The following is a 110,813-nucleotide window of genomic DNA, read 5'->3' as shown; positions in this document are numbered from 1 at the left end:
TGCTCACCGGCTCCACCCGCCTCAAAGCCGGCACGGCCCAGAAGCTGGTCCTCAACATGCTCTCGACGATCACGATGATCCGCCTCGGCAAGACGTACGGGAACCTGATGGTCGACGTACGCGCCTCCAACGACAAGCTCCGTGCCCGCTCCCGCCGCATCGTCGCCCTCGCCACCGGTGCGGCGGACGACGAGATCGAACGGGCCCTGGCCGCCACCGACGGCGAGGTGAAGAACGCCATCCTGACGATCCTCGCCGACGTCGACGGCCCGACGGCGGCCCGCCTCCTGGAGGACTCGGACGGACATCTGCGAGCGGCGCTGGCGGCGGCGCTGAGCTGACCTGTCTGGCCAGAGGGCACCGGAACCAGTACGTGAGAAGGCCGGTCAGGGCATGCACGGGCGCGGGCCAATCGCATGCCGCTGCTCGCCGCCGCCGGTGCGACACGTGACCGCCCGTCAGAGCAGCCGCCGCAGCAGATGCGGTGCGGCTCGCACCAGGGGAACCGCGGCCAGCCCGATCGCGCCGCCGGCGGCCACGCCGTCGCCATGGCCGCCACCCCAACGGCGGCGGCCGTGCGGCCGCGCCACCCGCCGAGGACGGCCATCACCCCGGCCGACGCCCACCACAGCTTGGTGTGCTCGGCCGCTTCCTCCACCGCGTGCGCGACGTCCCGCACCCACGGCGGACCCCACGCGATCGCCCGCCTGGCCAGCCGACGATCGCCGGCGCGCAGGCCCGCCATTACTCCCATGATCAGCGCGACGTGTCCGCCGTGCCTTCCGTGACGCTTCAGTGTCCGTACCATCCTGGGCCGGGTATCCGGCCGGGCACCGCCTACACCGGCATTTACGACACATTGGGACAATCAGTGCGTTTTGCGCTGTTTCGCGAGGTTAGTCGGGTTGGGAGGTGAGCAGAAAGGAGATCACGATGATCACCCGAGAGCAGATCCCGACGGTGCTGGACCACCCGGTCTACGACACCGACGACAACAAGATCGGCGACGCCAGGCACGTCTTCCTCGACGACGTCACCGGCCGGCCCGAATGGGTCAGCGTCAAGACCGGCCTGTTCGGCACCAGCGAGTCGTTCGTGCCGATCACCAACGCCAGTATGGTCGAAGACCATCTCAAGGTCCCCTATCCCAAGGACAAGGTGAAGGACGCCCCCAACGTCGACGTCGACGCCGGCGGGCACCTGTCCGAACAGGAGGAGCACCGCCTGTACGAGCACTACGGCGTCGACTGGGACGCCGCCTGGCAGCAGGCCACCCGGCCCGGCGCCGACCGCGAGGCAGGCACCGCGGATGACGCGATGACCCGCTCCGAGGAACAGATGCACGTCGGCATCGAACGCCAGGAGACCGGCCGGGCCCGCCTGCGCAAGTACGTCGTCACCGAAGAGGTCCAGCAGACCGTCCCCGTACGGCACGAGGAAGTCCGCGTCGAACGCGAACCGATCACGGACGCCAACCGCGACGCCGCCACGGCCGGGCCGGACATCAGCGAAGCCGAGCACGAAGTGACCCTGCACGCCGAGCGCCCCGTGACGCGGACCGAGGCCGAGCCCGTCGAGCGAGTCCGGCTCACCACCGACGAGCGAACCGAGCAGGAGACCGTCACCGGCAAGGTCCGCAAGGAGAAGATCGAGGCCGACGTTCCCGATGAGGACGACAAGCGTCAGCGGTGAACAGCGATTCCGGGGGGCGGTGCTCAACAGGGCAATCGCCCCTCCTCGTTGAGCCGCTGCACCCGCGCCCGCAGCACCTCCGCCGGCTCAGCGGGCCCGGTCGACTCCGGCGGACAGTCCCACTCCCGCCCTCCGCCGACCGGCCGCAGCTGCACCTTGCCACCCACGTGCCCCATCACCTCCCCCACCCGCCCGTCCCGTACGTCGACGACCTGGGCCCCGACCGCCGGCCGCTCCCCGCGCAGCACCGACGCCAGACGCTCGGCCGTCCGTACGTTGCAACGCCCCAACTGGACCAGCGCGAACGGCTCGTCGCTCGCCCCGGTCACGGGGTCCACGCCCAGCGACGGGAGCGCGACACTCACGCCCACGAGGGCCTCCCGCAGGGACGCGACGATTTCTTCGGTCGACCGCACGGTCATCTACCTGCCTCCACGCTGAGTTGATGGTTCGCGACACAGAGTGGCGGTAGCGCCTCTAACCTGGCTATACGGAGCGACCCAACATCCCAATCGTCGGACCGGGAGCGGCCATGGCAGGACCGAAAGATCTGGACCCCTCTTCGTCACCGCGCGCACTGCTGGGCGCGGAACTCCGCCACTGCAGAGAAAAGGCCGGGCTGAGCCAGGACGAGCTGGGGGCGCGGCTGTTCGTGAGCGGGTCGTTCATCGGCCAGTTGGAGGCGGCGACGCGGCGGCTGTTGCCGGAGTACGCGCGGTTGCTGGACGAGGCGCTGGGTACGGGGGACTTCTTCCTGCGGAACTGTGGGGCTTCGGCCAAATCCCGCTATCCCGAGCACTTTGCCGAGGCGGCGGAGGCGGAGACGCTGGCCACAGCGATCCGGCAGTACGCGCCGATGCTGATCCCTGGGCTACTCCAGACAGCCGCGTACGCGCGGGCCGTGAACCGCGCATTCGCCCCGACGGCACCGGAGGAGACCATCGACGAGTGGGTGGACGGCCGGATGGAGCGGACCCGTCTACTCGATGATCCAACAAAGCCCATGTTGTGGGTGGTACTTGACGAGGCGGTGTTGCGCCGGGAGACCGGGGGCCGAGCGGTGATGGCGGAGGCCCTGCACCACGTCGCGGACCTGGCCCGCCGGAGCCGCGTCATCGTGCAGGTACTGCCGTTCAGCGCGGGGGCGCACAAGTCGATGGAGGGCTCGCTGAGGCTGATGGACTTCGAAGACGCCCCTCCGCTGGTCTACTTCGAGGGGCCAGGCACCGGACGACTGGAGGACGACCCGGCCACCGTGGCCCAGTTGAGGCTCACCTTCGAACTCCTCGCGGCCTCCGCACTCTCGCCGGAGAAGTCCCTGGCCCTGATCGAGGCGTTGGCGCAGGATTACGCCCATGAGGAACTTCCCTGAGTACGACCTGAGCACGGCCATCTGGCGCAAGTCGACGTACAGCGGCGGCGGCGGCAACGAGTGCCTCGAAGTAGCCGACGGCCACCCCGCCCTCGTCCCCGTCCGCGACTCCAAGAACCCCCACGGCCCGAAGCTCGTGTTCCGGGCGGATTCATGGTCGGCGTTCGTCGAGGCGTTGATCGAGGTCAGAATCTGACCTATACGGCTCCTAGCGTGAGCCCATGACCGACACCACACACGCCATCACCACCGACGAGCGCACCGACCTGCTGGAAGCGCTGGCCCACAGCCGGCACTTCCTGCGCTTCACGACCCGCGATCTCACCGACGAGCAGGCCGGGCAGCGGACCACGGCCAGTGAGCTGTGCCTGGGCGGCCTGATCAAACACGTCACGTCGGTGGAGCGGGGCTGGGCGGACTTCATCCTCGACGGCCCGTCGGCCATGCCCGACTTCACCGCCATGACCGAGGCCGACTTCGCCCGGCGGGCCGACGAGTTCCGGATGCTGCCCGGCGAGACGCTGGCCGGTGTGCTGGCCGATTACGACGAGGCGGCCCGCCGGACCGACGAGCTGGTCGCATCCCTGTCCGACCTGAACGTCACCCACCCGCTGCCCGAGGCCCCATGGAACAAGCCCGGGGCTCGATGGTCGGCCCGCAGGGTGCTGCTGCACATCGCCGCCGAGACGGCCCAGCACGCGGGCCACGCCGACATCATCCGCGAGTCCCTGGACGGTGCGAAGAGCATGGGCTGACCGGTCCCGAAGCTCAAGCTTCCAGCTCCGAGCCCTCTTTCTGAGGAATGGGTGGAGGGCCCCAACCCGCCCTCCCACCCCGCGTGTTGACTTGACGCGTTCGGCTTGCCACACAGGGTGACGATCGTCTAGCGTCCCGAATAACGAACAGCCCCCGCCAGATGCGCCAAACATCTGCGGGGGCTTAACCAACGAGATCGATCAGAGGTCGACCCCGTGGCTGACGCCAACATTAGTCCTGCCTTCCTGCCCGCGCACCCCGCCCCCCACCCCATGGCCAAGCCGGGTTACGGCAAACGCTCCGCACCCGACCAAGCCCCCCGCACCGCCCACGACTTCGCCCACCTCCCACCCCGCGAAGCCGCCATCGCCGCGTACCTCGACCGCCTCGACGACGGCGCCGACATCTCCGTAAAGACGCTGGCCAAGGTGCTGACGTACGGCCAATGCGCACTCGGCACCGCCCTCAACCGCCTCCAGCAGGCAGGTCACTTGCGCCGGGGGCGCGAAAAGCTGGCCTCCGCTTCGGGTGGCAACCGATGGATCACCCGATCGTGGTGGTCCCGTACCGCACGCGACGACGACTGGTGGGCGGCCTTCATCCGAGGCGACGTAGCGGAAGAATCCCGGCCGGCACCGCAGACCCGCTCTCGCGCGTACATCCTCCTCGCCGCCCTAGGTCGCGAGACGCCCGCGCTCTCCCTCTCCGCCGCCGACTGCGCGGCCCTCGCTCCCCTGGTCACCGAGTGGTACGCACGGGGCGCCACCGACACGGCCGTACGCCACGCCCTGACCGCCGGCCTCCCCGTCCCGGTGCACAGCCCGTTCGCCTTCCTCCAGAAGCGCCTGACCGCCAAGCTCCCGCCGGAGCCGGAGCCCGCCCCACGCCCACCGCGCCGACTCCTGGAGTGCGCGGAGTGCGGGGTGCCCGGTCGTCCGGAGGCCCTGCCGGGGGGCGTGTGCGCCGGCTGCCGCGACGGACACGCCCCTGCCCATGGCAACGCACCCGTGCCCGCCTCCGCGGTCCACGCCCACGTGGCCAGGATCCGCGCGGCGATCTCCCAACACCGAGACAGGACACTCGTATGACAGAACACCCCCAGCTGTACCTCGAAGATTTCGAGGAGCTGGCCGACGTGGCCCCGGAACACGTGCAGCTCGAATGCGTCGACGGGCAGCTCCGTACGAAGCACCCTCTCAGCGTCGAGGACTTCGAGGAACTGGAGCGTCGGGCTCCGGAGACCGTCCGCCTTGAGTACGTCAACGGAAAACTAGAAGTCAAGGCCATGGCGGACGGCAACCACAGCTGCATTTTCATGTGGCTGCTGCGTCAGTGCCTGCAGCAGCGCCCTGACCTCAACCTCTATCCGGGGTCCGGCATCAAAACCGAGGCCTACCGCAGGGGACGCGCTCGCGTGGACGGAACTCTCGCGCCCAGGCTCCACTTCAAGGGTCACGGCGAGTGGTCGGCTCCGGACGGTCTCCTCATGGCCGTCGAGATCACCTCCCGCGACCCGGCCACCAACGGCCGCGCCCGCGTCGACAAGCCCATCGGCTACGCAGAGGCCGACATCCCCGTCTACCTGCTCATCGACCGCGACAACAGTACGACCATCGTCTACAGCGAGCCGAAAGACGGCCGATACCAGCAGGCGCTCCCCCGATCCTGGGGGGCGACCGTCGAGCTCCCCTTCCCGGTCACCATCGCTCTGAACACCGAAAAGCTGAAGGACTATGCCGACTGACATCAACGCGGATCGACAGAGAAGCGGCCTCATGAACGCACCGCACACACTTGCAGGTATGTACAGTTTTGCCATGGAGACGTATCCGCTCGTAGAAGCCCGCAACCAGCTCGGCCAACTGGTCGGCCGAGTCCGGCACGGTCAGGAGCACATCCTGATCACCGAGTACGGCAAGCCGGCTGCCGCGCTCATCCCGATAAGCGAGCTGGAAGAGCTGCAGCGGCTGCGTGACGAGGCGGACATCGCCGAAGCGCGAGCTCGCGAGTCAACGCCGTCCGGCCCGTCGCTGTCCCACGACGAGTTCATGGCTCAGCTGGAGGCCGAGGACCTGCGAGAGGCCGCTTCGTGACGTACACCGTGGTCTGGGAGCACCACGCCATGAGCGAGTTCCGCCGACTCCGAACCACGGACCCCGTGGGCGCCAAGGCGACTGCTGCGGCGGTACGGGCGCTCGCCGACTATCCCCATCCGGAGGCGGCTGGTGCTCTGGGTACCTCCGGTTACTACCGGTTGCACGTCGGCAGTTGGCGCGTGCTCTACCGTCCAGACGGCGAAACCGTCACCATCCACGTGCTGAAAGTCGGCCGCAGCAACTGATGCAGAACACGCAAGGCCACCGCAAGAAGCGGAGCCCCACCCCATGAACCACGCCCAGCGCACCGCCCTAGGCCGAGCCCTCCGTCTCCTCGGCGAGCACGGCGACGCCCTCACCGGTGATACCCCCGACGCCAAGCTGCACGAAGTGAAGGCGGACATCAAGCGGGCCCTGGAGCTGCTGGACGACAGCGTCTCCGCGGCCGCTCCCACCACCCGGTGCGCAGAGCACCCCAACGGGCCCGTCGACGAGAACGCCCACGACCTCTGCCTGCTCTGCGAGACCCGGCGCCGGGCCGCCCGCCGTGCCGAGTACAACGGTCCCGCCGCATCGCGGCACCGGACCGCCGAACCCACGCCCTCCCGCTACGGCGTCCGCGAGGACCGGCCCCAGCCCCAGCAGCGCTGGCTGCCCGAGCTGTGGAACGGCCAGGATTGGCAGCTCTGCGGCACCCCGCGCCGCGACCGGCATGAGGCCGAGCTCTATCTCGCCGCCCAGCGCCGCGGGCCGCGCCCCGCCATGGCCTACCGCCTCGTGCACGAGTTCACCGACTATGAGGTGCTGCGGGTGTGGGGCACCCCGGTCAAGGTGGACATCGAGCCGCTGGGAAACCTCTAGCCCTCCCTTCGGATGATCGCCCGCGTCTGATCGCCGTCCAGCTCGTACACCGTCTCGTGCGCCCGCGGATCCCGCGCGTGGAACGTGTGGAACATCGGGCTCGCCGGCCCGCCCAGCTCCACCAGCGACGCCGAGGCGCCCCGCACCGCCCGCTCCGTCCCGGGCCGGGTCGTCAGGTCGACGCGGTTGACGACACCCGGCGTGACCCACACCGGCACCGACTCCAGCATCCCGAAGAGCTGGAGGTGGTAGTGCCCGGTGAGGATCACCCGTACGTCACTCCCCCGGATCGCCTCCGACAGCTCCCCCGGGTTGCGCAGCCCGAAGACCGGCTGGGTCGCCGACACGCGGAGACTGATCGGCGGGTGGTGGAAGGACAGCACGGTCCCCAGCGCCGAGGGTGTCTCCAACACACCCCGCAGCCAGTCCAGTTGAGCCTCGCCGATACGGCCGTACACCTTCCCCGGCACCAGCGAGTCCAGCGTCACGAACCGCCATGCCCCGACCGTGCTCACCGCCGCCCGCTCCGACGACTCCAGTACGGCGTCCGGCTTCGGGTGCCCGCTCCCCAGCACCTTGCCGAAGGCCACCCGCTCGTCGTGGTTGCCGGTCGTGTAGAACACGGGCGGGTCACCGAGACACCGCGCCAACTCCCCCACCAGCTCCCGTACGGCCGAATACGCCTCCACCGCCCCGTCGTCGGCGATGTCCCCGGTGACGACGACCGCGTCGACATCCCGCTGATGCCGCAGCTCGGCCAGCATCAGCCGCAGCGAATCGGTCGCGTTGACGCCCCGTGCGTTGGGGGCGTCGGTGCGCTCGATGTGAGTGTCCGAGAGATGAAGGATCCTCATCTCCCGGACACTACCGCCGTCTCAGGCCTCAGCTGAGGGACTTGAGCGCCGAAGCGTCGTACGGGGCCAGGTCTTCGAACCGGCCGTCCAGCACCTTCGCCGCCCACTCCGGGTCCTGGAGCAGCGCGCGGCCCACGGCGATCAGGTCGAACTCCTCCGACTCCAGGCGGTCGAGGAGGTCGTCGATGCCCTTGACCGGGGCGCCTTCGCCAGTGAAGCCCTTGATGAAGTCGCCGTCGAGGCCGACCGAGCCGACGGTGATGGCCGGCTTGCCGGTCAGCTTCTTCGTCCAGCCGGCCAGGTTGAGGTCCGAGCCGTCGAACTCCGGGAGCCAGTAGCGGCGGGTGGAGGCGTGGAAGGCGTCCACCCCGGCCGCGGCCAGCGGGGCGAGGACCGACTCCAGCTCCTCGGGGGTCTCGGCGAGCTTCGCGCCGTACGCCTCCTGCTTCCACTGCGAGTAGCGGAAGATCACCGGGAAGTCGGGCGAGACCGTCTCACGGACCGCCGCCACGATCTCCGCCACGAACTTCGTCCGGGCCACCGCGCTGCCGCCGTAGGCGTCCGGACGGCGGTTGGTGCCCGCCCACAGGAACTGGTCCAGGAGGTAGCCGTGGGCGCCGTGCAGCTCCACGCCGTCGAAGCCGATCCGCTCCGCCGCCGCGGCGGCCTCGGCGAACGCGCCGATGACGTCGTCCAGGTCCCGCTGGGTCATCGCCTTGCCGGTGGGCTCGTCGGCGCCGATGCGCAGGCCGGAGGGGCCGACGGCGGGCGCGTCCGCGTACGGCGGCTGGCCCTGCTCCCGCACCATGCCGATGTGCCACAGCTGCGGGACGATCCTGCCGCCCGCCGCGTGCACCTCCTCGGCGACCTTCGCCCAGCCCGCCAGCTGCTCCTCGCCGTGGAAGCGCGGGATGCTGTCGCTCTGCCCGGCCGACTCGTGGCCGACGTAGGTGCCCTCGGTGACGATCAGACCGACACCCGCGGCGGCACGGCGGGAGTAGTACGACGCCACGTCCGCGCCCGGGATGCCGCCCGGGGAGAACGCGCGGGTCATGGGCGCCATCGCGATGCGGTTCGGGACGGTAAGGCCGTTGATCGCGGTCGGCCGGGAGAGGATACGAGCCGCGCGGGAGGTGGACTCGGCGGTGGTGGCGGTCACGTGGGGAGCTCCAATTAACCAGGCGGTATGTGCATACGCATGTACGTTACACAGGTGCCAACTCACCCACCGGTCAAGGTATTCCGCCCGTGCTGTGATCCCGGGCACGCCCGAGGGCGGCACCCCCTGTCTCCAGGGAGTGCCGCCCTCGGTCTCTTACGACTACTGCTTACGACTACTGCTGCGATGAACCCGTGATCCTCGAAGGGATCAGAAGTCCATGTCACCGCCCGGCATGCCGCCGCCGGCCGGGGCAGCGCCCGCCTTCTCCGGCTTGTCGGCGATGACGGCCTCGGTGGTGAGGAACAGCGCGGCGATGGACGCGGCGTTCTGCAGAGCGGAACGCGTGACCTTCGCCGGGTCGATGATGCCCTCGGCGATCATGTCGACGTACTCGCCGGTCGCGGCGTTCAGGCCCCAGCCCACGGTGAGGTTGCGGACCTTCTCCACCACGACGCCGCCCTCGAGACCACCGTTGACGGCGATCTGCTTGAGCGGGGCCTCCAGGGCGAGCTTCACGGCGTTGGCGCCGGTCGCCTCGTCACCCGTCAGCTCCAGCTTCTCGAACACCGCGGTGGCCTGGAGCAGGGCCACGCCACCACCGGCGACGATGCCCTCCTCGACGGCCGCCTTCGCGTTGCGAACGGCGTCCTCGATGCGGTGCTTGCGCTCCTTGAGCTCGACCTCGGTGGCGGCACCGGCCTTGATGACCGCGACACCGCCGGCGAGCTTCGCCAGGCGCTCCTGGAGCTTCTCGCGGTCGTAGTCCGAGTCGCTGTTCTCGATCTCGGCGCGGATCTGGTTGACCCGGCCGTTGACCTGGTCCGAGGACCCGGCACCGTCGACGATGGTGGTCTCGTCCTTGGTGATGACGACCTTGCGGGCGCGGCCCAGGAGGTCCAGGGTCGCGTTCTCCAGCTTGAGGCCGACCTCCTCGGAGATGACCTCGCCGCCCGTGAGGATGGCGATGTCGCCGAGCATGGCCTTGCGGCGGTCACCGAAGCCCGGGGCCTTGACGGCGACGGACTTGAAGGTGCCGCGGATCTTGTTGACGACCAGGGTCGACAGGGCCTCGCCCTCGACGTCCTCGGCGATGATCAGCAGCGGCTTGCCCGACTGCATGACCTTCTCCAGGAGCGGGAGCAGGTCCTTGACCGAGCCGATCTTGGAGTTGGCGATCAGGATGTACGGGTCGTCGAGCGACGCCTCCATACGCTCCATGTCGGTGGCGAAGTACGCCGAGATGTAGCCCTTGTCGAAGCGCATACCCTCGGTGAGCTCGAGCTCCAGACCGAAGGTCTGGGACTCCTCGACGGTGATGACGCCTTCCTTGCCGACCTTGTCCATCGCCTCGGCGATGAGCTCGCCGATCTGGGTGTCGGCGGCGGAGATGGAGGCCGTCGAAGCGATCTGCTCCTTGGTCTCCACGTCCTTGGCCTGCTCCAGCAGGGCACCGGAGACGGCCTCGACGGCCTTCTCGATACCGCGCTTGAGGGCCATCGGGTTGGCGCCGGCGGCTACGTTACGCAGACCCTCCTTGACGAGGGCCTGGGCGAGAACGGTCGCCGTGGTCGTACCGTCGCCGGCGACGTCGTCCGTCTTCTTGGCGACTTCCTTGACCAGCTCGGCGCCGATCTTCTCGTACGGGTCCTCGAGCTCGATCTCCTTGGCGATGGAGACACCATCGTTGGTGATCGTGGGGGCGCCCCACTTCTTCTCGAGGACGACGTTGCGGCCCTTGGGGCCCAGCGTCACCTTGACGGCGTCCGCGAGCTGGTTCATGCCGCGCTCGAGGCCGCGCCGTGCCTCCTCGTCGAACGCGATGATCTTGGCCATGTGAAGTGGTCCTCCCGGACTGGGGTGGATTGCTCCGGACCGCGCTGGCGCCCGCGACGGACGGCTCGCCTGCCGGTGGTTCCTTGCCCCACCCGGCCTGCGGGCCTCACCGACCCGGTCCTCGTTGTCACTCTCACCTTCAGAGTGCTAACGCCAATGATTAGCACTCGCCCCTGCCGAGTGCAAGCGTGTCTCCGGGATCAGACCGGCCTCCGGGCACGCCGAGGGGCAGGGTCCGGGCATGTCGAAGGGCCCGCACCCCGGGAGGTGCGAGCCCTTCGCAAGAAGTACAGAAGAACGTCGTCGCTGTCAGTCGGCGCGTGCTTCAGCCGGTCGCCAGTCGGACCATGTCCGCCTGCGGCCCCTTCTGGCCCTGCGAGATCTCGAAATCGACTCGCTGACCTTCCTCCAGGGTGCGGTACCCGTCCATCTGGATGGCGCTGTAGTGGACGAAAACATCCGCACCACCGTCTACCGCGATGAAGCCGTACCCCTTCTCCGCGTTGAACCACTTGACGGTGCCCTGAGCCATGCCTAACTCCCCTATTACTGGCCCTTGCACAGATCCACACTTCGCGGATCCGGGTCAGACCTCACCCCCCCACATGGTTGGGGGCGTGCGCCGGAACGCGTCGACCGCGGCCGAATGTATCTGCCCAACTGCCCTCTGCAACAGGTCAATCAGACGAGAATTCAGGGCGCGGCCGGTCGGGAATGTACGGAGAATTCGGCCGAGTCCGGGGCAAGTCGGGCCCCACAAAGGGAACGAAAGGCGCAAAAGACCTGCACACTTTGGCTACTTCTCATCGCAAGCGGAGCCGGAACTCATATGTGCGCGCCATGCGAGAGGCAGCAGGTTCCCCAACTGTACCGTGCTCAACCATGCAGAATTGCCCCCTCCGCTTCTCTCACGGAGGGGGCAATTCGATGAACTCTTCGTAACCGGCATTACCGAGGGTAACAACCGGCCCCGGTCAGCCGCCGGCGACGGCCGGAATGATGGAGACGCCCGCACCGTCCGGGGTCACGGTCTCCAGACCCTGCTCGAACCGGACATCGTCATCGTTGACGTACACGTTGACGAACCGACGCAACTTGCCCTGATCGTCCAGGACCCGGGCGGCGATACCGGTGTGGTTCTTCTCCAGGTCGCTGATGACCTCGCCGAGGGTGGCGCCCTCGGCGGTCACCTCGGCCTGGCCACCCGTGTAGGTGCGGAGAATGGTGGGGATGCGGACTTTGACGCTCACGATGTGACCTCCGGTCAGGTGATGGGCTTAAGGGGCGCGGGGCTGTGTTGATTTGCGGCTACCGCCGCGTGGGCGCGACCAGCCCCCACCGGCCCGCAGTGTAAAGACGGCCTTACGCGAGCCCGGCTTCCCGGAACGACTCCAGGTTCGGACGAATGGTCGCGGTAAGCCCAGTCCCGGCCACCGCATCCAACGTCTTGAGCCCGTCGCCCGTGTTCAGCACGACGGTCGTCAACGTCGGATCCAGCGCCCCGGCCTCAAGAAGCTTCTTCGCCACCCCAACGGTCACCCCACCCGCCGTCTCAGCAAAAATCCCCTCAGTCCGAGCCAGCACCTTGATCGCGTCAACCACCTGCTCGTCGTTCACATCCTCCACCGCACCCCCGGTCCGCCGCGCGATGTCCAGCACGTACGGCCCGTCGGCCGGGTTGCCGATGGCCAGCGACTTGGCGATGGTGTTCGGCTTCTGCGGGCGGACGACGTCGTGGCCGGCCTTGAAGGCGACGGACACCGGCGAGCACCCCTCGGCCTGGGCGCCGAAGATCTTGTAGGGCTTGTCCTCGACGAGCCCGAGCTCGATCAGCTCCTTCAGCCCCTTGTCGATCTTCGTGAGCTGCGAGCCGGAGGCGATCGGGATGACCAGCTGGTCGGGCAGCTGCCAGCCGAGCTGCTCGCAGATCTCGTACGCCAGCGTCTTGGAGCCCTCGGCGTAGTACGGCCGCAGGTTGACGTTGACGAAGCCCCAGCCCTCGCCGGCCGGGTCGCCGATCAGCTCGGAGCAGAAGCGGTTCACGTCGTCGTAGTTGCCCTCGATGCCGACGAGCTCGCCGCCGTAGATCGCGGCCATGACGACCTTGCCCTGCTCCAGGTCGTGCGGGATGAACACACAGGAGCGGAAGCCGGCCCGCGCGGCGGCGGCGCCGACGGCACCGGCGAGGTTGCCCGTGGAGGAGCAGGAGAGGGTGGTGAAGTCGAAGGCGCGGGCGGCCTCGATGGCCTGGGCGACCACGCGGTCCTTGAAGGAGTGCGTCGGGTTGCCGGAGTCGTCCTTGATGAAGAGCTTGCCGGAGTCGACGCCCAGCTCGCGCGCGAGGTTGTCGGCCTTGACGAGCTTGGTCCAGCCGGGGTTGATGTTCGGCTTGGTCGCCACGTCCGCGGGGACGGGCAGCAGCGGCGCGTAGCGCCAGATGTTCGCGGGGCCCGCTTCGATCCGCTTCCGGAGCTCCTCGGTGTCGTAGGCCGAGAAGTCGTACGCGATTTCCAGCGGACCGAAACACTCCTCGCACGCGAAGACCGGACCGAGGGGTACTCGGTGACCGCACTCGCGGCAGCTCAGCGCCGCGGCGGGGCCGAGGTCGACGGGGGAGTTCGCGGAGGTGTCCGTGGTGCTTGCAACTGTCTGCGCAACCATGTGAGGCGAGGCCCTTTCTCCTCATCTTCCTCACGACGCACTTCGCCGTGAGACGGATTTGGCACCTTCCCTAGTCGGGAGCCTCGCTGGTGACGAGAACCGACTGGAGGGTTGCCGGGGCTTCATCGGGCCGTATCCCTCTGCCCCTCTGGATGAGCGGTATGAAGTTGTTGATCGTTGAAACGCAATGGTGACCCTGACATGCGATGGTCATCAGCGTTGTTCAAGACTGTAACCGAAGGCCAGCACAGTTGAGATAGCCGTCCGAACCGCGAGATGGATCACATCGTCCGCCAGAGACCTTGGATCACACGCTCGCCGAGAGAACGCAGAGGAGCCGCGCACTGTGCTGAACGAAGTCGAGCGTTGGCTGAGCACCCGCTCCTGGTCGAAGACCGATCGCCCGCTCCACAAGATCCTGGCCGCCAAACGTACCTCGGGCCAATCGGTCAGCGTCGTGCTGCCCGCGCTCAATGAAGAGGAGACGGTCGGTGACATCGTCGCCGTGATCCGTCACGACCTCATGCAACAGGTCCCGCTCGTCGACGAGATCGTCGTCGTCGACTCGGGATCGACCGACCGTACCTCCGAAGTGGCCGCCGCCGCGGGGGCCCGGGTCGTCCACCGCGACGACATCCTGCCCCGCCTACCGGCCGTACCCGGCAAGGGCGAGGTCCTGTGGCGCTCCCTTCTGGTCACCAGCGGTGACATCGTCTGCTTCATCGACGCGGACCTGAAGGAGTTCTCCTCGGACTTCGTCTCCGGGATCGTGGGCCCGCTGCTCACCGACCCCGGGGTCGACCTGGTCAAGGGGATGTACGACCGTCCGCTGCGCGGTGCGGCGGGCCAGGGCGGCCGGGTCACCGAACTGATGGCCCGCCCGCTGCTGAACATGCACTGGCCGCAGCTGGCCGGTTTCGTGCAGCCGCTCGGCGGCGAGTACGCGGCCCGCCGCTCGCTGCTGGAACAGCTTCCCTTCCCGGTCGGGTACGGGGTGGAGCTGGGCATGCTGGTCGACGCCCTGCACCTGGTGGGCCTCGATGCGATGGCTCAGGTCGACATCGGGGTGCGCAAGCACCGCCACCAGGACGGGCAGGCGCTGGGCCGCATGTCCGCCGCGATCTACCGCACGGCCCAGCTGCGGCTGGCCCGCGGGCACCTGATCCGGCCCTCCATCACCCAGTTCGAGCGGAGCGAGGACGGCTTCGAGCCGCGCACCTACTCCGTGGACACGGAGGAGCGGCCGCCGATGGTGGACATCGCGGAGTACGCGGAGCGAAAGGTGGCCTGACGGGCGCGAAGGGTGGCCTGAGGGACGCGTGACGCGGCCGTATTCCGCCTGCTCACGGGCTGTATACGGCCGCTCACACAAGGCACCCGTACGTTTGAGCGTTTCCGGGCCGGGCTAAGTTGTGGCGTATGGCTTCCACGCACGGTGTCGGCAGTGCTCAAGTGCTCGTCGCGTCCAATCGCGGCCCGGTTTCGTACGCGGTGCGCGAGGACGGCTCGCTCCACGCCAAGCGGGGTGGCGGCGGGCTGGTCTCGGGCCTCTCGGCGATCGGGCCGGACGCGGGCGCCCTGTGGGTGTGCTCGGCGCTGGGCGACGGCGACCGGGAGGCGGTGCGGCGCGGGGTCGGCGAGGCCGGCGTACGGATGCTGGACATCCCGGCGGATGTGCACGCCGACGCCTACAACGGCATCGCCAACTCCGTGCTGTGGTTCGTCCACCACATGATCTACCAGACCCCGCTGGAGCCGGTCTTCGACGCGGAGTTCCGGCGGCAGTGGGCGTCGTACGAGAGCTACAACCGCGCCTTCGCCGAGGCGCTGGCCGAGGAGGCCGGCGAGGGGGCGGCGGTGCTGGTGCAGGACTACCACCTGTGCCTGGTCCCGGGCATGCTCCGCGCGCTCCGCCCCGACCTGAGGATCAGCCACTTCTCGCACACGCCGTGGGCGCCGGTGGACTACTTCGCCCTGCTCCCCGACGACATCCGCTCCCAGCTGCTGCACGGCATGCTCGCCGCGGACCGGCTGGGCTTCCTCACCCGGCGCTGGGCGGACGCGTTCACCGCGTGCGCCGCGAAGTTCGCCGAGGGCCCGTGGCAGACCCTGGTCGACGTGCACGGCCTCGGCGCCGACGCCGACTTCCTGCGCGCCCGCTCCCACGAGGCGGACGTCGAGGAGCGCATCACGGCGCTGCGGGCGGAGATCGGCACGGCCCCCGAAGGCGCCGCCCGCAAGGCGATCGTCCGGGTCGACCGCACCGAGCTGTCGAAGAACATCGTGCGCGGCCTGCTGGCGTACCGGGAGCTGCTCGACACCCGCCCGGAGTGGCGCGAGCGCGTGGTGCACGTGGCGTTCGCCTACCCGTCGCGGCAGGACCTGGCGGTCTACCGCGACTACATGGTCGAGGTGCAGCGCGTTGCGGAGGAGATCAACGAGCGGTACGGCACTCCGGACTGGACCCCGGTCCTGCTGCACCTCAAGGACGACTTCGCCCGCTCCCTGGCCGCGTACCGCCTCGCCGACGTGGCCCTGGTCAACCCCATCCGGGACGGTATGAACCTGGTCGCGAAGGAGATGCCGGTCGTCTCCGACGCGGGCTGCGCGCTGGTGCTGTCGCGGGAGGCGGGGGCGTTCTGGGAGCTGGGCGACGAAGCGTTCGTGGTGAACCCCTACGACATCCTGGAGACGGCCCGCGCGCTGCATGACGCGCTGACCATGGGCCCGGGAGAACGGGCGGAGCGCACCAAGAGACTGGCGGTGGCCGCGACCGCGCTGCCTCCGGCCCAGTGGTTCCTGGAGCAGTTGCAGGCGTTGAGGGACGTTCAGCCCAGCTGATCAGCTCAGTTGATCCGCGAGCGCTCGCAGTAGGCCTACGACGCCGGCGGGCCCGTCGACGACGAGGTCCGCGCGCTCCCTCAGCTCGGTGACCTCGTCGCTGCCGCTGCACACCAGCAGTCCCGGGGTGCCGTCGGAGCGGAGTTTGTCGACGGCGGCGAACGCGGGCAGGTCGCCGAGGTCGTCGCCTGCGTAGAGGACGGACTCGGCGGAGATCTCGCGGGCGTATTCGAGCAGGGCGACGCCCTTGTCCATGCCGGGCGGCCGCAGTTCCAGGACCATCCGGCCGGGTTCGACGATCAGTCCGTGCCGGGCGGCCAGATCGGTGAGGGGAGCGCGCAGGGCCTCGAAGGCGGCCTGCGGATCGGTGGCCCGGCGGGTGTGCACGGCGACCGCCCGGCCCTTCTCCTCGATCCAGGTGCCCTGCCAGGCGCCGATCCGGTCGAGGAAGCCGGGCAGCTCGGCGCGGACGGCGGCGACGCCGGGGTGCGGGGCGGGGGCGTTGACGGTGCCGGAGACGGCGTCCCAGCGTTCGGCGCCGTAATGGCCGAGGACGACGAGGTGTTCCAGACCGGGGACGCCGGCGAAGCCGCCGTTGCGCACCGCGACACCGGCCGGGCGCCCGGTGACCACCGCGACGGCGGCGACCTTCGGGGCGAGCGCGGCGAGCGCGGACACCGCTTCCGGGTGCGCCCGGGCCTGCTCGGGGTCCGCCACGATGGGCGCGAGCGTCCCGTCGAAGTCGAGCGCGATCACCGCGTTGGCAGGGCGCGCGAGGATGGCGTTGAGTCCGTCGCACCCGGCGGGGGTGGTGGGGGTGGGGTGGTTCGGGTCCGTGGAGTCCGTATGGCTGCCCATAGGTGGGACTTTAAACCCACCGAGACGGGTGGTGGGTGGGCATAGGCCGGGGGTCTGGGGGCGGAGCCCCCAGGAACGCCAGCACCGGCGCCGGGTAACTTCACCGCTCCCCCCGCCGCACCTCCCGCACCCTCCGCAACCGATTCACCGTAACCGGATCAAACGCCAACGCCCGCTCGTCATCCAGCAGAGCATTCAGCAACTGGTAATACCGCACAGGCGCCAACCCCAGCTCCTCCCGTATCGCCCGCTCCTTCGCCCCGGGCCCACTGAAGCCACGCCGTTCCAACGCGAGAATGTCCTGTTCCCTGCGCCCCAGTTCCTGGTCCATATCGGCACGCTAACAGCGCCGACAGTCCCCTACTCCGAGCTCTGCGCCGTATAAGCCGTCGCCTGGAGCTGACCCAGCACCCCCGCCGGACTGCCGTTCGCGGCGACGGCCTGCCCGATCCGCTGCTTGATGTCCGCGCTGACCCGGGCCCAGGAGGTCTGCCCCACGGGATACAGCTCGGAGACGGGCAGCTCGGCCAGGAACGGCTTGAGGTCCGCGTCCTCCTTCGCCGTGCTCATGACGCCGGAGGCGGAGTTGGTCACCGGCAGCAGGTCGTACTCACGGGAGAAGCCGAGCACGTTCTTCTCGCTGTACACGAAGTCGAGGAAGTCGCCGATCTGCTCGGCATGGCCGTTCTGCTTGAAGGCGGTCATCCAGTCGGCGACGCCCATGGAGACCTTGCTCTGACCGTCCGGCCCGGGCATCGGCACCATGCCGAACGTCACGCCCTTCTTCGCGGCCATCTTCATCAGCGAGGGATGCCCGTTGACCATGCCGACGTCACCGTTCGTGAACGCGCTGAACGCGGCGGCCCGGTTGAGCTTGCCGGGGGCGACCGGTCCGGTCAGACCCTTGCCGACGAGTTCGTCCTTGAGCCAGTTGAAGGTGTCGACGTTCTCCCTGGAGTCGATGGAGTAGGTGCCGAGGGTCTCGGTGTAGCCGCCCCCGCCGCTGAGCAGCCACTGCATCGTCTCGGCCTGCGCCTCCTCCGGCCCGAGGGGCAGCGCGTACGGGTATTTCACACCGTCCGCCTTCAGCGCCCCGGCGTCCGCGGCCAGCTCGTCCCAGGTCTTCGGCGCGGTCAGGCCGGCGTCGGCGAAGAGCTTCTTGTTGTAGAAGAGCACGCGCGTGGAGGCGGCGAAGGGGATGCCGTACTGCACGCCCTTGACCTGTCCCGCGCTCGCGAGCTGGGCGACGAAGTCGGCCTGGACGGGGATGGAGAGCAAGTCGTCGGCCGAGTAGAGGAGGCCCTTGTCCGCGTAGCCCGCGTACGAGCCGGTCTGCGCCATGTCGGGCGCCTTGCCGGCGTCGACCATCTCCTGGACCTTGCGGTCGACGTCGTTCCAGGAGTAGACGCTCACGTCGATCTTCACGCCGGAGTGCTGGGACTCGTACTCCTTGACGAGCGCGTCCCAGTACTTCTGCGAGCTGTTCGACGCGCTGTCGCCGTAATCGGCGGCGACCAGCTTCAGCGTCGTCTCTCCGCCGGAAGCACCGGAGCCACCGGTGGCTCCGCAGCCGCCCAGGACCGCCGTCAGGCCCAGTGCGGCGGCCACCGCCGTGATCGTTAAAGCCCTACGCCGCTGCACTGTCAACCGCCCCACATCAGTGATCGAGAGCATCGAAAGGTCATACATATTACCGAGAAACAAGGTCTACACCCCACGAGTGGACTAGACCTCTCGTGGGTCCCCGGGCCACACTGTCCCTCGTGAGACATGTCATCGCCCTCGATGTGGGCGGCACCGGAATGAAGGCCGCCCTGGTCGGAGCGGAGGGCAGGCTGCTGCACCGGGCCCGCCGCGCCACCGGGCGCGAGCGCGGGCCGGACGCGGTCGTCGAGGCAATCCTCGACTTCGCCGCCGAGCTGCGCGCGTACGGCGCCGAGCACCTCGGCGAGAGCGCGGCCGCGGCCGGCGTGGCCGTCCCCGGCATCGTCGACGAGGAGCGGGGCATCGCCTCCTACTCGGCCAACCTCGGCTGGCGCGACGTACCCCTGCGCGAACTGCTCGCCGCGAGGCTCGGCGGCGTCCCGGTCGCCCTCGGCCACGACGTCCGCACCGGCGGCCTCGCGGAGGGCCGGATCGGCGCGGGCCAGGGCGCCGACCGCTTCCTGTTCGTGCCGCTGGGCACCGGCATCGCGGGCGCCATCGGCATCGGCGGCCGGGTGGAGGCGGGCGCCCACGGCTTCGCGGGCGAGATCGGCCACATCGTCGTGCGGCCCCAGGGCGCCCCCTGTCCGTGCGGGCAGCGCGGCTGCCTGGAGCGCTACGCGTCGGCGGCGGCGGTGAGCGAGGCATGGGCGGCGGCCTCGGGCGACCCGGCGGCGGACGCGGCGGACTGCGCCAAGGCCGTCACATCCGGCGACCCGAACGCCCTACGGGTATGGCAGAACGCCGTCGACGCACTCGCCGACGGCCTGCTCACCGCCCTCACCCTGCTGGACCCACGCACCCTGATCATCGGTGGCGGCCTCGCCGAGGCAGGAGAAACCTTGTTCACACCACTACGGGACGCCGTCCGCCAACGCATCACCTTCCAGAAACTGCCGTCCATCGTCCCGGCGGCTCTGGGAGACACGGCGGGGTGCCTCGGTGCGGGCCTCCTGGCCTGGGATCTCCTCGACTCAACCAACCGCACGGAGGTAGCGACCTGATGGCAACCCCCCCAGGGGCGCGGGACAGCGCCGATATGCGGCTCCGCCGCGGGGCGCGACAAGCCACGACGCACCCGCACCCCGCAACGGCCAGAACCCCCCTGTCGCTCTCCGGCGCCCACGTAGTCCTCCCCACCGGAACGGTCAAGAACGGCCAACTGGTCATCGAGGGCACCCGCATCACCGGCACAGCCCCAGAAAACGCCCAGGTCATCAACGCAGAAGGCCACTGGCTGGTCCCCGGCTTCGTAGACATCCACAACCACGGCGGAGGCGGCTCCTCCTTCTCCGGCACAGCCGAGGACGCCCAAAAAGCCATCCACACCCACCGCACCCACGGCACCACCACCCTCCTCGCCTCCACCGTCACCGACGACATGGACATCCTGGTCAAGCAGGCCGGCCTCCTGTCCGAGCTGGCCGAGCAGGGCGACCTCGCCGGGATCCACTTCGAGGGGCCGTTCATCTCGCCGTGCCGCAAGGGCGCGCACTCCGAGGAACTGCTGCGCGACCCGGACCCGGCGGAGGTGCGCAAGCTGATCGACGCGGCGCGGGGCAAGGCGAAGATGGTGACGCTGGCCACCGAGCTGCCCGGCGGCATCGACTCCGTACGGCTGCTCGCGGAACACGGCGTGATCGCGGCGATCGGGCACACGGACGCGACGTACGAGCAGACGGTGGCGGCGATCGACGCGGGCGCGACGGTCGCGACCCACCTCTTCAACGCCATGCCGCAGATCGGCCACCGCGCGCCCGGCCCCATCGCCGCGCTCCTGGAGGACGAGCGGATCACGGTCGAGCTGATCAACGACGGCACGCACCTGCACCCCGCCTCGCTCCAGCTGGCGTTCCATCACGCGGGCGCGGACCGGGTGGCGTTCATCACGGACGCGATGGACGCGGCCGGCTTCGGCGACGGCCGTTATGTGCTCGGCCCGCTGGAAGTGGAGGTGGCCGACGGCGTGGCACGCCTCGTGGAAGGCGGCTCGATCGCGGGCTCCACGCTCACCCTGGACCGCGCGTTCCAGCGGGCGGTGACGATCGACGGCCTGCCGGTGGAGGACGTGGTGGCCGCCCTGTCCGCCAACCCGGCGCGGCTGCTGGGCATGGACGACACCGTCGGCTCCCTGGAGCCCGGCAAGGACGCCGACCTGGTGCTGCTGGACGCCGACTTCGCGCTGAAGGGCGTGATGCGCCGGGGAGAATGGGTGGTCGATCCCCAACTGGGGTGATCTGTCCGTCTGTTGAGGACGGCGGTTGTCCTGCGAGACTGGGAGGACCGCCGTCCGTTTGGCATGATCACCCCTCCGGACGGTCAGTCAGACAGACGGCCGGCGCGCCACGCACCAACTCGGGGGAGGTCGGCCCGTTGATCCTCACGGTCACGCTGAACACCGCTCTCGACATCACCTACCGCGTACGGTCCCTGCGCCCGCACGCCTCCCACCGCGTCACGGACGTGGCGGAGCGGCCGGGCGGCAAGGGCCTGAACGTGGCCCGCGTACTCGCGGCCCTCGGGCACGAGGTCACGGTCACCGGCTTCACGGGCGGCGCCACCGGGCGGGCCGTACAGGAGCACCTCACGGGCACGCCGGAGGTGGTGGACGCACTGGTCCCGGTCGACGGCTCGACCCGGCGCACCATCGCCGTCGTGGACGACCGGACCGGCGACACGACCCAGCTCAACGAGCCCGGCCCGACGGTCACGCCGGCCGAGTGGTCCGCCTTCCAGGAGGCGTACGACGACCTGATCGCGTCGGCATCGGCGGTGGCCCTGTGCGGCAGCCTGCCGCCGGGGGTGCCGGTGGGGGCGTACGCGGGGCTGATCCGTACGGCGAAGGCGGCGGGGGTGCCCGTACTGCTGGACACCAGCGGTGAGCCGCTGCGGCGCGGTGTGGCGGCCCGCCCGGACATCGTCAAACCGAACGCCGACGAACTGGCTGAACTGACCGGCTCCCACGAGCCGGTACGCGCCACGCAGGACGCCCGCCGCCGAGGCGCCCGGGCCGTCGTCGCCTCACTGGGCGCCGAGGGCCTCCTCGCGGCGACCTCAGAGGGCCGCTGGCGCGCCACCCCGCCCGCCAGTGTCCACGGCAACCCCACGGGCGCCGGCGACTCGACGGTCGCGGGCCTGCTGTCGGGATTGGTGGAGCGCCTGCCGTGGCCGGACCGACTCGCCCGGGCGGTCGCACTGTCGGCGGCTACGGTGCTGGCGCCGGTGGCGGGGGAGTTCGACCGGGGGGCGTACGAGGAGCTGGTGGGGCGGGTGGCGGTGACGGGGGACGTCAGCGCGGCGTGATCAGGACTTGACCCAGCCCTTGACCAGCCACATCTGGTCGAGGAGGGCGTCGCACTGGTTGCCCTGCTCGCAGGAGACCTTGATCGTGTTGGTGCCCTTGTTGAGCTCGACGTAGTTGTAGGTGCGCGTCCAGCCCTTCTCGTAGTCGCCCTCGCCGGCACCCGCGTAGTTCTTCAGGTCGACCGGCGAGGTGGAGACCTTGTCGTTGACCGTCAGGGTGGCGTTGGCGTCCTTGCCGGGGACGCTGTAGCCGACGTACACGGAGTACTTGCCGCCCTCGGGAATGTTCTTGACGGTCCAGGTGACCGAGGCGCCGACCTTGTTGAAACCGGTGACGTAGAAACCGCCGTCTGCCTTGGCGCCCTTGACGTCGGACGCGGTGGTGGAGCCGCCGCCGAGCAGCAGAGCCTTCGCGTCGATGGTCGGCAGGTCTTCCTCGCTCGCCGCGCTGTTGCTGTTCGACGGGCTCGGCTCCGAGCTCTGCGAGGTCGTCGGCCCGCTGGACGCCTCGTTGTCGCTCGCGTTGTCGTCGCCGCTGCCGTTCATCATCGCCACGCCGATGCCGATCACGACCGCCGCGACCACCGCGATCGCGCCGATCAGCAGGCCCTTGGTGTTGGGGCCCTGGCCGCGCCCGCCGCCGTTGCCGCCGTACGACTGCTGCTGGGTGGTGGGGCCGCCGCCGCCCGGGAAGGTCTCGGGCGCGGCGTAGTGGGCGTTCGGCTGGGCGTAGCCACCCTGCTGCGGCGGGACCTGGCCGGGCGGAGCGCCGGCCGGCGCCTGCTGCTGCCCCTGCCCGTACTGCCGCTGGCCGACCGCCCGCACCCGGTTGACGGAGTTCGGGTAGCCGTAACCGCCACCGGACGGCGGCTGGGCCCCGTTGGCCTGCCCGTCCGCGTAGAGATAGCCGAACGGGTCGTCGTCCTCGGGCGTGGTCGCCTCGTTGTTGCCGGACGTCATCCCTTGGTCTCCTCAGCAGGTGCGGTACAGATGCGATGGGGTGGTGAGAAGGGCGAGCCTACCCGCTCCTGACGGCCCAAACGGGTGACTCGGATCGCATCGGCTCGCTGACCTGGGGGTTACCCCGCGCGTCTGTGTTGTTTGGGACGCGATCGTTTCTCGACGTACATCCGCTCGTCAGCGGATTTCAACACCTCGTCCGCCGTCATCCCGCAGTGCGCCCAGCCGATGCCGAAACTGGCGCCGACTCGCACGGCCCGTCCGTCGACCCGGATCGGCTGGATGATCTCGTTGCGCAGACGTACGGCGAGGTCCTGGGCGTCGGCCCGGCCGAGTCCGTCGGCCAGCACGACGAACTCGTCGCCGCCGAGCCGGGCCACCGTGTCGCCGTCGCGCACGCCCCCGGACAGCCGCCGCGCGACCTCGATGAGGACCGCGTCCCCGGCGTTGTGCCCGAACCGGTCGTTGATCGACTTGAAGCCGTCGAGGTCGCAGAAGAGAACCGCGAGCCCCTTGGCGCCGTCGTCGAGGTCACCCTCAGGAGCGACGGTGTGCACATGGTGGTCGTAGGCGTCGTACGCCTGCGTGCCCGACCGGAAGTCGAAGCCCTGGCCGTTCGTCTCGACGACGGCGGAGTGGCCGTAGGCCGCGTCGACGGTTTCGAGGGCGCCCGCGTGGGCGGGACGCTGCTGGCACAGGCGCGCGGAGAGGCGGGAGCGCAGTTCGGCCGAGTTCGGCAGGCCGGTGAGCGAGTCGTGGGAGGCGCGGTGGGCGAGCTGGAGCTCGCGGCGCTTGCGCTCCTCGATGTCCTCGACGTGGGTGAGGAGGAAGCGGGGCCCGTCGGCGGCGTCGGCGACGACGGAGTTCCGCAGGGACACCCAGACGTAGCTGCCGTCGCGGCGGCCGAGGCGCAGCTCGGCCCGACCGCCTTCCGCCGAGGTGCGCAGCAGCGTGCCTATGTCCTCGGGGTGGACCAGGTCGGAGAAGGAGTAGCGGCGCATCGCGGAGGCGGGGCGGCCCAGCAGCCGGCACAGGGCGTCGTTGGTGCGCAGGATCCGGCCGTGCTGGTCGCCGCCCATCTCGGCGATGGCCATGCCGGAGGGGGCGTACTCGAAGGCCTGCCGGAAGCTTTCCTCACTGGCGCGCAGGGCCTGCTGGTCCCTTTCGAGCCTGACCAGTGCGCGCTGCATGTTGGCGCGAAGCCGCGCGTTGCTGATCGCGATGGCGGCCTGAAAGGCGTACATCTGGAGCGCTTCCCGCCCCCAGGCACCGGGCCGGCGGCCGTTGCGCGGCCGGTCCACGGAGAGCACGCCGATCAGCTCGCCGCTCACGCCGCCGGGCGGGCCGGGCGCGTACATCGGCGCGAAGAGCCGGTCCGAGGGATGCCATTCGTCCTCGAAGCGGGGCGCGGGGCCGTCGGTGTACCACTGCGGTACGTCGTCGTCGTCGAGGACCCAGCCCTCGGTGTGGGGTATGTAGATGAGGCCGCCGCCCCAGTGCTCGCCCATGCCCAGGCGGCGGTCCCAGGACTCGCGGGAGCCGACTCGGCCGGTGATCAGTGCCTCGGCGGCGGCGTTGCCGGAGAAGGCGGCGACCACGAGGTCGCCGTCGGGGCGTACGAGATTGACGCACGCGAGTTCGTACCCGAGGGCCTGGACCACGCCGTCGGAGACTGTCTGTAGTGTGTCCGCCAGGCTACGGGCCGTGTTCATATCGGCCATGACCTGGTGCAACTGTCGCAGGGACGCAAGACGGACGTAGGGTTCCGACTCGGTCTCCATCGCTCGCCCTCCCCCCGAGACCTCGCAGCGAATCAAGGGTTCTCATCGGCGTATCGTCCTAGCAGCTTCCCGCCACTGAATCACAGCGCGCTGCCCACTCGGTACACAGGGTCAACAATTAGTACCTCTTGTGACTCAAGTCACAGCTAAAGATGAACAATTGAGTGGGGTTTCTGCGTTTTCCCTGTGCGTTTACTGAACGCAAACTTTGTACGGATGTGGGGCGGATGGAACGGGTGGATTGGATGGAACGGATGTGGAGACGCCGCAGCCGGCGCGGATCGTAGACAGCCCGCAACCAGACCGTACACGCGTGCCTCGGCCCAGAGTCCTAGGTCCGGCCTCCGTCCGGGGCCCGATGCGGCGCGCGCGGACCGGAGATTAGCGTTCCCGGCGTGCCGAACACTCCCGCTGTCACGTCCCCCGCCCTCCCCGCGCCCGGGCATGCTGAGGGGGTGAGCAACGACGAATTCCGCGCCGCCCTGTCCCGACTGGCCGCGGGCGTGGTCCTGGTGACCGCGCGGGAGGCGTCACTCGACCCGGACGATCCCCAGGCGCCGACCAGCGAGGACGTCGGCATGACGGCGACGTCGTTCATGTCGGTCTCACTGGACCCGCCCCTGGTGCTGGTCAGCCTCCGCGAGGGCTCCCGCATGGACGACCTGCTCGACGAACAGCCCCTGTGGGCCGTCTCCGTCCTCTCCGAGAGCCAACGGCACATCGCCGGCCGCTTCGCCATGAAGGGCCGCATCAGCGACCGCCTGCTCTTCGAGGACATCCCGTACGTCCGCGGCGCGGCCACCGGCGCTCCCCTGGTGGGCGGCGCCCTCGCCACCCTGGAGTGCCGCACGGAACAGCGCGTATCGGCCGGCGACCACACCCTGGTGATCGGCCGCGTCCTGACGGCGTCCGTACCGAGCGCGGACGGGGGGCCGCTGGCGTATTTCCGGGGGCGGTACCGGCAGTTGGGCTGACCGTGGGTGTGCTGTGACGGGCCGGGGTGCTCAGCCCCAGTCCCGCCCCGTCCGGCCCCTCTTCGTCTGCGAGCGCTGCTTCTTCTCCCGGAGCCGGCGTTCGTTGATGCCGCGCGGGATGCGGGTCGGCCTGCGGGGCGCGGGCGGGGGCGCGCTGGCCTCGGCGAGGAGCGCCGCCAGGCGTACGGCGGCGGTCTCGCGGTTGCGCCACTGGGAGCGGTGCTCGGAGGCGCGGACGGTGACGACCCCGTCGACCAGCCGTCCGGCCAGCCGCTGGAGCGCCCGCCGCTTCCACACCTCGGGCAGCGCCTCGGTGCGCGCGAGGTCGAAGCGGAGCTCCACGGACGTGTCGGTGGTGTTGACGTGTTGCCCGCCCGGCCCGGACGACCGCGAGAAACGCCACATGAGCTCGGCCTCGGGAAGCGAGACGGAGCCGCGGATGACATGGGGACCGGACATGCCCACCATGGTCGCTCGGCTGACCCGTCCACGTCACGCGAAATATGGAGGTAAAGAAAGTAAAGACACCTGGAACCTGTGTAACCCCCTCGGCGTTCATAGGGGTAGCTGTAGCTTCATCCCGTACGTCTAACGATGGAAGGACTCCCAACAATGGCTGTAAGCCTGTCCAAGGGTGGCAACGTCTCGCTGACCAAGGAGGCTCCGGGCCTGACCGCCGTCACCGTGGGCCTCGGCTGGGACGTCCGCACCACCACCGGCACGGACTTCGACCTCGACGCTTCGGCGATCGCGGTCAACCCGCAGGGCAAGGTCTACTCCGACGGCCACTTCGTCTTCTTCAACAACAAGCAGACGCCGGACCAGACCATCGTCCACACCGGTGACAACCGCACCGGCGAGGGCGCGGGCGACGACGAGGCGATCAACGTCAACCTGGCGGGCCTCCCCGCCGACGTCGACAAGATCGTCTTCCCGGTGTCCATCTACGACGCCGAGAACCGCTCGCAGAACTTCGGCCAGGTGCGCAACGCCTACATCCGCATCGTCAACCAGGCCGGCGGCACCGAGATCGCCCGCTACGACCTCTCGGAGGACGCGGCCACGGAAACGGCCATGGTCTTCGGCGAGCTCTACCGCAACGGCGCGGAGTGGAAGTTCCGCGCGGTCGGCCAGGGGTATGCCTCTGGTCTGGTGGGCATCGCGCAGGACTTCGGTGTGAGCGTCTGAGGTTCGCCGACTGTCGACGGAGCCCCGGTCAGCTGACCGGGGCTCCGTCGCGTCGCGCACCTCCGTCACGCTTCATCTCCACTGTGGAGCAGGGCACGGCAGATCGGGCGCGGCACGGTTCGGTGAGCAGGTGACCAGAGCCAGAGAGAGGTACGAGGGACGGTCCAGGTAAAAGCCCAGGGATACATCACCACCCCACTCCAGCCGCTCGGCGGCGGAGTGGACGAGCAGTGCCGGCTTGGCTGTGTCACGCTCCGCCTCGGACGAGAATCGGGGCGCATACTCGGCCAGCCGCTCCCCGAGCCAGGCCGCCGCCTCCTTGGGTTCCTCCCACGTGCCACGGATTACAGAGTCCGGCTTCATCAGCCAGAACGCTGTTTCCAGTGGCGGCAGATCAGAGGTGGGGAATTCCGCGACCACCTCGCGGTACCGCTGGATCAGTTCCGGCCTGCTTCCCGGAGGGGGCGGCTCGGGATGCGGGGGCCGTCGTAGTGCCTCTTGGTCGAAGCGTTGTTTCGGGCCCGTCCACAGATAGCCATGGTGGTGCTGCAACAGTCGTCCCGATGGGCTCGGATGTGAATCGGATATGACTCGGATGTGAGAGGCACCAGTCGGCCCTACCCCGGTGATGAAGGGGGAGGGCCAGGGCCGACCGGTGGGGAGGATCAGGCCGACAGGCCGAACCGGGTGGGGTCGATACCGGCCGCGTCAAGCTCAGCCGTGGTGAACCTCAGCGGTTCCACGTCCGGGTTCTTGCTGTCGCCGAGGGCCCAGGCATCTGAGCCGAGCCGGGCCAGCGTCACGCAGGATTCCCCGTCCGGATGGGTATTGCCACCGCACGCCTTCGAAAACTCGGCATGTCCGATGGGGATGCGGTACAGGTCGATTCCACGCATGGATCACCTCTCTGAGAGCTCGTGCAGCACGGATCTGTCGCTGCCCATGGCCTGGGCCAGGCAGTCAGCGAGAAGCTCTGCCTCGGAAGGCAGCAGAACCATCTCTACGTCCGCAATGTGCCGACCGTTCTTCGTCAGCCAGATGGGAATGCGAATGCTGTCGTCGTCACCCTTGTAGGCAGGACGACTCGGGATAGGGTCCATACGCCACCCACGGGCGACCGGTTGTTGTTCCGGCTTCGATGTGATGGCCATGTCGGTCCCCTGTGCTGCGCATCGGTTGCGGCTGACGATGCACAGAGCGTCGCGCCAGACAGCGCGGCCCTCCAACGAGCTTCTACACACTTGCACCGATTCACTCGAGCAGGTCGATGGCAGAAGTGATCAACTTCCTTGCCTGGGCTCCATAGACCGCGATGCCCGCCAATTCGGCGAATGTCCTCACGTACTCGGTGATCCCGGCCGGTTGGCGCACGTTGAGATGCGCGCTGACCAGCTCCACACCGACCTGCTCATCGTCGAAGATCGAGAAGGACTCGGTCGGCCAGGCACGCCCACGGGGAACGCCCATCGGAATGATGCCAAGACTCACAGAGGGCAATGACGCAGCAGTAATGAGCCGACCGAGCTGAGCAGCCATGATCTCGCCATCGCCGATGACCGTGCGAAGAACCCACTCTTCGACGAGAAACGCGAATCGGCGGCCAGCAGAATGGAGAAGGTACTGGCGCGCCATCCTCGCGGCCACGGCATCAGCAACGTCCCCTGGAGCCTCTCGAAGTGAGGCGACCGTCTCCAGCACCATGCCGGTGTAGCTGGAGGTCTGCAGCAACCCGGGGACGACCCACGACTGGTAGAAGCGGAACCGATGTGTTCGCTCGTACAGCGGCAGGACGGATTCCTGCACATGCTTCAGACCCGCACGCTCCAGGCGCCGCCAGTCGACATACATTTCCTCTATGCCGCGAGCCGTGGCAATCAGCTCTGAAGCCTGGTCCTCAGCGCCGCAAACACCGACCCAGACGCGAATGTCCATGTCCGAAGGGAGAGTTACACCATTCTCGATACGTGAGGACTTGGACTCATGCCAGCCGGCCCGAGCGGCCAGCGCCCGTGCCGTTTTGAACCCTGCCGCCTGACGGATCTCTCGAAGCCGCTTGCCCAGGGTCTTGCGTGCTTCCTGGACGGCCGAGGAAGGTGAAGGATTCAATTGAAGTACTCGCTACTGCGCTCAGTCAGGACAACCGGTATTTCTCATGCGGGACAGCCCGCTCCCACACGGCTTCGAAAGCCTCCGCGCACAGCTGGACCACGGCTGGATTCGCCGTACGCTCCTCATCACCCTCAGGCGAGAGCTCACCGTCCCCTGTGAAGTGCAGGAACACCACGAAGCTGTCGTCGAACAGCCAGAAGTCGTTCCCCGGGAGCGCGAGATCCGAGGCCCGACGCCGAGGAAGCCAGCGAACCTGCTCGCCCGCCTCAACGTTTCCAACTGTCACGTGATGTTCGAAGCGAATGTAGTCCGTGACCGGCTCGGAGACGATCCGAGCCCGGCGCACCACGACTCCTCGACCGATGATCTCCCGCATCAGAGCCAGCCAGGAGCTGCTCTGCTGGTCCAGGTAGCGGGACTCTTCACGAGCTCCCTCACGCCAGGCGATGTACTCAGGATCCGACTGCATATAGCCGTCCCGCATCTCAAGATGCACCGCAGAGCGCTTGGCCAGCCGGAACAGTTCCTCAAACGTGGGTTCCTCCGTCACCGTTCACCTCCGGGAAAAACTGCATCATGCGTTTGGGGATCTCGACAACGGTCTCGTGACCCGGCAGATCAAGCTGCGACAGCCGCTCGCCGTCCAGCACTTTCCAGCCCTGGACCAGATAGTTGTCGGTCTCGTCGTCGTAGTACACGGTCGGGGACTTGCCCTCCGGCGATTCAGGGTCCTTGCCCAGCAGGTGCAGAGCCATGGCTTCCTCCATGCTCGTGGGCCGACGATCTACAGCTCCGAGCTTGCACTTGACTCGCCCGCTCACGCACTGAACTTGCAGACACTTGCACCGTCTTAAGGTTCCATCCAGCCCCGGTGGTGGGGAGGCTTCCCGACATGACGAAGCCCAGGCAACCGCATGACAAGTGGGACGAACTGCTCCACGCGGGGACCGGTCCGGTTCAGGACGAGTTCCTGGAACTGGTTCGCAGGACCAGGGACTCCCGCCACTACTGCAACAACATCGTCTGGGGGAACCTCCAGACCGCCGACTACGCCCGAGCCGTCTTCCAGCGCGTAATCGACTTTCATGAGATCCCTGACGACGTCGAGGCCGGTGTGGTACGCCGAACGGCCCGCGCCCAGTTCATTGGGCAGGACGGCCGTACGTACCACACCCTGCTCAGCGAACAGGCTCTGCGGACGAACCTCGGCGGAACAGGGGTCATGCGAGGCCAACTCGCGCACCTTCTCGCGGCCCTGGAACTGCCAGGGCTCCAGCTGGGTGTCATTCCGGCGCGAGCAGAGCTCGCCCTGTACCCAGGGCACTCGTTCTCGATCTTTGACGGAGCGCAGGTCGGGGTCGAGACGTTCTCCGCCGGCCTCAACGTCACGGCCGAGGACGAAGTCGCCGTGTACGAGAAGGCGTTTGCCATGCTTGAGCGGTCGGCGGTCTATGGTCAGGAGGCAAGGAGCCTGATCGAGACAGAGTTGCACGCCATCTCCTGACTGATCTCTACGGCTTGGCCTTCAGGGCGCCGAGCAGGGCTCGGAGTCGGGCCGCCGTGACGGCGATGACTATGTCCGGGATGTCGCTTTCGCGGATCAGGATCTGGCCCTTGTGGTGGGCGAGTTCGACACAGTTCTCAGCCTCCACTCCCGAGAAGGACGACTTCTGCCACTGCACGGACATACCGGAACCTCTCACAGTTCTCTTGCGATCTGCTGGATGAGCTGCCGGGACTCCGGCTCGCCCAACGAAGACTGCTCGGCGATGTCGAGCAGTCCCGCGAACCGTTTGAGTTGGGCAGCCGCGGTGATGAAGTAGCCGCCCACGGGACTGTCCATCTGAACCGTGTCGAGTTGTGGCACAACTCCCCTCGCGTACAGCAGGGGATATGTCGCCTCGATGAACTCCTCACAGGTGAACGGGATGACCCGAACCGTCACCGTCGGCCGCTCCGAGGCTTCGAGCAGGTACTCGAGTTGCCCCTTGGCGACCTTGCGCCCCCCGAAGCGCATGCGCAGCGCTGCTTCGTGGACGACGGCCAGGAACGGGGGCGGCGCATCCCTCTCGAAGATGCTCCGACGCTTCATGCGGAACTCCACCCGCACATCCACCTCCTCGGCGGGAAGTGCTGGTGTGTAACTGCGGTGGATCGCCCGGATGTAGTCCTCGGTCTGGAGGATGCCCGGCACGTTCATCGCCTGGACGCTACGCAAGTACGTGGCGTGGTACTCAAGTTCGGCGATGTTCAGGAAGCCAGGCACGAGCACGCCTCGGTACGCATCCCACCACCCCTGTCCCCTCGACTCCCGGGCGATGACACACAACGCCTCGACCAGATCGGCGTCGTCGCACGCGTAGAACACCGCCAGCCGCCGGAGCCGCTCCTCACTGACGCCGATGCGGCCCGCCTCGATGTGGCTGATCTTGGCTTGGTCGGTCGAGAGCAGGCCGGCGACCTCTCGGGCTGTCTTACCTGCGGATTCCCTCAACTTCCGTAGTTCCGCGCCCAGTCGGATCTGTCGAGCCGTGGGGTTGTCTCTCAGTGGCATGGTTCCGTTCCTTTCGGCGTCTGAGTCTGCCGCCTCGCGGCAAGCCGGGTCCACTCACTCGGGTGAACCTCGGTGACAACCTTGCCCATGGGCAAGGTTGTCACTACCTTCGAATCGGCAACGCGCCACACACCAGTAAGACCACAGTGCAGCCGCCCCACCCGGGAGGGCAGCCGAGCCAAGGCGGTGTGCGGCACGCCCCCCCATCACGTACCGCCGACCAGGAAGATCCCGCATGGACTCCGCCGCACTCACCAAACACCCGCCGCCCTCGACCGCCTACGAACCCCCAACTCCACATCCAGCCCAAAGATCTGCCGCGACACGGTCGCCCTCCTCCTTAAAGCCACCGGCCACCCCGAACTCGTAGAAACCGCACGCCTGTTGGTGTCCGAGATCGTGACGAACGTCAGCCTCCACACCACCTCCCTCGCCGTCCGCCTCGAAGCGGTGATCCGGCACGATCGCGTACTCGTCTCCGTGTACGACGACGATCCGGGCGCCGACCCCTGCCCGAGGGTCACGGACGGGCAATCCGAGAACGGCCGCGGCTTACTGCTCCTCGCCGGGTTCGCCCATGACTGGGGCGTGACGTGGACCGACGGGATCCCGACCTCCGGCAAACGCGTCTGGTTCGAGCTCTGCACTGGCCGAGTGGGACGCGCAGAGCGTGGCGCTGGAGCGGGCCGGGGGGCATCGTGAGCCGGCGGGTGCGGTTTCCCGCGCCGGAGGATCTGCCGCCGGAGCCGGAGGCTGTCCCGGCGGTGGGTCCGGTGGTGTTCACCGCGGCCTTCTCCGGCGGGGTCGAGCGGTGCTATGACTTCTCCGCGCTGGCGTGCCCTCGGCTGGTGCGGCAATTGGCCCGGGCGCTGGCGGGATTTGGCCGCCCGGTACGGAAAGTCCAGCACCACGCCATATCTGCGGATGCAGCAGGTGGTGAAGTTGTTGCGGCTCTTCCAGGAGGAACACCCGGCCAGGCTGGGCTCGGCGATGCAGGCCCGGCTGGGTTTCACCGCGGTGCAGGTCGGCCAGGGCCGTGGTCGGCCGCTGGACGCCTATCCCGATGTGTCCTTCGGTTCGGGCCGCTTGAGGTGCCGTCGGCTCCGCGCAGGTTATCCGTGTCCAGGGCCTGTCATGGCGAGCCCTGGGGGTCCGAACACGGGTCAGCCCCGGCTCCGTCGCTCTCGGAGCCGGGGTTGACCCTGCATCGTGTACGGCGAGGCGTCCCCACCCCGCGCCGTACACGAAGTACGGGAAGTATCCGAAGTGATCGCAGTACCCGAAGTACCGGGCGTACCCGGTGTACGGGCCGTCAGTGGGCCATCACCAAGATCTTCGCCTCACCCTCGGCACCCTCACCGGAGGCCGGACCGATTTCCGGCTTGCCGGTGTTGATGAAGGTCGCGGCGATCACCGCGGCGAGGACCAGGATGCCGACGGCGAACCAGATGGCGTTGGTGTACCCGTGCACCTGGCCCTCCAGCTGGACCAGCTGCTGCTGGGCCTTCGAGCCGGCGCCGCCGATGTGGTCCTTGATGTACGCGGTCGTCGCCGAGGCGGCGATCGTGTTCAGCAGGGCCGTACCGATCGCGCCGCCCACCTGCTGCGAGGTGTTGACCATCGCGGAGGCGACACCGGAGTCACGCGGCTCGACACCGTGCGTGGACAGGGAGAGGGCGGGCATGAACGCCGTACCCATGCCGAGGCCCAGCAGCACCAGCCCCGGCAGGATGACGCCGGCGTACGAGGTGCCGATCTCCAGCTGGGTGAGGATCAGCATGCCGGTCGCGGCGAGCAGGAAGCCCGGAGCCATCAGCAGGCGCGGGGGAACCCGGGTTATCAGGCGGGTGCCGATCTGCGTGGAGCCCACCATCAGGCCGCCGATCAACGGCAGGAAGGCGAGGCCGGTCTTGACCGGCGAGTAGCCCAGCACGAGCTGGAGGTAGTAGGTCAGGAAGAGGAACAGGCCGAACAACGCGATGATCGCGAGGCCCAGGGAGAGGTAGACGCCTCCGCGGTTGCGCTCGGTGATGACGCGCAGCGGCAGCAGCGGTGCCTTGACCCTGGACTCGACGAGGGCGAACGCGGCGAGCAGCACGACCGACGCGACGAACAGGCCAACCGTCGTGGAGTCGCCCCAGCCGTCGGACTCGGCGCGGGTGAAGGCGTAGACCAGCGTGACCAGACCGAGGATGGACAGGACGACGCCCGGGATGTCGAGCGGCGAACGGTTGCGGCTGCCGGCCGGCTCACGGATGACGAAGTACGCGCCCGCCGCCGCGATGACCGCGAACGGGATGTTCACGAAGAACGTCCAGCGCCAGTCCAGGTACTCGGTGAGCACACCGCCGAGGATGAAGCCCACGGCGCCGCCGCCACCGGCGATCGCACCGTAGATGCCGAACGCCTTGGCACGCTCCTTGGGCTCCGTGAACATCACGGCGAGCAGGGAGAGCGCGGCGGGCGCGAGCAGTGCGCCGAAGGCACCCTGGAGGGCGCGGGCGCCGAGCATCGTCGCCTCGTTGGTGGCCGCCCCGCCGAGCGCGGAGGCGGCGGCGAAGCCGATCAGACCGGCGACGAAGGTGCGCTTGCGGCCCCACAGGTCCGCGATGCGACCGCCGAAGAGCAGCAGACCGCCGAAGGCCAGCGCGTAGGCCGTGATGACCCATTGCCGGTTGCCGTCGGATATGCCCAGGTCCTGCTGTGCGGACGGAAGGGCGATGTTCACGATGGTCGCGTCGAGGACGACCATCAGCTGGGCGAGCGCGATGAATGTCAGCGCTTTCCAGCGGTTGGCATGGGAGTCGGCTGCCGCCTTGGCGGTGGCCTGAGCTGTTTCGGACATGGGGATACCCACTTCGGGACTTCGTGGCGAAAAACGATGAGGAAGTTCAGAGGGACAAAGCCGGAGATGGAGATCGAGGCAGCGAGACGCCGGGACATCGAGCCAGGGACAGGGACGGCTCGTCATCGTCGACGGCCGAAAGCGTTGTACGAGGTGGTTACTGGTGACGACTACTGACCGGCGCCGAGCGCCGAGCGCCGAACTGGTCGATATCTATCTGACCGACCGGATCAGTCACGCTCGTCGCATGTCCTCCACGGTCACGGCTGATCCGGGCAGCACGGAGCGGGCGGGTGCCCGCAGACCGTCCAGGAACATCTGCAGATGACGGTGCACGAAGCGGTCGATGCCCTCGCACTCGGTGCCTGTCAGCGGCCGGGTGAGCTGGCTGACGGCGACCATCAGATCGCCGCACTCCACATCGGGGCGCAACTGCCCGGCCTCTCGGGCGGCGCTGCATCATCTGCCCGACCAGTTCCATCAGCCGTTCGCGTGCGACGAACAGATCGGGGACGGTTCACTGTCTGCAGATCTCAGCCGGGGAGCTTGTTGCTCTTGCGGATCTGTCCGTCGAAGACCTTGGCGGGAAGGATACGGTGCGCCGTGCTGACGAGCCGGGCTTGCCGGCCGGCGGTGTACCGCACCTTCGGCTTGGAGTCGGTGGCGGCCTCGACGATCGCCTTCGCGACGACGGAGGGCTCGTCGCCCTCCTCGTTGACGGCCAACGCCACCTGGTCGGCGATGCGCCGCTGCTCCGCGTAGATCTGCATGGGCATGTCGGGCGCGACGGTGTTCGCCTCGAACGCGGATTTGGTACCGCCCGGCTGGACGATCAGGGCCCGGACCCCGTGCTCGCGGATCTCGTGGTCCAGGGACTCGGTATACCCCTCGAGCGCGTGCTTGGACGCCGAGTAGTTCGCCATGTAGGGCGCGGGGAGGAACCCGAGGACGGATGAGATGTTGATGATGCGCCCGCTTCCCTGGGCGCGCATGTGCGGGAGAACGGCCTTGGTCATGCGCATCACACCGAAGACGTTGGTGTTGAAGAGGCGCTCGGCCTGCGCGAGAGAGTTTTCCTCCCACGCGCCCGAGGAGCCGATGCCCGCGTTGTTGACGAGAACGTCGATCCGCCCGAACCGCTCGATCACCTGCTTGACCGCGGCAGCGACCGAATCGTCGCTGCCCACGTCGAGGGCGAGGAACGTCACGCCGTCACGACGGTCGGCTCCCGACGTCTTCCGGCTCGTTCCCACCGTCTCGAAACCAGCTGCGGCGAGCGCGAGGGCTGCCGCCTTTCCGATACCGGTGGACGCACCTGTCACGAGTGCCACCGGCCGAGTTGTCGCCATCACGAGCTCCCTTGCTTTGGAGTACGTCCATATGGTCGTACGTTCGTATGTCTTACGTTCGTACGACCATACGGGGGTCGTCGGCCGATGGCAAGTGGCCGCGTCCGGCGATTCGAGAAGGATCCGGGAAACGTGGGGTGCGCCGCCCGTACAGGTCACATAACGCCATACGTGACGATGCCAACGGCTGGCGGAGCAGGTGGCGGCCGCGCTGGCCGAGGAGGCGGGGGACCCGGGGGCGGAGGTGCTGCCGGCCCGCTGCGAGGGGCGCCTGGTCGGGATCGCGATCACCCTCGACCGGCATCCCGACCCGGTCGACCCGGACCCGTGGATCGGCTTGCTCATGGTGGCTGCGGGCATGCAACGACAGGGCTACGGACGCCAGTTGGCCGCCCTCGTCGAGGACCGCTTCCGCGCCACTGGTCGCACCGCCGTACGCCTCGCCGTCGCGGACGACAATCCCCAGGGCCTCGCCTTCTGGACGGCCCTCGGCTACGAGACCTACGAAGCCCACGAAGCCTACGAAGCCCACGAAGCCCAGGAGGCCATCGCCCACCGCACGGACCCCCAAAGCACCCACCCCTGCACAGTCCTGCGCAAGCCCCTACGCACTCCTCGCCGCGCCGCCCGCGTCGCCGTACTCGCCCCCGACGGCTCGGTCTTCCTCTTCAGCTACCACAACGACGAGGTCGGCGTGCACTGGGCGCTGCCCGGTGGCGGGCTGGAGGCGGGCGAGAGCCCCCGCGAGGGCGCCCTGCGCGAACTGCGTGAGGAGACCGGCGGACGGACCTCGAACCGGGTCCCCTGCTGTGCACGTGGGAGCACGAGTTCACCCGCTTCGACATCCCCATCCGCCAGCACGAGCGCATCTACGTCACCCACGGCCCCCACCGCCCCCCGACCGGCGCCCACCTGACCGCCGTCCACACCGAGGAGGGCATCCTCGCCTGGCGCTGGTGGACCCGGGAGGAACTCGCCGAGTCCCCCGAGCCGGTGTGGCCGCCCGGACTGGCGCGGATGCTGGACGAGTTGGGCCAGGCCGGCCCTACCTGAAGATCCCGTCCAGACGGTGTTCCAGAACCGCCGCGGCCGACTCCGCGCTGCGCTGGCCGACCAGGATGCCCGTGCCGAGGCCCGCCGACATGGCGAGCAGGCCGGACGCCTCCAGTCGCGGGTCCACGCCGGGCCGGAGAAGGTCCGCCTTCTGTGCCTGCCCGAGGAGTTCGGTGACGGCGTCCTCGGCGGCGTCGGGGTCCTTGATGAAGGGCTGGGCGGCGAGCGTGGGGTCGCTCATGGAGAGGACGGCGTACGAGGTGTAGACGAAGTGGAAGGTGCGGCTCTCCTCGTCGGTGGGCAGGGCCGCCATCAGCAGCGCCTCGATCCCGGCGCGCGGTCCGGGACTGTTCCCGGCGTCCCGGATTCGGGCGGCGACCCGCTCCCCGAACCGCTCCGTCAAGTGCCGCAGCCCGAAGAGCAGCAGCTTCTCCTTGGTCTCGAAGTAGTACTGCACCAGCCGCAGTGACACGCCCGCCTCCGCCGCCACATCGCGCATCCCCACGGCATGCAGCCCCCGCCGCCCGGCGACCCGGACAAGCGCCTCGGCGATCTCGGTACGCCGTTCCGCATGGTCCACGCGCTTGGGCATCGGCCACCTCTCCGCTCGTCGTGTCCGCTGGTACGACCCGCACCGGGATCCTTGATGATACAGCCGTACCAACATCATGGTACGTTCGTATCACGAAATCGAGATACCGCGAGATATCGGAGGTGGCCGTGTCCGAGACCACTGCCCGCACCCAGCCCGACGTCGGCCGCTACGTGAGCGACGCCTGGCGCGACCGCCACTTCGCTGCCTGCGACGCGGTCTACGCCCTGGGCGCCCGCGCGCTCGCGGAACAGGACGTGGAGACCAGCTTCGGCACCACCCACGTCTACCGCTACGGCCCCGCCGACCCGGCCGCCCAGACCCGCACCCCCGTCGTCCTGGTGCACGGAGCGGGCTCCTGCTCCGCCATGTGGTACCCGAACACTCCCGCCCTCAGCGCCGACCGGCCCGTCTACGCCCTCGACACCCCGGGCGACCCCGGGCGCAGCGTGCAGCGCGAACCCATCCACCAGCCCGAACGCGCCGCGCAGTGGCTGGACGAGACGCTCGCCGGGCTGGGACTCGACCGTGTCCACCTCGTCGGCTCCTCCTACGGCGGCTGGCTCGCCCTGAACGAGGCACACCGCAGGCCCGGCCGCCTCGCCTCGGTCACGCTGCTCGACCCCGGCGGGCTGGAAAAGGTGGGCCTGCGCTTCTTCGTCTGGATCTTCGCCAGCCTCTTCGCGACCTTCGCGCCCAAGGCCCTGCGCCCGCGGCTGGCGGCCTGGCTGGAACAGCCGGTGCTCGTCGTGCCGGAACTGCTCACGCTGATCAGGACGGCCGGCCGTGCCTACCGCATCCGCCGCCCGTCTCCCCTGCCCCTGTCCGAGGACGAGCTGTCCACCATCCGCACCCCGCTCTACCTCGTGCTCGGCAAGCGCAGCCTCCTCGTGCACCCGCAGCGGCAAGTGGAGCGCGTGCCCCGCCTGATACCGGGCGCCCGGGCCGAGATCATCTCGGGCACCGGCCACGGGCCGCAGATCGACCACGCGGAGGAGATCAACCGCCGGATGCTGGACTTCATGGAGACGGTCGAGTGACTCAGTCGGACGCCGGCTTCCCGTCCCGGTACAGCCACTCCTCCCAGATCCCGTCGAAGTCCTTGCCGGGCGCCCGTTCCTCCACGTACGTCGTGAAGTCGTCCGTGTCCGCGTTGCCGTGGCGGTGGAGGGCGGCCCAGTCGCGGAGCAGTGCGCGGAAGGCGGTGTCGCCGACCGTCTGCCGGAGCTTGTGGAGGACCATCGCGCCCCGCTGGTACACAGGGCTGCCGGAGATGTGCGCGGCGCTCGTCGGCCTCGCGGGCGGGAAGGTCCAGAGGTCGTCGTAGGTCTCCTCGCCGTGGTCGTACAGGGCGTCGAAGATCTCCTGGGCGCTGTCGCCGCCGTGGTCCTCCTGCCACAGCCACTCCGCGTAGGTGGCGAAGCCCTCGTTGAGCCACATGTCCCGCCAGGTCTTCGGCGTGACCGAGTTGCCGTACCACTGGTGGGCGAGTTCGTGGACGAGGGTCCCGGTGTCGGGCACGCCGGGGAAGACGGGGCGGCTTTGGGTCTCCAGGGCGTAGCCGGCGTCCGTGTCTCGGTCGACGATCGCTCCGGTGGAGGAGAAGGGGTACGGGCCGAAGGTGTCCTCGGCCCACTTCATGATCGCGGGGATCCTGGCAAGGACCTGCCGGCTCTCCTCGGTCCGCGTCGGGTCCACGGCGACGTACACGGGCAGCCCGTCCGCGGTGGCGGAGCGGCGGATGTCGTAGTCGCCGATCGCGAGTGTGGCGACGTAACTCGCCATGGGCTGTGCGGTGTGCCAGGTGTAGGTCGTACGGCCCCCGGTGGTCGTCTCGCCCGCCAACTCCCCGTTCGAGACCGCCCGCAGCCCCTCCGGGACGGTGATCGTGAGGTCGTACGACGCCTTGTCGGAGGGGTGGTGGTTGCCGGGGAACCACGCCATCGAACCCGTCGGCTCGCCGAGCGCGAGCGCCCCGTCGGCGGTGGGCAGCCAGCCCTCCTCGGTGCCGTCCGGGTCGGTGATCGTCTGCGGGGTGCCGGAGTAGCGGACGGTGGTGTGGAAGACCTCTCCCTCGTCCAGGTCGTCGTGCGGGCGGACGGTCAGCTCCTGGCCGGTGCGGCTCCAGCGGGCGTCCTCGCCGTCCACGGTGATCTTGCCGACGTCCAGGCCCTTGAGGTCGAGGTGGAAGGCGGAGAGGTCCTGGGTGGCGCGGGCGGTGATCGTCGCGCGGCCGGTGAGCCGGCGGGTGTCGGGGGCGTAGGCGAGTGTCAGGTCGTAGTGCGTGACGTCGTAGCCGCCGTTGCCCGCCTTCGGGAAGTACGGGTCGCGCACCCCGGAGCCGCCGGGGGTGCTCTCGGCTCCTCCCCCGCCGCACGCGGTCGCGGTCAGGGCGAGGGCGATGGCTACGGCTACGGAGACGCGGGCCGGGACGACGGGGGCGGATCGGGACACGCCAGCGATCCTATGAGGACCCGCGTGACACCATCGGCTACGTGCTCGACATCGGCTACGCCCTCTCCAACCGCTTCCCGGACCCCCCGCAGACGGACTACCGCCACGCGGACGTCCACACCCTGCGCCACGACCTGTTCTGCGGCGACGTCTACCTCGCCGACACGAAGGCGGACCGGGAGCTGTCCACGGCCTGGGGATGGGTGCCGGTGCTCGACTTCGCGTGGGCGCTGTGCGACATCGTCGAGCGGATCGACCGGGACCCGGCGGGCTCCCGCGCCGCCCGCCCCCAGCGCGCGGAACTGGACTTCACCGAGTCGACCGACCGCATGCTCTTCGAGCGCCGCTTCGGCTGGGTGGACATCGAGGCGGACTGGATGCCTGCGGAGGAGCCCCCGCTGTCCTTCTCCCACGCCGAACTCCGCCGCGAAGCCCGTGACTTCCTGCACGACCTGATCGCCGACCTCGTCGACCTGCACGACGACCTGGGCGAAAACCCGGCGATCTGGACCTTGCAGGCCCGCTTTCCGAGGGTGCGCTGACCTTCCCCCTGACACCTGCCCCCTCACCCCTCACCCCTCCACCCGAACCCCGATCTCCGCCGCCAGCACCGGTGCCAGATCCATCAGTTGCCCCGTACTGATCACCGCCCCCGCCAGCCGGTCCACCCCCCGCGCGATCTCCAGTGACGCGGCCCCGCGCAGATCGACGTCCACCAGCGTGGCCCCGCTGAGATCCACCCCCTTCAGCGCACAGTCCACGAACTCCACCCGCTCCAGCCGGGCGCCCCCGAAGTCCGGCTCGACCAGGACGCAGCTCTCGAAGACGACGTCTCTGAGCCGGGACGTGCGCAGGTTCAGGTAGTCGATCTTGCCGCCGCGGATCAGGACGCGCTCCAGGACCGCTCCGTGCAGCTGGACCCCGCCGAGCCGGGCGTCGATCACCTCGACATCGCGCAGGCTCGCCTCGGCGAGGTTCGTGCCCACGCCCCGGATACCGGTGAGGACCGAGTCCAGGACGCGCGCCCGCTGCAACCGCGTCCGGTCCAGTGCGCACCCCGTCAGCGCGCAGTCCATGAAACGGGCGCCCCCGCCGTTCTGCTCGGCGAAATCCGCCTCCCGGAACTCCAGCCCGTCGTAATCCCCGTCAGGCTCCAACTCCCCTCCGCCGTACGGCTCCAGCGGAGGCAAGCGCACCTCCGGCCGCCGCGCTCCCCGTACACCCGTCTTTCTGTTCGCCATGCCCCCATGCTGCACCCCGCCACTGACAATCGCCCTGACCTGCACAAACAGTCGCCATGTCACATTCCGGGGCCTTCGATCAGTCGTACAAAACAGAAAACAGAAAACCGAGAACCGAGAGACGAGAGACGACTCCGACAAGAGGGAGCCCTCACCATGCACCGCATCACCGTCATCGGCGGCGGCTTCGCCGGACTGACCGCCGCCATCACCGCCGCCGAGGCGGGCGCCAAGGTCACCGTCCACGAGGCGCATCACACCCTCGGCGGGCGCGCGCGGACCGCCGAGGGGCCGTACCGGACGAACGAGGGGCCGCACGCCCTCTACAGCGGCGGACCGCACTGGACCTGGCTCCAGCAGCGCGGTCTGATCGGGCCGCTCGCGCCCCTCCCCCCGCTGGAAGCGGCCCGGCTGCGGCTCCGGCACAAGGGCGTCCTGCGTCGCACCCCGCCCTTCGCCCTGCTCAAGCTGCTGCGCCGCAGCTCCCGACAGGCGCCCGTCGACGTCGACTTCATGACCTGGGCCACCGGGCAGGCGGGCGAGGAGGGCGCCCGTGCCGCCGCGCACTACTCCGCCGTCGCCCTCTTCCATCACGACCCCGGCGCCCTGTCCGCCGCGTTCGTGCAGGAACGGCTGCGCCGCGCCACCAAGCTCCCGCCCGAGGCGCACTATCCGCGCGGCGGCTGGGCCAGTCTCATCGACCGGATGGCCGCCCGGGCGTGGAATCTCGGCGTCCGTATGGAGACGCTGTCCCGGGTCGACACGCTCCCCACCGACACCCCGGTCGTCGTCGCCACCTCCCTCGGCGCCGCCCGCCGCCTCCTCGGCGACGACTCGCTGACCTGGGCGAGCGGCCGTACCGCCCTCATCGACCTCGCCGTGCGGACCAGGCGCGGGGACGCCTTCGCCGTCTCCGACCTGGACTCCCCCGGCTGGATCGAGCGGTTCACGGCCCAGGACCGCTCCCTCGCCCCCGCCGGCGAGCAGCTCATCCAGGGACAGATCCCGATCGCCCCGCACGAGACGCGGGCCGACGGCATCGCCCGCGCCGAGCAACTCCTCGACCTCGCCTTCGAGGGCTGGCGCGAGCGCGTCACCTGGCGGCGAGAGACCGTCGCGAACGGCCGTACCGGCGCCGTCGACCTGCCGGGCACGAGCTGGCGCGACCGGCCCGCCGTCGACCGCGGAGACGGCGTCTATCTCGCGGGCGACCAGGTCGCCGCCCCGGGCGTCCTGTCCGAGGTCTCCTTCGACAGCGCCCTCACCGCGGTCTCGCTCGCCCTCGGCCGGAACGCCCTTGACCTCAAGCGCGCTTGAGGTTGAAAAGTGGGGTTCCTACGAGCGATGGCCAACTGACCGATGACCAACTGACCGATCACCGATGACCTAATTGGAGCCCTCCATGCACGCCATCCGTCTGCACACCTTCGGCCCCGCCGAGAACCTCACCCACGAACAGGTCGAGGACCCGCAGCCCGGCCCCGGCCAGGTCCGTATCGCCGTCAGAGCCGCCGGTGTCCACCTCCTGGACACCGCCCTGCGCGAGGGCATGCGGGGCCCCCTGCCCCAGCCGCCGACCCTGCCCACGATCCCCGGCCGCGAGGTCGCCGGCGTGGTCGAGTCGCTCGGCGAGGCGACCGCCGGCCTCTGGCTCGGCAAGCGCGTCGTCGCCCACCTCGGCTTCGCCCCGGGCGGTTACGCCGAACTCGCCGTCACCGACGTCGACCGCGTCCACGAGATACCGGAGAACCTCGACTACGCCCAGGCCGTCGCCATGATCGGCACGGGCCGTACGACGATGGGGATCCTCCAGTTCGCCGAGCTCGGCCCCGACTCGGTCGCCGTCGTCCCGGCCGCCGCCGGCGGGATCGGCACCCTGCTCGTGCAGTACGCCAAGAACGCGGGCGCCACCGTCATCGGCCTCGCCGGCGGGCCCGGCAAGACGGCCCGGGTGCAGGCGAACGGCGCCGACCTCGCCGTCGACTACAAGGACCCGGCCTGGCCGGAGAAGGTCCGCGCATACCTCGGCGGCCGGCCCGCGACCGTCGTCTTCGACGGCGTCGGCGGCGAGGTAGCCCGCGAAGCCACCGCCCTGCTCGGACCCGGCGGCAAGCACGGCAAGCACATTGTCTTCGGCTGGTCCGGCGAGGGCCTGCACGACGGCGAGCCCTACCTCGTCGACGGCGTGTCCGAGCAGGTCCTCGGCCCCGTGATGATGCGGAAGGCCGGCGGCCCCAACCCCGTACGCACCCTCGAACTGCGCGCCCTCACCGAGGCCGCCGCGGGCCGCCTCAGGCCCGCCGTCCAGCGCTTCCCGCTCGCCGAGGCGGCCGCCGCGCACCGGGCCCTTCAGACCCGTGGAACGACCGGAAAGGTGGTCCTGGAACCATGACCGAGCGGCCTTCCAGCAGGGATGCGGAACATCCCGATTCATGGTCTTCTGGCGGGATGAGTGTCACACGGACAGGCGAACCAGAAAGCCCCGTGAACACCGACCCGCGTCGCTGGTGGGGCCTGGTCGTCATCGCCCTCGCACAGCTGATGGTCGTCCTCGACGCGACCATCGTGAACATCGCGCTCCCGTCCGCACAGCAGGACCTGGGCATATCCGACGGCAACCGCCAATGGGTCATCACCGCCTACACCCTCGCCTTCGGCGGCCTCCTCCTGCTCGGCGGGCGCATCGCCGACCTGGTCGGCCGCAAACGCACCTTCGTCATCGGCCTCGTCGGCTTCGCCGCCGCCTCCGCACTGGGCGGCGCGGCCACGAACTCGGCCATGCTCTTCGGCGCCCGCGCCCTCCAGGGCGTCTTCGCCGCCGTACTCGCCCCCTCCGCGCTCTCCTTGCTGACGACCACGTTCACCGACCCCAAGGAACGCGGAAAGGCCTTCGGCATCTACGGCGCCCTCGCGGGCAGCGGCGCCGCGATCGGCTTCATCGTCGGCGGCCTGCTCACCGAGTACCTGAACTGGCGCTGGTGCCTGTACGTCAACGTCCCGATCGCCGTCATCGCCGTCATCGGGGCCTTCGTCCTGCTGCACGACCGTCCCGGCCACGGCGGCACCGCCCGCCTCGACGTCCCCGGCGTCCTGCTCGGCTGCGGCGGCCTGGTCGCGATCGTCTACGGATTCAGCGAGGCCCAGCCCCGCGGCTGGACCGACGCGCTGGTCCTGACCCTGTTCGCGGCAGGCGCCGTACTGCTCACGGCCTTCGTGTGGTGGCAGGCCCGGGCGCCCATGCCCCTGCTCCCCCTGCACATCGTCAAGGACCGCAACCGCGCCGGCTGCTTCCTGACCATGGGCCTCGCCGTCATCGGCATGTTCGGCCTGTTCCTGTTCATGACCTACTACCTCCAGGTCATCCTCGGCTACTCCCCCGTGAAGACAGGCCTGGCCTTCCTCCCGCTCACCGCCGCGATCGTCATCGGCTCCACGCAGATCTCCGCCCGGCTGCTGAACCACACGGCACCCCGCATGCTGATGGTCCCCGGCATGCTCCTCGCCTCCAGCGGCATGGTGATCCTCACCCGGATGACGGTGCACAGCGAGTACGCCACCGAGATCCTGCCCGCCCTGATCCTGATGGGCCTCGGCATGGGCCTGACCTTCATGCCGGTCTTCTCCACCGCCACCGCCGGCGTCGCCCCGCAGGACTCCGGCGTCACCTCGGCGACCGTCAACACCGCCCAGCAGGTGGGCGGTTCCATCGGCACGGCCCTGCTCAACACCATCGCCACCACCAGCGGCACGGCCTACGTCACCGCCCATCTCACCAACCCCGCCGGGCGCGCCCTGGTGGTGAGGGAGGGCATCGTCCACGGCTACACGGTCGCCCTCTGGTGGGCCGCCGGCATCATGCTGCTGGCGGGCCTGACAGCGGGCCTGATGGTCACGACGAAGCCCCCGAAGAGGGGCACACCGGCGGAGACACCGGTACCGGAATCAGTGGCCTGAGCGGGAATCCGCAGCCGCCCTCACCAACGGATCACACCCGTCCCGTGCCATCGCGCCGGCGATCAGCACCCGCTCCGGATCGTGCGACAGCTCATGGATGTTGGTCGACCGCTGCCGCAGGAACTCCGCCTCGAACTCCGGCGACATCTGATGCATCGCCACGGTCGTCACGAACAGGATCCCCAGCCAGACATAGGTGCCGGAGGCGCCGCGGACGTACATCCACACCCTGTGGAAACCCCGGCCGACCCAGCCACCCCGGTCGCTCCAGCCACCCCGGTTAATTCGCATGAGCAGATTCACGCACGCCGGTAGGGTCCGATTCGTGATCGACATTCCGGAGGAACTGGCCGCATCGCAGGAGAAGTTCAACGGAGCGGTGGGGCGCGCCTTCATCTCCGGACTGCCGCAGCTGATCGCCGAGTTCCTGGAACGCTGGGAGCTGACGGTCGACGGCCGGCCCATGCACGGAGTCTCCGCCCTGGTCCTGCCCGTCCTGCGGCGCGACGGCACACCGGCCGTCCTCAAACTGCAAGTCCTCGACGAGGAGAGCGAAGGCGAGCCGGTCGCCCTGCGCATCTGGAACGGCGACGGAGCGGTACGCCTCCTCGACCACGACCAGGCCACCGGCACCATGCTCCTGGAACGCCTCGACCCGGCCCGCATGCTGTCGTACGTCCCCGACACCCGCGAAGTCGTCCTGGTCATCGCCCACTTGCTGGCCCACCTCACCGCCGTACCGGCCCCGCCGGGCATGCGCCGCCTCGGCGACATCGCACACGCCATGCTGGACCAGACCCCCTGGGCGTTGGACCGCATCCCCGACCCGGAAGCCCGCCGCCTGGTCGCCGACTGCGCCGCCGCCGTACGCGAAGTCGTCCACGAACCCGGCGACCGCCTCCTCCACTGGGACCTCCACTACGAGAACGTCCTGGCCGCCGACCGCGCCCCCTGGCTCGCCATCGACCCCAAACCCCTCGCCGGCGACCCCGGCTTCGACCTGTGGCCCGCCCTCGACAACCGCTTCGACGCCGACGAGATCACCTGGCGCTTCGACGCCATGACCGACGTCCTCGGCCTGGACCGCGCCCGCACCCGCGCCTGGACCCTGGGCCGCCTCCTCCAGAACAGCCTGTGGGACATCGAGGACGACCGCCCCCTGAACCCCCGCCAGCTGGAAATCGCCAAACGTCTGAGGGACCACAGAAGCTAGCCTCCCCCCATGATCCGCACCGCCACCCCCGCCGACATCCCCGCCCTCCACACCCTGATCCGCGAACTGGCGGACTACGAAAAGTCCCTGGCCGAAGCGAAGGCCACCCCGCACCAACTCCACGAGGCCCTCTTCGGCGCCCACCCGGCCGCCTACGCCCACCTCGCCGTGGACGACACCACACACGAACCCGTCGGCTATGCCATCTGGTTCCTCAACTTCTCCACCTGGCGCGGCGTCCACGGCATCCACCTCGAAGACCTCTACGTCCGCCCCACCGCCCGCGGCACCGGCCACGGCAAGGCCCTCCTCACCGAACTGGCCCGCATCTGCGTGGACCGCGGCTACGCCCGCCTGGAATGGTCCGTCCTCAACTGGAACACCCCGTCCATCGCCTTCTACGACTCCCTCGGCGCCCACCCGCAGGACGACTGGACGGCGTACCGGCTGACGGACGAGGCGCTGACCAGGCTCGGAGCGGGCCGATAGGCCTTGTTCGGCTTCGCGGAAGCCGGCCCACTGGGTCTCGGGGCCAGGCTGCCTGCAGGGTCCCGGTCAGCCGTGCAGCCAGATCCGCAGCGGGCCGACCGGCTCGAAGCCATGGCGCACGGCGACCGCCAGGTCATCGCCGTGCTCATAGCCGACCACCGGCACAGTGGGAAACAGCCAGTGCACAGCGTCCAGTACGACCGGCCAGGCCACGTCAGGGCCCCCGTCCAGCGAGAAGACGTTGGAAATTCCGACCACCCGGTCGCTGAGGCTCGCCACCGCTCCGGCGACCACCCCGCCATCGGCGGAGCGCCCGCAGAGCACGAACGTGGCGGGGTCATCGAGCAGTTCGGGCCGGAAGAGGTCCGCATTGCCGTCCCCGTCGTCCCAGGCCAGCGCCCATGCGCGCAGCGTGTCCGGGGCCCCCGCCACGTCCCAGGCGAGATCCGACGCGGTGGCGGGCGCACTCGCCGGGCGGTGGATCCACTGCGCCTCGAACAGCACCTGGAAGCCGGCCGCCGTGAGGTCCAGGTCGGCGAAGCTGTCCTTGACGGAGGCGCCGGGCGCGGTGGTGTCGATGCGGGACACCAGCGCGGCCGGGCCGGCGCCCGACACCAGCGTCACCGCGTCGGGGTAGTACAGCGGCGTGCGGACCGGGGCGGCCCACGCCTCATCCCCGAACGAGCCCGCCAAGCCGTGCGATCGGCTCATCACCGCACACCACTCGGCGTTGTTTCGGGCGGCGGCCCGGGCCAGGAGTTGCTTTGGCGTCGTCACGAGTGCGGATCATGGCTCGTCGGGGCCCGGCTGGTCGAACGCTTTTCCGCTGCCCGGCCGCGGCCCTCGCCCCACTCGGTCCGGTTCGCAACGGACTGGGAAAGTTCACCGAGCATCGCGAGCAGAGTCTCAGTCGGTGCCCTCATCCGGCTTGTCGAGGAGAGCCAATTCCTCTTCGGTCAGGCGCAGGCTTCCGGCGGCGATGTTCTCCGCGAGGTGTGCCGGGTTCCTGGTGCCGGGAATGGCCAGCACGTGCGGACCGCGGTGGAGGGTCCAGGCGAGCCGTACCTGGGCCGGCGTCGCACGGTGGGCGTCGGCGACGGAGTGGACCCGCGCATCGTGCTCCTGGCCTGCGGCCGCCTCCCGCCGCAGGCCGGAGACCGCGAAGAACGGGACGAAGGCGATGCCCTGCTCCCCGCACAGGTCCACCAGCCCGCTCTCATCGGCACGGCGCCAGTCCAGGCCGTAGGAGTTCTGCACGCAGACCACGGGCGCGATCTTCTGGGCCGCGAGCACGTGCTCAGGCAGGACACCGGAGAGCCCGAGATGCCGGACCAGGCCGGCCTCGCGCAGATCGGCGAGGGCGCCGAAGTGCTCGGCGATCGAGGCCGTGCGGGGGCCGCCGGCGCGCAGGTTCACCACGTCCAGGCAGTCCCGGCCGAGCTGGCGCAGGTTCTCCTCGACCTGGCCACGCAACTGGTCGGGGCGGACCGTGTCAAGCCACTCGCCGGAGGGATCACGCCCCGGGCCGACCTTGGTCACCACGACCACGTCGCCGGACCAGGACGAGAGGGCTCGGTTGATGAGCTCGTTCGCGGACCTCAGTGGTGAGAAGTAGAAAGAGGCCGTATCGATGTGGTTGACCCCCTCCTCGAACGCGCTGTGCAGCAGGCCGACGGCGACATCGCGGTCAATCGGTGTGCCGTCGGAGTTGCCCATCATGCCGTTGCCCGTCAGGCGCATCGCGCCGTAGCCGATGCGATTCACCTCCAGGTCCCCGAGCTTCCAGGTCCCTGCTGCCGCTGCTGCGCTCACCGTGCTCCTTCACCCGTCGGTTCGTCAGGTCCCGGAGTATGGGGCCGTCACAGTGTGCTGCGACAGCTCAACGGGCTGGGCGAAACGTCACGTCCCTGTCGGGAACCAACCAACGCCGCAGGGCCGTTGGACCTGGCAAGAGAGCACTCGTGAAGGTGTCCGGCATGACCCCTCACTGAACGGGCACGGCTCATTGTCATGAGCCTCACCCATACGCGTACTCCCGATGGACCCCATATGCCCGCCTTCATCCCCGGCCTCGAACTCTCCCGCCGCTTCTACACCGATGCCGTACGCCCCCTGCTGGAGGAAGCCGCCCCCGGCATCCCCCACTCCGCCGCCCGCCTGGGCAGCGGCTCCGAAGTGCTCGGCTTCGACACCGAACGCTCGGCGGACCACGAATGGGGCCCACGCCTCCAGGTCTTCCTCCGCTCCCGGGACGTCTCCCGCCACTCGGGACGCATCAGACACCTGCTCGCCGAGCACCTCCCGAAGACCTTTCACGGCTACCCCACCCACTTCGCCCCGACCGGCGACGGCGACGTCCGCGTCATGCGGCCCACCCAGGGCCCCGTCCACCACCGCGTCGAAGTCACCCACGTCTCCTCCTGGTTCACCGCCACGCTCGGCTTCGACCCGACCTCCCCCATCACCACCGCCGACTGGCTCGCCACCCCCACCCAACTCCTCGCCGAGGCCACCGGCGGCGCCGTCTTCCACGACGGCCTCCACGTACTCACCCCCGCCCGCACCGCCCTGCGCTGGTACCCCCACGACCTCTGGCTCCACATCCTGGCCTGCCAGTGGACCCGCATCTCCCACGAAGAGGCCTTCGTCGGCCGCTGCGGCGAGGTCGGCGACGAACTCGGCTCCGCCGTCGTCGCCGCCCGCCTGGTCCGCGACCTGATGCGCCTGTGCCTCCTCATGGACCGCCGCTACCCGCCGTACAGCAAATGGCTCGGCAGCGCCTTCGCCCGCACCTCGGCGGGCGACCGCCTCACCCCGTCTCTGAGGGCGGCCCTGGCGGCCACGGACTGGAGGACCCGGGAAGAGCACCTTTCGACGGCCTACGAGACGGTCGCCGCCCTGCACAACGACCTCTCCCTGACGGACAGGATCGACCCGACGACCCGCCCGTACCACACCAGACCTTTCCGGGTCTTACGAGCGGAACGGTTCGCCCGGGCCCTCACCGCCCGCATCTCCGACCGGACGATCCGGGAGCTGCCGATGACCGGGACGGTGGACCAGTTCGTGGACAGTACGGAGGTGCTGGGGCGGGCGGAGACGGCTCGGGAAGTGGGCCGGAAGGGCATCGGATAGCCCACGCCAGAAGCACGGCAAGGGGAACTGTGGCTTCCACCACGGCGGATGTGGTCTGGTCCTGGTGAGATCACCGGATGCTCGGTTTCCTCCTCCGTCTCCTGCCGTTCTGGGTCCGCGAGCCCCTGCTCATCGCGGTCGGGTCCGTTTTCGGCGTACGCATCATGTATCTCGCCGTCCGCGATCACGATCGGGTCGCGGCCGGTCTCGGCGTGGTGTTCCTCGTGTTCACCGCAATACGCGTCTACGTGGTGGTCCGGGCCCTGCGCACACGCCGGAACCGGAACCCGAGTCCGGCAGCCTCCGCGGACGAGGCGGCGGTCGATGCTGCCGCCCAAGCCCAAGCCCAAGCCCAAGCCCAAGCCCAAGCCCAGACCCAAGCCCAGGTCCAGGCGGCAACTGGGGCGCACCCCGGCCCGGGCACTCCGGAGAAGGAGCACAACGCATGGGGCCAGGCCGTCGCGGCCGTGGCCGTGTTCGGGGCACTCGGGGCCGCGCTGTGGCTGGGCCCACGCATGATGCCGTCCGACGACAGCACCGCTCAGCCCGCCTCGTGTTCGGGCGAGGCACACGAGGAGCTGCCGAAGGCGTACAAGCAGACGCCCCGGCCCGTGACCGGTGAGGAGCTGTGCAAGGCGCTCAACCGGCCAGAGCTGGCCCAGCTCCTTGGAACGCCCGAAGAGACCGCGACCACTGCTTCCGGCACCAGCAACACCGCTCCCCTGACTGATGGGAAGGTTGCCCAACCGGAGGCCGAGGTCACGTTCGAGACGTACACCGTGAATGTCTCGGCCACTTACAACAAGCTGTCGACCGACCAGTACGTGAAGCTGATGAAGTTCGGGGACGAGAAGGACATCAAGACGCTTACGGTTCTCGGCAGGCCCGCGGTCCTCTCCTCGGATCACACCATGAAGTTCGAGATCGATCTCGGGAGCGGCGGATCCGGCGGACCGGTCGAAGAAGGTCCCCTGGCCAGGACGCTGTCGATGGCCCTCGAACGTGATGACCGGGGCGGCTACTACGAAATCACCGTGTGGAGCACGTCCGGAGCCCTCCCGGACGACAGCGCTCTCCTCGACATCGCTGAGAACGTTCTTGCGACGATCCCCGAACGGCCTGTCCGCTGATCCTGTTCGAGGAGCTGGAGCGTGTCTTTCGGGTCAATTGGTTCAGGTGGCGCTCGAGGGCGGCGTTCTCGGCGAGGACGCCTTGGACCGAGTCGCCCGGGGTGGTCTGTTGAGAGCGCGCTCGTTGCCGACGAGAGCGCGGGCGTCGGGGTTCTCGTAGGAGAAGGTGGCGGACACTCCGGCGTGGGCGGTGTGAGCGGCGGCGATCGTCTGTCGTTCCGTAGGCATCAGCAGGCGATCAGCTCATGGATCCCGAGGACGGGGGCGAGGACAGCGAGTGGGCCGTGTACGCGTGGGCAAGCCGGCGGGCCGCGCAACCGAGCGGCAGACGAACCTCCGCTGGTTCCTACCGGACACGCACCGGTCCACGGCCTGCGGGCGCACCGAGGCGACGGCTCCACCAGGCGTCCAGCTTTCGCCTCGTGTCGTTGGCGATCACCGGCTCCCTGGCCCGAGGCCTCGGACGCCTCGCAGGGGACGACCGCCTAGCGCGACGTCAGGCCCACGCTCCATCGGACTGCCGATAGAAGCTCCGATGTCAGCTATCGGAACCCCAATGTGAACGATCGATACGATGGCTGACATGAAGAACCGGACGCCCGACACCGCCGAGACCGCGGCCGGTGCCGGTGCCGGTGCCGGCAGGCGGCTCCCGGCGCACGCCGACCTCAACCTGCTGCGCACCTTCCTGGCGGTCTACCGCGCCGGCACCTTCACCGCCGCCGCGCCCGTGCTCGGGCTGTCCCAGCCCACGGTGACCGCGCAGATCCGCACCCTGGAGCAGCAGACCGGCCGAGAGTTGTTCACCCGGCTGCCGCGCGGCGTGGAACCCACCCCGCTCGCCCACGAACTCGCCGCCCAGACAGCGGGCCCGCTCGACGCGCTCGCCGCCCTCGAAGGCGGCGGCCCGCTGGCCGGACCCGCCACACCCGTACACCTCGCCGGCCCGTCGGAACTGCTGTGCGTGCGCGTCCTGCCCGCCCTGGCACACCTCGCCGCCGGCGGCGTCCAGTTGCGCGTCGCCCAAGGGCTGCCCGAACCGCTGCTGGAAGAGCTGCGGGCCGGCCGCCATGACCTGGTCATCGCCACCCGGCGCCCCCGCGGCCGCGCCCTGGAGTCGGTGCCCCTCGCCGACGAGGAGTACCTGCTGGTCGCCGCCCCCACCTGGGCCGAGCGCATCGCCGCGCACCCGCAGGCAGACGATCTGTGCGCCGCCCTGCGCGAGGTCCCGCTGGTCACCTACGCCGAGGACCTGCCCATCGTGCGGCGTTACTGGCGGACCGTCTTCGGCAAGCAGCTCACCAGCCGCGCCGCGGTCACCGTGCCCAATCTGTACGCGGTCCTGTCCGCGGTCAACGCCGGTGCCGGTGTCAGCGTGCTGCCCCGCTCACTGTGCCAGGAACACCTCGACTCCGGCCGGCTCGCCCTCCTGCACGAATCGGAGGAACCGCCCCTGAACACCCTCTTCCTCGTCCAGCGGCCCGGCACCGACGCCAACCCCGACGTCATCCGAGTGCGCGACACCCTCCAGCACGCCGCCCGCGACTGGTAGCGGGCAGCCGTACAGGGCGCACGCCGAAGCTGTCCGTACGCAGCCACCGACGCCACGGCCCCACGGCGGGTTATCCATGCTGTTGGAGCCCCCTGTGCGGCTCGAACAAAATAGACGACCCTGTCCGAGCTCGGTAAACGCAAAGCCTACGTTTCGAGCGCGGTATGCGCTCTGGCGTGGCCGGCCGTTTCGAACGCCTCCCACATCGAGGCGTACTTACCGCCCTCGGCGAGCAACTCCTCGTGCGACCCGGACTCGATGATCCGGCCGCCATCGAGCACGACGATCCGGTCCGCGGTCCGAGCCGTTTGTAGGCGGTGCGCGATCACGATCGTGGTCCGGCCGTGCGAGACGCGCTGCATCGCCGCTGCGACCCGAGCCTCGGTGGCGAGGTCGAGGTTGGAGGTGGCCTCGTCCAGCAAGAGCAGGACGGGGTCGACCAGCTCGGCCCTGGCCAGTGCGATGAGCTGGCGCTGCCCGGCCGACAGGGACCGGCCACGTTCAGCCAGCTCGTGCAGATAGCCGCCGGGCAGCCCGGCGATGAAGTCGTGGGCACCAACCGCCCACGCCGCCGCCTCGACCTCGGCGTCGCCGGCACTGGGCCGACCGTAGGCGATGTTGTCGCGGACCGACCCGGTGAACAGGAAGGCTTCTTGCGGCACGTAGCCGAGCCGGCGCCGGTACGACAGCAGGTCGAGTGCTCGGAGATCATGGCCATCGACGCGGATGGCACCCTCGCCTGGATCGTAGAACCGTGCCACTAGCTTCATGATTGTCGACTTGCCCGCGCCTGTCTCGCCGACGAGCGCGACTGTCTCGCCAGCCGCGATACACAGGCTGACACCGCGCAATGCCTCGGGTGGCTTGGTCGCCAGGGCGCCGGGGCTCTGGCGACTGTGGAGGTCTTGCGGGCCGCCGCGTTCCTGGGCGGATCCACGCCGAGTTGCCACCGTCAGGTAGGAGAAGTGCACGTCGTCGATGACCACTTCACCGGACATCTGACCCGTTTCCTTGGGGTACTCGGGGTTTGGGGTGAGCGTGTCCATCTTCATGAGGTCAGCGATACGGTTCACTGAAATCCGAGTCTGCTGCCACGAGTCGAAGACCTGCGAAAGCTGTTGGACGGGTGAGAAGAACAGGTCGACGTAGAGGACGAACGCGATCAGTGCGCCCAAAGTCAGGTGCCCGGACGTGACCATCCCAGCTCCCATGCCTAGGACAACGACAACGGCAGCGCTCGGGAGGAACTGCACGAACAGGAAATAAGCAAGCATCAGCCGTTGGGCCGAGAGCCGGGCGACGATGTAGTCGTGGCCGAGTCGATGGTACTGGGCCTTGGTGACCTCCTCATGGACGAAGGCCTGCGCTTCGCGTACCCCGGACAGACTCTCCTGGAAGTCGGCGTTGACGACAGCGATCCGTTCCCTGGCCTGGTCGTAGAGAAGGGCGCCCCGTCGCCGGTACAGCCCGGTCGCCAGGGCGAGCGGTAGGACGACGAGAAGCATGGCGGCTGCCAGTTCGGGGTTGAGTACGAACAGCGCGGTACCCACGCCGACGAAAGTGACCAGCGAGACAATCGCGGACAGCACGCCGTTCTCGATCAGCGACTGGAACCGATTGACGTCGGTGGTCATCCGAGTCATGGTTCGCCCGGCCATCTCGCCCTCGTAGTAGTCGAGGGACAGCCGCTGCAGCTGGGCCCAGATCCGGATCCGCAGGGAGAGCATGATGCGCTGGGCAGCCTTACCGGTCACGAACGTGCCGCCGATCTCATCAATCATGCCGGCCAGGGCCACCATGAGGTAGATGCCCGATGCGGTGAACAGGGCGACCTCGGATCCGGCCGTCACGCCGCTGTTGATGCCATTCTTGATCAGATACGGGCCGGCCAGCGAGGCGAGCGCGTCGAGGACGACCAGGAGCAGGCCGAGCAGGAGCGGGCGGCGGAATTCCGACAGGAGTCGGCCCAGGCCGAACGAAGGGTCCCGGCGTGACTCGGTCTCGAGGTCGACGGCCGGAATATCGCGTACCGGCTTGAGTGCCGCCACGTGGCCCAGCAGTTCGGGAGGAGCGTCCACGTTGCTGCGCCGGCCACGGCCGCCGTCGCCCTGGCCGGGCTGACGCTTCTCGTTCGACGCCGTGGCGGTCGTGCCGGTGGCGGAAGGGGATGCCAGTGCCTCGATCCCGCCGTCGGCCGCGTCGCTGTCGAGCCCCCCGCTGATCAGTGTTCGGTAGAGGGCGTTGCGCTCCATCAGCTCGTCGTGGGTGCCGGTATCAACGACTTGGCCATGGCGCATGACGACGATCTGGTCCGCGAGGTGCAGGGTCGAGCGGCGGTGCGCGACCAGGATCGTGGTCCGCCCGGCCATCACCTTGCGCAGGGCGTCGTGGATGGCGGCCTCGGTGGAGGCGTCTACCGCGCTGGTCGCGTCGTCGAGGATCAGGACCCTGGGGTCGTACAGCAGCGCCCGGGCCAGGGCCACCCGCTGACGCTGCCCGCCCGACAGGCTCTGTCCCCGCTCGCCCACCACGGTGTCGTAGCCACGGGGCAGGTCCATGATGAAGTCGTGAGCACCTGCGGCGCGTGCCGCCTGCTCGATGTCGGCGTCACTGGCGCCAGGGCGCCCGTAGGCGATGTTGTCCCGAACGGAATAGGAGAAGAGGAAGCTCTCCTCGAACGCCACGCCGACCTGGCTGCGCAGGGAGTGCAGCGTCACGTCCCGTACGTTGTGGCCGTCTACGAGCACAGCACCCTGCTGCGGGTCATAGATGCGCGACACCAGCGCCACTGCGGTCGACTTGCCGCTCCCGCTCGGGCCGACGATGGCGACGCGCGACCCGGCCGGGATGTGCAGGTCGAGGCCGTGCAGCAGTTCGGCGCCTTCTTCATAGGAGAAGTGGACACCGGAGAAGGTGATCTCGCCGCGGAGAGCCGGCAGTTCTATCGCGTCGGGCGCGTCGGCGATGGCGGGGCGCAGGTCAATGAGCTGGAAGATGCGTTCGGCACCGGCCCTGGCCTGCTGCGCGATGACGGGGAGACGGGCCAACCGTCCGGCGGGGGGAACGAGTTGGGCAATGTAGGTGGAGAAGGCCAGGAACGTGCCCACCGTGATCTCGTGGCGCAGTGCCATCCAGCCGCCGAAGGCCAGGATGGCGACCTGCCCGAAGACCGGAACAGCCTGCAGGACCGGCTGGTAACGGGCCTGCAGTCGAACCAAACGCATCTGCGAACCGTAGAGGGCCCGCGAGGCCTCGGTGACCCGCTTGAGTTCCTGCTCCTCCCGGCCGAAAGCCTTGACGACCCGAACGCCGTTGAGGTCCTCGTCGACGATCTGGACGACGTCGCCCACGCGCTGCTGGGCGTCCCACGTGGCGGGGAACACCTTCCAGCGCATCCTGTAGGAGACACCGAGCACCATGGGCACGATGGCGATGCTGACGATAGCCAGCAAGGGGGACAGGAAGAGCATCACCCCGACCGACAGCACCACCCGCAGGGCGTCGCTGCTCAGGAACGGGAAGTAGTTGAGCAGTCCCTGGACCAGGGTGGTATCGGAATTGGCTCGCCCGACGAGCTGGCCCGTCGGCATACGGTCGAGATTCTCCGCGTCCATGGACTGAAGGCGGTCGTGCATGGCATTCCGCAGGTCGCACTCGACTTCAAGGGCAAGGCGAGCACCGGACAGACGGCGGAGAAATTCGAAGCTGACCGTAGCGGCGCCGAGCGCTGCTACCAGGGCCAGCCACGGCCATAACGCCGACCCGTGGGTGAGTATGACGCCGTCGATGATCTGCCGCACGACCAGGGGGGTGGTGATCATGCAGATGCTACCGAGAACCGCGCCGAGCAGTGAAAGCATCATTGTCTTGCGGTGCCGGAGCATGTGAGCCCGCAGGCGTCGAACCCATCCTGGCACGGCCGAGGATCCTGTGGTCATCGATTCTCGCTTTGTCTGGCGACGCGGTCGCGATGGGTGGGGGGGTGTATTTACGCGCCGCCCCGTGGGCGAATACCGCGCAGGAAGACTGCAGTGATCCAGTCGGCGTGAGTCTTGAGAAATGTGGAGTCGTGGGAGAAGTCGGGGTCGAGAAGTGCAGGCAATTGGAGGCCGGCCACTGCGGTTCGAATGAACAACGTGGCGTGAGCGTTCAGTTCTGGCACGGAGTAGCCATGCTGGGCGGCGTCCTCGCCAAGGATCGCGGATACCGCGTTGATGACGGGGTGGACGCCAAAGTCGTTCACCATCCATAACGGCTCTGGTATGCGGTCGCGCTCCGTGATCAGCATCCGGAGAAAGGCCAGGCGCCCGGGCTCGGTCATGGATTCCAAGAGAAACAGGGCGACCCGTGAAAGTTTTTCCTCGGTATCGTTGGCTGATCCGAGCAGCGCTTGGTCGAATCCGAGACTCACCTTGGACGCGCTCCGCCGGACCACCGCGTGAAACAGTTCGAGCTTGTCACGGAAGTACGCATAGACCGTGGTCTTCGAGACACCGGCCCGAGTGGCGATCTCGTTCATGGAGGTCCTGTCGAAGCCGACGGCTAGAAACACCTCCGCTGCCGCATCGAGCAGGAAGGAGGGCTGGTCGCTCGTGGTCCTGTTCACGCTATCGGTACTCAATCGACTGTCGTGTTTCGAGATGTCAGGTAAGCTCTCGCGAATCGCATGGGGTAATTAAGTGGTTCCACATCCTCCATGGCTACCCCGACCGCCAGAGCCTCAATTGCCAGCAAAATGCGCCGGACAGGAAACTCTGGGAAGTACGAGTCGTGAACATTGATCGAGAGTATTTCGTTGCCGTCACCCCGGAGGCCGAATGACAGAAAGCGACTTCCGCCTCGATATACGCGTTCACGCAATTCGATTTCCGTCTGTTTCGTGAGATTGTGAATTTCGCCTTTCGCTCCGCAGCCGTTCTGTCCTTCTGTAGAATTTCTCATGTCATTGAATGACAAGTCGAAAGCTCTCTTGCTTTCTCTGTTCTCGTCGAGGTCTGTGAGTATCAGCTGAAGAGCCTGCTCATCGTAGCGACTGAATCTGTAACCCTTGAGGCTTGCTTTCCAAGCATCGGTGACTATTGTCTCGAAAGGCGCGTTGAGCGATTCCAGTACCCCAGGGGCAAATTGCACAAGCTCCCCGACGAATGAACGTTCTTCCTGGTTCAAACGATTGGAAGCCGGCAACAGAAAGGAGGACGTGCTCCGCCCCATGAGTGCGCCGGCAACCACTGAAATAGCGGCTAGGTAGACAACGGATGTACCCATTGCATACTTCTTTGACAGGACTGAAACAGCAGCCCGCAGCGCGTAAGAATCCATTACTGCTGAACGATCGCCGTCTTGCGGAAGATTTTCTAGAATCGACTTCCAGTATTCGAGGGAGTGAGCGCTCTTTTCTTGCCACTTCGTCGATCGCTCTAGCTGCGCTCGGTCCACTGGATGTGTGAGAGGCACCGATGGCCGGTCGCGGTCCCCGGAAAAGTAGCCATCGAGCGCCACTCCTAGTGCCCTGCAACCCTGATCATCGACTGCAAGGTGGGAAACGAGACAAATAAGGTGTGTCGGAACGTCGACGCAAGTCACTACAGCAAATAAGGCCCCAAACTCGGTTGTAATATCAAAGCGTTCCCTCCGAAGACGGTGTATTGCGTCTTGAATATCAGATTCGGTAGGTTCTTCGGTCGGAATTTTGAAGAGCTCCACTGATCCGACTTTTTCAACCTTTTGGTAGGGATCACCGTCGACGTCCGACGGAAATATCGTTCTCAGGGTCTCGAACTCCTCGAATGCCCATTTGACAGCATTACCGACTTCGCGGAGATTTTTCCCTGGCGGAACAGATTGGACATACACAAACGGCCGGTACTTGAGGCGAGAGCCTCGCCAAGTCCTCCGCTGTGCCCATGTAAGGGGGGCGATCGCGTCGCGCTTGCCTTCGAAATGAATCGTTATTTTGTCCATTTTCACCCGATCGCGATAAACTTGGGAACAGTCACTGCTGCATCCCTCCTTCGGTCGTCCTCACGAGCGCCAGACGGCTTGTTTCTTCGACGTGCCCGGACGAGACGATCACTTCGGTAGCGACCGGCCGGCTGAGGAAACCGAGCAGGCTAGCGGTCAAGCCGTAAGCGCCGGTGTTCGGAATGCGCAGCACGTCGCCTGGTTTGACGTTGTTCAGTTTCACTTGCCGTCCCAGCCGATCCAGTGGGGTGCACAGCGGCCCGACCAGGTCGGCGGTGAACGTGGGTCCCGGCCGTCCGGTGTCCTCCAGGCCTACGCTGACCGGCAGCAGCCTGCCTGTGGCGGACAGCCCGCCAAGTGCGTTGATGCCGGCGTCGAGGACCGCGAAGGTACGGCCCTTGCTCTCCTTGACGTCAATGACGGACGCCAGGAGGGTGCCGCAGTCGGCAACCAGGTAGCGCCCCGACTCGAAGGCAAGGAACGGCCGTCCCTCGTCCCGCTCCGGAAGCCACTTTTCGAGCGCCCCCTGCAGCCCCGCCCGCAAGGTCGCGTACTGCGGGCGGGAGCCGGGGACCGCGTACGGTGCGGCAAAACCGCCGCCCAAGTCGAGTAATTCCAGTGGGATGCCAAGCCCATGAGACAGCTGTGCCGCGCACCGGATGCTCTGGGTCATCTCGTCCAGCAGTGTCGCCTCGTCGCGGGCATTGGTCAGGGGGAAGAAGTGGAAGCCCCGCACGGTGACGGTGGTGGGTGTCCGGAAGGCGGACCACTCGGCCATCAACTGTTCGTAGTCGAGGCCGAACTGAGACGAATTGCCAGTCATGCGGAGCCCGCTGCCGCCAACCGCATCCGGCGCATTGACCCGCAGCAGGCAGTCAACGTGCGCACTGTGCCGTTCGGCGGCAGCACCGATCCGGCGAATGTCGGCGAAGGACTCGGCGGAGAAGAGACGTACGCCCGCTGCCAGTGCCCCGCCGAGTTCTGCGGGAGTCTTGCCTGGTCCGGTGTACAGCACGTGCTGGGAAGGCTGTCCGGCGGCCAGGACGACAGCCAGTTCGCCGGCGGAGCTGACTTCGAGACGGGCGCCGAGGCCGCCCAGGCGCCGCACCAGTGCGGGATGCGGGTTGGCTTTCAGGGAGTAGTAGATGAGAGAGCCCGTGGGGAGTGCGCGTACGAGGTCGCCGTATGCCTGCTCCACACGATTCAGGTCGTACACGTATGCGGGTGTGCCGTACGTCTCGGCTATGGCGTCGAGGTCAGGCATGCTGTGCTCCTTCCGGGGCGTCCGCATCGAGCAAGGCACGCAGGGCCTGCCGGTCGGCTTTTCCATTCGCGGTCACAGGCATGGTGTCGAGCACCATGCACCGCGTGGGGGTTCGCTGCGGCCCCAGCCGGGCGGCGAGTTCGGCAAGCACGATGGCAGGCCGTGCCGTGCCGGTCACGAACAAGGGGAGTTCGTTCTCGTCAAGCGGGACAAGCACCACCGCGTCACGTACTCCGGGCACCGACTGAGCGGCAGCCTCGATCTCCAGTGTGCTCATGCGCACGCCACGTCGTTTGAAGATCTCGTCACGCCGTCCGGAGAAGTAGAGGTATCCCTCCTCGTCGAGGTACCCGTAATCGCCAGTGTGCAGCCGGAACCGCGAGACGCCCGGCGTGGTCCGGAACATCCGCGCAGTCGGGCCAGGACTGCGCCAATACCCGTCCATCACGTGCGGGCCGTCAACCACGATCTCTCCCACCACGCGAGGCGGCACGGCCATGCCGTCGGGGTTGAGGATGGTCACCGTGGTGCCGGGCAGCGGGCGCCCAACCGACTCGGGGCGCAGGGAGGCCTGGTCCGGCGGGAGTATGGAGACGCGCTTGCATTCGGAGATGCCGTACATCGGGCAGACTTCGGCTCCGGGGAACGTCTCGCGCAATGTACGGGCAAGGTGCGGAGCGAGTTTCGCTCCCGTGTTGGTGAACAGTCGCACCGTGTTGCGTACGGCCCCGTCGGCGCCGGACCGGGTGCGTTCCCGGGCGGCGAGCGTGATGAGCATCGCTGCCAGCGAGGGGACCACGGGGACGACCGTCGCACCGCAGCGGCGCAGTTGCCGCAGCACCGTGACGTCACTGCCCTCGTCGGCCAGGACCAACTCGGCACCTGCGAAGGCGCAAAGGAAAAGCTGATAGAGGCCGTAGTCGAAGGAAAGCGGCAGCCGACAGAAGACGATGTCGTGACGGCGGTACTCAAGGCACTGTGCGATCGCGCGGGCGGCGAAGAGCACCCGATCGTGCGGGCAGACGATGCCCTTGGGGCGGGAGGTGGTCCCCGAGGTGTAGATGATCAGGGCGGGCGCTCGTGGAGCCTCCGGATTCGGCGACCGATCGGGTACGGCGGCCTGGGAACCGCATGGGCCCACAGATTCCGCGGCGGCTGCCAGCTCAGCGGCGTCGGCAGTGCGGCAGAAGCCCGGCAGCTCTCCCAGCCCGCCGGAGGCGATCAGCAGGCAAGCCTCCGTTTCCTCGAGGATGGGGGCGAGTTGGTGGGCGGTCGTCGTAGGGGCGAGCGGGACCAAGGTGGCGCCCACCCGCGACACCCCGTACACCAGGGCGGTGAACGCGCGGCTCGCGGGCAGCCGGGTCACGACCCGGTCCCCGGCTCGCACGCCGCGCTGCTTCAGCCAGTCCGCGACGGCGCGGGTGGCCGACGACAGCTCCCGGTACGTCCAACGGCCGTCTACATCACGCACGGCGGGCAGCTCCGGAAACCGTCCGGCCGCCGTCTCGAGAATTCCGTGGAGCGTTTCCTCTCCTGCCCACCCCGCCACAGCCATCCTTTCTCACCGTCTACCTGAGCGCTCGAGATTTCCCCTCCGAAATACGGGGACGATTCCTTGAAAGCCCCCGTGGCGTTCGCTCGGGCACGGGCGCGGGGTGACATCCGGCGGCGTTTGAGCCGACCGTCAGACGAGAGTCACCGAACGGTCGACGAGTACCAGCGCCCCGTTGGCCGCCCACAGCCGGTCGTTGGCGTAGTTCAGGCTGGCGGAGCGCAGATCCCGGAAGCACCTTTCGAGGGACAGCCCGGAATCCTTCGCATACCCCGCCGACAGTCCCGCCAGCTCCACCATGCGGTCAACCGCGCGGAAGGTCAGGTCCGAGGCCGCGAGCTTCAGCGAGTTGAGATGGATCTGCACCGCGTGAGGGTCGAGCGACTCGCCTCGGTCCCGCCTGTCGGACACTTCCTGGCAAACGCGGTGCAGATAGGCATGGGTGAGTTCCAGGTCGAGCCGGATGCGTGCCAGTCGCTCACGGAACAGGTCGGAGGTAAGGTCCGGACCGCCGCTCCTCCCCGGCCTGCGCAGATGTGCGACGAGCTCGCGCAGGCAGCCCCGGGCCGCGCCCAGCCAGCAGGCCGCCCATCCGAGGTGGGCCAGGGGGATCATGCTCTCGACCGCCACTGTCCGGAACCTTCCCGGTTCGCCGACAATATTGGTCGCGGGTACGGTGCCGACAAGGTCCAGCCCCAGGCTTTCGGTGCCGCGCATGCCCATTGCGTCCCATCGCCCGGACTCCTGGACGTCCAACTGCTTGCGCTGCGCGTACACCAGCGAGACCTCATCCGGGCGGGCGTCCTCATGAGCGCGCATCGTGATGAGGAATCCATCGGCCTGTCGGCCGCCGGTGACGACGGGTGCCCGGCGCTCGATGTGCAGGCTCCCGTCCTGCTGGGACAGAGCCTGCTGCGCGCTCAGCAGATGGCCGCCTTTGGCCCGCTCTGTGGTGACGGAGGCGATGTACGTCTCGCCCCGGGCCACGGACGGCATCAGGTCGTCGCGGAGTTCGCCGGAGCCGAACCTGGCGATGGCGTCCACTTGTTGGCAGTGCATGGCCCAGATGGAAGCGGTGGACAGGCACGCGGACGCGAGTTCCTGGGCCGTCTCCACGAAGGTTCGCAGATCGCCGTCGGCACCGCCATAGGCCCGGGGCACCAGCAATCCGAGCAGTCCGGACTCCCGTAGTGCGGTGAGGCTCGCGATGGGGAACTCGCCCTGCGTGTCCACCCGGGGCGCATGTTCTCGCAGAACGGAGAGCACGGAGGAGGTGACTGCCGGCGCCGTCATGCCGGCTCGCTCTGGATGGCGCGCACCGCGCAGACCACCTCCCACAGGGCACCCGGGCTGGCGAAGGTGTCCGGCTGCAGGAAGTCGTCCGGCATGGAGATGTCATAGGCCGTCTCAACGGACAGCAGCAGCTCCACGATGGCCATCGAGTCCAAGCCCGCGGCGATCGTGTCCAGGTCGGGACGGAGTGCCTCGTCCGGTGGCAGGAAGCGCAGGGCGTCGCGCAGGAGGGTCTCGAAGCGGTCGTCCCAGGGGTTCGTCATGGCTTCACTCCGTCGTTCTTCTCATGGATTCCAACTGCCGCGCGCTCACCACCGAGCCGTCGCTCTCCACGATTCACCGTCAGGCGCGCACGGCTCGGGCAAGTGAGGGCAGGGGGGCGGCGGTCAGCTGAGGGGGAACCCGGTCGCGGAGCCGGTCCCGCATGCTTCCTCGCCAGGCCAGTCCACTGCCATCGGTGGCGCCCGCGCTGTTCAGCCAGTCTTCGGCCACATACCCGTCGAGCCCGAGTTCCCCGACGAGAGCGGAGCCGAAGACGGCGTCCGTGTGATGGCACACCCAGGCGATCGGCGGCTGCAGACCGTGTGCGGTGACCAGCCGGGAGATCTCCGCGGCGTGATCCCTGCCCCGCAGCCACCAGAACCGGCAGATGTCGGCGAACTGCCCCAGCCGCACGTTCTTCTTGAGGATCGTGCGCTGGAACCAGGCTTCCCGGAACAGATGGAGGGCCAGGAAGAGGAAGTCGTACGGGACGGCCAGGGCCGGCAGCACGTCACCCCCGGAACGTCCCGGAACGGCCACCTGTTCCAGGTCGGCGAGCACCTCGTCCATGGGTAACTGCCAGCCACTGGTGTGCCAGGTGAGGCTGAAGGCGACGTCGACCATATGGAAGGGAACGCTCCCTCCCTCAGTCACCCGCAGGAAGTGCGGCAGGTGATCGCGGTGGAGCCGGTAGAGAGCCTTGTCGGCCCGCCCTATCTCCACCAGCCGGCCGGTCTTGTGGTCGTAGGTCACAGCGCCGGAGTAGCCGAGATCGCCGAGGAGTGCCGCGACCTTCTCCCGGTCGTCGGGGTGTGCCATGAGATCGATGTCGCCGAATCCCCTGATCCCCCGACCTCCGTACGTGGTGAACTGGCACACGACGCCCTTCGTGCAGGCCACAGACACGCCTGACGCGTCGGCCGCGGCGACGATGCGGAGCGCCTCGTCGGTGGCGAGTGCGGTCTTGTGCCGGTTCCAGTACAGCGAATCGATCAGATGTCGACGCAGCTCGAGTGGGAACAGGTCTGTCCGCTCCACCTCGATGACATGGGCTGCCAGGGCCGGGAGCAGCGCGTGCCGGGCCGCCTGGCTGATCAGCTCATCGAGATCCAGCGGGCCGGTGAGCAGCTCGGCAGCGGCTGCCGAAGCACGCGGATCCACATCTGCCGTGCATACGTGGCCCAGCAGCCGCCAGGCGTTCTCCCGCTCCGTGCGATCGGTCACCCGGCACCTCCAGACGTCGTGTGCGGCCGGGCCGGGCGCGTCCACGGTCCCGTTGGATCCAGGGCGGCGAGGACGGTGGCCATCTGCGGTGGTTCGGTCTGTTTGCGTGACTGGCTGGCTTCCTTGGTCATTAACCGTTCATGCATCCTTGCTCCCGGTTGGGCGATGGCGAGCGCGAGCTTGGCAAGGGCCGAAGCCTGCGCCGAGCACGTCGAACGGGGCCTCGCTCCGACGGCGCCGGGCAGCTTGGGGACCGGGACGTTCCCATGGGCGCGGCCAAGATGGTCTCCAGGGCTGTGGCGGTTCCTCAGCGCACGCCGACCGCGCCGCTGACGAGGTGGGGTATCAAGTCTTGAAAGGTGCGGCGCTGCCCCGCGTGGTGTCGAGGAGCAGCCCGCCGTTGCTCGACGCCAGTCGGCGGAAGGCGTCCACTCGTTGCTCGTAGACGTCCAGGCCGAGCGGGTCGTCGCGCTCGGCGGCTCGGCGGCGCACCCGGGCGCTGGCCTCCCGCGCTGACACGGTGGTGAACACAGAGAGGTCCGGCGCCGGGAAGCAGGCGATCAGCGGTTCCACCACCGCGCGCGTCTCGGCCGGCACCCGCTGTATGAGCACTTCGCCCAGGGGCGTGAACAGATAGCGGTCGACCACGACGACGCGGCCCGCCCGCAGCGCAGGCAGGATACGCGCCCGAACGGTCATCAGCCGGTCCCCCGTAGCCGCGTACGGTCCGACCGTGCGCCCGCAGATACGCCCGGGTCATCCCGGTGGTCGTGGTCTTGCCGCTGCCGTCGACGCCGTCGAAGGCGATGAGCGTGCCGGGTAACCCGTGTGGCCAAAACGGCAGCCGCCACTGCGGGCTCAACGCGCCCGTCCGGCGTACCGGGCGGTCGTACGGTGGACCCGGCGGTGCAGACCGGGAGGAACGGCCTCGCCGCGGTGGAGCAGCGAGGGGTTGTCCCACACCAGCAGGTCGCCGGGGCGCCAGATGTGTACGTACTGCCACCGCCGGTGCAGCGTGTGGGCGTACAGCTCCTCGACCAGCTCGCGACTCTCGTCCTCGGGCAGGTCAACGACCCGGTCCAGGCACATCTCGTTCAGGTACAGGGCTGGCTCACCGGTGACCGGGTGAGGGCGGACCAGCGGATGCGTCACGGGTGGGAAGGCCGCGAGCTCGGCCCGTGCCTCCTCCTTCGACACCCGCGACGAGGCCCGCCGCAGGCTCGAGAAGTTGCGCCCGAAGTCGTGTACGGCGTGCAGCGAAGCGACCCGCTCTCGCAGCCGGGCCGGCAGCGCGGCCAGGGGTACGCGGGTGTCGTTGAAGTGGGTACGGCCACCTTCCGGCGGCACCGTCACCCCATACAGGAGCGTGGCGTCGGTGGGCTCCGCCAGGAAGGAGGCGTCACTGTGCCAGTGTTCGGCGGGCCGTCTGTACTCGCGGGGCGGGGACTCGCGGAACACCTCGACGTACGGACTGGCCGGGTGCGCGTGCGTGGGGTCCCACGGCAGCACGGACCGGCCGAAGAGGGAGGTGACCTTCAACTGGGCCTCGACGGTGAGTGTCTGGCCCGGGAAGAGGAGTAACTGGTGTCTGTGCAGAGCCTCGACGAGTTCCGCCGCGTGCTCCTCGGCCTCCGGCGTGCCGAGATCGGTGTCGAACACCTCGACGCCGAAAGATCCGTTCAGGGGCTTACAACTGAGCATCCGAAGGGCTCCTTGCCGCCAGTTTCGCCGTCATCCCTACCGTGTCGGAGAGCGGCCCGTACTCCACGGGACCGTGGGCGCCGCAACGCCCCGTCGTCTGCACCGCTCCGCGAGCCGGCGCAGCAACAGTCCGCCCACCCCTCTGCGTTGCCACGCGTCCTCCACCAGCACCCCGGCCTCCGCAACACCGGGGCGGTACGGGGCGGTGCTGCCCAGCGCGAGCCCGGCCCGGGTCCGCGACGGGGACAACCAGCAGAGCGTCCGTACCGGCGTCCCGTGACAGCAGGGCGCGCAAGCGCCATCGGACGCGTCTCACCATGGAATCCCCTCCTGTCAGCCCGGCGCCCGATGCATTACACCGCAGACTCCGCCGGATATCAGCGGGGCGGGAGTGGGACCTTGGTCCTATTGATGGGGAACGAAGGGCCCTGACACGCTGTCCGACCATAGATACAGCGAAACCGGAAATTCTTTACAAACCCCGTGATCCGAAGATGCGCAGCGATCCCTGTCCCTCGCTCGTCCCATCCTTACTCAGGGTGACGAACCGGTTTGTCGATGCCTCCTCTGGCGCGGCAGGGATGCGGCCTGCTCGCCGCCAGCGCGCGAGGACGGCTCGGCCGTAGTTGTCTGTGGTGTGGATGGCGTTTCTGCTCGGCATCGGGAGTGTCGCTTGCGGCAAATGTCACGGCGGCAGCCGACCTCGCTTGGAAGCCGGTGCTCGTCTCGTCCGCCCCGCCCTGAAGGGCAAACGCCCTCTGGTGAACGTAGGAGGCGTACGCAGCCACCGACGCCACGACCAAGGCACAGCCACGCCGCACCCACGTCTCAAGGTCAGCCGCACGAGAACCGCCCACCGTAGCCGAAACGGCGAGCTCACGGCCCCACGGCGGGTTATCCATGCTGTTGGAGCCCCCTGTCGGATTCGAACCGACGACCTACGCATTACAAGTGCGTTGCTCTGGCCAGCTGAGCTAAGGAGGCCTGCACGTGTGACGCGCACGCGTGCCCGTGCAGTGTACCCAGGCCGCAGGGTGGCCCTGTCGAAAATTTCCGCGAAGTTCACAGTCCCCCAGCTACTGACAGCCGGGCAAACGCCAGGTACCGTCCTGACCCAGTTCGCACGTGTGGACTACACCATCCCGGGCTCTGTCCGGGACGGCTCACCACCTTCCTACAACGGATCGTCCGGCACGTTCCTGCCGGTAGAAGGGGGCCCTTCACCATGGCCACTGTCTCGTTCGACAAGGCGACCCGGATCTACCCGGGTTCCACCAAGCCCGCCGTCGACGCTCTCGAGATCGACATCGAGGACGGGGAATTCCTCGTCCTGGTCGGTCCCTCCGGTTGCGGCAAGTCCACCTCGCTCCGGATGCTCGCGGGGCTCGAGGACGTGAACGCCGGCACCATCCGCATCGGTGACCGTGACGTCACGCACCTGCCGCCGAAGGACCGGGACATCGCCATGGTGTTCCAGAACTACGCGCTGTACCCGCACATGTCGGTCGCCGACAACATGGGCTTCGCGCTCAAGATCGCCGGCGTCAACAAGGCGGAGATCCGGCAGAAGGTCGAAGAGGCCGCGAAGATCCTCGACCTGACCGAGTACCTGGACCGCAAGCCGAAGGCGCTCTCCGGTGGTCAGCGCCAGCGTGTCGCCATGGGTCGCGCCATCGTGCGTGAGCCGCAGGTGTTCCTCATGGACGAGCCGCTGTCCAACCTGGACGCCAAGCTCCGTGTGTCCACGCGTACGCAGATCGCCTCGCTCCAGCGCCGTCTCGGCATCACCACCGTCTACGTCACCCACGACCAGGTCGAGGCCATGACGATGGGCGACCGGGTCGCCGTCCTCAAGGACGGTCTGCTCCAGCAGGTCGACTCGCCGCGCAACATGTACGACCGGCCCGCGAACCTCTTCGTCGCCGGCTTCATCGGCTCCCCCGCGATGAACCTGGTCGAGGTCCCGATCACCGACGGCGGTGTGAAGTTCGGCAACAGCGTCGTCCCGATCAACCGTGACGCTCTGAAGGCCGCCTCCGACAAGGGTGACACCACCGTCACCGTCGGTGTCCGTCCCGAGCACTTCGACATCGTCGAGCACAACGGCGAGGCCGCCTCGTCCCTGTCGAAGGACACCGCGGACGCCCCGGCCGGTCTCGCGGTCTCCGTGAACGTGGTCGAGGAGCTCGGCGCCGACGGCTACGTCTACGGCAGCTCCAAGCTCGGCGACGACCTCAAGGACCTGGTCGTCCGCGTCAGCGGCCGCGCGGTCCCGGAGAAGGGCGCCACGCTGCACGTCGTGCCGCGGCCGGGCGAGACCCACGTGTTCTCGACCTCCACGGGCGAGCGCCTCACCGACTGAGCCAGGCAGTACAACCCCGGGTAATTCACCCAGGTTGACGAGTAGGGCCCCGCAGACCACTGCGGGGCCCTACTCGTTGTCGACAAATACCCCGGCACACCGGGCATTTCGAGCAGCGTGCGTCAACCCACTACCCAAAAAAGGGCACCACTTCATCCCCCGAACCGGTGACTAAATGTCGCCAAATCATTACCCCACGCTACCCTCACTCGCGTGAAGCACTCCACTAACCAACAGACGCGACGCGGCCGGGGCCCCGCCCGCCGGATCGGCCGCTCCCTCGCCCTCGTCCTGCCCGTCGTCCTGGTGCTCTCCGGGACCCTCGCGGTCACCCGAGTCAACTGGTCGGGGAATCCGTCGGACTCGGTGCTCACGGCATCGGACGTCTCGGCGGCCGACGCCTCCTCGCGCGCCGCCGCCCGCGCTCCGCACGAGGTGCTGCGCGACACCCTCATGACCGAACTCCGGGAGAAGAACCCGGGCATCGCGCTCACGCACCTCCAGGAGGCCGTCAACGGGCGCCCCTCGCTCGCGAAGCACTGCGTGTCCATCGCCCGCGCCCTGGGCCATGCCGCGGTCCGTATGTACGGGCCCACGCGCGCCCAGTCGTACGCCCGCCCGGTCTGCGACACGTCCTTCGCGACGGGCGTCGCGGCGGCGCACGGCTGAGCGCCGCCTCGGAGACGGGGGGTAACAGCTGATTAAGGAACGGTTGCCGATCCCGGTCGCGAGCGGGGCGCAACGTACAGTTCGGTCATGACCGATCCGAACGCCGCGTCTCGCCCCGTTCAAGCCGTGATTCTGGCCGGTGGCCAGGGCTCCCGGCTGCGTCCCTACACCGACGACCGGCCCAAGCCGATGGTCGAGATCCCCGGCACGGGGACTCCGATCATCGGCCATCAGCTTGTCTGGCTCGCGGAGGAGGGCGTGACGGACGTGGTGGTCAGCTGCGGCCACCTCGCCGACGTCCTCCAGAAGTGGCTGGAGTCGGCCGATCTGCCGGTGAACGTCAAGACCGTCGTCGAGTCGGAGCCGCTGGGCCGCGGCGGCGGCCTCAAGTACGCGGCCGCGCATCTGCCCCACCCCGAGCGGTCCTGGTACGCGACGAACGGCGACATCTGGACCCGTTTCTCGCTGCGCGACATGGCGGACTTCCACACCGAGCGCGACGCGGTCGCGACCCTCGCGCTGGCGCGTCCGCGCATTCCGTGGGGTGCGGTGAAGACGGACGGGTTCGGGCACATCACGGACTTCATCGAGGCACCGCCGACGACGAACGAGATCAACGCGGGCGTCTACGTCTTCTCGCCGGAGTTCGCCGGCCTCCTCCCCGAGCGCGGCGACCACGAGCGCACCACGTTCCCGCACCTCGCGCGCGAGCGCCGACTCGCCGGTTTCCCGATCCCGCAGGGCGCGTACTGGCGCGCCATCGACACCGCGAAGGATCTGCGGGAGGCGGCGAAGGAACTGGCGGCGCTGGGGCGGTAAGCCGCTCCGCGGTCGCCTTCAGAGTGCCGGCCGGTGGGGGCTGGTCGCGCCGTTCCCCGCGCCCCTTGAGGGCGTCGCAGTCCATGCCGACGGGGTCCCGCACTCAGCAGTGCGGGACCCCGTCGTCGTATGGGCCAGTCGTATGGGCAAGGGATGGTTCAGCCGGCGGGCGTGCCCAGGATGCCGCCCACCGGCTGGGTTACCCCAACAGGCCGCCCACAAGGCCCGGTTGGCCGGAGGAAGAGCCGCCGCCGGAGCTGCCGGTCCCGCCGGAGCTGCCGGAGCCGCCGGTCGGGTCGCTGCCGCCGGTGGCGGTGCCGCCGGAGGTCGGGCCGGAGGTGGTGCTGGGTGCCTGCTCGACCGGGGAGGACTGCTGCGGCGGGGCCTGGCCGCCGGTGGTGCCCTGGGTCTGGCTGGGCGCGCCGCCGGTGGCGGCGGGGCCGGCGCCCTGGGTGGCGCCCGGGGTGGTCGCGGCGCCGGCGGACGGGCTGGCCGCCGCTCCCGCCGTGGCGCCCTGGGTGGGCGCGCTGGAGGCCGACGGGGTCTTCCGCTGCCGCTGGGCGGAGTCCTCGGGGAGCGGGGAGCCAGGCAGTTCGTTGCGCGGCGCCTCGCCGGGTCCGGGGACGACCACGCGGTCGGCGTCGCGGACGGCGCCGCCGAGCAGCGAGCCGACCAGCAGGGTGAGGCCGGTGACGACGGCGGTGATGAGGGCGCCGCGGCGCAGGACGTACTGGCGCAGGTCCCAGATGTCGGCGCGGGGGCCGAGGCGGCGCCAGGCGCCGCCGGCGAGGCGGCCGTCGATGGAGTAGACGGGGGCGCCGGCGATGATCAGCGGGGACCAGGCGGCGAGGAAGATGATGTCGGGGGTGTCGTAGGCGGGGACGCTCTTCCAGCTGACGGTGACGAGGAGCGCGGCGGACAGGCCGGCGCCGACGACCGCGGCGACCCGCTGCCAGCAGCCCAGGACCGTGAGGACGCCCACGATGACCTGGAAGAAGGCGATGACGAGTCCGGCGCCGACGGGGTGTTCGAGGGCGAACTGGCGCAGTGGCTCGGCGACTTCCCAGGGGTGCAGGGTGTTGAGCCACTTGACCATGGAGCCGCGTTTGCCGCCGTCGAAGTAGACGGGGTCGCAGAGCTTGCCCATGCCGGCGTAGATGGAGATGAAGCCGAGGAAGACGCGGAGGGGGAGGAGGACCACGCCGAGGTTCATGCGGCGGCCGGGGTAATAGGCGTGCCGGGCCGGGTCGACGCCGTGGCGCTTGCCGCGCCGGTCGCCGTCGGCGCCCTCGTCGGTCTCCTCGTACTCCTCGAACTCCTCGCCTGCGTAGGCGGGTTCGTCGTAGGCGCTGCCCACGGTCCGCATGGCCGGCAGGAGTCGGGGGCCGTCGGGGTCGTGACTGCGCTGGGCGCCGACGACGGGGGCCTCGACGGTCTGGTCGAGGGCGGCATAACCGTCGCCGTCGTAACCCTCGCCGCCATAGCCGTCGTTGCCGTCGATGCGCGGGATGACCTGGGTGGCGCCGGCATCGGCGGTCGGGGCCGGTTCCTCGCCGTGGCGTACGCTGCCGCCCCGGACCGCCTGGAGCAGCCGGTGGGCGCCGGTGTCGTCCGGGTCGGACTTCCCGCTCCAGACGACGGGCCGGCGGCGGGCGGCGCCTGCGGTCGCGCCCGCTCTGCCCGCCGGGGCGCCGACGACGGGGATGCGGGCGGTGTCCTCGGTGGCGCTCAAGTGCCGTGCGACCCGCGGGGATTGGTTGCGCCGGGTCGACGCGCCCAACTGCACGCGGAAGCTCGCATGATTGACGATGATCTGCGCCGGGTCACTCGGCACCTTCACCATGCTCAGCGCGGGAGCGTCGTCGAATCCCGACGGGCCGTCCCCCGTGGGTGTGCGGGGTGTTCTGGTGTCCACACTCATCTAACCGAGTGACGTGTGGATAGGACACTGCTTTGACCGGCCGGATCTGTCCGGACCGCGTCAAGCTTGTCCTCGACGCCAGGAATACCCCATGTGGGTGACTACGTCGAACAATCGCTCAGGCGCGCCGACGGGCCGCCTCGTACAGCACGATGCCCGCGGCCACACCGGCGTTCAGCGATTCCGCACCGCCCGGCATCGGAATCCGTACCCGGTGGTCGCAGGTCTCGCCGACCAGCCGGGACAGTCCCTTGCCCTCGCTTCCGACGACGATGACGACGGGCCCGCCCAGGGCCTCCAGCTCACCGATCTCGACCTCGCCGTCCGCGGCGAGTCCGACGACCACGATGCCCGCCTTCTTGTACGCCTCCAGGGCGCGCGTCAGGTTGGTGGCGCGGGCGACGGGCGTACGGGCGGCGGCGCCCGCGGACGTCTTCCAGGCACCGGCGGTCATGCCGGCCGCGCGCCGCTCGGGTACGACGACACCGTTCCCGCCGAAGGCGGAGACGGACCGGACGACGGCGCCGAGGTTGCGCGGGTCGGTGACCCCGTCGAGGGCGACGATCAGCGGGTCCTTGCCCGCGTCGTAGGCCGCGTTGGCCAGGTCCTCGGCGTGGGCGTACTCGTAGGGCGGCACCTGGAGGACGAGGCCCTGGTGGTTGAGCCCGTTGGTCATGCGGTCGAGTTCGGGGCGCGGCGCCTCCATGAGGTTGATGCCGCCGCGCTCGGCCGCGAGCTGGAGCGCCTCGCGCACCCGCTCGTCGTTGTCGATGAACTGCTGGACGTAGAGCGTGGAGGCGGGCACGCCCTCGCGCAGCGCCTCCACGACGGAGTTGCGGCCGACGACGAGTTCGGACGTCGGCCTGCCGCCGCGGCCCCTGGGGGCGGGGCGTCGCGTGACCTGCTTCGCCTTGGCGGTGGCGACGCGGTTCTTCTTGTGCCCCTTGCGCGCCTCGGCGGGCGGCGTCGGCCCCTTGCCTTCCAGGCCCCGGCGTCGCTGGCCGCCACTGCCGACCTGCGCGCCCTTCTTGCCGGACATGCGGCGGTTGTTGGCTGCCATGACCTACCTGTCTGTTCTCTGCTTCTGTTCGCTGCGAAACGGAAGCGGGCGTGTGTACGTATATGCAGTGTGCCGCCCGGAAGGCCGGGCGGCACAATCGATCAAGAAAGGCTCAGCGCGAGCCGAGGGTCCAGCGGGGTCCCTCCGGGCAGTCCTCGATGACGAGCCCGGACTGGTTGAGCTGGTCGCGGATGGCGTCCGCGGTGTTCCAGTCCTTGCGGGCGCGGGCCGCCTCGCGCTGGTCGAGGACCAGTCGTACGAGGCTGTCGACGACCCCGTGGAGATCGTCCCCGCGGTCGGCCTCGCCGGCCCAGTGCGCGTCGAGCGGGTCCAGGCCGAGGACGCCGAGCATGGCGCGGACCTCGGCGAGGCGCGCCACCGCGGCTTCCTTGTCGTCGGCCGCCAGCGCGGAGTTGCCCTGCCGGACGGTGGTGTGCACGACGGCGAGGGCCTGCGGGACGCCCAGGTCGTCGTCCATCGCGTCGGCGAACGCGGGCGGTACCTCGGCCGCGGGCTCGACGACTCCCCCGGCCTTCTCCACCACCCGCTGCACGAAGCCCTCGATGCGCGCGAACGCCGACTCGGCCTCGCGCAGGGCCTCTTCGCTGTACTCGATCATCGAGCGGTAGTGCGGGGTGCCGAGGTAGTAGCGCAGCACGATCGGCCGCCACCGCTGGACCATCTCGGACACGAGGACCGAGTTGCCCAGCGACTTGGACATCTTCTCGCCGGCCATGGTGACCCAGGCGTTGTGCACCCAGTACCGGGCGAACTCGTCGCCGTAGGCCTTGGCCTGGGCGATCTCGTTCTCGTGGTGCGGGAAGATCAGGTCCAGGCCGCCGCCGTGGATGTCGAAGGCGGTGCCGAGGTACTTGTGGGCCATCGCCGAGCACTCCAGGTGCCAGCCGGGACGGCCGCGGCCCCACGGCGTCTCCCAGCTCGGCTCGCCCGGCTTGGCCGCCTTCCACATGGCGAAGTCGCGCGGGTCCCGCTTGCCGGTCTCGCCCTCGCCGGAGGGCTGGAGCAGGTTGTCCAGCTCCTGGTTGGACAGCCGCAGGTACTCCGGGAAGGACTTCACGTCGAAGTAGACGTTGCCGTCGGCCTCGTAGGCGTGGCCGCGCTCGATGAGCCCGCGCATCATCTCGACCATCTCGGTGACATGGCCGGTGGCGCGCGGTTCGTAGGTCGGGGGCAGGCAGCCGAGGGCGTTGTAGCCGTCGTTGAACGCGCGCTCGTTCTCGTAGCCGATGGACCACCAGGGGCGGCCCTGCTCGGCGGCCTTGGCGATGATCTTGTCGTCGATGTCGGTGACGTTGCGGATGAACGTGACGTCGTAGCCGCGGTACTGGAACCAGCGGCGCATGATGTCGAAGTTCAGGTAGGAGCGGACGTGCCCGATGTGCGGTGCCGCCTGCACGGTGGCGCCACACAGGTAGATCGAGACACAACCCGGCATGAGCGGGGAGAAGTCACGAATCTGCCGGGCGCTGGTGTCGTACAGGCGAATGGTCACGAGTCCAGGGTAGTAGGCGTGGGGCAGTGCCTCGCGTTCCTTTCCGGCAAGGGCACACATTCGTGACGTCACGTCGGTCGGCTGTGTCAGCCGGTCCGTCAGCCGGTCCGCACCACCAGCGCCGTGGCGACCGCCATCAGGCCCTCGCCGCGGCCCGGGAAGCCGAGCCCGTCGGTGGTCGCGCCGGAGACCGAGACCGGAGCTCCGGCCGCGTCCGACAGGATCTTCTGGGCCTCCTCGCGCCGCTTGCCGATCTTCGGGCGGGGGCCGACGACCTGGACGGCGATGTTGCCGATGGTGAAGCCGGCCTCGCGGACGATGCGGGCGGCCTCCGTCAGCAGCGTGACGCCGGACGCGCCGGACCACTCGGGGCGGCCGGTGCCGAAGTGCTGCCCCAGGTCACCCAGCCCGGCCGCGGAGAACAGGGCGTTGCAGGCGGCGTGCGCGACGACATCCGCGTCGGAGTGGCCGGCCAGGCCCGCACCCTCGCCCTCCCACTTCAGGCCCGCGCACCACAGGTCGCGGCCCTCTTCGAAGGCGTGGATGTCGGTGCCGATGCCGACTTGGGGGATTACGTAAGGCGTCTCAGAAGCCATCGGTGAGCCTCCTGCGGGCCAGGACCGCCTCCGCGAGGACCAGGTCCAGGGGGCGGGTGACCTTGAAGGCCTCCTCGTGGCCGGGGACGACCACGACGGTGAGGCCGAGTTGTTCGACCATGCTCGCGTCGTCGGTGACGTTGTCGGTGACCGTCTCGTGGGCGCGGACCAGGGTCGCGCGGTCGAAGCCCTGGGGGGTCTGGACCGCGCGCAGCCGCGACCGCTCCGGGGTGGCCACGACCGGCTCCGGCTCCCCCGGCGTCGCGGCGGGCTCGACCTCCTTCACGGTGTCCGCGAGGGGCAGCGCCGGGACGACGGCGGGGGCGCCCTCCCGTACGGTCTCGATCACGGCGTCGACCGTGTCGACCGGTACGAGGGGCCGGGCGGCGTCGTGCACCAGCACGATGTCGTACTGGGGCGGGAGGGCGTCCAGGCCGACCTTGACGGACTCCTGGCGGCTCTCACCGCCGGGGACGACGAGGAAGTCGGTGCGCTCGGGCAGCGCGTGGGCGTCCAGCAGGGACTTGACCTCGGCGGCGCCGTCCGGCGGGGCCACGACGACCACGAGGGAGACGGCGCGGGACGCGGCCAGCGCGCGGACCGCGTGGATGAGCATGGGAGTGCCGTTCAGCGCGCGGAGCGCCTTGGGGGCGCCCGGACCGAGGCGTACGCCCCGGCCGGCGGCCGGGATCACCGCAGCCGTGCGTGCAGGCGTGGGCGAAGGACGCGAAACGTCAGACATCGGTTCCTGTCAGGTTTGTGTGCTCGGCCTACGTGGGTATGGCCAGAGCGTGTCGGGCGCGACACCTTGACCGGACCCTTCCGTGACACCGGTCGAGTCAGCGGCCCGGGCCCGGCACGCCTAGTATCGGGGGTCTTTTCCCCAAGTATCGGGGGTCTGTTCCCCGAGGTGTGAACACGCTGACGAGCGTGTGTGACCGGCACGCGTAGGGCATCGCGACGCGAACATGCCGCAGCGCCCGGCGACAGCAGACACGTCACTCGGGCACCGCGGCATTTCAATGTGAACTGAGGCCGGCTTGCGTCGGCGTCAGGACGCGAGGACCTCGTCGAGAAGAGCCTCGGCCTTGTCCTCGTTCGTGTTCTCCGCGAGCGCGAGCTCGCTCACCAGGATCTGGCGGGCCTTGGCGAGCATGCGCTTCTCACCGGCGGAGAGTCCACGCTCGCGCTCACGACGCCACAGGTCACGCACGACTTCCGCGACCTTGATGACATCACCGGAGGCGAGCTTCTCCAGATTTGCCTTGTAGCGACGCGACCAGTTTGTGGGCTCCTCGGCGTACGGCGCGCGCAGCACCTCGAAGACCCGGTCCAGTCCGTCCTGACCGACCACATCACGTACGCCGACGAACTCCGCATTGTCCGCTGGCACACGCACCGTCAGGTCACCCTGGGCGACCTTCAGCACCAAGTAGGTCTTGTCCACGCCTTTGATCTGGCGAGTTTCGATGGCCTCGATCAGCGCGGCCCCGTGATGGGGATAGACCACGGTGTCGCCAACCTTGAACGTCATGTGACAGGTACCCCTTCCGTGGCTATCCAGAGTAACACGGAAACGGTGGGTTCTGAATGACGTTTTCGCAGGTCAGGGCATATCTCGGGGCTTGACAACAGCAACAGGAACGTGCTGCGCGGGCCGAGCGGGAGAAGGTATTCGCAGGTCGGAGCGGCTCTCCGGGGGAGGGGAAACCCGCACGTTACACACATCGGGAGTCACCTCCAGATGGCGGAACATCCCCATATGTCCGCTTCCAAGCGTGCGACTTACGCTACTCCGTTCGGCGTCCGGAGTCGGGTACGAGACGAATCCGGAATTGATCACGGGTGGTCGACCGGGTGGCCGTTGATCAATTCCGGGGTCGTCGCGGGAGCCGTTCCGTGATGCCTTCCGTGAGTCGTTCCGTGCGTCCTTCCCTAGGTCGTTCCACAGGTTTGTTCCGGAGGCCGCTTCGGAGCTGTTCGGGAGGCCGTGCATTCCTTCACGGAAAATCCGCGCGGGTCGCCGGGGCGCTTATGTGAATGGCGGACGAGTGCAAGGTCAAGCGGGGTCAATGTGGCACATGAGTCGCTCCTGAAGGGAGTGGTCATGCCTCCGCCGAGCGAAGGGGGCGGGAAGAGGACGGCTCGGGGGAGGGTCGGGTGCGGTGGCGCGGGAACGGCTCGGTAACCTGAGGCCGCTGACAGTCACTTAGCGCGGCTTTATGGGCCGCCTCGTTCAAGTCAAGGAGTTGCCGCCGCCGTGAGCAGCAGCCTTCGACGCGGCGCCCTCAGCGCCGCCGTCATCGCGTTCTCGATCGCCTCGCTCGCCGCGTGCGGTGCCGGCAACAACGCTCAGACCCTGGAGGTCAAGCCGGACAACGCGGCCACCTCCGTCGGCGCCATCAAGCTCCGGAACGTCGTGATCATCACGCAGCCCGATGCCGGGACCAAGGGCCCGGCGGTGATCTCCGCCACCGTGTTCAACACCGGCCGCACCGACCAGACCCTGGACGCGGTCAGCGTCGCGGGCGGCGGCAACGCGAAGATCACGCCCGCCAGGGGCAAGGGCAGGCTGACCGTCCCGGCCGGCGGCTCCGTCATCCTCGGCGGCAAGAACAACGCCGCCGCCGCGGTGCCCAACCTCGGCGCGACCGTCCAGGACGGCAACGCCCAGAAGGTCACCTTCACCTTCAGCACGACCGGTGACGTGAGCCTGCGCGCGTTCGTCGTCCCGGCCGACAGCTTCTACTCCCAGTGGGGTCCCAGCGAGGCCCCGGCAGCCCCGGGCGCGAGCGCGACTACGAGCGAGAAGCCGGGCGAGGGCACGGCGACCGGCTCCGAGTCTCCGTCCGACACCCCGGCCGACGCGACCACCCCGACCGACGCGGCCTCCGCGAGCGCGAACGAGTCGGCGAACACGGCGGGCACCGGCACCGACACCGGCACCGGCACCGCCCACTGAGCAGCCGTACGACTCTGCCGTACGACGGAAGGGCGGGACCTCTTGATGAGGTCCCGCCCTTCCGTCGTCAGCGGCCGTCAGCAGGCGGTTTACGGCTCGAACTTGTAGCCGAGACCGCGGACCGTCACCAGGTAGCGCGGGGCCCCCGGGTCCGGCTCGATCTTGGCGCGCAGGCGCTTGACGTGGACGTCGAGGGTCTTGGTGTCGCCGACGTAGTCGGCGCCCCAGACCCGGTCGATGAGCTGCATACGGGTCAGGACGCGGCCGGCGTTGCGCAGCAGCATCTCCAGCAGGTCGAACTCCTTGAGAGGCAGGTCGACCTTGGAGCCGGAGACGGTGACCACGTGGCGGTCGACGTCCATGCGGACCGGGCCCGCCTCCAGAGCGGCCGGAGTGACCTCCTCGGGCTCGCCGCGTCGGCGCAGGACGGCCCGGATACGGGCGACCAGCTCGCGGGAGGAGAAGGGCTTGGTGACGTAGTCATCGGCTCCTATTTCCAGCCCGACGACCTTGTCGATCTCGCTGTCCTTGGCGGTCACCATGATGACGGGGACATTGGAACGGCCGCGCAGCTGACGGCACACCTCGGTGCCCGGCAGGCCGGGCAGCATCAGGTCGAGGAGGACGAGGTCGGCGCCGTTGCGATCGAACTCGTCGAGTCCGTCGGGCCCGGTGGTCGCGACGGCGACCTCGAAGCCCTCTTTGCGGAGCATGTACGACAGGGCGTCGGAGAAGGACTCCTCGTCCTCGACGACGAGCACTCGGGTCACGGAAGGACCTCCGGGGCGGGAAGCGGATCGTACGGGGAAGTATGGGGGGATGTGGCGAGGGACTGCCCGGCCGCGTCGTCGGGGTCGGGATGCTGGTGCGCGCGGTCGCGGGCCGCGCCCGCCTCCGGCAGCCTCAGAGTGAAGGTGGAGCCCTGTCCCTCGGAGCTCCACACGCTGACCTCCCCGCCGTGCGAGGCGGCCACGTGCTTGACGATCGCGAGGCCCAGGCCCGTTCCGCCGGTGGCACGGGAGCGGGCCGGGTCGACACGGTAGAAGCGCTCGAAGATGCGCTCCTTGTCCTTTTCGGAGATGCCGATGCCCTGGTCGGTGACGGCGACCTCGATCATGTCCCCGCCGGGCGCGTTCACCCGGCGGGCGGCGATGCCGACGCGGGTGCGGGCGGGCGAGTAGTTGACGGCGTTCTCGACGAGGTTGCCGAGGGCCGCGGCGAGCTGGCCGCGGTTGCCGTAGACGTGCAGGTCGGCGATGCCCGCCCGGCTCCCGCCAGCAGCCTCGAACGGCGGACCTCCGGGCGCCCCTATCGAGGCGGCCATGGTGATCTGCTTGGTGCCGGCCTGGTGCCGGCAGCGGTCGATGGCCTCGGCGACCAGTTCGTCGACGCGGACCGGCTCGGCGTCCTCCAGGGGGTCGTCGTTCTGGACCCTGGAGAGGTCGATGAGCTCCTGCACCAGGTTGGTCAGCCGGGTGGCCTCTATCTGCATACGGCCGGCGAAGCGCTCCACCGCCTCCGGGTCGTCGGAGGCGTCCATGACGGCCTCGGACAGGAGGGAGAGAGCGCCGACGGGGGTCTTGAGCTCATGGCTGACGTTCGCGACGAAGTCGCGCCGTACCGCCTCTATGCGCCGGGCCTCGGTGAGGTCCTCGACGAGGAGCAGCACCAGCCGGGAGCCGAGGGGGGCGACGCGCGCGGAGACGGCGAGGGCCTCGCCGCGGCCGGTGCCGCGCCGGGGCAGGTCCAGTTCGACCTGTCTTATTTCTCCGTCCCGCCTCGTGTCCCGGGCCATGTAGAGCATGGGTTCGATGGAGAGCTTGCCGCCGCGCACCAGACCGAGGGCGTACGCGGCGGAGCTGGCCTTGACGACGGCGTCCGCCTCGTCGAGTACGACGGCGGACGACCGGAGTACGGACAGGACGGTGTCCACGCCCGGCGGAAGCACCGGGTCCGTGTGCAGAGAGGTGCGGGTGGGCCGCTTCTGCTCCCGCTCACTCCAGCGGAACGCCAGCATGGCGATGACGCCGGTGAGTACACCGGCGATCGCTGCCGCTGCGGCGACCGCCGCGTTCACGTCCATGCACCCAGGTTAGGCACGGGATCGGCCATGGCCACAGCCATCCGAGTGCGACCTCGAACACTCGTCGCTCAGAGTTCACCTTGGAGCCAGTAATGGTTCATTTGAGGGGACGGAAACCGACGCGTGCGGGCCGGATCGTGGGAGCGTGGGGTGCGAAGCGCCGGTTTCAAGACAGCCGCGCCGGGCCCCCGGCCCCCGGAGACCCCCCATGAACACGTACGAGAGGGAACCCTGATGCGGGACGCGTACCACGAGGAACTTGATTCGATCGGCGACGGTCTGGTGGAGATGGCCCGGCTGGTCGGGTCGGCGATCGGGCGCGCCACGACGGCGATCCTCGACTCCGACCTGAAGCTGGCCGAGAGCGTGATCGAGGCCGACCAGAAGGTGGACGACCTCCAGCACGACCTGGAGGCCCGGGCGATAGCCCTGCTGGCCCGCCAGCAGCCGGTGGCGACGGACCTCCGGATCGTCGTCACCTCCCTGCGGATGTCGGCGGACCTGGAGCGCTCGGGCGACCTGGCTCAGCACGTGGCGAAGCTCGCCCGGCTGCGCTTCCCGGAGCGGGCGATCCCCCACGACCTGCACGCCACCATCCTGGAGATGGGCCAGCTCGCGCAGCGCCTGATGGCGAAGGCGGCCGAGGTGATCGTCACGAAGGACGTCGACCTGGCGCTCCAGCTGGAGCAGGACGACGACGAGATGGACCTCCTGCACCGCACGCTCTTCCAGCACCTGATCGACGAGCGCTGGAAGCACGGCATAGAGACGGCCGTCGACGTCACACTGCTCGGCCGCTACTACGAGCGGTACGCCGACCACGCCGTGGCCGTCGCCAAGCGTGTGGTGTTCCTGGTGACGGGCGAGCACGCGGACGAACTCCAGACGGACGCCCAGCCGGTCCAGCCCCCGTCGGGGGTGGAGGGGGCGTGAGCCCTGCGGGCGGCCGAGGGTGTGCGGGCGGCCGAGGGTGTGCGGGCGGCCGAGGGTGTGCGGGCCTGTTCCGCGGGCCTCTGTTCGGGGCGTGCGAAGCCTCTGTGCGCCGTTGATGCGCCGTTGATGCCCCCAGCGGGGCGGGCGTGCAATGGGCCCAGGCACCAGCCCTGAGGAGGGACCATGGCCGAATCCCCGAGCACCACGCCCGACCCCACGCAGCAACGCCCGTCCGAGCAGCCCGCCGACATCAAGAGCCTCCCGCTCTTCGGCGCGTGCGGCTGCGGCTCGGGCTGCGGCTGCGGCTGCCAGTCGGGCAATCCCTGCCAGTGCGGCTGACGGCGGGGCGAATCTTGTACGGCAGTTCTACGGCTTTACGGCACCTTGTACGACGGTGAGGGCCCCGGTGTGAACGCCGGGGCTCTTCGCTTGGGTCGCCCCATCCGGCGTAGAGGCGCACCCTGAAAGGGACCCGGAAAGAGAAGGAGGTGCGAGGCCATGACCCAGTTCATGGACGTCCACCACGGGTTCGAGGGCATCACACCCGAGCAGCTGAGGGAGGCGCACGACGCCGACCTCGCGATAGAGAAGGACGAGGGCGTGCACTTCGAGCGCGCCTGGGCGGACCCCGAGTCCGGAACGGTCTACTGCCTCTCCGAGGCCCCCTCGGCCGAAGCGGTCCAGCGCATCCACGAACGCGCGGGGCACAAGGCCGACGAGGTCCATAAGGTGCCGCTGTCGATCTGACGATGCGCTGTTCCCCGTGAACGGACCGTGCGGTGTCGCTCCGCCGTCTCGTGAGGTTATCGTGCCGCCGTGACCGGCTCACCGGAGCGCCCCGTCCTCTTCCTCGACGTCGACGGACCACTCATCCCGTTCGGGTCGTCGTCGAGTCGGCCTCAGAGGGCCTTTGCTACCAGCTCCGATGGCTCAACCGGCCCGGGCAACCCGCTGCTCCGGCGACTCGACCCCGCCGTTGGGCCGCGTCTGGTGGCTCTGGGGTGCGAACTGGTGTGGGCCTCGACATGGATGGACGATGCGAACGAGGCTGTCGCCCCGCGGATCGGGCTGCCGCAGCTGCCTGTGGTGAGGTGGCCGGACGCACCGATGAGGGTCCGCGCGGCTTGCACTGGAAGACCCGCCACATCGTCGCGTGGGCCGGGCACCGCCCTTTCATTTGGGTCGACGACGAGATCAGCGGCATGGACCGTCTCTGGGTCGCCGCGCAGCGCCGAGAACCGTCGCTGCTTCACCGTGTCGACCCGAACGACGGTCTTTCCGACGACGATTTCGCCGTGCTCGCCAACTGGCTCCGTACAAACCTGCCGAATGCGTGACGTCACGGGCCGAGGCGGCGGAGGAACTCGTTCTCGTCCAGCACTTCGATGTCCTGCCCGGCATCGAGCAGGGCCTGCGCCTGCTTGCTCTTGCCGCTGAGGACATCGCCGGGCTTGAGGTTCGTCTGTTCCGCCGAGACCAGGATGTTGGTCTTCTTGGTCATGGTCTTCGTCGGCTGGGCGCCGGCGTCGGCGAGGCGGGCGAATGCCTCCTCCCGCTTCATCGACGCCAGTGTGCCGGTGAGGCATACCGTCAGTCCGTACAGTGCGCCTTCGGGGTCGGCATCGGGATCGGCCCCGGGGACCGGCTTGCGCTCTTGTACGTACTGGCTGCCCCGCCACTGTCCGTCAGGGGTCATGGAGCCCCACCGGATCCTGTGCTTGGTGAGTAGGTCGTCGAGGGAAGACACACCCGCCTCCTGCATCGCCGCGAGCATGACCTCGGCTGATGCGCGGGAATCGGCTTCGGCGTTGTGGTGGTTGGTGAAATCGAGCCCGGCGGCGTCCATACAGTGCGGAAGGCCGTAGGCGAGAAGCTTCCAGGTGCGTCGGGCGACGACCTGGGAGCAGGAGTACCGAAGCTCCGGCCAGGCGATTCCCTCGGCGTCGCAGGCAGCCCGGATGACACTCAGATCGAAGCCCGCGTTGTGCGCGACCAGCGGACGCCCGTCCGCGAACGAGAGGATGTCGGCGAGTACTGGCTTCCACCTTGGCGCGGCGGCGACATCGTTCGCCGTGATGCCGTGGACCCGCACGTTGTACGGGTTGAAATGGCCGAGATCGGCCGGCGGCTGGATGAGCGTGCTCCATGAGCGCACGACGCGTCCCTGCTCGACCGCTGCCATACCGACGGAGCAGGGGCTGCCGCGGTGCTCGTTCGCCGTCTCAAAGTCAATTGCCACCCAGGAAGTCATGTGCACAGTGTCAAGGTCACCGCCGGGCGCCACCATGGCCCGAAGTCACCATTCAGTGAGTCCGCGACGGACGCGTTCCCGTGGTTCCCCCGCATGATCTGGCACGACCTCTTTGTCCCGAACCACTGTCGGCGAGATCATTACGGCCCTGACCGCTGGTCGTGCGGTCATCAGGAACCAGGAGCCGCCCCTCACCGATTCCCCTCCGCTACCGTGGCAGCCCATGACGGTCCTGATCATTGGTGGCAGTGGCTTTCTGGGAACTGAACTGGTCCGCCAAGCCACTGCGGCGGGGCACGAAACGGCCGCGACGTTCACCTCCCGACCCGGCAGGGCATCGGGCGTCGTCTGGCATCCGCTCGACCTCCGGGACCCCGCGCGTGTCGCCAGGGTGATCGCCGACGTCGCCCCCTCGGTCGTCGTCAACGCGTCGAGCGGCCAGTCCGACTGGGCGGTCACCGCCGACGGCGCGATCCGCGTGGCGCTGGCTGCCGCCGAGCAAGGCTGCCGCCTGGCCCACGTCTCCAGCGACGCGGTGTTCTCCGGTGCGCACGTCCGCTACGACGAGAGCAGCCTGCCCGATCCGGTCACCCCCTACGGCGCTGCGAAGGCCGCCGCCGAGACGGCGGTGCGGCTGCTGGTGCCAGGTGCCGTCGTCGCCCGCACCTCGCTGATCCTCGGACACGGTCAGTCCGTGCACGAGCGCACGGTGCATGCCTTGGCGGGCGACACCCGCGAAGGGGTCCTGTTCACCGACGACATCCGCTGCCCGGTACATGTCGAGGACCTGGCCGCCGCCTTGTGGGAGCTCGCACTGTCCGACGCGGCCGGGGTGTTCCACCTCGCCGGGCCCGATGCCCTGAGCCGTCACGACCTCGGTGCACTCATCGCCCGGCATCAAGGACTTGACGGTGCGCAGCTGCCCGCCGGGCGGCGAGCCGACACCGACCTGCCCGGGGCCCTCGACGTACGCCTCGACAGCCGCGCAACGCAGGAGCGGTTGCGGACCAGGCTCCGCGGCGCCCACGAGTTCCTCCGCGGAGACGGCCGCATCATTCGGGAACCGCTTCGGCTGCCCCGGCAGCAGTAGTCACACACGACGCGTGGGTGTCAAGGGCGACATCTGTCCCCGCGACTTGCCCATCACGTTCATCGGCATGGCCGGCGGGCGCGCTCGCACTCCGGGCCACAACAACAAGCCCCCTACCGGCGGAGAACCCGCAGGCAGGGGGCTTGATCGCGTCGGCTTACTTCTTCTTGCCCTGATTCTTGACCGCCTCGATCGCCGCCGCAGCGGCGTCCGGGTCCAGGTACGTACCCCCCGGCTTCACCGGCTTGAAGTCCGCGTCGAGTTCGTACGACAGCGGGATGCCCGTCGGGATGTTCAGGCCCGCGATGTCGGCGTCGGAGATGCCGTCGAGGTGCTTGACGAGGGCGCGGAGGGAGTTGCCGTGGGCGGCGACCAGGACCGTGCGGCCGGTGAGGAGGTCCGGGACGATGCCGTCGAACCAGTACGGGAGCATGCGGACGACGACGTCCTTGAGGCATTCCGTCTGGGGGCGCAGCTCCGGCGGGAGGGTCGCGTAGCGCGGGTCGTCGAACTGCGAGTACTCGGCGTCGCGGTCCAGCGGCGGGGGCGGGGTGTCGTAGGAGCGGCGCCACAGCATGAACTGCTCCTCGCCGAACTCCGCGAGGGTCTGTGCCTTGTCCTTGCCCTGGAGGGCGCCGTAGTGGCGCTCGTTCAGGCGCCAGGAGCGGTGGACCGGGATCCAGAGGCGGTCGGCGGACTCCAGTGCGAGCTGGGCGGTGCGGATCGCGCGCTTCTGGAGGGACGTGTGGACCACGTCGGGCAGCAGGCCGGCGTCCTTGAGCAGCTCACCGCCGCGGACTGCCTCCTTCTCGCCCTTCTCGTTGAGGTTGACGTCCACCCAGCCGGTGAACAGGTTCTTCGCGTTCCATTCGCTCTCGCCGTGGCGGAGGAGGATCAGCTTGTACGGTGCGTCGGCCATGTGCACGAGCGTAATCCACGGCTTTGGGCGGGGGTACGGCCGCCCGGAAGACGGACGGTTGACGGGATCTGTTAATTGAGTGGCCCCCGCGTACGCAGGCTTCGTAACGTGTGCTCACCGCCTGAGCCGCTTACACCCGTGGGGGTCCTCCGATGTCGCCTGCCTCGCTGAGACGTGCCGCCCGCGAGACCGTCTCGGGGTTACCCCGCGAGTTCTGGTGGCTGTGGTTCAGCACGCTCGTCAACCGGCTCGGCGCGTTCGTGGCCACGTTCATGGCGCTGTACCTGACGCTCGACCGCGGCTACTCCGCCTCGTACGCCGGACTCGTCGCGTCGCTGCACGGACTCGGCGGGGTCATCTCCTCCCTCGGCGGGGGCGTGATGACGGACCGGCTCGGCAGGCGGCCCACCCTCCTCATCGCGCAGGCGTCGACCGCCGTCTCCGTCGCGCTGCTCGGGTTCGTGCACCACCCCGTCGCCATCGCGGGCGTCGCCTTCCTCGTCGGCATGGCGTCCAACGCCTCCCGGCCCGCCGTACAGGCGATGATGGCCGACATCGTGCGGCCCGAGGACCGCGTCCGCGCCTTTTCGTTGAACTACTGGGCCATCAACCTCGGCTTCGCCGTCTCCTCCATGGCCGCCGGGTTCATCGCCGAGGTCAGCTACAGCGCCGGCTTCCTCATCGAGGCGGGCATGACGGCCCTCTGCGCGATCGTGGTGTTCGTCAAGCTGCCGGAGTCGCGGCCCACCGTCCACAAGAACGAGACGGCGACGACCGACGCCGCCGGCCTCGGCACCGTCCTGCGCGACGGGCGCTTCATGAGCGTCGTCGGGCTGTCCTTCCTCGTCTCCCTGATCTTCCAGCAGGGGGCCGTGGGTCTGCCGGTGGCGATGGGCGAGGCCGGGTTCACCCCCGCCGACTACGGCATGGCGATCGCCGTCAACGGCGCGCTGATCGTCGCGCTGCAGATCCCGGTCACCCGGTTCATCGAACACCGGGATCCCCGACGGCTGCTCGTCGTCTCGTCCCTCCTGGCCGGGTACGGCTTCGGACTGACCGCCTTCGCCGGCTCGGTCGGCGTCTTCGCCCTCACGGTCTGCGTCTGGACACTGGGCGAGATGATCAACGCGCCGACCCAGACGGGGCTGGTCGTTCGGCTGTCGCCGGTGCACGGGCGTGGGCGTTATCAGGGGATGTACACGATGTCCTGGTCGGTTGCCGCTCTGGTGGCGCCCCTGATGTCCGGCATGGTCATCGACCGGTTCGGCGCCGAGTGGTTGTGGGGGTTGTGCGCGGTGATCGGAACGGCGGCCGCGGTCGGTTACGCGGCGCTGATGCGACGTCTGCCGACGGAGGAAGAAGCGATCTCGCCGAAGCAGTTGACCGTCGCCAAGCCGGATCCCATGCCTGAACAGGCAGCTTGACCTCGCCTGACCTCGCGTGTCGGTGAACTCCCCGGTAGCTCAGTCACTCGCCCTGAGGGCTTCAGCCAACTGACGCCCCTCCGCTCCTCCTTGCCGCATCAGTACGGCAGCAGTGGTGTGCAGTTCGTTCCAGGCGTGCGGGCGCCCGATCGCGGAAGCATCCGGAAGTGCCTCCAGCGCTACGGCCACAGCTCGCTCAGGCTCCCCACCCCCTGCAAGCGCATGCGCCAGGCAGGAGCGATACCACGCCCTGTCACGCCGGTAGTTCTTCGGGAGCGCATCGAGCCCCACCGTGATGTGGTCCGCGGCTCCTTGCCAGTCGCGGAAGTGCAACGCGGCCATGCCCCGCTGCAAGGTGAACCACGTCTCGTCGTAGAAGTACATCCACGGAGGCTCGTCCTCAGGATGCTGAGCAGCGCGACCGATGAGGTCCTGGGCCTCGTCCAGCAGGCGGCGCGCTCGGTCGCCGTCCTGGCTGAGCGCGTGGCCCCTGGCCTCCATCTGAGCGGCCATCCCCTGCACTCCCAGCGATGCCCCCGGAGCGGACCAGCGAGCAGCTTCGGCAAGCCGAACGCACCGCGCGCCCCGGCCGCCCGACCACGCCATGTGCGCCTTCATGCTGAGGGTCGTCGCTGCCATGTTGGCGTCTCCGGCCTCCAGCGCCCATTCGTGAGATCGGTCGTACCACGCGAGTGCTGCGGCTGACTGCCCTTGATCCTGTGCCATCCAGGCCAGGAATTGGGCATGTTCAGCGGCCAGTCGGACGACGCGCTCCTCCAGGGGACCTCGTGCGCCTGCGTAAAGATCGACAACGGTACGGAGTTGCTGGCGCATGATGTCGACCAGCGGCCGGGAACCGATGAAGTCCTCTGCCCTTCGGTGCTCGGCAAGCAGTCCATCCAGCCAGTCGAGCGTCGCGCTGTCGACGTGCTGACCACCGTCGACGGCGTTGGTCACGCGTGCCAGCAGGTCTTCATCCAGTGCGGGGCCCGCAAGCGCCAGGGCCGGAACCGGAGACGCGTCCGACGGCACCCCGCCGGACAACAGCTCGGGAGGAATCCCGAGTCCGGAAACAATGCGCTGCCGAACCTCTGCCGAAGTCACCCGGCGTCTGCCGCGCTCAACATCGGAGACATCCGGCTGGACAAGCCCAACTCGCTCGCCGAGTTTCATCTGGCTGGCACCCGTGAGTTGTCGGTACGTCCGGAAGACGGCACCCCAGTCCTCGCTGGTGACCGCCGCCACGAGCCGAGGGTGAGACCACAGGTTCGTATCAAAGTCCCCCATGACTCCAATATAGGACGGTCCTATAGGGACTTGGGATGGGTTCGCGTCGAGGTCCACGCCAAGGTCGATACGCAACGGACCCCCGCGACCGCGCGAACGGCCCGGGGGCATGGCCCACCTGAGAAAGCAGGTAGACGTGCCGCACTGTATCGCCCTCCTCTGCACGCAGTTGCTGAGACTGCTGCTGCCTCCGCATGGCCGGCACCGCGCGGCTCCGAACCCCGCGCTCGACCAGCCCGAGACGCCCAGGGCAACCACACACCGGGGCCTACCCGTGACCCACCAACCGCCCCAGCACCCCCGCTTCCCTCTCCTCCGCGGCGAGGACTCCCCCCTCGTACGCCCCTACGTCCTCTCCGGCGACGAATTGCGCCACAAGAAGCGGCAGCAACGACAAGGTCGTCGCGCGCTCCGGCTGGCTACTCACGGCATCGACACCGGCCCTCGCCGGATCCACGGTGTGGAGGTGGCCGCGTAATGAGGCATACGACCCCCACGGACCGCACCGTCACCCGCCTCCTCCCCTGGTCCGGCCCCGAAGGCAACCCCTGCTACCTCCTCACCGACGACAACGAAGGCGGCTACCTCTCCCGGCTCGCCGACAACATCGAGTCCGTTCAGCTCGGCATGGGAAGCGAACTGCTCGGCCATGCAAAGGAGTTGCTCGACGACCCCAAGGCCGGCACCCATGAGCTCCGGTACCTGTCAGCCCGACTGACCGAGGCCCTGCGAGATGCCGTGCGGGTCGCGGAGAGCCGCGGGGCCCGGCTGCCGGTATCCGATGCCGACGAGGAGGACAGCTCAGGCCGGGAGACAGGCCTGCGACCGACCCGCTGAGAGAGACTCCCGGGGCGGCTCTCTGGCCTCCGCCAGGTGTCGCCCCTCCTTCGCCCCGGCGTTCCCTGAACCACTGGAGGCCGCATGCATCAACTGATCGCAAGCCCGTTCCTCGACGAGTACCTCGTCTTACGCCCCGGCCACGACGCGGGAGTACGGGGCGAAGTGGCTGTGGGCCGTGTGCGCGGTGATCGGCACAGCGGTCGCGGCAGGGTACGGGCTGCTGATGCGCCGGCTGCCCGCCGACGAGCCCGCCACTGAGATCCCCGCCACCAAAGCCCCTGTCCCTGGCGACCCGGAGCCCCAGGTCAGCCCGGCACCGGGCGATAGCGCAGACCAAGCCCACCGCCCAGCACCTCGTGATATCTTTTTTTGAAAGTGTATATACGCGCCGAGGGAGTCCCATGTCCCGCACCGTGATCGATCTCGACGACGAAGCCCTGGCAGAAGCCGCTCGCCATCTCGGGACGAGCACGAAGAAGGACACAGTGAACGCGGCGCTCCGCGAGATCGCCGATCGCCGTCGGAGGGCCGCGGCCGTGGAACGAATGCGGCGCATGGTCGCTGAAGGAGAGATCGACTTCTCGGTCATCGAGGAGCCTGCCACTCCCTCCCCTGCCGCCCCGGACAAAGGGCAGCACGCCGCGTGAGCGAGACGTTCCTCATCGACACCAGCGCGCTGATCCGCTTCTACCGGGGCCAGACCGGACCGGAGTGGGACCAGTTGGTCGGCTCCGGACTGGTCGGTCTGTGCGAACCCGTGCGGCAGGAGTACTTGCGAGCCGTCGGGGGGCGGCCGGCCTACTACGAGGCGGATGGCCTGCTGCGGGAGACGTTCCCGTACTACCCGATGCGTGACTCCGTCTGGGATGACACCGCCGCGCTCCAACAAGACCTCGCAGACCGGGGCTGGCATCAGTGCGCGAGTCCGGTCGACCTCCTCGTGGCCGTCACAGCGCAGCATCACAAGTTGACCGTGCTCCACCAGGACTCCGACTTCGAGACCATCGCCGTCACCACAGGCCAGCCCGTACGCCGCATCGTCGATTGACCGCGCGTCGAGTTGCACCTCACGGATGCATCCGCGCCCCCTTGATCACCTTGTCCACCGCATTACGCGGCCCATACACCGCAAGCCCCACCAGATCCAGATCCGCAGTTGGTACGGCCCTTACGGCCGCCCGGTTGTCACGGTCGTTCCCCGTCCCGAAGAGGTCGCTCGTGAAGAGTGCTCGCGGCAGCGCACGGGACAGCACGCGCGCGTGGGCCGTCGTCAGGGTTTCCTTCGTGGATTCGAAGACCAGGACCGGCTGGCGGAACATCGGCAGGTAGGGCACCCCGTCGGCGTCCTCGTACGGCTCCCCGATCACCTCGGGGACCTGTGTGCCGAGGCCGCTGACCAGGAACGCGGTGACGTTCAGTCGCTGCCAGGGCTCCAGGTCCTCGCGCAGCAGGACGGCGATCTTGGTGTCGAAGCGGATCGGTTCATCGTTCATGGGTCGAGACTGCCGACCGTCATGCGGCGGAGTCTTGTACGTTCTTTGCATGGCCGACCAGCAGGCTCGGCGCGAGATCTCCGCCTGGCGGCCCCGCATCCCGGGTGTCGTGGAGGTCTTCCACGCCCACTTCACCGAGTACGCGTATCCGATGCACGTCCATGAGGCGTGGACGCTGCTCATCGTGGACGACGGGGCCGTACGGTACGACCTCGACCGGCATGAGCACGGCACCCCGCACGACACCGTGTCCCTGCTGCCGCCGCACGTCCCGCACAACGGCTCCCCCGCCACCCCGCACGGCTTTCGCAAGCGGGTCCTGTACCTGGACAGCAGCCGGCTCGGGGACGACCTCATCGGGCCCGCCGTGGACGGGCCCGACCTGCGCGATCCCGTACTGCGGCGGCGCGTCGGGCAGTTGCACACCGCGCTCGCCCGGCCCGGGGACGAACTGGAGGCCGAGAGCAGGCTGACGCTCGTCGGCGAGCGGCTGCGGGCGCGGCTGCGCCCTCGGCTCGCCGACCGCTCCGAAGACCCGCGCCGCGACCCCGCCGTCGCCCACAGGCTGCGCGAACTCCTCGACGAGCGTGTCGTCGAGGGGCTCTCGCTGGAGGAGGCCGCGGGGCTGGTGCGGGCCCATCCCGCCCATCTCGTACGGGCGTTCAGCACCGCCTACGGCATCGCGCCGCACCAGTATCTGAACTCCCGCCGTGTCGACCGGGCCCGGCGTCTGCTGCTGGCGGGACGCGCTCCCGCCGAGGTCGCCACCGACACCGGCTTCCACGACCAGGCCCACCTCACCCGCCACTTCAAGAAGCTGGTGGGAGTGACTCCCGGGCGCTACCGGAACAGCGCGAAGTGAGAGGCAAGCGGCGACGCCGAGCGGTCCCCCCGTGCCGTCAGTCGCCCGAGCGCCGCGTCAGGTGCGCGAACGCGTCCAGGTTGCGGGTCGACTCGCCCCGGGACACCCGCCACGCGTACTCCTTGCGGATGGCGCTCGCGAAGCCGAGTTCGAGGAGGGTGTTGAAGGCGCCGTCGGCGGCCTCCAGGACCTGGCCGAGCAGGCGGTCGATCTCGTCGGCGGTGACGGCGGCCAGGGGCAGCTTGGCGGTGACGTAGACGTCGCCGAGCTGGTCGACGGCGTAACTCACGCCGTACAGCTTGAGGTTGCGTTCGAGGAGCCAGCGGTGGACGCCGGATTCGTTCTCGTCGGGGTGACGGATCACGAAGGCGTTCAGGGAGAGGGAGTGGCGGCCCGCGAGGAGGGAGACCGTCGTCGACAGCTTGCGCGTGCCGGGGAGTTTGACGACGTAGTTGCCGGGGCCGGGGCTCTCCCATTCCAGCTCGGCGTCCCGGAGGGCACCCTCGATGACCTGGGCGGCCTGCTGCACATCAGCCATGGTGGGAGCGTACGCGACGCCGGTGCGCCTGGGTCGCTGCCGTGTACGCGTCCGCCGTGGCGGCGGCCGCGGTGTCCCAGCCGAAGGACTGCGCGTGCCGGGCGGCGGCCGCGCCCAGCCGGTCCGAGCGCGTGGGGTCGTCGGCGAAATCACGCAGCACGCGCGCGTAGTCGGCGGGACGGTGGCCCTGGACGAGGACGCCGGTATGGCCGTCGCGTACCGCCACCGGCAGTCCGCCGACCGCCGCCGCGAGCACCGGCGTGCCGGACGCCTGCGCCTCTACGGCGACCAGGCCGAAGGACTCGCTGTAGGACGGCATGACCAGCACGGACGCGGCCCGGAACCACTCCGCGAGCTGCTCCTGGCCGACGGGCGGGTGGAACCGTACGACATCCGCGATGCCGAGCCGGGACGCCAGCTTCTGCAGGCCCTCCGGCTTGACGAGGCCGCTGCCGCTGGGGCCGCCGACGACCGGGACGAGGATGCGGGAGCGCAGGTCGGGGCGCTCGTCGAGGAGGACGGCGATCGCGCGCAGCAGCACGTCCGGGGCCTTCAGGGGCTGGATGCGGCCGGCGAAGAGGGGGATCAGGGCGTCCTGCGGCAGGCCGAGGCGGGCGCGGGCGGCGGCGCGGCCGTCGGCGGGGCAGAAGCGGTCGAGGTTCACACCGGGATGGACTACGGCGACCTTGGCGGGGTCGGCGGCGTAGTGGCGGACGAGTTCGTCGACCTCTTCGGCGGTGTTGGCGATGAGCCGGTCGGCGGCGGCGACGATCTGGGTCTCGCCGATGACGCGGGCGGCGGGCTCGGGGGTGTCGCCGTCGGCGAGGTTGGCGTTCTTGACCTTGGCCATGGTGTGCATGGCGTGCACCAGGGGAGCGCCCCAGCGCTGGGCGGCGAGCCAGCCGACGTGGCCGGAGAGCCAGTAGTGGGAGTGGACCAGGTCGTAGTACCCCGGGCGGTGGCCGGCCCAGGCCTGCATCACGCCGTGCGTGAAGGCGCACAGCTGGGCCGGGAGCTCCTCCTTGGCGAGGCCCTCGTAGGGGCCGGCGTCGATGTGCCGGACGAGGACGCCCGGCGCCAGCTCGACGGTCGGCGGGAGAGCGGCGGTCGTCGCGCGCGTGAAGATCTCCACCTCGATGTTGATCGCGGCGAGGCGCTGCGCGAGTTCCACGATGTATACGTTCATGCCGCCGGCGTCGCCGGTGCCGGGCTGGTGGAGGGGGGAGGTGTGCACGGAGAGCATGGCGACGCGGCGGGGCCTGCGGTGCAGCCTCAGCCGTGGGGGCGGGGCCGGAGAGCGACGCACGAGCCTGCCGACGTACTGGCTCACCTGGCGTTCCTCCTTGCTGCGGGCATGCCGGACGGAGGGTGTGCGGGCGCCCTCCACGGAGGTGAACACCGGAGGAGACAGCTCCATTTCCGATGCGCCGAGATTTGTCGAATCATTACCGGAGGTCGCTCAACCGTTCGAGGGTGTTGTGCGTAGCACACCCAGGGCGCACCAAAGGGCGCACCAGCACCAAAGGGACGCCAAGGCACGCCAGGGGCACGCATACCCTCATAGGCATGACATCCCGCGCCGCCACCCGCCCCGTGGGCACGGTGACGCGCGGGACCACGAACCCCAATCGGCTGCGTCGCATGGACCGCTGGATCGCGGCCACGTACGGCGCCGAACTGCGCCGCGCCGCCGACCCCGTGGCCATCGACCTCGGATACGGCGCCGCCCCCTGGACGGCCGTCGAACTCCTCGCCCGGTTGCGCGCGGCAGCGCCCCACGCGCGCGTGGTCGGCGTCGAGATCGAACCGGCCCGGGTCGCGGCGGCACGGCCGTACGAGCGGGACGGGCTGGTCTTCCGGCACGGCGGCTTCGAGATCCCGGTCCCGCAGCGGCCCCATCTCATCCGTGCCGCCAACGTCCTGCGCCAGTACGACGAGGCCGAGGTGGCCGCCGTATGGGAGCGACTGTGTTCCCGCCTCGCTCCCGCGACGGAGGACTCCCAGGGCCGGCGGCTCTCCCGGGGCGGGCTGCTCGTCGAGGGGACCTGCGACGAGATCGGCCGCCGGCATGTGTGGGTCGCGCTCGGCCCGGAGGGGGCGCGCACGGTCACCTTCGCGACCCGGCTGGGTTCCCTGGAGCGCCCCTCGGACCTCGCCGAGCGCCTGCCGAAGGCGCTCATCCACCGCAATGTCCCCGGCGAGCCGGTGCACGCCTTCCTGCGCGACTTCGACCGCGCCTGGGCCGCCGCCGCGCCCTACGCCTCCTACGGCGCCCGCCAGCGCTGGATCCGGGCGGTACGGGACCTCACGGCGGACTGGCCGGTGACGGACGGGCCGGTGCGCTGGCGGCAGGGTGAAGTGACGGTGCGCTGGGCGGCGTTGGCGCCGCGCACGTGAGCTCTGCGGATGCTCTGCGGGTGCTCTGCGGGTGCTCAGCCCGCCGGGAACGATCTCCGTGAGTCGTTCGTCACACAGGCGGGGAGATCGTCGTACGACGGACGAAATCAGAGGGACAAAAGGGGGGAATGGAGTCACTGCCTCTGTCGTTTTGTGCCACGTCGTGGCACGATCCCCCGGGTCCGTAAGTTTCTGACGGTTCATCAGTTTGGGGGAACAGCTATGGGTGCGGGCAAGGGCAGCCTGATCACAGCGGCCGTGAGCGTCGTCTGCGCGGTCACCGTGCTGGCGGCACCGGGTACGGCGTTCGCGGCCCCGACTCCCACACCATCACCGACCGCCACGCCGAACGCCTCGACGAACGCCTCGTCGACTGCTGTGTCCACCAAGGACCTTGAGGCCGTCCGCCAGAAGCTCGACAAGCTCTACCACGAGGCGGCCCTCGCCACCGACGCGTACAACGCCGCCGAGGAGAAGGCCGAGAAGCAGTCCGCCGAGATCGTCGCGCTGGCCAAGAAGATCGTCCAGGGCAAGGCGAAACTCGACCGGCTCAAGGACCGCGCGGGCGCCGCGGCCCGCGCCCAGTACCGCAGCGGCGGGCTGCCGGACGAGGCGCAGCTGATGCTCAGCGACGACCCCCAGGAGTTCCTCGACGGCACGGGCAGGGTGCTCCAGGGCCAGCGCGCGACCAAGGCTCTGATCGCGGAAACCACCCGCACCCAGCAGGACTTGGAGCAGTACGCCAAGGACGCCTCCGCCCAGTGGAAGAAGCTGGAGGCGGGGCGCGAGGCCAAGGCCACGGCGAAGAAGAAGATCAAGAAGCGGATCGCGGCGGCCGAGAAGCTCGAATCCCGGCTGGAGAAGGACGAGAAGGAGCGCCTCGCCGAGCTGGAGCGCAAGGCCGCGCTCAAGGCGCAGACCGCCTGGCTCGACTCCGGCGTCCTCGACAAGACCGGCGACAAGACCGGCGGCAAGGGGTCCGCGGCGGGCAAGAAGGCGGTGGAGTACGCCACGGCCCAGCTCGGCAAGCCCTACGGCTGGGGCGACGAAGGCCCGACGGCATACGACTGCTCCGGCCTGACCTCACAGGCCTGGGCGAGCGCCGGCAGCCCCATTCCGCGCACCTCGCAGGAACAGTGGAAGCAGCTCAAGCACATCGACGTCGAGGACATGCGCCCCGGAGACCTGATCATCTACTTCGACGACGCCAGCCATGTCGCGATGTACGTGGGCGAAGGGGCGATCGTGCACGCCCCGCGGCCGGGCCGGACGGTGACGATCGCGGGGGCCGGGTCGATGCCGATACTCGCGGTGGTACGACCGGACGCGAGCTGACCCGGCGCCCTGACGCTCCGGCGACGGGGCTACACGGGGCTACGGGGCTACGGGGGCGACCCGGCGACGTGACTTGGCACACGCGGGACAGCCCTCCAAACCCCTGCGGACGTGACCTTCGTCATTCCCTTCCCCTCCCCGACCTGTCCAACTGAGGTAGGGATCGCGGCATATGACAGAGGCCAGCGTCCAGGCGGCGTGTCTCACACCATTCCGTTGCGGCGCCCACTACCGCTATGGTCCCCGTCGGTAGGCCGAGGTCCCTCGCCCTGCCATGCCCTCGGGGGGAGGGAAGGAACCCAAGACGATGCCCGTACCCGTACCGCGGCAGAGAGCGATCCCGGCCGTGGAGAGTGGTCAGGCGCAAGCCGCGTCCTCAGGCGCCGATCCCTCCAAGGCAGAGGCGCAGCGCCAGGGAGACCCGGCCCAGGGCACCACCGCCGGCAACCCCCACGGCACTCCCGCCACTCCCGCCATGCCCGCCAACGCCACCACCGGCACGGCCGTCACCAACCTGACCCTTCTGGTCATCGAGGACGATCCGGGCGGCTCGAGGCTCGTGCCCGAGCTGCTGGACTCGACGGGCCGGCCGATCCGCGTCCGCACGGCCCGGAATCTCACCGAGGCCGAGCGGCTGCTGACCGACGACGTCCACTGCATCCTGCTCGACCTCGCGCTGCCCGCCCCCGGCCGCCAGAGCGCCGACGACGACGAGCTCGCCGTACTCAGGCACGTGCTGGAGCTCGCGCCCCGGCATGCCGTCCTCGCGCTCACCGCGTCCGGTGACGCCGAGCGCGGAGCCGAGGCGGTGCGGGTCGGCGCCCAGGACTACCTCTTCCGGGACGAACTGGACAGCCGACTGCTGAGCCGGGCGATCCGGTACGCGGTCGAGCGAAAGCGTTCCGACACGGCCGAGCGGCGGCTGGCCGAGGGCCGGATGCGTGCCCAGGAGAACCGCCGCCTGGAACGCGGCCTGCTGCCGACACCGTTGCTGGAAGGCTCCTCGCTGCGCTTCGCCGCCCGCTACCGTCCGGGCCGTTCGCGCGCGCTGCTCGGCGGCGACTTCTACGACACCGTCCGCACCCCGGACGGCACGGTCCACGCCATGATCGGCGACGTCTGCGGCCACGGCCCCGACGAGGCGGCGCTCGGCGTGGAGCTGCGCATCGCCTGGCGCGCGCTGACGCTGGCGGGCCTGTGCGGCGACCAGCTGCTCGGCACCCTCCAGCAGGTCCTGGAGCACGAGCGCGCCGACGAGGAGATCTTCGCCACCCTCTGCACGGTGGACATCTCGCCCGACGGCCGCCGCGCGGGCCTGTGCCTCGCCGGCCACCCGGCCCCGCTGGTCGCCCGCCCGGGCCGGCCGGCCCAACTGCTGCCGTACGACAACAACGGCCCCGCCCTCGGACTCCTGCCCGGCGCCCGCTGGCCGCGCATGCAGGTGGAACTGGGGCGCGAGTGGAGCCTGATGCTCTACACCGACGGCCTGATCGAGGGCCACGTCGGCGAGGGCCGGGAACGGCTCGGCCAGGACGGCATGGTGGAGTTGGTCCGCCGTCAGCTCTCCGAGGGCCTGCGCGGCGAGGAGCTGCTGCGGGCCACGGTGAACGAGGTCCGCACCCTCAACGGGGGCGAGCTGACGGACGACGTGGCGGTACTGCTGCTGGACCGGACGGCCTGAACGACCGGACGGCCTGAACGCCTGAACCTCTGAACGAACCTCTGAACGAACGGAAACCCGCCCGTTCTGGAGCCGTCAGCGCCCGCCGTTGTACGGCCCGTAGGGCCCGTCGCTGCTGGACCCGCCACGCCTGCTGCGACCGCCGCCCGACATGCCGCGGAGCGCGGGGCGTACGTCGACCATGTACACGATGGTCGCGATGAGCCCGATGATCGGCAGGAACGACAGGATGTTGAAGATCAGGTTCACGACGAAGGCGAGCCCGAGAACGATCAGCCAGAACGGCTTGGTCTTCTTGTCGGCCGCGCGATAGGCGTCCTCACGGCGCGTGGCGGCGTCGATCAGCGCGAAGCCGCTGAAAACGATCAGGGCCATGCTCAGCAGCCACATGAAGCCTGCGAACCCCTGCATCAGCACTACATCCACCACCAGACTCGGCTCGACCCTACGCGGTCACCGTACCCGCAACCGCCCGCTCGCTACCCGAAGAACGGGCCGGGCACCGTGTAAGTGCCCGGCCCTGACGCGCCCCTCGCCCTACTTGGCGGGCGGCGTGGTCTTCTTGGCGGTGGTCTTGCGGGGGGCCGGGGCCTTCTTCGCGGCGGCGGGCTTCTTCGCCGGAGCGGGCTCGGCCTTGGCCTCGGCGGGCTTCGCCGCGGCCGGCGCCGGCTTCTCGTCCTTGACCACGACCGGCTCGGCCTTCGGCTCGACTGTCGCGGCCAGCTCCTCGATCTCGTCGGCGGCCTCGCCGCGCCAGGTCTTCACGGCCTGCTCGCCGTGCTCGGCGACCTTCTCGTAGGTCTCGCGGGCCTTGACGGCGTACTCGGCGGCGACGCCGACACTGCGCAGGGCGAAGTCCTGGGCGGTCTCGCCGAACTTCTTCAGGTCGGCGTCGAGGGTGCTGCCGAGCTTCTTCAGGTCACCGTCGAGGCTGCCGATGAAGTCGCCGACCTTGACCTGGAAGGTCTCCTGCGTCTCCTTGACCCGGGCCTGGGCCTCCTTGGCACGGGCCTGGGCCTTCTCCTGGACGGCCTTGGGATCGGTGTTGCGCACCGCGTCGATGCGCGCCGGCGCCTCGGCGCGCAGCTGCTCGACCAGGCCGGGCACCTTCTTGGCCTGCTGTAGGGCCAGGTCGGCGGTGCCGGCGGCGAAGTAGAGCGGGGTCGGGTCGCTGAAGGTCTTGCGCAGATCGTCGGTGATGGCCATGGTGATGGTCCTCCCGTATTTCTTTCGGATGAGGGTTTGTGTTCCGCAGTCAGGCGGCCTGTGCCTTGGTCGGGTTCAACTGGCCGTCTGCTGCGGATCGCTGTTGGTGGTGCCAGTGGTGCCGTTGGCCCCTGTGGTGCCTGTGGTGCCTGTGGTGCCTGTGGTGCCGTCGGCCGTGCGGGTACTACGGCGCCCGGCGGGCTTGCCGCCGCCCTTCCGGGCGCTGTCTATGACGGTGTCGCTGTCCTGGGCCTCCGCCGCGCCGTCGCCCTCCTCGACCGCCTCCGCCGCCTCGGTGATCTCGAATCCGTTCTCCTTACGGAAGGACTCGTAGATCTGGAGCAGCACCTGCTTCTGCCGCTCGTTCAGCGTGGGATCGGCGAGTATGACGGCGCGCGTCTCCACCTCGTCAAGATCCCGCTCGGCGTCGAGGATGCCGGCCCGCACGTACAACGTCTCGGCGGAGATCCGCAGGGCCTTGGCGACCTGCTGCAACACCTCCGCGCTCGGCTTGCGCAGCCCGCGCTCGATCTGGCTCAGATACGGATTGGACACCCCGGCGGCATCGGCGAGCTGCCGCAGCGACAGCTGGGCGTTCCGCCGCTGCTCGCGCAGGTACTCACCGAGATTGCCGACGTTCAGCGATGCCATGCCTCCACCTTGCACCACCACCGCTAACTATTGCAAGCAACCGCTTGCAAAAGTGTCCGTCGGGCGTATCTGCTGCTGCTTGTGACTTCCAGCGTTAGCTGTCACATTTCAGCGACCTTGTTGTCACGGCTGTGACTTGCAGAGCGGTGCATAGGATCGCCCGCATGACACCGCGACCTGTCCTGGTGAACATAAAGGCTCTTGATGACTCGGCGGTCGGCCGGTTCTGGGCGGAGGCGCTCGGCTGGAGTGTCACCGGCGAGGGATCGGGCGCGACCGCCGCCAAACCCGTCGGCTTCGATTGGCTGGACCCGGTCGGCGTATGCATCGACGTCATTGCCGTCCCGGAACCCAAGACAGCAACAAAGAATCGTGTGCACGTCGATCTCGCCACCACCTCTGCGGCCCATCAGGCGGAGTTGGTCGCGCGCCTTAAAGCTCTCGGTGCGACGCCCGCCCACGTGAGCCAGGGCGACGTGCCGTGGACGGTCCTCGCTGACCCGGAGGGCAACGAGTTCTGCGTGCTGGAGCCTCGGGAGATGTACCGGGACACCGGGCCGATCGCCCGGGTGGTGGTCGACTGCGCGGATCCGCGGGCCATGGCCCGGTTCTGGGACGAGGCGATGGACTGGACCCTGCACGAGGTGACGGACGACCATGCGGTGTGGCGCTCGGCCAAGGGGGTTGGCCCGTATCTTGAGTTCCTCCGCTCGCCCGACGTAAAGACTGTGCCGGACCGCGTCCATCTTGACCTGGTGCCGGACCCTGGTGACGACAAAGCAGCGGAGGTCGCCCGGCTGCGGGCCCTCGGCGCCGCCGACCTCGACGTCGGCCAGGGCGACGTCCCGTGGACGTGTCTTACCGATCCGGAGGGTCACGAGTTCTGCGTCCTCGCCCGGTCCTGACACGGAGCCTTGACCCCGTGGGTGGGCTCGGTAACCCGGTCAATCCGGGCGGCGAGAGCTTGTGCGTCGGGGCGCGTTCGGCTTGCTCGCCGACCACACCGCTCAACTCAGTCACAACTGCTCGTCGCGCGGATGGAGTGTCCTTCCGCGATGCGCTGGATGTGGTCGCGGCGGCTTCGGCTGCCTCGGGAGTGGTAGGCGAGGACGACCAGGAGCGGAATCGAAGCGCCGCAAGGGCTGCGAAGGGGGTAGCTGATCGGCTGGTGGATCCGTTTGGCCTCGTCGACGAGGGGGACGAGGAGTTCGGCTGCGGCATTTTCATCGGGTGAGCCGAGCAGGCGGTCCGCGATTTCGAGGACGGCGCCCGTGACGACGGGATCGTCCGGAGGGTCGGTGTATGCGGTCGACCGCAGGTTCTTCCGCGGCTCCGAACCGCGACGATGGAACAGCCCGTGGCGCCGTGCGGCCTCAGCGTCGATCACCCGTGCCAGTTCAGGAGTAGCTGCGTGGGACCGGGCTTGGGGCCAGGTCATGAAGATCAGAGCGACGACGCCGCGGAGGTCCTGGAAGTACTGCGCAGTGGGGATGATCCATCCAACGCTGCTGACCTGTTTGGGGCCGTCCGGGGAGAGAAACGACAGGAACTTTCTTTGCAGCGCGAAGAGGGCATTTCGCGATCGGGGATCCTTGAGTATCGGATCTGTGTCCTTGGGAGCCTGGGTGAGATCGGCTCCGCAGGCCGGGCTCGCTGCCCGAAGCTCTCCCTGCCGCGGGGTCCCTCTGCACTGGAGGGGATGCAGCTCGCTGTCCCCGGGACGGGCGATGAGATCGTTGCTGTGACGGTTCTGGACCAGCTCTCCGCAATGGTGGCAGTAACGGCGGAGGAACCGTTCATGGCGCGGGCAGCAGAAGACCGGCGGTAGCCTCTGAGGTTCCCCCGCTGCGCGGGAGTGGCTGACTAGCAGGTCAGGGCGGGTTGACGTGGTTTCAGGTTCACTGGTTCGGCCGTTGCCTGGTCGGCGTAGTGCTTCTCCTCGAACTCGATGGGGCTGAGGTAGCCGAGCCGTTTCTGGATGCGGCGGGGGTTATAGAAGCCGTCGATGTACTCGAAGAGCGCGAGATTCGCCTCGGCCCTGGTGTCGAAGGTCCGTCCGCGGATGCACTCGGTCTTGATCAGCATCCACAGGTTCTCCACCAGGGCATTGTCGAAGGAGTCGCCGACCGAGCCCATGGACGCTTGAACACCTGCTCTGACCAGGCGCGTTGTGAGCTTGATAGACGTGTATTGCGTGCCGTGATCGGCATGGTGGACGAGTTCGCCAGGGGTGACCTCGCGGCTGGCCAGCGCGTACTCGAGGGAGGTGAGGACCAGGTCGGCGTCCGCGCGGGCGGAGGTCTCCCAGGCCACGACTCTGCGGGAGAAGGCATCGCGGATCGCCGACAGCCACAGTGGCCCCTCCAGAGTGGGGATCATAGTCAGGTCGGTGACCCACAGCCGGTTCGGCGCGTGTGCCGTGAAGTCGCGTTGCACCAGGTCAGGGGCGAGGTCGGCGTCTGGGTCGCGGCGGGTGAAGCTCTTGCTCCTGCGGGGGCTGATCCCGGCCAGGCCGGCCTGGCGCATGAGCCGCTCGACCCGCTTGCGGCCGACGTGGACGCCCTCGCGCTTCAGGACGGCATGGATCCTGGGCGATCCGTAGATCCCGCCGGAGTCCTGGTGGATCTGCCGGATCTGCCCGGTCAGCTCGGTGTCCTGGCGGATCCGTACGCAGGGGTCGGTCTCGGCCTGGCGCCAGCGGTAGTAGGTGGAGGAGGGGATGTGCAGTTCCCGCAGTACGGGCTCGACCCCCAGGTGCGGGTGCTCGTCGAGGAGCGCTCTCACCTGGGCCGGGTCGGGTCGAGCTGCGCGGCGAAAAAAGCCGAGGCCGTCCGCAGGACCTCGTTCGCCCGGCGCAGGTCCCGCACCTCGCGCCGCAGCTGGGCGAGCTCGTTCTTCTCTTCGGTGGTGAGCAGGTCATCCCGCTCGCCGGCGTCGGCCTCCGCCTGCCGGATCCAGTTCCGCAGGGCCTCGTGATGCACGCCGAGTTCCTCGGCCATGCGGCGGGTCACGGGCTTCGGCTCCGCGGTCCGGTACATCCGCACCGCACGCTCACGCAACTCCAGCGGGTACTTCCTCGGGGCAGGCATCGTCTGGGCTCCTCTCATGAGACCCATCTGACCTGCTGTCACCTTTCCCCGCACCTCGGGGGAACCTCACCTCCACATGCCAACAGTTATCTGGGACAGGACACTTGAGCCTGAGCACGATAGGTGTCGTATTTGCAGGACACTGTCGCCATCCTCGTCCGGCCTCCTTGCACAGGTGCTCTTGGTCCGGGTGACTCGCGTCCCGTTCCATGTGGCTTGTCTCACGGCATCAGTGATGGTCGAGTCATGGGTGGGGGGCGCCGCAGGCAGGCGACAGGTCCCGGAGTGGCATCTGCTCTCCAGCGGACCTGTGATTATCCCCAGGAGGAAAACTGAAGGTGGCAGGCTGCCCGGGACCTGCCGCCCATCGGCAGCCTTGATCCATGCCTGTATTTCACAGATCACATCGATTGCATCGGTTACTGCTGCTCCTACTGGCGCTGACGCTCGGGGTCGGCACGCTGACGGTCGCCGCCCGGCCGGCTCACGCGAACGCGATGACCACCACCGATCCGGTGCGCGAACTGGCGCGCGTCGCGGAGCCGCTGCGCTCCACGGAGGCCGGCGCCCCCGGCAGCGATCTGCGCCCGCTCGGCCGCATGATCGGCTCGGCGAAGATCGTCGGCCTGGGTGAGGCTACGCACAGCTCTCGGCAGTTCTTCACAATGAAGCACCGCGTCTTCCGGTACCTCGTCGAGGAGCAAGGCTTCACCACCTTCGCGCTGGAGGCGCCTTGGTCCACCGGCCTGGTCCTCAACGAGTACGTGTTGTACGGGAAGGGCGACCCGGAGAAGCTCATGCGGGAGGAGTTCCAGAGCTCGTACCGGATATGGAACACCCGCGAGTATCTCGATCTGCTGAGGTGGATGCGCGCCCACAACGTTCGCCACCCCGACCGCCCCGTGCAGTTCATGGGTGAGGACAACGGCTACGCGGGACCTGAGCTCTTCGACGAGGTCACGGACTATGTGTCCGTGCACCACCCGGAGCTGCTGCCGGAGTTCCGCCGCCTATACCGCGAGCTCCGGCCGACGGGAAGCGTGGAGGAGACCGTCAACGAGAACATGGCCAAGCCCATCGCCGAGCGCGAGCGGACGGCCGTGGATGTGCGGCGCGCCTACGAGCTGCTTCAGGCGCAGGGGCCGGACGGGGACCGGCAGGAGTACGAGTGGATCCTTCAGCACGCCAGGGCCATATCCCAGACCAGCACCCTCTACGCGTACTACGACTTCTCCGACCCGGAGAAAATCGCTCGGGCCATGCTCTACCGCGACCAGATCATGGCGGAGAACACTGTGTGGTGGCAGCGGCACACCGGCCACCGGATGCTGCTGTCGGCCCACAACGGCCATGTCTCCTACGAGTCCGACAACCCTGAGCAGTATCCGAAGACCCAGGGGGAGTTCATACGCCAGACGGTCGGGGCCGAGTACGTGAACATCGGTTACACCTTCGGGCAGGGCTCGTTCAACGCGATGGATCTGACGGATCCGGAGGAGCCCTACCGTCGCTTCTCCGTGAAGCCGCTGGGCGCGGGCAGCAGTGAGGCGGTGCTGGAGCGGGTCTCGCGCCGGGACTACTACCTCGATCTGCGGGCCGTGCCCGAGCCGGCGCGAGACTGGCTGATGGCGAAGCGGCTGACCCGCTCCATCGGGAACGCCTGGCCGGAGGACCCCTACCAAACCTCGCTCGGGCACCAGTTCGACGTGCTGATACACCTCCATCGCGTCACGGCCGCGGATCTCCTGTCAACCACCCGGGACTGAAAGTCCCGGGCTTGCGCAACCGATCGGCTGTGATCGTTCGCCGGTGCCGAGTCCGCCAAGTCGCAACGGCGACAGCTCAGGAGGGTCGGGGACTGGCAACGGAGCGTCAGCCACCGCACCAGTCCCCGACCCTACTGAGCACCCAAACTCAGACCTATACGCATCGGCTGCAACCGCAATTGAGTTGTCAGGTTCAGCGAACGTGCTTGAGTCCTTCGCCGCGCTTCTTGAAGCCTCTCCGGGACGCCGCGCCCCCTTGCTCTGAGTCGCAACTCAATCTGTCACGCCGCAGGTCAGCGGCCCCGTTTCTGCAAGACCCAAGGAGAAGGGACACTTGGCTGCCTACGGTTTACGACTGGTGACAAGGCGACGGGGCAACGATGCGCATCGCGGTGACTGGGGCGGCGGGCAGCCTGGGCGGACGAGTGGTGCAGCTGCTCGCGGACCGGGCTGACGTGAACGTCGTAGCGATGACCAGGAGCAGGCTGCCCGCTGAGGCGTTTCCCCCGCAGGTGGAGATCGCCGTTGCCGACTATGCCGATCCGCGCGCTCTGCGTGCGGCGCTGAAGGGCGTGGAAACTCTGGTCTTCGTCTCCAGTGACGGGCCCGATGCACAAGTGCTGCTGCACCACCGCAACGTTGTCGCCGCCGTGGCGGCTGAGAGCGTCGGCCATGTCGCGGCGCTGAGCAGCGTTGACGCCGACACCGCGTCCCCGTTCTGTTACGCCGTGGTCAACCGGCTCACCGAGGATCTACTTCTGGACTCCGGCGTGCCGTGCTCGTTCGCCAGGGCTTCGCTGTACATCGAGTTCTTCCAAGCCTGGCTCACCGGAGCGCGCGCGACCGGGCTGCTGCGGCTTCCCGCAGCGGATGGCCGCGTCTCCCTGGTGGCGCGCGACGACGTGGCGCGCGCCCTCGCCGCACTCGCGGTGGGTGAGCCGACCGGCCGTCACCACGACATCACGGGGCCCGAGTCGGTGGACATGGCAGGCATCGCCTCGATCGCGGCGGAGGCGTGGGAGACGCCTGTCGCCTACGTGGACATCCCGGCTGACACGTATTGTGCCGAGACGGCGGCGACCGGCCTGGATCCCTGGTGGCTCTACGCCTTTTCGTCGATGTTCGCCTCGGTGCGCGAACAGCGCTGGGATCGAGTCCGAAACGACTTCACCCAGCTGACCGGCCGCTCCCCTCTCGCTCTCCGCGACATCCTGTCAGCACACGGGTGAGAGAGCCGGACACCGCCGGAGCAGGCAACGACGACGCTCAGCGGGGTCAACTCGAGCACTCAGTCACAGGTCGTTGTAGGTGGTCAGCGCGGGGTGGAGGTGGCTGGTGGAGGCTGAGGACTTCTGGCTGGAGTACGTCGACGCTCACGGTGACCTTCATGAGGGGCCGCTTGAGGTGATGTGGCCGACGCCTTTCGAGGCGGCCGGGCAAGTACGGACGTTCCCGTCGTACCGGGGTCAGCGCAATTTCGCTGGCTGGTACTGGGCTGCTACGGGTGCCGAGTTGGTGGGTTATGAGTCGTGGGTGGATCTCGGTCAGCTGATGCGACTGGACTGTGATCCGGGTGTGGTGGCGATGGCGTCGCAGCCGTTCCGGCTCTCATGGCGGTCCGGTGGCCGGGCCCGGCGGATCAGCCATACGCCGGACTACTTTGTGCGCCGTCGGGACGGCACCGGTGTGGTGCTGGACGTGCGTCCTGACGACCGGATCGAGCCCGAGGACGCGGTGAAGTTCGAGGTCACGGCGGCGGCCTGCGCGCGGGTGGGCTGCCGGGCCACCCGCGCGGCCGCCTGGCCACGGCTGGCGCCCGCGGCGGAGCCGGACCCGGCGGATGACGAGGACGCCGGCGAACTCGCCGACGTCGTCCCGGTCGAAGGTCACGTCACGAGAGCCAAGCTCCTCAAGCGCATGGGCTTCGGCCGCGCGCACCTCCCGCACTCCCATGCAGGTGTGCCGAGCCACGGTAGTTGGCACCTGGCCACACCGGTTGGCATCGCCCTCGCTCAACCATGCCAGGATTCGAGGATGGAGATGACCGACGTCACGCGTGCGATCGCGGCTGCGACTTCGGTCGCCGCATCGCTCGACCTGCCGGCCAACGACGCAATCGTTCTTCACAACTCGAACAAGCTGGCACTGCGGCTGACGCCATGCGACGTCCATGCCCGGGTCGCCCACGTGGGACAAGAGGTTGCGCAGTTCGAAGTCGAGCTCGCTCAGCGGCTCGCCGAGGTCGGATGCCCGGTGTGTCCCTTGGAGCCTCGGGCGGACCCGCGTGTGTACACGCGCGATGGCTTCGCAGTGACGCTGTGGACCTACTACGAGCCCGTGACACCTCACACCTCACCAGTCGACTACGCCAAGGCGCTGGAGCAGCTGCACGCCGGCATGCGCAAGCTCGATGTGCCGAGCCCGAGGTTCACGGACCGGATCACGGAGGCGGAAGAAGTCGTCGCCGACCCGGATCGCTCGCCGGAGCTCGCCGACGCGGACCGTGTGTTCCTCGGCGGCAGGCTGGCAAGCCTGCGACGAGCGATCGACGACCGCGGCGCCGTGGAGCAGCTGCTCCACGGCGAGCCGCATCCAGGCAATGTGCTCAGCACGAAGAACGGCCCGTTGTTCATCGACCTCGAGACGTGCTGCCGTGGACCCGTCGAGTTCGATCTCGCCCATGTTCCCGAGGCGGTCTGCGAGCACTACCCAGGCGTTGACCAAGGGCTGCTGGACGAGTGCCGGCAGCTCGTTGTCGCGATGGTCGCCGCGTGGCGTTGGGAGCTTGGCGACCAGTTTCCGAATGGGAGGCGATTCGGAGAGGAACTCCTGCTCTTGCTGCGCGAGGGTCCTCCGTGGCCGACACTCGACACAGTGACCAGGCGACTGGATGGACTGTAGAAAACGCCGGAGGTCACGTGAAAGCGGCAAGAAACCGAGCGACGAGACTGTCGCCGTCACAACCCCATGCGCGCCGGCCTCGCTGCCGCGCTGAACCATGGCGCCGGTGCCGACGAACGTGGCGAGAGTCAATACCTCGCTTCCTCGCCCGCCGGAGGCGAGCCGCGTAGATGCCGGCACGCTGCTGGCTGGGAACGCCGGCGCTCCATACGACGAAGGCGCCTCCGTCGAGAAGCGCCGCTCGGGCGGGTTCGCAGGCCGTGGTCTGGTCGCGCAGCATCCCGGCGAGTTCCTCCCGGTCCATCTGCCGTCCTCTCGCATGGTGTCCCGCTGACCGCTCAGTCGGCGAGATGGAGCTCGGGCCGGGTCCAAAGGGTGAGGTCACTGCTGGTGGCGCCCTGCGTTCCGGCCTGTTCAGGCTGGTGTGAGGACGGGCGCGGGGACAGGTGCGGGGACAGGTGCGGGGACGAACACCCACGCCGAGCGCGCGCGGTTGCGGACGTTGACCCCGGCGACGTGGTCGGCAGGCCGTGGGGGTCCCTCCCGCTCGAGCGAAGTCGAGAGTGAGGGAGAGGCCGCACCGACGACAGGAGAAACGGTCCCGGTCGGGCCGGTTGGCCCGACCGGTGTGCCCGCAGCGCGGGCAGCGCTGCGAGGGGTACGCCGCATCCACCTCCACAAACGGCACCCCGCCCTGACGGGCCTTGTCGGCGAGGTGCTGTCCGAGCTGGTGGAACGGCCAGGAAGACACGGTGCCCCGCTGGTCGCGGCGAAGCCGTACCCGGTCCCGGATCCCGTCGAGTTGTTCGACGGCGATCCCTCGACCGGTGCTCCCCCACGCTCGGCTTCGCTCGCGCGGGAGGTGCCCCCATCGCGACGGACACGATCGGTTGCGCGGCATCCGCTACACCGGCTCGCCCTGGGACAGGACAACTCGTCACGCTAGGTGTCGTATGAGCGGCCGTCGTCAGCGATCCGCTGAGCCCACTTCGGTGTCCAGATCCCGCCGTCGGGCCGGCCGGGGTATCTGGACGTGAGGTGGTTGCGCAGTGCCGTAAGGGCGGGGTGGGGGTTGTCGGTGCGCCAGATCAAGGAGTGCGGGTAGACCGGGGTCGGGTCGTGCAGGGGGATGCGCCGCAGGTCGTGGCCGGCGGGCCAGACCAGTGGAGTCTGCTCGCTGACGAAGGTCGCCAGCGAGGAGGAGGCCGCGATCGTGTCGAGGAGGTGCTCGACACCGAAGTTGGGGCCGGTCGCTTCGATGGTGGGACCGAACGTGGCGGCGAGTTCGTCGTAGTAGGCGGCCCACTCGGTGCCAGGCATGTTGCCGGGCATCCAGATCCGGCGCCCGGCGAGCTGGGAGGGAGCGATCGCGCGGGCCGCGGCGAACTCGTGGGCCGGTCCGGTGAACAGGAGTAGCGGTTCGTCGAAGACCGGAGTGGCCTCGATGCCGTCGGGGAGCTGTCGGCCCGGCATGCTCACGGCGCGGAAGGTCGCGTCGATCGTCCCGGACCGGACGGCGGCGATGGCCGTGTCGAAGTCGAACAGGGTCACGACATCGAGATCGGTCTCGGGATACGCGCGGTGGAAGTCGCGCAGCAGACCTGCCACTGAGACCCGGCGGCTGATCACGTCGACGCGCAAGGCCCGGCGCCCTGGCCGCACGGAAGCGGCTGCTCGTTCCTCGGCTTGGAGGAGAGCCCGGGCGTACGGCAGGAAGGCCTGCCCGTCGATGGTGAGCCGGGCTCCGCGGGCCGTACGGCTGAACAGCTGCACACCGAGGTCCTTCTCCAGTACGGCGATGCGCTTGGAGACGGCTTGCGGGGTGATCGACAAGGTGGCGGCGGCTTCTTGGAACTGCCCCGCGTCCACGGCGGTGACGAAGGTGCGCACGGCGGTGAGATCCATGCCGGCCATCCTAAGTGGACAACCAATAGTTGAGTCCGAGCGGCGAAATAGTTGCTTGATTCCCCTAAGCCACGCTCGCTTTGATGTCTCTGGTCAACGTGTGGTTTAGCGAGATCAGAGGTGACCCACCCGTGCCGGATTCCTTCGTACACCTGCACAATCACACCGAATACTCGATGCTGGACGGCGCGCAGAAGCTGAAGCCGATGTTCGGCGAGGTGGCCCGGCAGGAGATGCCGGCGATCGCCATGAGCGATCACGGCAACATGTTCGGTGCCTACGAGTTCGCGCAGGTGGCGAAGGGCTTCGAGGGGATCAGGCCGATCATCGGCATCGAGGCGTATGTGGCGCCCTCGTCGCGGTTCGTCCGGAAGCAGGAGTTCTGGGGGCCAGGCGGCCGTCGGGCTATGAGCGCGGACGGTGAGGGGTCGAAGGATGTCTCCGGTGGTGGCCGCTTCACCCACATGACCATGTGGGCGCGGAACGCCCAGGGCCTGCGGAACCTGTTCTGGCTCAGCACACAGGCCAGCTACGAGGGCCAGTTCCCCGCCGGAAAGCCGCGCATGGACCGGGAGTTGATCGCTGAACGGCCGGACGGCATCATCGCCACCACCGGCTGCCCCTCCGGCGAGATCCAGACCCGCCTGCGGCTGAACCAGTACGACGAGGCGAAGGCTGCTGCCGCGGCCTACCAGGAGATCTTCGGACGTGACAACTACTTCCTGGAGCTGATGGATCACGGTCTGGACATCGAGCGTGAGGTCCGCCGGGGCCTGCTGCGCCTGGCCAAGGAACTGCGCATTCCCCTCCTGGCCACCAATGACGCGCACTACGTCACCGAGGACCAGGCCGACGCCCACGACAGCCTGCTGTGCATCGGTGTCGGCAAGAACAAGGACGACCCGAACCGCTTCCGTTTCAACGGCTCCGGCTACTACCTCAAGAGCGCCGCCGAGATGCGCGGCCTGTTCTCGGAACTTCCGGAAGCCTGCGACAACACCCTGCTGATCGCCGAGCGCGTCGAGTCCTACGACGAGGTCTTCGACCATGTCGACGAGATGCCGCGGTTCCCGGACGTGCCCGAGGGCGAGACCCAGGAGTCGTGGCTGCGCAAGGAAGCCCTCAAGGGTCTGGCGATGCGCTACGGGGACCCGATTCCCCGGCACGTCCTGGACCGCAGGGGGCACAGCTCGGTGATGCGGGTGGCGTAGGCGACGATCGAGCCGGTGCACGACCCCCGGCCCGGACCGAGGGGGATCTTGTTGTCCCGGGCGTGGCGGCAGATGTCCGCCACGACGAGGAAGTAGGAGGTCAACGACCCGGGACTAAAGTCCCGGGCTTGCACAACGGGCATCACTGGCGGTGATGCTGCGTTTGCGTCCAGCCCCACTCCGCTGACGCGGGGGCGGGGCAGGGGCCGTTGACTCGGCCCCGCTTCGCCACAACTGCCACGCGCGAGCGCGGATGTTGCGGGAGCCGTTGCGGTCCGCGTGCGCAACGACGCCGCAGGACCGGCACGCGAACCAGGCCTGCGAGATCCGGTTCGCCCTGTCGATGTACCCGCACTCGGCGCAGGTGCGGGAGGTGTACGCCGGATCGACGTACACCACCGGCACCCCCGCTCGGCGGGCCTTGTACGCGATGACGTTTCCGAGCTGGGCGAAGGACCAGCTGCTCATGGTGGCCCGTTGGGGCTTGCGAAGCCGTACCCGCTCGCGGATCCCTGTCAGGTCTTCCAGGGCGATTCCGCGACCGGTGCGTTCTGCCTCGGCCACCACGTGTTTCGCGATCTTGTGGTTGATGTCCTTGGCCCTACGGGCCTCCTTGCGCCGCCGTTTCTTCAACCGGCGCTTCGCAGACGGAGTGTTCTTCTTCTGCAGTTTGGTGCGGAGTTTCCGTTCGCGGACCCGGATGCGGTTGAGTGCACGCCCGGCCATGATCTCGCCGTCCGACGTGGTCACGATGTTCACGATGCCCAGGTCGATCCCGAGGAAGTCCACCGGCTCGGTATTCAGCGGCGCTTCCGGGACTTCGCATGTGGCGCTCAGGAACCACATGCCGTCCCGCTCCAGCAGGTCGGACTCCCCCCTGCGGTACAGGGCCAGCATAGCCAGCTGCTCGACCGAGGCGGTTAACGCCACGTTCTTGACTCGCCCACCGGTAGTCCAGATCGACACCGTGCGGCCTGGGGTCTGCCAGGACAGCATGCGGTCGTCGTAGGGCTGCGCGCCGTCAGGGCGGAAGGTGACCGGCTTCTCGGTCGCCCGGCGATACCGCTTCGAGCCGGGCCGTCCCAGGTTTCCGGCCTTCAGATTCGCCCTCAGGGTGGTGTACGCGTCACATGTCTGTCGGGTAGCCAGAGCGCATTGCTGCGCTCCGGCCCCCTCAGAACCGGACTTGCGACTTGTCACCGCATCCGGCTCAAGCAAACCCCAAAG

115 protein-coding genes, 1 tRNA gene, 7 pseudogenes and 1 riboswitch (1 of these 124 running past the window's edge) are annotated in these 110,813 nt (G+C 68.9%); of the genes and pseudogenes, 54 read left to right on the top strand and 69 right to left on the bottom strand.

The window, feature by feature from the left end; translation table 11 throughout:
* Positions 1-341, top strand: the final stretch of a protein-coding gene (gene murQ / locus AB0I77_RS35835; RefSeq protein ID WP_363286957.1) for an N-acetylmuramic acid 6-phosphate etherase. 595 nt of this gene lie to the left of the window's left edge; the window shows 341 of its 936 coding nt (coding positions 596-936); its start codon lies off the left edge, out of view; its stop codon occupies positions 339-341.
* 117 nt (positions 342-458) lie between these two features.
* Here the strand turns inward: murQ and AB0I77_RS35830 are convergent, their stop codons facing one another.
* Positions 459-590 carry a hypothetical protein gene (locus tag AB0I77_RS35830; RefSeq protein WP_363286956.1) on the bottom strand — a complete coding sequence of 44 codons (132 nt, stop codon included), beginning with the start codon at positions 588-590 and terminating at the stop codon, positions 459-461.
* A gap of 343 nt (positions 591-933) precedes the next feature.
* Here AB0I77_RS35830 and AB0I77_RS35825 point away from each other — a divergent pair, with 343 nt between their 5' ends.
* A complete protein-coding gene (locus AB0I77_RS35825; RefSeq protein WP_363286955.1) occupies positions 934-1,692 on the top strand; it encodes a DUF2382 domain-containing protein in 759 nt (252 codons plus the stop codon).
* Between the two features lie 23 nt (positions 1,693-1,715).
* On the opposite strand, the gene AB0I77_RS35820 is transcribed toward AB0I77_RS35825, so the two are convergent.
* Positions 1,716-2,108, bottom strand: coding sequence for a hypothetical protein (locus AB0I77_RS35820; protein WP_363287008.1), 393 nt, complete (start codon positions 2,106-2,108; stop codon positions 1,716-1,718).
* 116 nt (positions 2,109-2,224) lie between these two features.
* Between AB0I77_RS35820 and AB0I77_RS35815 the strand changes: the two genes are divergently transcribed.
* The 8 genes from AB0I77_RS35815 (at position 2,225) to AB0I77_RS35780 (ending at position 6,777) form a co-directional block, all read left to right on the top strand.
* Complete coding sequence (locus tag AB0I77_RS35815) at positions 2,225-3,064, top strand: helix-turn-helix transcriptional regulator (protein ID WP_363286954.1); 840 nt, start codon at positions 2,225-2,227, stop codon at positions 3,062-3,064.
* A complete protein-coding gene (locus tag AB0I77_RS35810; protein ID WP_363286953.1) occupies positions 3,048-3,260 on the top strand; it encodes a DUF397 domain-containing protein in 213 nt (70 codons plus the stop codon). The genes AB0I77_RS35815 and AB0I77_RS35810 overlap by 17 nt, the downstream gene beginning before the upstream one ends.
* 25 nt (positions 3,261-3,285) lie before the next feature.
* A complete protein-coding gene (locus AB0I77_RS35805; protein WP_363286952.1) occupies positions 3,286-3,819 on the top strand; it encodes a DinB family protein in 534 nt (177 codons plus the stop codon).
* 273 nt (positions 3,820-4,092) lie between these two features.
* Positions 4,093-4,908 carry a hypothetical protein gene (locus AB0I77_RS35800; protein WP_363287007.1) on the top strand — a complete coding sequence of 272 codons (816 nt, stop codon included), beginning with the start codon at positions 4,093-4,095 and terminating at the stop codon, positions 4,906-4,908.
* Positions 4,905-5,564 (top strand): Uma2 family endonuclease, encoded by a 660-nt coding sequence (locus AB0I77_RS35795; protein ID WP_363286951.1) that lies wholly within the window; start codon positions 4,905-4,907, stop codon positions 5,562-5,564. The genes AB0I77_RS35800 and AB0I77_RS35795 overlap by 4 nt, the downstream gene beginning before the upstream one ends.
* A 73-nt stretch (positions 5,565-5,637) precedes the next feature.
* The gene (locus AB0I77_RS35790) at positions 5,638-5,913 is read left to right on the top strand and encodes a type II toxin-antitoxin system Phd/YefM family antitoxin (protein WP_158812177.1); all 276 of its coding nucleotides are present in this window, start codon (positions 5,638-5,640) and stop codon (positions 5,911-5,913) included.
* Entirely contained in the window at positions 5,910-6,161 is a 252-nt protein-coding gene (locus AB0I77_RS35785; RefSeq protein WP_363286950.1) for a type II toxin-antitoxin system RelE/ParE family toxin, read from the top strand. Before AB0I77_RS35790 ends, AB0I77_RS35785 begins: the two co-directional genes overlap by 4 nt.
* A gap of 43 nt (positions 6,162-6,204) precedes the next feature.
* Positions 6,205-6,777: a hypothetical protein gene (locus AB0I77_RS35780; protein WP_363286949.1), complete on the top strand. Its 573-nt coding sequence runs from the start codon at positions 6,205-6,207 to the stop codon at positions 6,775-6,777.
* On the opposite strand, the gene AB0I77_RS35775 is transcribed toward AB0I77_RS35780, so the two are convergent.
* The 6 genes from AB0I77_RS35775 to thrC form a co-directional block, all read right to left on the bottom strand.
* The gene (locus tag AB0I77_RS35775; RefSeq protein WP_363286948.1) at positions 6,774-7,631 is read right to left on the bottom strand and encodes a metallophosphoesterase; all 858 of its coding nucleotides are present in this window, start codon (positions 7,629-7,631) and stop codon (positions 6,774-6,776) included. The genes AB0I77_RS35780 and AB0I77_RS35775 overlap by 4 nt on opposite strands.
* 28 nt (positions 7,632-7,659) lie before the next feature.
* The gene (locus tag AB0I77_RS35770; protein ID WP_363286947.1) at positions 7,660-8,790 is read right to left on the bottom strand and encodes an NADH:flavin oxidoreductase; all 1,131 of its coding nucleotides are present in this window, start codon (positions 8,788-8,790) and stop codon (positions 7,660-7,662) included.
* Positions 8,791-9,000: 210 nt separating this feature from the next.
* A complete protein-coding gene (groL, locus tag AB0I77_RS35765) occupies positions 9,001-10,626 on the bottom strand; it encodes a chaperonin GroEL (RefSeq protein WP_363286946.1) in 1,626 nt (541 codons plus the stop codon).
* 325 nt (positions 10,627-10,951) lie between these two features.
* Positions 10,952-11,158: a cold-shock protein gene (locus AB0I77_RS35760; RefSeq protein WP_007493268.1), complete on the bottom strand. Its 207-nt coding sequence runs from the start codon at positions 11,156-11,158 to the stop codon at positions 10,952-10,954.
* Positions 11,159-11,600: 442 nt separating this feature from the next.
* The gene (locus AB0I77_RS35755; protein ID WP_363286945.1) at positions 11,601-11,876 is read right to left on the bottom strand and encodes a MoaD/ThiS family protein; all 276 of its coding nucleotides are present in this window, start codon (positions 11,874-11,876) and stop codon (positions 11,601-11,603) included.
* Positions 11,877-11,988: 112 nt separating this feature from the next.
* Positions 11,989-13,287, bottom strand: coding sequence for a threonine synthase (gene thrC / locus AB0I77_RS35750; protein ID WP_363286944.1), 1,299 nt, complete (start codon positions 13,285-13,287; stop codon positions 11,989-11,991).
* An 18-nt stretch (positions 13,288-13,305) separates the two neighbouring features.
* A riboswitch (SAM riboswitch) is annotated at positions 13,306-13,446 on the bottom strand.
* A gap of 187 nt (positions 13,447-13,633) precedes the next feature.
* On the opposite strand from thrC, the gene AB0I77_RS35745 reads away from it, so the two are divergent.
* Both AB0I77_RS35745 and AB0I77_RS35740 read left to right on the top strand, forming a co-directional pair.
* Complete coding sequence (locus AB0I77_RS35745) at positions 13,634-14,578, top strand: glucosyl-3-phosphoglycerate synthase (RefSeq protein ID WP_363286943.1); 945 nt, start codon at positions 13,634-13,636, stop codon at positions 14,576-14,578.
* 128 nt (positions 14,579-14,706) lie between these two features.
* A complete protein-coding gene (locus AB0I77_RS35740; RefSeq protein ID WP_363286942.1) occupies positions 14,707-16,128 on the top strand; it encodes a trehalose-6-phosphate synthase in 1,422 nt (473 codons plus the stop codon).
* Here AB0I77_RS35740 and otsB read toward each other — a convergent pair whose 3' ends face one another.
* From otsB to AB0I77_RS35725, 3 genes are all read right to left on the bottom strand, one after another.
* On the bottom strand, positions 16,129-16,986 hold the full coding sequence (gene otsB / locus AB0I77_RS35735) for a trehalose-phosphatase (protein ID WP_363286941.1): 858 nt from the start codon (positions 16,984-16,986) through the stop codon (positions 16,129-16,131). It abuts the gene before it with no gap.
* Between the two features lie 100 nt (positions 16,987-17,086).
* Positions 17,087-17,317 (bottom strand): DUF3263 domain-containing protein, encoded by a 231-nt coding sequence (locus tag AB0I77_RS35730; protein WP_363286940.1) that lies wholly within the window; start codon positions 17,315-17,317, stop codon positions 17,087-17,089.
* 29 nt (positions 17,318-17,346) lie between these two features.
* The gene (locus tag AB0I77_RS35725; RefSeq protein ID WP_363287006.1) at positions 17,347-18,603 is read right to left on the bottom strand and encodes a sugar ABC transporter substrate-binding protein; all 1,257 of its coding nucleotides are present in this window, start codon (positions 18,601-18,603) and stop codon (positions 17,347-17,349) included.
* 146 nt (positions 18,604-18,749) lie between these two features.
* Between AB0I77_RS35725 and AB0I77_RS35720 the strand changes: the two genes are divergently transcribed.
* The 3 genes from AB0I77_RS35720 (at position 18,750) to AB0I77_RS35710 (ending at position 21,993) form a co-directional block, all read left to right on the top strand.
* Complete coding sequence (locus AB0I77_RS35720) at positions 18,750-19,694, top strand: ROK family protein (RefSeq protein ID WP_363286939.1); 945 nt, start codon at positions 18,750-18,752, stop codon at positions 19,692-19,694.
* A gap of 35 nt (positions 19,695-19,729) precedes the next feature.
* Positions 19,730-20,926, top strand: coding sequence for an N-acetylglucosamine-6-phosphate deacetylase (gene nagA, locus AB0I77_RS35715; RefSeq protein WP_363287005.1), 1,197 nt, complete (start codon positions 19,730-19,732; stop codon positions 20,924-20,926).
* A gap of 137 nt (positions 20,927-21,063) precedes the next feature.
* Positions 21,064-21,993, top strand: coding sequence for a 1-phosphofructokinase family hexose kinase (locus AB0I77_RS35710; protein ID WP_363286938.1), 930 nt, complete (start codon positions 21,064-21,066; stop codon positions 21,991-21,993).
* On the opposite strand, the gene AB0I77_RS35705 is transcribed toward AB0I77_RS35710, so the two are convergent.
* Together AB0I77_RS35705 and cdgB are read right to left on the bottom strand one after the other, a co-directional pair.
* A complete protein-coding gene (locus tag AB0I77_RS35705) occupies positions 21,994-22,953 on the bottom strand; it encodes a carbohydrate-binding protein (protein ID WP_363286937.1) in 960 nt (319 codons plus the stop codon).
* Between the two features lie 119 nt (positions 22,954-23,072).
* A complete protein-coding gene (cdgB, locus tag AB0I77_RS35700) occupies positions 23,073-24,734 on the bottom strand; it encodes a diguanylate cyclase CdgB (protein ID WP_363286936.1) in 1,662 nt (553 codons plus the stop codon).
* A 395-nt stretch (positions 24,735-25,129) separates the two neighbouring features.
* On the opposite strand from cdgB, the gene AB0I77_RS35695 reads away from it, so the two are divergent.
* On the top strand, positions 25,130-25,708 hold the full coding sequence (locus tag AB0I77_RS35695) for a flavin reductase family protein (RefSeq protein WP_363286935.1): 579 nt from the start codon (positions 25,130-25,132) through the stop codon (positions 25,706-25,708).
* Between the two features lie 30 nt (positions 25,709-25,738).
* Here AB0I77_RS35695 and arfB read toward each other — a convergent pair whose 3' ends face one another.
* The gene (gene arfB / locus AB0I77_RS35690) at positions 25,739-26,176 is read right to left on the bottom strand and encodes an alternative ribosome rescue aminoacyl-tRNA hydrolase ArfB (RefSeq protein WP_363286934.1); all 438 of its coding nucleotides are present in this window, start codon (positions 26,174-26,176) and stop codon (positions 25,739-25,741) included.
* 144 nt (positions 26,177-26,320) lie between these two features.
* On the opposite strand from arfB, the gene AB0I77_RS35685 reads away from it, so the two are divergent.
* On the top strand, positions 26,321-26,896 hold the full coding sequence (locus AB0I77_RS35685) for a TerD family protein (RefSeq protein WP_356767674.1): 576 nt from the start codon (positions 26,321-26,323) through the stop codon (positions 26,894-26,896).
* 72 nt (positions 26,897-26,968) lie between these two features.
* On the opposite strand, the gene AB0I77_RS35680 is transcribed toward AB0I77_RS35685, so the two are convergent.
* The 6 genes from AB0I77_RS35680 to AB0I77_RS35655 all read right to left on the bottom strand — a co-directional run bounded on the left by AB0I77_RS35680 (position 26,969) and on the right by AB0I77_RS35655 (position 29,760).
* Complete coding sequence (locus AB0I77_RS35680) at positions 26,969-27,448, bottom strand: hypothetical protein (protein ID WP_363286933.1); 480 nt, start codon at positions 27,446-27,448, stop codon at positions 26,969-26,971.
* Between the two features lie 113 nt (positions 27,449-27,561).
* Positions 27,562-27,792 carry a DUF397 domain-containing protein gene (locus AB0I77_RS35675; protein WP_363286932.1) on the bottom strand — a complete coding sequence of 77 codons (231 nt, stop codon included), beginning with the start codon at positions 27,790-27,792 and terminating at the stop codon, positions 27,562-27,564.
* Positions 27,793-27,795: 3 nt separating this feature from the next.
* The gene (locus AB0I77_RS35670) at positions 27,796-28,047 is read right to left on the bottom strand and encodes a hypothetical protein (protein WP_363286930.1); all 252 of its coding nucleotides are present in this window, start codon (positions 28,045-28,047) and stop codon (positions 27,796-27,798) included.
* Between the two features lie 100 nt (positions 28,048-28,147).
* Positions 28,148-29,002 (bottom strand): helix-turn-helix transcriptional regulator, encoded by an 855-nt coding sequence (locus AB0I77_RS35665; protein WP_363286929.1) that lies wholly within the window; start codon positions 29,000-29,002, stop codon positions 28,148-28,150.
* 25 nt (positions 29,003-29,027) lie between these two features.
* Complete coding sequence (locus tag AB0I77_RS35660; protein ID WP_363286928.1) at positions 29,028-29,555, bottom strand: DUF6879 family protein; 528 nt, start codon at positions 29,553-29,555, stop codon at positions 29,028-29,030.
* A complete protein-coding gene (locus tag AB0I77_RS35655) occupies positions 29,533-29,760 on the bottom strand; it encodes a hypothetical protein (RefSeq protein WP_363286927.1) in 228 nt (75 codons plus the stop codon). Before AB0I77_RS35655 ends, AB0I77_RS35660 begins: the two co-directional genes overlap by 23 nt.
* 137 nt (positions 29,761-29,897) lie before the next feature.
* On the opposite strand from AB0I77_RS35655, the gene AB0I77_RS35650 reads away from it, so the two are divergent.
* Entirely contained in the window at positions 29,898-30,509 is a 612-nt protein-coding gene (locus AB0I77_RS35650) for a DUF5753 domain-containing protein (protein ID WP_363286926.1), read from the top strand.
* Positions 30,510-30,516: 7 nt separating this feature from the next.
* Here AB0I77_RS35650 and AB0I77_RS35645 read toward each other — a convergent pair whose 3' ends face one another.
* Positions 30,517-30,693: a DUF397 domain-containing protein gene (locus AB0I77_RS35645; RefSeq protein ID WP_363286925.1), complete on the bottom strand. Its 177-nt coding sequence runs from the start codon at positions 30,691-30,693 to the stop codon at positions 30,517-30,519.
* A gap of 11 nt (positions 30,694-30,704) precedes the next feature.
* Entirely contained in the window at positions 30,705-31,559 is an 855-nt protein-coding gene (locus AB0I77_RS35640) for a helix-turn-helix transcriptional regulator (RefSeq protein WP_363286924.1), read from the bottom strand.
* A gap of 87 nt (positions 31,560-31,646) precedes the next feature.
* Between AB0I77_RS35640 and AB0I77_RS35635 the strand changes: the two genes are divergently transcribed.
* Positions 31,647-32,261: an ATP-binding protein gene (locus AB0I77_RS35635; RefSeq protein WP_363286923.1), complete on the top strand. Its 615-nt coding sequence runs from the start codon at positions 31,647-31,649 to the stop codon at positions 32,259-32,261.
* 610 nt (positions 32,262-32,871) lie between these two features.
* Here AB0I77_RS35635 and AB0I77_RS35630 read toward each other — a convergent pair.
* The 3 genes and pseudogenes from AB0I77_RS35630 to AB0I77_RS35620 form a co-directional block, all read right to left on the bottom strand.
* Positions 32,872-34,404, bottom strand: a complete 1,533-nt coding sequence (locus tag AB0I77_RS35630; RefSeq protein ID WP_363286922.1) for an MFS transporter — start codon at positions 34,402-34,404, stop codon at positions 32,872-32,874.
* A 234-nt stretch (positions 34,405-34,638) separates the two neighbouring features.
* Positions 34,639-34,915, bottom strand: a pseudogene (locus tag AB0I77_RS35625) (TetR/AcrR family transcriptional regulator); the annotation flags it as partial.
* A gap of 22 nt (positions 34,916-34,937) precedes the next feature.
* Positions 34,938-35,753, bottom strand: coding sequence for an oxidoreductase (locus tag AB0I77_RS35620; protein WP_363286921.1), 816 nt, complete (start codon positions 35,751-35,753; stop codon positions 34,938-34,940).
* A 193-nt stretch (positions 35,754-35,946) separates the two neighbouring features.
* Between AB0I77_RS35620 and AB0I77_RS35615 the strand changes: the two are divergent.
* Positions 35,947-36,806, top strand: a pseudogene (locus AB0I77_RS35615) (bifunctional GNAT family N-acetyltransferase/NUDIX hydrolase); the annotation flags it as partial.
* Here the strand turns inward: AB0I77_RS35615 and AB0I77_RS35610 are convergent.
* A complete protein-coding gene (locus AB0I77_RS35610) occupies positions 36,799-37,398 on the bottom strand; it encodes a TetR/AcrR family transcriptional regulator (RefSeq protein WP_363286920.1) in 600 nt (199 codons plus the stop codon). The pseudogene AB0I77_RS35615 and the gene AB0I77_RS35610 overlap by 8 nt on opposite strands.
* Before the next feature lie 122 nt (positions 37,399-37,520).
* Between AB0I77_RS35610 and AB0I77_RS35605 the strand changes: the two genes are divergently transcribed.
* Positions 37,521-38,438 carry an alpha/beta fold hydrolase gene (locus AB0I77_RS35605; protein WP_363286919.1) on the top strand — a complete coding sequence of 306 codons (918 nt, stop codon included), beginning with the start codon at positions 37,521-37,523 and terminating at the stop codon, positions 38,436-38,438.
* Position 38,439: 1 nt separating this feature from the next.
* Here the strand turns inward: AB0I77_RS35605 and AB0I77_RS35600 are convergent, their stop codons facing one another.
* Complete coding sequence (locus AB0I77_RS35600) at positions 38,440-39,852, bottom strand: M1 family metallopeptidase (protein ID WP_363286918.1); 1,413 nt, start codon at positions 39,850-39,852, stop codon at positions 38,440-38,442.
* Positions 39,853-39,893: 41 nt separating this feature from the next.
* Here AB0I77_RS35600 and AB0I77_RS35595 point away from each other — a divergent pair, with 41 nt between their 5' ends.
* Positions 39,894-40,394, top strand: coding sequence for a hypothetical protein (locus AB0I77_RS35595; RefSeq protein WP_363286916.1), 501 nt, complete (start codon positions 39,894-39,896; stop codon positions 40,392-40,394).
* 30 nt (positions 40,395-40,424) lie between these two features.
* Here AB0I77_RS35595 and AB0I77_RS35590 read toward each other — a convergent pair whose 3' ends face one another.
* Positions 40,425-41,093 carry a pentapeptide repeat-containing protein gene (locus tag AB0I77_RS35590; RefSeq protein WP_363286915.1) on the bottom strand — a complete coding sequence of 223 codons (669 nt, stop codon included), beginning with the start codon at positions 41,091-41,093 and terminating at the stop codon, positions 40,425-40,427.
* Between the two features lie 156 nt (positions 41,094-41,249).
* Here AB0I77_RS35590 and AB0I77_RS35585 point away from each other — a divergent pair, with 156 nt between their 5' ends.
* The 3 genes from AB0I77_RS35585 to AB0I77_RS35575 all read left to right on the top strand — a co-directional run bounded on the left by AB0I77_RS35585 (position 41,250) and on the right by AB0I77_RS35575 (position 45,047).
* Positions 41,250-42,410, top strand: coding sequence for an FAD-dependent oxidoreductase (locus tag AB0I77_RS35585; protein ID WP_363286914.1), 1,161 nt, complete (start codon positions 41,250-41,252; stop codon positions 42,408-42,410).
* 85 nt (positions 42,411-42,495) lie between these two features.
* Positions 42,496-43,485 carry a zinc-binding dehydrogenase gene (locus AB0I77_RS35580; RefSeq protein ID WP_363286913.1) on the top strand — a complete coding sequence of 330 codons (990 nt, stop codon included), beginning with the start codon at positions 42,496-42,498 and terminating at the stop codon, positions 43,483-43,485.
* 56 nt (positions 43,486-43,541) lie between these two features.
* Complete coding sequence (locus AB0I77_RS35575) at positions 43,542-45,047, top strand: MFS transporter (protein ID WP_363286912.1); 1,506 nt, start codon at positions 43,542-43,544, stop codon at positions 45,045-45,047.
* Between the two features lie 36 nt (positions 45,048-45,083).
* Here the strand turns inward: AB0I77_RS35575 and AB0I77_RS35570 are convergent.
* Positions 45,084-45,383, bottom strand: a pseudogene (locus AB0I77_RS35570) (rhomboid-like protein); the annotation flags it as partial.
* Here AB0I77_RS35570 and AB0I77_RS35565 point away from each other — a divergent pair.
* Together AB0I77_RS35565 and AB0I77_RS35560 are read left to right on the top strand one after the other, a co-directional pair.
* Entirely contained in the window at positions 45,373-46,260 is an 888-nt protein-coding gene (locus tag AB0I77_RS35565; RefSeq protein ID WP_363286911.1) for an aminoglycoside phosphotransferase family protein, read from the top strand. The pseudogene AB0I77_RS35570 and the gene AB0I77_RS35565 sit on opposite strands and share 11 nt — an antisense overlap.
* Before the next feature lie 9 nt (positions 46,261-46,269).
* On the top strand, positions 46,270-46,749 hold the full coding sequence (locus tag AB0I77_RS35560; protein WP_363286910.1) for a GNAT family N-acetyltransferase: 480 nt from the start codon (positions 46,270-46,272) through the stop codon (positions 46,747-46,749).
* Positions 46,750-46,815: 66 nt separating this feature from the next.
* Here the strand turns inward: AB0I77_RS35560 and AB0I77_RS35555 are convergent, their stop codons facing one another.
* The gene (locus AB0I77_RS35555) at positions 46,816-47,526 is read right to left on the bottom strand and encodes a hypothetical protein (protein ID WP_363286909.1); all 711 of its coding nucleotides are present in this window, start codon (positions 47,524-47,526) and stop codon (positions 46,816-46,818) included.
* 129 nt (positions 47,527-47,655) lie between these two features.
* Entirely contained in the window at positions 47,656-48,561 is a 906-nt protein-coding gene (locus tag AB0I77_RS35550; protein WP_363286908.1) for an oxidoreductase, read from the bottom strand.
* Between the two features lie 237 nt (positions 48,562-48,798).
* Between AB0I77_RS35550 and AB0I77_RS35545 the strand changes: the two genes are divergently transcribed.
* Together AB0I77_RS35545 and AB0I77_RS35540 are read left to right on the top strand one after the other, a co-directional pair.
* Positions 48,799-49,884, top strand: a complete 1,086-nt coding sequence (locus tag AB0I77_RS35545; protein WP_363286907.1) for a DUF4037 domain-containing protein — start codon at positions 48,799-48,801, stop codon at positions 49,882-49,884.
* 77 nt (positions 49,885-49,961) lie between these two features.
* The gene (locus tag AB0I77_RS35540) at positions 49,962-51,014 is read left to right on the top strand and encodes a DUF6215 domain-containing protein (protein ID WP_363286906.1); all 1,053 of its coding nucleotides are present in this window, start codon (positions 49,962-49,964) and stop codon (positions 51,012-51,014) included.
* A gap of 42 nt (positions 51,015-51,056) precedes the next feature.
* On the opposite strand, the gene AB0I77_RS35535 is transcribed toward AB0I77_RS35540, so the two are convergent.
* Complete coding sequence (locus AB0I77_RS35535) at positions 51,057-51,242, bottom strand: hypothetical protein (protein ID WP_363286904.1); 186 nt, start codon at positions 51,240-51,242, stop codon at positions 51,057-51,059.
* Between the two features lie 355 nt (positions 51,243-51,597).
* Here AB0I77_RS35535 and AB0I77_RS35530 point away from each other — a divergent pair, with 355 nt between their 5' ends.
* On the top strand, positions 51,598-52,566 hold the full coding sequence (locus AB0I77_RS35530) for a LysR family transcriptional regulator (protein WP_363286903.1): 969 nt from the start codon (positions 51,598-51,600) through the stop codon (positions 52,564-52,566).
* 146 nt (positions 52,567-52,712) lie between these two features.
* Here AB0I77_RS35530 and AB0I77_RS35525 read toward each other — a convergent pair whose 3' ends face one another.
* The 12 genes from AB0I77_RS35525 to AB0I77_RS35470 all read right to left on the bottom strand — a co-directional run bounded on the left by AB0I77_RS35525 (position 52,713) and on the right by AB0I77_RS35470 (position 66,806).
* Positions 52,713-56,504 carry an ABC transporter ATP-binding protein gene (locus AB0I77_RS35525; protein ID WP_363286902.1) on the bottom strand — a complete coding sequence of 1,264 codons (3,792 nt, stop codon included), beginning with the start codon at positions 56,502-56,504 and terminating at the stop codon, positions 52,713-52,715.
* A 50-nt stretch (positions 56,505-56,554) separates the two neighbouring features.
* Positions 56,555-57,172 (bottom strand): TetR/AcrR family transcriptional regulator, encoded by a 618-nt coding sequence (locus tag AB0I77_RS35520; RefSeq protein WP_363286901.1) that lies wholly within the window; start codon positions 57,170-57,172, stop codon positions 56,555-56,557.
* 11 nt (positions 57,173-57,183) lie between these two features.
* Positions 57,184-58,527: a condensation domain-containing protein gene (locus tag AB0I77_RS35515; protein ID WP_363287004.1), complete on the bottom strand. Its 1,344-nt coding sequence runs from the start codon at positions 58,525-58,527 to the stop codon at positions 57,184-57,186.
* A gap of 31 nt (positions 58,528-58,558) precedes the next feature.
* Positions 58,559-59,791, bottom strand: a complete 1,233-nt coding sequence (locus tag AB0I77_RS35510) for a type III PLP-dependent enzyme (protein ID WP_363286900.1) — start codon at positions 59,789-59,791, stop codon at positions 58,559-58,561.
* Positions 59,784-61,346, bottom strand: a complete 1,563-nt coding sequence (locus AB0I77_RS35505; protein ID WP_363286899.1) for a class I adenylate-forming enzyme family protein — start codon at positions 61,344-61,346, stop codon at positions 59,784-59,786. Before AB0I77_RS35505 ends, AB0I77_RS35510 begins: the two co-directional genes overlap by 8 nt.
* Positions 61,347-61,475: 129 nt before the next feature.
* A complete protein-coding gene (locus AB0I77_RS35500; protein ID WP_363286898.1) occupies positions 61,476-62,636 on the bottom strand; it encodes an acyl-CoA dehydrogenase family protein in 1,161 nt (386 codons plus the stop codon).
* Positions 62,633-62,899, bottom strand: coding sequence for a phosphopantetheine-binding protein (locus tag AB0I77_RS35495; RefSeq protein WP_363286897.1), 267 nt, complete (start codon positions 62,897-62,899; stop codon positions 62,633-62,635). Before AB0I77_RS35495 ends, AB0I77_RS35500 begins: the two co-directional genes overlap by 4 nt.
* Positions 62,900-62,978: 79 nt before the next feature.
* Entirely contained in the window at positions 62,979-64,121 is a 1,143-nt protein-coding gene (locus AB0I77_RS35490) for a nucleotidyltransferase family protein (RefSeq protein ID WP_363286896.1), read from the bottom strand.
* Between the two features lie 345 nt (positions 64,122-64,466).
* Positions 64,467-64,820 carry a hypothetical protein gene (locus AB0I77_RS35485; RefSeq protein WP_363286895.1) on the bottom strand — a complete coding sequence of 118 codons (354 nt, stop codon included), beginning with the start codon at positions 64,818-64,820 and terminating at the stop codon, positions 64,467-64,469.
* Between the two features lie 159 nt (positions 64,821-64,979).
* On the bottom strand, positions 64,980-65,822 hold the full coding sequence (locus tag AB0I77_RS35480) for a TauD/TfdA family dioxygenase (RefSeq protein WP_363286894.1): 843 nt from the start codon (positions 65,820-65,822) through the stop codon (positions 64,980-64,982).
* Between the two features lie 36 nt (positions 65,823-65,858).
* Complete coding sequence (locus AB0I77_RS35475; protein WP_363286893.1) at positions 65,859-66,071, bottom strand: GNAT family N-acetyltransferase; 213 nt, start codon at positions 66,069-66,071, stop codon at positions 65,859-65,861.
* Between the two features lie 658 nt (positions 66,072-66,729).
* A tRNA-Thr gene (locus AB0I77_RS35470) sits at positions 66,730-66,806 on the bottom strand.
* A gap of 241 nt (positions 66,807-67,047) precedes the next feature.
* On the opposite strand from AB0I77_RS35470, the gene ugpC reads away from it, so the two are divergent.
* From ugpC to AB0I77_RS35455, 3 genes are all read left to right on the top strand, one after another.
* Positions 67,048-68,184, top strand: a complete 1,137-nt coding sequence (gene ugpC, locus AB0I77_RS35465; RefSeq protein ID WP_363286892.1) for a sn-glycerol-3-phosphate ABC transporter ATP-binding protein UgpC — start codon at positions 67,048-67,050, stop codon at positions 68,182-68,184.
* 213 nt (positions 68,185-68,397) lie between these two features.
* Entirely contained in the window at positions 68,398-68,853 is a 456-nt protein-coding gene (locus tag AB0I77_RS35460; protein WP_363286890.1) for a hypothetical protein, read from the top strand.
* Positions 68,854-68,940: 87 nt separating this feature from the next.
* Positions 68,941-69,672 carry a nucleotidyltransferase family protein gene (locus AB0I77_RS35455; protein ID WP_363286889.1) on the top strand — a complete coding sequence of 244 codons (732 nt, stop codon included), beginning with the start codon at positions 68,941-68,943 and terminating at the stop codon, positions 69,670-69,672.
* 199 nt (positions 69,673-69,871) lie between these two features.
* Here the strand turns inward: AB0I77_RS35455 and AB0I77_RS35450 are convergent, their stop codons facing one another.
* The 6 genes from AB0I77_RS35450 to AB0I77_RS35425 all read right to left on the bottom strand — a co-directional run bounded on the left by AB0I77_RS35450 (position 69,872) and on the right by AB0I77_RS35425 (position 76,296).
* A complete protein-coding gene (locus tag AB0I77_RS35450; RefSeq protein WP_363286888.1) occupies positions 69,872-71,593 on the bottom strand; it encodes a DoxX family protein in 1,722 nt (573 codons plus the stop codon).
* 118 nt (positions 71,594-71,711) lie between these two features.
* The gene (gene rlmB, locus AB0I77_RS35445) at positions 71,712-72,653 is read right to left on the bottom strand and encodes a 23S rRNA (guanosine(2251)-2'-O)-methyltransferase RlmB (RefSeq protein WP_363286887.1); all 942 of its coding nucleotides are present in this window, start codon (positions 72,651-72,653) and stop codon (positions 71,712-71,714) included.
* 112 nt (positions 72,654-72,765) lie between these two features.
* Entirely contained in the window at positions 72,766-74,166 is a 1,401-nt protein-coding gene (cysS, locus tag AB0I77_RS35440) for a cysteine--tRNA ligase (RefSeq protein WP_363286886.1), read from the bottom strand.
* A 98-nt stretch (positions 74,167-74,264) separates the two neighbouring features.
* Positions 74,265-74,762, bottom strand: coding sequence for a 2-C-methyl-D-erythritol 2,4-cyclodiphosphate synthase (gene ispF / locus AB0I77_RS35435; protein ID WP_363286885.1), 498 nt, complete (start codon positions 74,760-74,762; stop codon positions 74,265-74,267).
* Entirely contained in the window at positions 74,752-75,504 is a 753-nt protein-coding gene (ispD, locus tag AB0I77_RS35430; RefSeq protein WP_363286883.1) for a 2-C-methyl-D-erythritol 4-phosphate cytidylyltransferase, read from the bottom strand. Before ispD ends, ispF begins: the two co-directional genes overlap by 11 nt.
* Positions 75,505-75,813: 309 nt before the next feature.
* Entirely contained in the window at positions 75,814-76,296 is a 483-nt protein-coding gene (locus AB0I77_RS35425) for a CarD family transcriptional regulator (protein WP_003953493.1), read from the bottom strand.
* A gap of 726 nt (positions 76,297-77,022) precedes the next feature.
* Between AB0I77_RS35425 and AB0I77_RS35420 the strand changes: the two genes are divergently transcribed.
* Entirely contained in the window at positions 77,023-77,724 is a 702-nt protein-coding gene (locus AB0I77_RS35420) for a DUF461 domain-containing protein (protein ID WP_363286882.1), read from the top strand.
* A gap of 89 nt (positions 77,725-77,813) precedes the next feature.
* On the opposite strand, the gene AB0I77_RS35415 is transcribed toward AB0I77_RS35420, so the two are convergent.
* Entirely contained in the window at positions 77,814-78,494 is a 681-nt protein-coding gene (locus AB0I77_RS35415) for a response regulator transcription factor (RefSeq protein ID WP_030043517.1), read from the bottom strand.
* Complete coding sequence (locus AB0I77_RS35410) at positions 78,491-79,807, bottom strand: ATP-binding protein (protein WP_363286881.1); 1,317 nt, start codon at positions 79,805-79,807, stop codon at positions 78,491-78,493. The genes AB0I77_RS35415 and AB0I77_RS35410 overlap by 4 nt, the downstream gene beginning before the upstream one ends.
* A 234-nt stretch (positions 79,808-80,041) precedes the next feature.
* Here AB0I77_RS35410 and phoU point away from each other — a divergent pair, with 234 nt between their 5' ends.
* The 4 genes and pseudogenes from phoU to AB0I77_RS35390 all read left to right on the top strand — a co-directional run bounded on the left by phoU (position 80,042) and on the right by AB0I77_RS35390 (position 82,077).
* Positions 80,042-80,740, top strand: coding sequence for a phosphate signaling complex protein PhoU (gene phoU, locus AB0I77_RS35405; RefSeq protein WP_363286880.1), 699 nt, complete (start codon positions 80,042-80,044; stop codon positions 80,738-80,740).
* 183 nt (positions 80,741-80,923) lie between these two features.
* Positions 80,924-81,079, top strand: a complete 156-nt coding sequence (locus AB0I77_RS35400; protein WP_363286879.1) for a hypothetical protein — start codon at positions 80,924-80,926, stop codon at positions 81,077-81,079.
* Positions 81,080-81,238: 159 nt separating this feature from the next.
* The gene (locus tag AB0I77_RS35395; RefSeq protein ID WP_363286878.1) at positions 81,239-81,487 is read left to right on the top strand and encodes an SCO4226 family nickel-binding protein; all 249 of its coding nucleotides are present in this window, start codon (positions 81,239-81,241) and stop codon (positions 81,485-81,487) included.
* 69 nt (positions 81,488-81,556) lie between these two features.
* Positions 81,557-82,077, top strand: a pseudogene (locus tag AB0I77_RS35390) (HAD domain-containing protein).
* Positions 82,078-82,079: 2 nt separating this feature from the next.
* On the opposite strand, the gene AB0I77_RS35385 reads toward AB0I77_RS35390, so the two are convergent.
* Complete coding sequence (locus AB0I77_RS35385) at positions 82,080-82,979, bottom strand: exonuclease domain-containing protein (protein WP_363286877.1); 900 nt, start codon at positions 82,977-82,979, stop codon at positions 82,080-82,082.
* Positions 82,980-83,214: 235 nt separating this feature from the next.
* Here AB0I77_RS35385 and AB0I77_RS35380 point away from each other — a divergent pair, with 235 nt between their 5' ends.
* Complete coding sequence (locus AB0I77_RS35380) at positions 83,215-84,081, top strand: sugar nucleotide-binding protein (RefSeq protein ID WP_363286876.1); 867 nt, start codon at positions 83,215-83,217, stop codon at positions 84,079-84,081.
* 157 nt (positions 84,082-84,238) lie between these two features.
* Here the strand turns inward: AB0I77_RS35380 and AB0I77_RS35375 are convergent, their stop codons facing one another.
* Positions 84,239-85,000 carry a phosphoglyceromutase gene (locus tag AB0I77_RS35375; protein ID WP_210577790.1) on the bottom strand — a complete coding sequence of 254 codons (762 nt, stop codon included), beginning with the start codon at positions 84,998-85,000 and terminating at the stop codon, positions 84,239-84,241.
* Between the two features lie 152 nt (positions 85,001-85,152).
* Here AB0I77_RS35375 and AB0I77_RS35370 point away from each other — a divergent pair, with 152 nt between their 5' ends.
* Positions 85,153-86,424 carry an MFS transporter gene (locus AB0I77_RS35370; RefSeq protein ID WP_363286875.1) on the top strand — a complete coding sequence of 424 codons (1,272 nt, stop codon included), beginning with the start codon at positions 85,153-85,155 and terminating at the stop codon, positions 86,422-86,424.
* 39 nt (positions 86,425-86,463) lie between these two features.
* Here the strand turns inward: AB0I77_RS35370 and AB0I77_RS35365 are convergent, their stop codons facing one another.
* The gene (locus AB0I77_RS35365; RefSeq protein WP_363286874.1) at positions 86,464-87,711 is read right to left on the bottom strand and encodes a helix-turn-helix domain-containing protein; all 1,248 of its coding nucleotides are present in this window, start codon (positions 87,709-87,711) and stop codon (positions 86,464-86,466) included.
* A gap of 136 nt (positions 87,712-87,847) precedes the next feature.
* Here AB0I77_RS35365 and AB0I77_RS35360 point away from each other — a divergent pair, with 136 nt between their 5' ends.
* Positions 87,848-88,189, top strand: coding sequence for a hypothetical protein (locus AB0I77_RS35360; RefSeq protein WP_363286873.1), 342 nt, complete (start codon positions 87,848-87,850; stop codon positions 88,187-88,189).
* Positions 88,189-88,548, top strand: coding sequence for a hypothetical protein (locus AB0I77_RS35355; RefSeq protein WP_363286872.1), 360 nt, complete (start codon positions 88,189-88,191; stop codon positions 88,546-88,548). Before AB0I77_RS35360 ends, AB0I77_RS35355 begins: the two co-directional genes overlap by 1 nt.
* A 129-nt stretch (positions 88,549-88,677) precedes the next feature.
* Here the strand turns inward: AB0I77_RS35355 and AB0I77_RS35350 are convergent, their stop codons facing one another.
* On the bottom strand, positions 88,678-88,821 hold the full coding sequence (locus AB0I77_RS35350) for a hypothetical protein (protein WP_363286871.1): 144 nt from the start codon (positions 88,819-88,821) through the stop codon (positions 88,678-88,680).
* Positions 88,822-88,952: 131 nt separating this feature from the next.
* Between AB0I77_RS35350 and AB0I77_RS35345 the strand changes: the two genes are divergently transcribed.
* The gene (locus AB0I77_RS35345; protein WP_363286870.1) at positions 88,953-89,198 is read left to right on the top strand and encodes a type II toxin-antitoxin system VapB family antitoxin; all 246 of its coding nucleotides are present in this window, start codon (positions 88,953-88,955) and stop codon (positions 89,196-89,198) included.
* Positions 89,195-89,599, top strand: coding sequence for a PIN domain nuclease (locus AB0I77_RS35340; RefSeq protein ID WP_363286869.1), 405 nt, complete (start codon positions 89,195-89,197; stop codon positions 89,597-89,599). The genes AB0I77_RS35345 and AB0I77_RS35340 overlap by 4 nt, the downstream gene beginning before the upstream one ends.
* A gap of 19 nt (positions 89,600-89,618) precedes the next feature.
* Here AB0I77_RS35340 and AB0I77_RS35335 read toward each other — a convergent pair whose 3' ends face one another.
* On the bottom strand, positions 89,619-90,044 hold the full coding sequence (locus AB0I77_RS35335) for a DUF2000 domain-containing protein (RefSeq protein WP_363286868.1): 426 nt from the start codon (positions 90,042-90,044) through the stop codon (positions 89,619-89,621).
* Between the two features lie 49 nt (positions 90,045-90,093).
* Between AB0I77_RS35335 and AB0I77_RS35330 the strand changes: the two genes are divergently transcribed.
* Positions 90,094-90,906, top strand: coding sequence for an AraC family transcriptional regulator (locus tag AB0I77_RS35330; protein ID WP_363286867.1), 813 nt, complete (start codon positions 90,094-90,096; stop codon positions 90,904-90,906).
* A 37-nt stretch (positions 90,907-90,943) separates the two neighbouring features.
* On the opposite strand, the gene AB0I77_RS35325 is transcribed toward AB0I77_RS35330, so the two are convergent.
* Together AB0I77_RS35325 and mshA are read right to left on the bottom strand one after the other, a co-directional pair.
* Positions 90,944-91,444, bottom strand: coding sequence for a YbjN domain-containing protein (locus tag AB0I77_RS35325; protein WP_363286866.1), 501 nt, complete (start codon positions 91,442-91,444; stop codon positions 90,944-90,946).
* On the bottom strand, positions 91,437-92,774 hold the full coding sequence (mshA, locus tag AB0I77_RS35320) for a D-inositol-3-phosphate glycosyltransferase (protein ID WP_363287003.1): 1,338 nt from the start codon (positions 92,772-92,774) through the stop codon (positions 91,437-91,439). Before mshA ends, AB0I77_RS35325 begins: the two co-directional genes overlap by 8 nt.
* 236 nt (positions 92,775-93,010) lie before the next feature.
* Here mshA and AB0I77_RS35315 point away from each other — a divergent pair, with 236 nt between their 5' ends.
* The 3 genes from AB0I77_RS35315 to AB0I77_RS35305 all read left to right on the top strand — a co-directional run bounded on the left by AB0I77_RS35315 (position 93,011) and on the right by AB0I77_RS35305 (position 96,857).
* Entirely contained in the window at positions 93,011-93,841 is an 831-nt protein-coding gene (locus AB0I77_RS35315) for a class I SAM-dependent methyltransferase (protein WP_363286865.1), read from the top strand.
* Positions 93,842-94,063: 222 nt separating this feature from the next.
* Positions 94,064-95,176: an NlpC/P60 family protein gene (locus AB0I77_RS35310; RefSeq protein WP_363286864.1), complete on the top strand. Its 1,113-nt coding sequence runs from the start codon at positions 94,064-94,066 to the stop codon at positions 95,174-95,176.
* 307 nt (positions 95,177-95,483) lie between these two features.
* Complete coding sequence (locus AB0I77_RS35305) at positions 95,484-96,857, top strand: fused response regulator/phosphatase (protein ID WP_363286863.1); 1,374 nt, start codon at positions 95,484-95,486, stop codon at positions 96,855-96,857.
* A 75-nt stretch (positions 96,858-96,932) separates the two neighbouring features.
* On the opposite strand, the gene AB0I77_RS35300 is transcribed toward AB0I77_RS35305, so the two are convergent.
* The 3 genes from AB0I77_RS35300 to AB0I77_RS35290 form a co-directional block, all read right to left on the bottom strand.
* A complete protein-coding gene (locus tag AB0I77_RS35300) occupies positions 96,933-97,268 on the bottom strand; it encodes a DUF2516 family protein (RefSeq protein ID WP_363286862.1) in 336 nt (111 codons plus the stop codon).
* Positions 97,269-97,394: 126 nt separating this feature from the next.
* Positions 97,395-98,063, bottom strand: coding sequence for a hypothetical protein (locus AB0I77_RS35295; protein ID WP_363286861.1), 669 nt, complete (start codon positions 98,061-98,063; stop codon positions 97,395-97,397).
* Between the two features lie 75 nt (positions 98,064-98,138).
* Positions 98,139-98,714 carry a helix-turn-helix transcriptional regulator gene (locus tag AB0I77_RS35290; protein ID WP_363286860.1) on the bottom strand — a complete coding sequence of 192 codons (576 nt, stop codon included), beginning with the start codon at positions 98,712-98,714 and terminating at the stop codon, positions 98,139-98,141.
* Between the two features lie 164 nt (positions 98,715-98,878).
* Here AB0I77_RS35290 and AB0I77_RS35285 point away from each other — a divergent pair, with 164 nt between their 5' ends.
* Positions 98,879-99,619: a VOC family protein gene (locus tag AB0I77_RS35285; protein ID WP_363286859.1), complete on the top strand. Its 741-nt coding sequence runs from the start codon at positions 98,879-98,881 to the stop codon at positions 99,617-99,619.
* Positions 99,620-99,726: 107 nt separating this feature from the next.
* Here the strand turns inward: AB0I77_RS35285 and AB0I77_RS35280 are convergent, their stop codons facing one another.
* From AB0I77_RS35280 to AB0I77_RS35270, 3 genes are all read right to left on the bottom strand, one after another.
* On the bottom strand, positions 99,727-100,101 hold the full coding sequence (locus AB0I77_RS35280; protein WP_363286858.1) for a hypothetical protein: 375 nt from the start codon (positions 100,099-100,101) through the stop codon (positions 99,727-99,729).
* Positions 100,102-100,577: 476 nt separating this feature from the next.
* Positions 100,578-101,498 (bottom strand): IS3 family transposase, encoded by a 921-nt coding sequence (locus AB0I77_RS35275; protein ID WP_363286857.1) that lies wholly within the window; start codon positions 101,496-101,498, stop codon positions 100,578-100,580.
* Positions 101,495-101,803, bottom strand: a complete 309-nt coding sequence (locus AB0I77_RS35270) for a transposase (RefSeq protein ID WP_363286856.1) — start codon at positions 101,801-101,803, stop codon at positions 101,495-101,497. The genes AB0I77_RS35275 and AB0I77_RS35270 overlap by 4 nt, the downstream gene beginning before the upstream one ends.
* Before the next feature lie 410 nt (positions 101,804-102,213).
* Between AB0I77_RS35270 and AB0I77_RS35265 the strand changes: the two genes are divergently transcribed.
* The 4 genes and pseudogenes from AB0I77_RS35265 (at position 102,214) to AB0I77_RS35250 (ending at position 106,470) form a co-directional block, all read left to right on the top strand.
* The gene (locus AB0I77_RS35265) at positions 102,214-103,569 is read left to right on the top strand and encodes an erythromycin esterase family protein (protein WP_363286855.1); all 1,356 of its coding nucleotides are present in this window, start codon (positions 102,214-102,216) and stop codon (positions 103,567-103,569) included.
* 380 nt (positions 103,570-103,949) lie between these two features.
* A complete protein-coding gene (locus tag AB0I77_RS35260) occupies positions 103,950-104,798 on the top strand; it encodes an NAD(P)H-binding protein (RefSeq protein ID WP_363286854.1) in 849 nt (282 codons plus the stop codon).
* Positions 104,799-104,976: 178 nt separating this feature from the next.
* A pseudogene (locus tag AB0I77_RS35255) lies at positions 104,977-105,351 on the top strand (TnsA-like heteromeric transposase endonuclease subunit); the annotation flags it as partial.
* Between the two features lie 252 nt (positions 105,352-105,603).
* Positions 105,604-106,470, top strand: a complete 867-nt coding sequence (locus AB0I77_RS35250) for an aminoglycoside phosphotransferase family protein (protein ID WP_363287002.1) — start codon at positions 105,604-105,606, stop codon at positions 106,468-106,470.
* Between the two features lie 13 nt (positions 106,471-106,483).
* Here AB0I77_RS35250 and AB0I77_RS35245 read toward each other — a convergent pair whose 3' ends face one another.
* A complete protein-coding gene (locus tag AB0I77_RS35245) occupies positions 106,484-107,371 on the bottom strand; it encodes a transposase (protein WP_363286853.1) in 888 nt (295 codons plus the stop codon).
* A gap of 41 nt (positions 107,372-107,412) precedes the next feature.
* A complete protein-coding gene (locus AB0I77_RS35240; protein WP_363286852.1) occupies positions 107,413-108,375 on the bottom strand; it encodes a LysR family transcriptional regulator in 963 nt (320 codons plus the stop codon).
* 131 nt (positions 108,376-108,506) lie between these two features.
* On the opposite strand from AB0I77_RS35240, the pseudogene AB0I77_RS35235 reads away from it, so the two are divergent.
* Positions 108,507-109,553, top strand: a pseudogene (locus tag AB0I77_RS35235) (PHP domain-containing protein); the annotation flags it as partial.
* On the opposite strand, the pseudogene AB0I77_RS35230 reads toward AB0I77_RS35235, so the two are convergent.
* Together AB0I77_RS35230 and AB0I77_RS35225 are read right to left on the bottom strand one after the other, a co-directional pair.
* Positions 109,553-109,681: pseudogene (locus tag AB0I77_RS35230) on the bottom strand (hypothetical protein); the annotation flags it as partial. The pseudogenes AB0I77_RS35235 and AB0I77_RS35230 overlap by 1 nt on opposite strands.
* A gap of 19 nt (positions 109,682-109,700) precedes the next feature.
* Positions 109,701-110,813, bottom strand: a 1,113-nt coding sequence (locus AB0I77_RS35225; protein WP_363286851.1) for a transposase, incomplete at its 5' end; no start/stop codon positions are given.

The organism is Streptomyces sp. NPDC050619 (assembly GCF_040654815.1).
In the GTDB taxonomy this organism is placed as follows: Bacteria; Actinomycetota; Actinomycetes; order Streptomycetales; family Streptomycetaceae; genus Streptomyces.
The sequence above is the reverse complement of the archived record's forward strand: the minus strand, read 5'-3'. Positions and strand labels throughout refer to the sequence as shown.

Bases quoted from the DNA above. Each gene is read 5' to 3' on its own strand.
- AB0I77_RS35825 (WP_363286955.1), top strand. From the start codon at position 934: ATGATCACCCGAGAGCAGATCCCGACGGTGCTGGACCACCCGGTCTAC.
- AB0I77_RS35815 (WP_363286954.1), top strand. From the start codon at position 2,225: ATGGCAGGACCGAAAGATCTGGACCCCTCTTCGTCACCGCGCGCACTG.
- AB0I77_RS35810 (WP_363286953.1), top strand. From the start codon at position 3,048: ATGAGGAACTTCCCTGAGTACGACCTGAGCACGGCCATCTGGCGCAAG.
- AB0I77_RS35805 (WP_363286952.1), top strand. From the start codon at position 3,286: ATGACCGACACCACACACGCCATCACCACCGACGAGCGCACCGACCTG.
- AB0I77_RS35800 (WP_363287007.1), top strand. From the start codon at position 4,093: ATGGCCAAGCCGGGTTACGGCAAACGCTCCGCACCCGACCAAGCCCCC.
- AB0I77_RS35795 (WP_363286951.1), top strand. From the start codon at position 4,905: ATGACAGAACACCCCCAGCTGTACCTCGAAGATTTCGAGGAGCTGGCC.
- AB0I77_RS35790 (WP_158812177.1), top strand. From the start codon at position 5,638: ATGGAGACGTATCCGCTCGTAGAAGCCCGCAACCAGCTCGGCCAACTG.
- AB0I77_RS35780 (WP_363286949.1), top strand. From the start codon at position 6,205: ATGAACCACGCCCAGCGCACCGCCCTAGGCCGAGCCCTCCGTCTCCTC.
- AB0I77_RS35775 (WP_363286948.1), bottom strand. From the start codon at position 7,631: ATGAGGATCCTTCATCTCTCGGACACTCACATCGAGCGCACCGACGCC.
- groL (WP_363286946.1), bottom strand. From the start codon at position 10,626: ATGGCCAAGATCATCGCGTTCGACGAGGAGGCACGGCGCGGCCTCGAG.
- AB0I77_RS35760 (WP_007493268.1), bottom strand. From the start codon at position 11,158: ATGGCTCAGGGCACCGTCAAGTGGTTCAACGCGGAGAAGGGGTACGGC.
- thrC (WP_363286944.1), bottom strand. From the start codon at position 13,287: ATGGTTGCGCAGACAGTTGCAAGCACCACGGACACCTCCGCGAACTCC.
- AB0I77_RS35740 (WP_363286942.1), top strand. From the start codon at position 14,707: ATGGCTTCCACGCACGGTGTCGGCAGTGCTCAAGTGCTCGTCGCGTCC.
- otsB (WP_363286941.1), bottom strand. From the start codon at position 16,986: ATGGGCAGCCATACGGACTCCACGGACCCGAACCACCCCACCCCCACC.
- AB0I77_RS35730 (WP_363286940.1), bottom strand. From the start codon at position 17,317: ATGGACCAGGAACTGGGGCGCAGGGAACAGGACATTCTCGCGTTGGAA.
- nagA (WP_363287005.1), top strand. From the start codon at position 19,730: ATGCGGCTCCGCCGCGGGGCGCGACAAGCCACGACGCACCCGCACCCC.
- AB0I77_RS35705 (WP_363286937.1), bottom strand. From the start codon at position 22,953: ATGACGTCCGGCAACAACGAGGCGACCACGCCCGAGGACGACGACCCG.
- cdgB (WP_363286936.1), bottom strand. From the start codon at position 24,734: ATGGAGACCGAGTCGGAACCCTACGTCCGTCTTGCGTCCCTGCGACAG.
- arfB (WP_363286934.1), bottom strand. From the start codon at position 26,176: ATGGTGGGCATGTCCGGTCCCCATGTCATCCGCGGCTCCGTCTCGCTT.
- AB0I77_RS35685 (WP_356767674.1), top strand. From the start codon at position 26,321: ATGGCTGTAAGCCTGTCCAAGGGTGGCAACGTCTCGCTGACCAAGGAG.
- AB0I77_RS35675 (WP_363286932.1), bottom strand. From the start codon at position 27,792: ATGCGTGGAATCGACCTGTACCGCATCCCCATCGGACATGCCGAGTTT.
- AB0I77_RS35670 (WP_363286930.1), bottom strand. From the start codon at position 28,047: ATGGCCATCACATCGAAGCCGGAACAACAACCGGTCGCCCGTGGGTGG.
- AB0I77_RS35655 (WP_363286927.1), bottom strand. From the start codon at position 29,760: ATGGCTCTGCACCTGCTGGGCAAGGACCCTGAATCGCCGGAGGGCAAG.
- AB0I77_RS35650 (WP_363286926.1), top strand. From the start codon at position 29,898: ATGACGAAGCCCAGGCAACCGCATGACAAGTGGGACGAACTGCTCCAC.
- AB0I77_RS35645 (WP_363286925.1), bottom strand. From the start codon at position 30,693: ATGTCCGTGCAGTGGCAGAAGTCGTCCTTCTCGGGAGTGGAGGCTGAG.
- AB0I77_RS35640 (WP_363286924.1), bottom strand. From the start codon at position 31,559: ATGCCACTGAGAGACAACCCCACGGCTCGACAGATCCGACTGGGCGCG.
- AB0I77_RS35635 (WP_363286923.1), top strand. From the start codon at position 31,647: ATGGGCAAGGTTGTCACTACCTTCGAATCGGCAACGCGCCACACACCA.
- AB0I77_RS35630 (WP_363286922.1), bottom strand. From the start codon at position 34,404: ATGTCCGAAACAGCTCAGGCCACCGCCAAGGCGGCAGCCGACTCCCAT.
- AB0I77_RS35620 (WP_363286921.1), bottom strand. From the start codon at position 35,753: ATGGCGACAACTCGGCCGGTGGCACTCGTGACAGGTGCGTCCACCGGT.
- AB0I77_RS35610 (WP_363286920.1), bottom strand. From the start codon at position 37,398: ATGCCCAAGCGCGTGGACCATGCGGAACGGCGTACCGAGATCGCCGAG.
- AB0I77_RS35590 (WP_363286915.1), bottom strand. From the start codon at position 41,093: ATGGCGAACAGAAAGACGGGTGTACGGGGAGCGCGGCGGCCGGAGGTG.
- AB0I77_RS35585 (WP_363286914.1), top strand. From the start codon at position 41,250: ATGCACCGCATCACCGTCATCGGCGGCGGCTTCGCCGGACTGACCGCC.
- AB0I77_RS35580 (WP_363286913.1), top strand. From the start codon at position 42,496: ATGCACGCCATCCGTCTGCACACCTTCGGCCCCGCCGAGAACCTCACC.
- AB0I77_RS35575 (WP_363286912.1), top strand. From the start codon at position 43,542: ATGAGTGTCACACGGACAGGCGAACCAGAAAGCCCCGTGAACACCGAC.
- AB0I77_RS35560 (WP_363286910.1), top strand. From the start codon at position 46,270: ATGATCCGCACCGCCACCCCCGCCGACATCCCCGCCCTCCACACCCTG.
- AB0I77_RS35545 (WP_363286907.1), top strand. From the start codon at position 48,799: ATGCCCGCCTTCATCCCCGGCCTCGAACTCTCCCGCCGCTTCTACACC.
- AB0I77_RS35540 (WP_363286906.1), top strand. From the start codon at position 49,962: ATGCTCGGTTTCCTCCTCCGTCTCCTGCCGTTCTGGGTCCGCGAGCCC.
- AB0I77_RS35535 (WP_363286904.1), bottom strand. From the start codon at position 51,242: ATGCCTACGGAACGACAGACGATCGCCGCCGCTCACACCGCCCACGCC.
- AB0I77_RS35530 (WP_363286903.1), top strand. From the start codon at position 51,598: ATGAAGAACCGGACGCCCGACACCGCCGAGACCGCGGCCGGTGCCGGT.
- AB0I77_RS35525 (WP_363286902.1), bottom strand. From the start codon at position 56,504: ATGACCACAGGATCCTCGGCCGTGCCAGGATGGGTTCGACGCCTGCGG.
- AB0I77_RS35515 (WP_363287004.1), bottom strand. From the start codon at position 58,527: ATGGACAAAATAACGATTCATTTCGAAGGCAAGCGCGACGCGATCGCC.
- AB0I77_RS35510 (WP_363286900.1), bottom strand. From the start codon at position 59,791: ATGCCTGACCTCGACGCCATAGCCGAGACGTACGGCACACCCGCATAC.
- AB0I77_RS35505 (WP_363286899.1), bottom strand. From the start codon at position 61,346: ATGGCTGTGGCGGGGTGGGCAGGAGAGGAAACGCTCCACGGAATTCTC.
- AB0I77_RS35500 (WP_363286898.1), bottom strand. From the start codon at position 62,636: ATGACGGCGCCGGCAGTCACCTCCTCCGTGCTCTCCGTTCTGCGAGAA.
- AB0I77_RS35495 (WP_363286897.1), bottom strand. From the start codon at position 62,899: ATGACGAACCCCTGGGACGACCGCTTCGAGACCCTCCTGCGCGACGCC.
- AB0I77_RS35485 (WP_363286895.1), bottom strand. From the start codon at position 64,820: ATGACCGTTCGGGCGCGTATCCTGCCTGCGCTGCGGGCGGGCCGCGTC.
- AB0I77_RS35480 (WP_363286894.1), bottom strand. From the start codon at position 65,822: ATGCTCAGTTGTAAGCCCCTGAACGGATCTTTCGGCGTCGAGGTGTTC.
- ugpC (WP_363286892.1), top strand. From the start codon at position 67,048: ATGGCCACTGTCTCGTTCGACAAGGCGACCCGGATCTACCCGGGTTCC.
- AB0I77_RS35455 (WP_363286889.1), top strand. From the start codon at position 68,941: ATGACCGATCCGAACGCCGCGTCTCGCCCCGTTCAAGCCGTGATTCTG.
- AB0I77_RS35450 (WP_363286888.1), bottom strand. From the start codon at position 71,593: ATGAGTGTGGACACCAGAACACCCCGCACACCCACGGGGGACGGCCCG.
- rlmB (WP_363286887.1), bottom strand. From the start codon at position 72,653: ATGGCAGCCAACAACCGCCGCATGTCCGGCAAGAAGGGCGCGCAGGTC.
- ispF (WP_363286885.1), bottom strand. From the start codon at position 74,762: ATGGCTTCTGAGACGCCTTACGTAATCCCCCAAGTCGGCATCGGCACC.
- ispD (WP_363286883.1), bottom strand. From the start codon at position 75,504: ATGTCTGACGTTTCGCGTCCTTCGCCCACGCCTGCACGCACGGCTGCG.
- AB0I77_RS35425 (WP_003953493.1), bottom strand. From the start codon at position 76,296: ATGACGTTCAAGGTTGGCGACACCGTGGTCTATCCCCATCACGGGGCC.
- AB0I77_RS35410 (WP_363286881.1), bottom strand. From the start codon at position 79,807: ATGGACGTGAACGCGGCGGTCGCCGCAGCGGCAGCGATCGCCGGTGTA.
- phoU (WP_363286880.1), top strand. From the start codon at position 80,042: ATGCGGGACGCGTACCACGAGGAACTTGATTCGATCGGCGACGGTCTG.
- AB0I77_RS35400 (WP_363286879.1), top strand. From the start codon at position 80,924: ATGGCCGAATCCCCGAGCACCACGCCCGACCCCACGCAGCAACGCCCG.
- AB0I77_RS35395 (WP_363286878.1), top strand. From the start codon at position 81,239: ATGACCCAGTTCATGGACGTCCACCACGGGTTCGAGGGCATCACACCC.
- AB0I77_RS35380 (WP_363286876.1), top strand. From the start codon at position 83,215: ATGACGGTCCTGATCATTGGTGGCAGTGGCTTTCTGGGAACTGAACTG.
- AB0I77_RS35375 (WP_210577790.1), bottom strand. From the start codon at position 85,000: ATGGCCGACGCACCGTACAAGCTGATCCTCCTCCGCCACGGCGAGAGC.
- AB0I77_RS35370 (WP_363286875.1), top strand. From the start codon at position 85,153: ATGTCGCCTGCCTCGCTGAGACGTGCCGCCCGCGAGACCGTCTCGGGG.
- AB0I77_RS35365 (WP_363286874.1), bottom strand. From the start codon at position 87,711: ATGGGGGACTTTGATACGAACCTGTGGTCTCACCCTCGGCTCGTGGCG.
- AB0I77_RS35355 (WP_363286872.1), top strand. From the start codon at position 88,189: ATGAGGCATACGACCCCCACGGACCGCACCGTCACCCGCCTCCTCCCC.
- AB0I77_RS35345 (WP_363286870.1), top strand. From the start codon at position 88,953: ATGTCCCGCACCGTGATCGATCTCGACGACGAAGCCCTGGCAGAAGCC.
- AB0I77_RS35335 (WP_363286868.1), bottom strand. From the start codon at position 90,044: ATGAACGATGAACCGATCCGCTTCGACACCAAGATCGCCGTCCTGCTG.
- AB0I77_RS35330 (WP_363286867.1), top strand. From the start codon at position 90,094: ATGGCCGACCAGCAGGCTCGGCGCGAGATCTCCGCCTGGCGGCCCCGC.
- AB0I77_RS35325 (WP_363286866.1), bottom strand. From the start codon at position 91,444: ATGGCTGATGTGCAGCAGGCCGCCCAGGTCATCGAGGGTGCCCTCCGG.
- AB0I77_RS35315 (WP_363286865.1), top strand. From the start codon at position 93,011: ATGACATCCCGCGCCGCCACCCGCCCCGTGGGCACGGTGACGCGCGGG.
- AB0I77_RS35310 (WP_363286864.1), top strand. From the start codon at position 94,064: ATGGGTGCGGGCAAGGGCAGCCTGATCACAGCGGCCGTGAGCGTCGTC.
- AB0I77_RS35305 (WP_363286863.1), top strand. From the start codon at position 95,484: ATGCCCGTACCCGTACCGCGGCAGAGAGCGATCCCGGCCGTGGAGAGT.
- AB0I77_RS35300 (WP_363286862.1), bottom strand. From the start codon at position 97,268: ATGCAGGGGTTCGCAGGCTTCATGTGGCTGCTGAGCATGGCCCTGATC.
- AB0I77_RS35295 (WP_363286861.1), bottom strand. From the start codon at position 98,063: ATGGCCATCACCGACGATCTGCGCAAGACCTTCAGCGACCCGACCCCG.
- AB0I77_RS35290 (WP_363286860.1), bottom strand. From the start codon at position 98,714: ATGGCATCGCTGAACGTCGGCAATCTCGGTGAGTACCTGCGCGAGCAG.
- AB0I77_RS35285 (WP_363286859.1), top strand. From the start codon at position 98,879: ATGACACCGCGACCTGTCCTGGTGAACATAAAGGCTCTTGATGACTCG.
- AB0I77_RS35270 (WP_363286856.1), bottom strand. From the start codon at position 101,803: ATGCCTGCCCCGAGGAAGTACCCGCTGGAGTTGCGTGAGCGTGCGGTG.
- AB0I77_RS35260 (WP_363286854.1), top strand. From the start codon at position 103,950: ATGCGCATCGCGGTGACTGGGGCGGCGGGCAGCCTGGGCGGACGAGTG.
- AB0I77_RS35250 (WP_363287002.1), top strand. From the start codon at position 105,604: ATGGAGATGACCGACGTCACGCGTGCGATCGCGGCTGCGACTTCGGTC.
- AB0I77_RS35245 (WP_363286853.1), bottom strand. From the start codon at position 107,371: ATGCCGCGCAACCGATCGTGTCCGTCGCGATGGGGGCACCTCCCGCGC.
- AB0I77_RS35240 (WP_363286852.1), bottom strand. From the start codon at position 108,375: ATGGATCTCACCGCCGTGCGCACCTTCGTCACCGCCGTGGACGCGGGG.